Source organism: Novosphingobium sp. SG720 (assembly GCF_012275365.1).
Classification (GTDB): domain Bacteria; phylum Pseudomonadota; class Alphaproteobacteria; order Sphingomonadales; family Sphingomonadaceae; genus Novosphingobium; species Novosphingobium rhizosphaerae.
This window is the reverse complement of sequence record NZ_JAAZQN010000004.1, coordinates 113,555-220,986: the sequence shown is the minus strand read 5'-3', so window position 1 is coordinate 220,986 and position 107,432 is coordinate 113,555. Positions and strand designations below refer to the sequence as shown.

General features: G+C 65.7%; 120 protein-coding genes, 4 tRNA genes, 1 other RNA gene and 2 pseudogenes (1 of these 127 cut by a window edge). 40 read left to right on the top strand and 87 right to left on the bottom strand.

Going from position 1 to position 107,432, the window contains the following annotated elements; genetic code table 11:
• The 3 genes in view from FHW94_RS15725 to FHW94_RS15715 are tightly spaced (each overlapping or abutting the next) and all read left to right on the top strand, a layout consistent with a single transcriptional unit that may run on beyond the window.
• A protein-coding gene (locus tag FHW94_RS15725) for a hypothetical protein (protein WP_168556780.1) crosses the window boundary here: on the top strand, positions 1-230 show its end. It extends 235 nt beyond the left edge of the window; 230 of the gene's 465 nt are visible here — the last part of the coding sequence; its start codon lies beyond the left edge, outside the window; its stop codon occupies positions 228-230.
• Positions 230-613, top strand: coding sequence for a hypothetical protein (locus FHW94_RS15720; RefSeq protein WP_168556779.1), 384 nt, complete (start codon positions 230-232; stop codon positions 611-613). The genes FHW94_RS15725 and FHW94_RS15720 overlap by 1 nt, the downstream gene beginning before the upstream one ends.
• Positions 601-897 carry a hypothetical protein gene (locus FHW94_RS15715; protein WP_168556778.1) on the top strand — a complete coding sequence of 99 codons (297 nt, stop codon included), beginning with the start codon at positions 601-603 and terminating at the stop codon, positions 895-897. The genes FHW94_RS15720 and FHW94_RS15715 overlap by 13 nt, the downstream gene beginning before the upstream one ends.
• 2 nt (positions 898-899) lie before the next feature.
• Here the strand turns inward: FHW94_RS15715 and FHW94_RS15710 are convergent, their stop codons facing one another.
• From FHW94_RS15710 to FHW94_RS15665, 10 genes are all read right to left on the bottom strand, one after another.
• Complete coding sequence (locus FHW94_RS15710; protein ID WP_168556777.1) at positions 900-1,583, bottom strand: heavy metal-binding domain-containing protein; 684 nt, start codon at positions 1,581-1,583, stop codon at positions 900-902.
• A 224-nt stretch (positions 1,584-1,807) separates the two neighbouring features.
• Positions 1,808-2,866: a tyrosine-type recombinase/integrase gene (locus tag FHW94_RS15705; protein WP_349237531.1), complete on the bottom strand. Its 1,059-nt coding sequence runs from the start codon at positions 2,864-2,866 to the stop codon at positions 1,808-1,810.
• A gap of 66 nt (positions 2,867-2,932) precedes the next feature.
• Positions 2,933-3,121, bottom strand: a complete 189-nt coding sequence (locus tag FHW94_RS15700) for a hypothetical protein (RefSeq protein WP_168556776.1) — start codon at positions 3,119-3,121, stop codon at positions 2,933-2,935.
• A gap of 11 nt (positions 3,122-3,132) precedes the next feature.
• Positions 3,133-3,315, bottom strand: a complete 183-nt coding sequence (locus tag FHW94_RS15695) for a hypothetical protein (RefSeq protein ID WP_168556775.1) — start codon at positions 3,313-3,315, stop codon at positions 3,133-3,135.
• On the bottom strand, positions 3,315-3,644 hold the full coding sequence (locus FHW94_RS15690) for a hypothetical protein (RefSeq protein ID WP_168556774.1): 330 nt from the start codon (positions 3,642-3,644) through the stop codon (positions 3,315-3,317). The genes FHW94_RS15695 and FHW94_RS15690 overlap by 1 nt, the downstream gene beginning before the upstream one ends.
• A gap of 2 nt (positions 3,645-3,646) precedes the next feature.
• Complete coding sequence (locus FHW94_RS15685) at positions 3,647-4,105, bottom strand: hypothetical protein (RefSeq protein WP_168556773.1); 459 nt, start codon at positions 4,103-4,105, stop codon at positions 3,647-3,649.
• Positions 4,102-4,392, bottom strand: a complete 291-nt coding sequence (locus FHW94_RS15680; RefSeq protein WP_168556772.1) for a hypothetical protein — start codon at positions 4,390-4,392, stop codon at positions 4,102-4,104. Before FHW94_RS15680 ends, FHW94_RS15685 begins: the two co-directional genes overlap by 4 nt.
• Positions 4,389-4,943: a hypothetical protein gene (locus FHW94_RS15675; protein ID WP_168556771.1), complete on the bottom strand. Its 555-nt coding sequence runs from the start codon at positions 4,941-4,943 to the stop codon at positions 4,389-4,391. The genes FHW94_RS15680 and FHW94_RS15675 overlap by 4 nt, the downstream gene beginning before the upstream one ends.
• Complete coding sequence (locus FHW94_RS23340; protein WP_246866175.1) at positions 4,940-5,185, bottom strand: hypothetical protein; 246 nt, start codon at positions 5,183-5,185, stop codon at positions 4,940-4,942. The genes FHW94_RS15675 and FHW94_RS23340 overlap by 4 nt, the downstream gene beginning before the upstream one ends.
• 416 nt (positions 5,186-5,601) lie before the next feature.
• Positions 5,602-6,438, bottom strand: coding sequence for a histidine phosphatase family protein (locus tag FHW94_RS15665; protein WP_349237530.1), 837 nt, complete (start codon positions 6,436-6,438; stop codon positions 5,602-5,604).
• 241 nt (positions 6,439-6,679) lie between these two features.
• Here FHW94_RS15665 and FHW94_RS15660 point away from each other — a divergent pair, with 241 nt between their 5' ends.
• The gene (locus FHW94_RS15660) at positions 6,680-8,812 is read left to right on the top strand and encodes a hypothetical protein (protein ID WP_168556770.1); all 2,133 of its coding nucleotides are present in this window, start codon (positions 6,680-6,682) and stop codon (positions 8,810-8,812) included.
• A gap of 124 nt (positions 8,813-8,936) precedes the next feature.
• Here FHW94_RS15660 and FHW94_RS23730 read toward each other — a convergent pair whose 3' ends face one another.
• Both FHW94_RS23730 and FHW94_RS15650 read right to left on the bottom strand, forming a co-directional pair.
• Entirely contained in the window at positions 8,937-9,929 is a 993-nt protein-coding gene (locus tag FHW94_RS23730; RefSeq protein ID WP_168556769.1) for an HWE histidine kinase domain-containing protein, read from the bottom strand.
• 109 nt (positions 9,930-10,038) lie between these two features.
• Complete coding sequence (locus FHW94_RS15650; RefSeq protein WP_246866173.1) at positions 10,039-11,586, bottom strand: hemerythrin domain-containing protein; 1,548 nt, start codon at positions 11,584-11,586, stop codon at positions 10,039-10,041.
• Positions 11,587-11,880: 294 nt separating this feature from the next.
• Here FHW94_RS15650 and FHW94_RS15645 point away from each other — a divergent pair, with 294 nt between their 5' ends.
• On the top strand, positions 11,881-12,549 hold the full coding sequence (locus FHW94_RS15645; protein ID WP_168556768.1) for a Crp/Fnr family transcriptional regulator: 669 nt from the start codon (positions 11,881-11,883) through the stop codon (positions 12,547-12,549).
• Between the two features lie 223 nt (positions 12,550-12,772).
• Here the strand turns inward: FHW94_RS15645 and FHW94_RS15640 are convergent.
• Positions 12,773-13,180 (bottom strand): annotated as a pseudogene (locus FHW94_RS15640) (S1/P1 nuclease); the annotation flags it as partial.
• A gap of 12 nt (positions 13,181-13,192) precedes the next feature.
• A complete protein-coding gene (locus FHW94_RS15635) occupies positions 13,193-13,354 on the bottom strand; it encodes a hypothetical protein (protein WP_168556767.1) in 162 nt (53 codons plus the stop codon).
• A gap of 31 nt (positions 13,355-13,385) precedes the next feature.
• On the opposite strand from FHW94_RS15635, the gene FHW94_RS15630 reads away from it, so the two are divergent.
• From FHW94_RS15630 to FHW94_RS23320, 3 genes and pseudogenes are all read left to right on the top strand, one after another.
• Positions 13,386-13,529, top strand: a complete 144-nt coding sequence (locus tag FHW94_RS15630; protein WP_168556766.1) for a hypothetical protein — start codon at positions 13,386-13,388, stop codon at positions 13,527-13,529.
• Between the two features lie 542 nt (positions 13,530-14,071).
• Positions 14,072-14,233 (top strand): annotated as a pseudogene (locus tag FHW94_RS23325) (transposase family protein); the annotation flags it as partial.
• 696 nt (positions 14,234-14,929) lie between these two features.
• Positions 14,930-15,043 carry an Arm DNA-binding domain-containing protein gene (locus FHW94_RS23320; protein ID WP_246866172.1) on the top strand — a complete coding sequence of 38 codons (114 nt, stop codon included), beginning with the start codon at positions 14,930-14,932 and terminating at the stop codon, positions 15,041-15,043.
• Positions 15,044-15,164: 121 nt separating this feature from the next.
• On the opposite strand, the gene FHW94_RS15620 is transcribed toward FHW94_RS23320, so the two are convergent.
• The gene (locus FHW94_RS15620; protein ID WP_168556764.1) at positions 15,165-15,641 is read right to left on the bottom strand and encodes a nuclear transport factor 2 family protein; all 477 of its coding nucleotides are present in this window, start codon (positions 15,639-15,641) and stop codon (positions 15,165-15,167) included.
• A gap of 13 nt (positions 15,642-15,654) precedes the next feature.
• Positions 15,655-16,515, bottom strand: a complete 861-nt coding sequence (locus FHW94_RS15615; protein WP_349237529.1) for a serine hydrolase domain-containing protein — start codon at positions 16,513-16,515, stop codon at positions 15,655-15,657.
• Between the two features lie 755 nt (positions 16,516-17,270).
• On the opposite strand from FHW94_RS15615, the gene FHW94_RS15605 reads away from it, so the two are divergent.
• The 5 genes from FHW94_RS15605 (at position 17,271) to FHW94_RS15585 (ending at position 23,299) form a co-directional block, all read left to right on the top strand.
• On the top strand, positions 17,271-18,542 hold the full coding sequence (locus tag FHW94_RS15605; protein ID WP_168556763.1) for a response regulator: 1,272 nt from the start codon (positions 17,271-17,273) through the stop codon (positions 18,540-18,542).
• On the top strand, positions 18,532-19,683 hold the full coding sequence (locus tag FHW94_RS15600) for a HAMP domain-containing sensor histidine kinase (RefSeq protein WP_168556762.1): 1,152 nt from the start codon (positions 18,532-18,534) through the stop codon (positions 19,681-19,683). The genes FHW94_RS15605 and FHW94_RS15600 overlap by 11 nt, the downstream gene beginning before the upstream one ends.
• Before the next feature lie 171 nt (positions 19,684-19,854).
• Complete coding sequence (locus tag FHW94_RS15595; protein WP_168556761.1) at positions 19,855-21,366, top strand: tryptophan halogenase family protein; 1,512 nt, start codon at positions 19,855-19,857, stop codon at positions 21,364-21,366.
• The gene (locus tag FHW94_RS15590) at positions 21,363-22,748 is read left to right on the top strand and encodes a putative 2OG-Fe(II) oxygenase (protein ID WP_168556760.1); all 1,386 of its coding nucleotides are present in this window, start codon (positions 21,363-21,365) and stop codon (positions 22,746-22,748) included. Before FHW94_RS15595 ends, FHW94_RS15590 begins: the two co-directional genes overlap by 4 nt.
• 86 nt (positions 22,749-22,834) lie before the next feature.
• Complete coding sequence (locus tag FHW94_RS15585; protein ID WP_168556759.1) at positions 22,835-23,299, top strand: GNAT family N-acetyltransferase; 465 nt, start codon at positions 22,835-22,837, stop codon at positions 23,297-23,299.
• 35 nt (positions 23,300-23,334) lie between these two features.
• On the opposite strand, the gene FHW94_RS15580 is transcribed toward FHW94_RS15585, so the two are convergent.
• The 5 genes from FHW94_RS15580 to aspS all read right to left on the bottom strand — a co-directional run bounded on the left by FHW94_RS15580 (position 23,335) and on the right by aspS (position 28,576).
• A complete protein-coding gene (locus tag FHW94_RS15580; RefSeq protein WP_168556758.1) occupies positions 23,335-23,859 on the bottom strand; it encodes a 2'-5' RNA ligase family protein in 525 nt (174 codons plus the stop codon).
• A 120-nt stretch (positions 23,860-23,979) separates the two neighbouring features.
• A complete protein-coding gene (gene mltG / locus FHW94_RS15575; RefSeq protein WP_168556757.1) occupies positions 23,980-24,963 on the bottom strand; it encodes an endolytic transglycosylase MltG in 984 nt (327 codons plus the stop codon).
• 59 nt (positions 24,964-25,022) lie between these two features.
• A complete protein-coding gene (gene fabF / locus FHW94_RS15570; protein WP_168556756.1) occupies positions 25,023-26,279 on the bottom strand; it encodes a beta-ketoacyl-ACP synthase II in 1,257 nt (418 codons plus the stop codon).
• 138 nt (positions 26,280-26,417) lie between these two features.
• Positions 26,418-26,654: an acyl carrier protein gene (locus tag FHW94_RS15565; RefSeq protein WP_028657713.1), complete on the bottom strand. Its 237-nt coding sequence runs from the start codon at positions 26,652-26,654 to the stop codon at positions 26,418-26,420.
• Between the two features lie 140 nt (positions 26,655-26,794).
• A complete protein-coding gene (aspS, locus tag FHW94_RS15560) occupies positions 26,795-28,576 on the bottom strand; it encodes an aspartate--tRNA ligase (RefSeq protein ID WP_168556755.1) in 1,782 nt (593 codons plus the stop codon).
• Between the two features lie 184 nt (positions 28,577-28,760).
• Between aspS and rnd the strand changes: the two genes are divergently transcribed.
• From rnd to FHW94_RS15545, 3 genes are read left to right on the top strand one after another with little or no spacing between them, the layout of a single operon-like run.
• Entirely contained in the window at positions 28,761-29,993 is a 1,233-nt protein-coding gene (rnd, locus tag FHW94_RS15555; protein ID WP_168556754.1) for a ribonuclease D, read from the top strand.
• Positions 29,990-30,886, top strand: coding sequence for a hydrogen peroxide-inducible genes activator (locus FHW94_RS15550; protein ID WP_168556753.1), 897 nt, complete (start codon positions 29,990-29,992; stop codon positions 30,884-30,886). The genes rnd and FHW94_RS15550 overlap by 4 nt, the downstream gene beginning before the upstream one ends.
• Positions 30,883-31,488, top strand: a complete 606-nt coding sequence (locus FHW94_RS15545; RefSeq protein ID WP_168556752.1) for a YitT family protein — start codon at positions 30,883-30,885, stop codon at positions 31,486-31,488. Before FHW94_RS15550 ends, FHW94_RS15545 begins: the two co-directional genes overlap by 4 nt.
• A 139-nt stretch (positions 31,489-31,627) precedes the next feature.
• Here the strand turns inward: FHW94_RS15545 and pgsA are convergent, their stop codons facing one another.
• A complete protein-coding gene (gene pgsA / locus FHW94_RS15540) occupies positions 31,628-32,221 on the bottom strand; it encodes a CDP-diacylglycerol--glycerol-3-phosphate 3-phosphatidyltransferase (protein ID WP_168556751.1) in 594 nt (197 codons plus the stop codon).
• Positions 32,222-32,448: 227 nt separating this feature from the next.
• Here pgsA and FHW94_RS15535 point away from each other — a divergent pair, with 227 nt between their 5' ends.
• Positions 32,449-33,867 carry an MFS transporter gene (locus FHW94_RS15535; protein ID WP_168556750.1) on the top strand — a complete coding sequence of 473 codons (1,419 nt, stop codon included), beginning with the start codon at positions 32,449-32,451 and terminating at the stop codon, positions 33,865-33,867.
• A gap of 7 nt (positions 33,868-33,874) precedes the next feature.
• Here the strand turns inward: FHW94_RS15535 and FHW94_RS15530 are convergent, their stop codons facing one another.
• From FHW94_RS15530 to FHW94_RS15520, 3 genes are all read right to left on the bottom strand, one after another.
• The gene (locus FHW94_RS15530) at positions 33,875-34,135 is read right to left on the bottom strand and encodes a hypothetical protein (protein ID WP_168556749.1); all 261 of its coding nucleotides are present in this window, start codon (positions 34,133-34,135) and stop codon (positions 33,875-33,877) included.
• Positions 34,136-34,293: 158 nt separating this feature from the next.
• Positions 34,294-34,476 carry a CsbD family protein gene (locus FHW94_RS15525; protein ID WP_168556748.1) on the bottom strand — a complete coding sequence of 61 codons (183 nt, stop codon included), beginning with the start codon at positions 34,474-34,476 and terminating at the stop codon, positions 34,294-34,296.
• Positions 34,477-34,607: 131 nt separating this feature from the next.
• The gene (locus tag FHW94_RS15520; RefSeq protein WP_168556747.1) at positions 34,608-35,042 is read right to left on the bottom strand and encodes an EVE domain-containing protein; all 435 of its coding nucleotides are present in this window, start codon (positions 35,040-35,042) and stop codon (positions 34,608-34,610) included.
• 63 nt (positions 35,043-35,105) lie between these two features.
• Here FHW94_RS15520 and FHW94_RS15515 point away from each other — a divergent pair, with 63 nt between their 5' ends.
• Positions 35,106-36,041 (top strand): isopenicillin N synthase family oxygenase, encoded by a 936-nt coding sequence (locus FHW94_RS15515; RefSeq protein ID WP_168556746.1) that lies wholly within the window; start codon positions 35,106-35,108, stop codon positions 36,039-36,041.
• A gap of 238 nt (positions 36,042-36,279) precedes the next feature.
• A complete protein-coding gene (locus tag FHW94_RS15510; protein WP_168556745.1) occupies positions 36,280-36,846 on the top strand; it encodes a carboxymuconolactone decarboxylase family protein in 567 nt (188 codons plus the stop codon).
• Positions 36,847-36,897: 51 nt separating this feature from the next.
• Here the strand turns inward: FHW94_RS15510 and FHW94_RS15505 are convergent.
• The 3 genes from FHW94_RS15505 to FHW94_RS15495 form a co-directional block, all read right to left on the bottom strand.
• Positions 36,898-36,973 (bottom strand) — tRNA-Ala (locus FHW94_RS15505).
• Positions 36,974-37,037: 64 nt separating this feature from the next.
• Positions 37,038-37,113 (bottom strand) — tRNA-Ala (locus tag FHW94_RS15500).
• Between the two features lie 186 nt (positions 37,114-37,299).
• Complete coding sequence (locus FHW94_RS15495; RefSeq protein ID WP_168556744.1) at positions 37,300-37,617, bottom strand: FYDLN acid domain-containing protein; 318 nt, start codon at positions 37,615-37,617, stop codon at positions 37,300-37,302.
• Between the two features lie 251 nt (positions 37,618-37,868).
• Here FHW94_RS15495 and aroA point away from each other — a divergent pair, with 251 nt between their 5' ends.
• The 9 genes from aroA (at position 37,869) to FHW94_RS15450 (ending at position 44,925) form a co-directional block, all read left to right on the top strand.
• Positions 37,869-39,191: a 3-phosphoshikimate 1-carboxyvinyltransferase gene (gene aroA, locus FHW94_RS15490; RefSeq protein WP_210425714.1), complete on the top strand. Its 1,323-nt coding sequence runs from the start codon at positions 37,869-37,871 to the stop codon at positions 39,189-39,191.
• On the top strand, positions 39,188-39,628 hold the full coding sequence (locus FHW94_RS23725; RefSeq protein ID WP_349237528.1) for a hypothetical protein: 441 nt from the start codon (positions 39,188-39,190) through the stop codon (positions 39,626-39,628). The genes aroA and FHW94_RS23725 overlap by 4 nt, the downstream gene beginning before the upstream one ends.
• Positions 39,522-40,103: a (d)CMP kinase gene (locus FHW94_RS15480; RefSeq protein ID WP_349237541.1), complete on the top strand. Its 582-nt coding sequence runs from the start codon at positions 39,522-39,524 to the stop codon at positions 40,101-40,103. The genes FHW94_RS23725 and FHW94_RS15480 overlap by 107 nt, the downstream gene beginning before the upstream one ends.
• A 98-nt stretch (positions 40,104-40,201) precedes the next feature.
• Positions 40,202-40,639: a PilZ domain-containing protein gene (locus FHW94_RS23065; RefSeq protein ID WP_179505381.1), complete on the top strand. Its 438-nt coding sequence runs from the start codon at positions 40,202-40,204 to the stop codon at positions 40,637-40,639.
• A 140-nt stretch (positions 40,640-40,779) separates the two neighbouring features.
• Positions 40,780-41,940 (top strand): acyltransferase family protein, encoded by a 1,161-nt coding sequence (locus tag FHW94_RS15470; protein WP_168556741.1) that lies wholly within the window; start codon positions 40,780-40,782, stop codon positions 41,938-41,940.
• 143 nt (positions 41,941-42,083) lie between these two features.
• Complete coding sequence (rpsF, locus tag FHW94_RS15465) at positions 42,084-42,446, top strand: 30S ribosomal protein S6 (protein ID WP_168556740.1); 363 nt, start codon at positions 42,084-42,086, stop codon at positions 42,444-42,446.
• A gap of 3 nt (positions 42,447-42,449) precedes the next feature.
• On the top strand, positions 42,450-42,674 hold the full coding sequence (gene rpsR, locus FHW94_RS15460; protein WP_011445073.1) for a 30S ribosomal protein S18: 225 nt from the start codon (positions 42,450-42,452) through the stop codon (positions 42,672-42,674).
• 12 nt (positions 42,675-42,686) lie between these two features.
• Entirely contained in the window at positions 42,687-43,280 is a 594-nt protein-coding gene (gene rplI / locus FHW94_RS15455; RefSeq protein ID WP_168556739.1) for a 50S ribosomal protein L9, read from the top strand.
• A gap of 181 nt (positions 43,281-43,461) precedes the next feature.
• Entirely contained in the window at positions 43,462-44,925 is a 1,464-nt protein-coding gene (locus FHW94_RS15450) for an AMP nucleosidase (protein ID WP_168556738.1), read from the top strand.
• A 43-nt stretch (positions 44,926-44,968) separates the two neighbouring features.
• On the opposite strand, the gene FHW94_RS15445 is transcribed toward FHW94_RS15450, so the two are convergent.
• The 4 genes from FHW94_RS15445 to FHW94_RS15430 form a co-directional block, all read right to left on the bottom strand.
• Positions 44,969-45,490 carry a YbjN domain-containing protein gene (locus FHW94_RS15445; RefSeq protein WP_168556737.1) on the bottom strand — a complete coding sequence of 174 codons (522 nt, stop codon included), beginning with the start codon at positions 45,488-45,490 and terminating at the stop codon, positions 44,969-44,971.
• A gap of 189 nt (positions 45,491-45,679) precedes the next feature.
• Positions 45,680-47,494 (bottom strand): M2 family metallopeptidase, encoded by a 1,815-nt coding sequence (locus FHW94_RS15440; RefSeq protein ID WP_168556736.1) that lies wholly within the window; start codon positions 47,492-47,494, stop codon positions 45,680-45,682.
• Between the two features lie 79 nt (positions 47,495-47,573).
• Positions 47,574-48,332 (bottom strand): alpha/beta hydrolase, encoded by a 759-nt coding sequence (locus FHW94_RS15435; protein ID WP_168556735.1) that lies wholly within the window; start codon positions 48,330-48,332, stop codon positions 47,574-47,576.
• Complete coding sequence (locus tag FHW94_RS15430; RefSeq protein ID WP_168556734.1) at positions 48,332-49,117, bottom strand: sulfite exporter TauE/SafE family protein; 786 nt, start codon at positions 49,115-49,117, stop codon at positions 48,332-48,334. The genes FHW94_RS15435 and FHW94_RS15430 overlap by 1 nt, the downstream gene beginning before the upstream one ends.
• Before the next feature lie 311 nt (positions 49,118-49,428).
• Here FHW94_RS15430 and FHW94_RS15425 point away from each other — a divergent pair, with 311 nt between their 5' ends.
• On the top strand, positions 49,429-50,091 hold the full coding sequence (locus FHW94_RS15425) for a hypothetical protein (protein ID WP_168556733.1): 663 nt from the start codon (positions 49,429-49,431) through the stop codon (positions 50,089-50,091).
• An 86-nt stretch (positions 50,092-50,177) separates the two neighbouring features.
• On the opposite strand, the gene FHW94_RS15420 is transcribed toward FHW94_RS15425, so the two are convergent.
• The 9 genes from FHW94_RS15420 to ffh form a co-directional block, all read right to left on the bottom strand.
• Positions 50,178-51,203: an aspartate-semialdehyde dehydrogenase gene (locus FHW94_RS15420; RefSeq protein ID WP_168556732.1), complete on the bottom strand. Its 1,026-nt coding sequence runs from the start codon at positions 51,201-51,203 to the stop codon at positions 50,178-50,180.
• A 98-nt stretch (positions 51,204-51,301) separates the two neighbouring features.
• Positions 51,302-53,578, bottom strand: a complete 2,277-nt coding sequence (locus tag FHW94_RS15415) for a S9 family peptidase (RefSeq protein WP_168556731.1) — start codon at positions 53,576-53,578, stop codon at positions 51,302-51,304.
• A gap of 93 nt (positions 53,579-53,671) precedes the next feature.
• Positions 53,672-54,052 carry a 50S ribosomal protein L19 gene (gene rplS / locus FHW94_RS15410; protein ID WP_168556730.1) on the bottom strand — a complete coding sequence of 127 codons (381 nt, stop codon included), beginning with the start codon at positions 54,050-54,052 and terminating at the stop codon, positions 53,672-53,674.
• Positions 54,030-54,935: a tRNA (guanosine(37)-N1)-methyltransferase TrmD gene (trmD, locus tag FHW94_RS15405; RefSeq protein WP_168556729.1), complete on the bottom strand. Its 906-nt coding sequence runs from the start codon at positions 54,933-54,935 to the stop codon at positions 54,030-54,032. The genes rplS and trmD overlap by 23 nt, the downstream gene beginning before the upstream one ends.
• 100 nt (positions 54,936-55,035) lie before the next feature.
• Complete coding sequence (locus FHW94_RS15400; protein WP_168556728.1) at positions 55,036-55,410, bottom strand: type II toxin-antitoxin system VapC family toxin; 375 nt, start codon at positions 55,408-55,410, stop codon at positions 55,036-55,038.
• A complete protein-coding gene (locus FHW94_RS15395) occupies positions 55,407-55,685 on the bottom strand; it encodes a hypothetical protein (protein ID WP_168556727.1) in 279 nt (92 codons plus the stop codon). The genes FHW94_RS15400 and FHW94_RS15395 overlap by 4 nt, the downstream gene beginning before the upstream one ends.
• A 32-nt stretch (positions 55,686-55,717) precedes the next feature.
• Positions 55,718-56,206 (bottom strand): ribosome maturation factor RimM, encoded by a 489-nt coding sequence (rimM, locus tag FHW94_RS15390; RefSeq protein WP_168556726.1) that lies wholly within the window; start codon positions 56,204-56,206, stop codon positions 55,718-55,720.
• Positions 56,207-56,221: 15 nt separating this feature from the next.
• A complete protein-coding gene (rpsP, locus tag FHW94_RS15385) occupies positions 56,222-56,614 on the bottom strand; it encodes a 30S ribosomal protein S16 (protein ID WP_168556725.1) in 393 nt (130 codons plus the stop codon).
• A 38-nt stretch (positions 56,615-56,652) separates the two neighbouring features.
• Positions 56,653-58,140, bottom strand: a complete 1,488-nt coding sequence (ffh, locus tag FHW94_RS15380; RefSeq protein ID WP_168556724.1) for a signal recognition particle protein — start codon at positions 58,138-58,140, stop codon at positions 56,653-56,655.
• 321 nt (positions 58,141-58,461) lie between these two features.
• Here ffh and FHW94_RS15375 point away from each other — a divergent pair, with 321 nt between their 5' ends.
• The 6 genes from FHW94_RS15375 (at position 58,462) to FHW94_RS15350 (ending at position 64,206) form a co-directional block, all read left to right on the top strand.
• A complete protein-coding gene (locus FHW94_RS15375) occupies positions 58,462-60,129 on the top strand; it encodes an EAL domain-containing protein (RefSeq protein WP_168556723.1) in 1,668 nt (555 codons plus the stop codon).
• Between the two features lie 40 nt (positions 60,130-60,169).
• On the top strand, positions 60,170-60,991 hold the full coding sequence (dapF, locus tag FHW94_RS15370) for a diaminopimelate epimerase (protein WP_168556722.1): 822 nt from the start codon (positions 60,170-60,172) through the stop codon (positions 60,989-60,991).
• Positions 60,992-60,999: 8 nt separating this feature from the next.
• Positions 61,000-62,193 carry a MiaB/RimO family radical SAM methylthiotransferase gene (locus FHW94_RS15365; protein ID WP_348981798.1) on the top strand — a complete coding sequence of 398 codons (1,194 nt, stop codon included), beginning with the start codon at positions 61,000-61,002 and terminating at the stop codon, positions 62,191-62,193.
• Complete coding sequence (gene ftsY / locus FHW94_RS15360) at positions 62,190-63,116, top strand: signal recognition particle-docking protein FtsY (protein ID WP_168556720.1); 927 nt, start codon at positions 62,190-62,192, stop codon at positions 63,114-63,116. The genes FHW94_RS15365 and ftsY overlap by 4 nt, the downstream gene beginning before the upstream one ends.
• Entirely contained in the window at positions 63,113-63,778 is a 666-nt protein-coding gene (locus FHW94_RS15355; RefSeq protein WP_168556719.1) for an inner membrane-spanning protein YciB, read from the top strand. Before ftsY ends, FHW94_RS15355 begins: the two co-directional genes overlap by 4 nt.
• Before the next feature lie 80 nt (positions 63,779-63,858).
• Positions 63,859-64,206, top strand: coding sequence for a hypothetical protein (locus tag FHW94_RS15350; protein WP_168556718.1), 348 nt, complete (start codon positions 63,859-63,861; stop codon positions 64,204-64,206).
• Between the two features lie 22 nt (positions 64,207-64,228).
• On the opposite strand, the gene FHW94_RS15345 is transcribed toward FHW94_RS15350, so the two are convergent.
• The 28 genes from FHW94_RS15345 to rpsB all read right to left on the bottom strand — a co-directional run bounded on the left by FHW94_RS15345 (position 64,229) and on the right by rpsB (position 87,806).
• Entirely contained in the window at positions 64,229-64,597 is a 369-nt protein-coding gene (locus FHW94_RS15345) for a response regulator (protein ID WP_168556717.1), read from the bottom strand.
• Positions 64,594-65,619, bottom strand: coding sequence for an HWE histidine kinase domain-containing protein (locus tag FHW94_RS15340; RefSeq protein WP_168556716.1), 1,026 nt, complete (start codon positions 65,617-65,619; stop codon positions 64,594-64,596). The genes FHW94_RS15345 and FHW94_RS15340 overlap by 4 nt, the downstream gene beginning before the upstream one ends.
• 98 nt (positions 65,620-65,717) lie before the next feature.
• Positions 65,718-67,553, bottom strand: a complete 1,836-nt coding sequence (locus FHW94_RS15335) for a potassium transporter Kup (protein WP_246866198.1) — start codon at positions 67,551-67,553, stop codon at positions 65,718-65,720.
• Positions 67,554-67,821: 268 nt separating this feature from the next.
• A complete protein-coding gene (locus FHW94_RS15330) occupies positions 67,822-68,517 on the bottom strand; it encodes a tetratricopeptide repeat protein (RefSeq protein WP_168556714.1) in 696 nt (231 codons plus the stop codon).
• The gene (locus FHW94_RS15325) at positions 68,514-68,951 is read right to left on the bottom strand and encodes a cytochrome c-type biogenesis protein (protein WP_168556713.1); all 438 of its coding nucleotides are present in this window, start codon (positions 68,949-68,951) and stop codon (positions 68,514-68,516) included. The genes FHW94_RS15330 and FHW94_RS15325 overlap by 4 nt, the downstream gene beginning before the upstream one ends.
• The gene (locus FHW94_RS15320) at positions 68,948-69,508 is read right to left on the bottom strand and encodes a redoxin domain-containing protein (RefSeq protein ID WP_168556712.1); all 561 of its coding nucleotides are present in this window, start codon (positions 69,506-69,508) and stop codon (positions 68,948-68,950) included. Before FHW94_RS15320 ends, FHW94_RS15325 begins: the two co-directional genes overlap by 4 nt.
• Entirely contained in the window at positions 69,505-71,448 is a 1,944-nt protein-coding gene (locus FHW94_RS15315) for a heme lyase CcmF/NrfE family subunit (RefSeq protein ID WP_168556711.1), read from the bottom strand. Before FHW94_RS15315 ends, FHW94_RS15320 begins: the two co-directional genes overlap by 4 nt.
• The gene (ccmE, locus tag FHW94_RS15310) at positions 71,445-71,897 is read right to left on the bottom strand and encodes a cytochrome c maturation protein CcmE (RefSeq protein WP_168556710.1); all 453 of its coding nucleotides are present in this window, start codon (positions 71,895-71,897) and stop codon (positions 71,445-71,447) included. Before ccmE ends, FHW94_RS15315 begins: the two co-directional genes overlap by 4 nt.
• Positions 71,894-72,079 (bottom strand): hypothetical protein, encoded by a 186-nt coding sequence (locus FHW94_RS15305; RefSeq protein ID WP_168556709.1) that lies wholly within the window; start codon positions 72,077-72,079, stop codon positions 71,894-71,896. Before FHW94_RS15305 ends, ccmE begins: the two co-directional genes overlap by 4 nt.
• Before the next feature lie 22 nt (positions 72,080-72,101).
• Positions 72,102-72,830: a heme ABC transporter permease CcmC gene (ccmC, locus tag FHW94_RS15300; RefSeq protein ID WP_168556997.1), complete on the bottom strand. Its 729-nt coding sequence runs from the start codon at positions 72,828-72,830 to the stop codon at positions 72,102-72,104.
• 165 nt (positions 72,831-72,995) lie between these two features.
• Positions 72,996-73,072: transfer RNA gene (locus tag FHW94_RS15295), tRNA-His, on the bottom strand.
• A 130-nt stretch (positions 73,073-73,202) separates the two neighbouring features.
• Positions 73,203-74,075, bottom strand: a complete 873-nt coding sequence (locus tag FHW94_RS15290) for a type II secretion system protein GspK (RefSeq protein ID WP_168556708.1) — start codon at positions 74,073-74,075, stop codon at positions 73,203-73,205.
• Positions 74,072-74,656, bottom strand: a complete 585-nt coding sequence (locus FHW94_RS15285) for a type II secretion system protein GspJ (RefSeq protein ID WP_168556996.1) — start codon at positions 74,654-74,656, stop codon at positions 74,072-74,074. The genes FHW94_RS15290 and FHW94_RS15285 overlap by 4 nt, the downstream gene beginning before the upstream one ends.
• Positions 74,653-75,003: a type II secretion system minor pseudopilin GspI gene (gene gspI / locus FHW94_RS15280; RefSeq protein WP_168556707.1), complete on the bottom strand. Its 351-nt coding sequence runs from the start codon at positions 75,001-75,003 to the stop codon at positions 74,653-74,655. Before gspI ends, FHW94_RS15285 begins: the two co-directional genes overlap by 4 nt.
• A 14-nt stretch (positions 75,004-75,017) precedes the next feature.
• Positions 75,018-75,524 carry a GspH/FimT family pseudopilin gene (locus FHW94_RS15275; protein ID WP_168556706.1) on the bottom strand — a complete coding sequence of 169 codons (507 nt, stop codon included), beginning with the start codon at positions 75,522-75,524 and terminating at the stop codon, positions 75,018-75,020.
• Between the two features lie 77 nt (positions 75,525-75,601).
• Positions 75,602-76,063: a MarR family transcriptional regulator gene (locus FHW94_RS15270; RefSeq protein WP_168556705.1), complete on the bottom strand. Its 462-nt coding sequence runs from the start codon at positions 76,061-76,063 to the stop codon at positions 75,602-75,604.
• Positions 76,064-76,236: 173 nt separating this feature from the next.
• A complete protein-coding gene (gene rpmE / locus FHW94_RS15265) occupies positions 76,237-76,464 on the bottom strand; it encodes a 50S ribosomal protein L31 (protein ID WP_022677314.1) in 228 nt (75 codons plus the stop codon).
• Between the two features lie 125 nt (positions 76,465-76,589).
• Positions 76,590-77,063 carry a 3-hydroxyacyl-ACP dehydratase FabZ gene (gene fabZ, locus FHW94_RS15260; protein ID WP_168556704.1) on the bottom strand — a complete coding sequence of 158 codons (474 nt, stop codon included), beginning with the start codon at positions 77,061-77,063 and terminating at the stop codon, positions 76,590-76,592.
• 20 nt (positions 77,064-77,083) lie between these two features.
• Positions 77,084-77,779: an OmpH family outer membrane protein gene (locus tag FHW94_RS15255; protein ID WP_168556703.1), complete on the bottom strand. Its 696-nt coding sequence runs from the start codon at positions 77,777-77,779 to the stop codon at positions 77,084-77,086.
• Positions 77,779-80,448 (bottom strand): outer membrane protein assembly factor BamA, encoded by a 2,670-nt coding sequence (gene bamA, locus FHW94_RS15250; protein WP_168556702.1) that lies wholly within the window; start codon positions 80,446-80,448, stop codon positions 77,779-77,781. Before bamA ends, FHW94_RS15255 begins: the two co-directional genes overlap by 1 nt.
• 231 nt (positions 80,449-80,679) lie before the next feature.
• Positions 80,680-81,828, bottom strand: coding sequence for an RIP metalloprotease RseP (gene rseP / locus FHW94_RS15245; protein ID WP_210425695.1), 1,149 nt, complete (start codon positions 81,826-81,828; stop codon positions 80,680-80,682).
• A complete protein-coding gene (locus tag FHW94_RS15240) occupies positions 81,825-82,988 on the bottom strand; it encodes a 1-deoxy-D-xylulose-5-phosphate reductoisomerase (protein ID WP_168556701.1) in 1,164 nt (387 codons plus the stop codon). Before FHW94_RS15240 ends, rseP begins: the two co-directional genes overlap by 4 nt.
• Entirely contained in the window at positions 82,985-83,746 is a 762-nt protein-coding gene (locus FHW94_RS15235; protein ID WP_246866171.1) for a phosphatidate cytidylyltransferase, read from the bottom strand. Before FHW94_RS15235 ends, FHW94_RS15240 begins: the two co-directional genes overlap by 4 nt.
• Positions 83,733-84,377 carry a polyprenyl diphosphate synthase gene (gene uppS / locus FHW94_RS15230; protein WP_179506565.1) on the bottom strand — a complete coding sequence of 215 codons (645 nt, stop codon included), beginning with the start codon at positions 84,375-84,377 and terminating at the stop codon, positions 83,733-83,735. The genes FHW94_RS15235 and uppS overlap by 14 nt, the downstream gene beginning before the upstream one ends.
• Before the next feature lie 80 nt (positions 84,378-84,457).
• A complete protein-coding gene (frr, locus tag FHW94_RS15225; RefSeq protein WP_168556699.1) occupies positions 84,458-85,015 on the bottom strand; it encodes a ribosome recycling factor in 558 nt (185 codons plus the stop codon).
• A gap of 3 nt (positions 85,016-85,018) precedes the next feature.
• Positions 85,019-85,744, bottom strand: coding sequence for a UMP kinase (gene pyrH, locus FHW94_RS15220; protein WP_168556698.1), 726 nt, complete (start codon positions 85,742-85,744; stop codon positions 85,019-85,021).
• A 237-nt stretch (positions 85,745-85,981) separates the two neighbouring features.
• Complete coding sequence (gene tsf / locus FHW94_RS15215) at positions 85,982-86,926, bottom strand: translation elongation factor Ts (RefSeq protein WP_168556697.1); 945 nt, start codon at positions 86,924-86,926, stop codon at positions 85,982-85,984.
• A gap of 124 nt (positions 86,927-87,050) precedes the next feature.
• A complete protein-coding gene (gene rpsB, locus FHW94_RS15210) occupies positions 87,051-87,806 on the bottom strand; it encodes a 30S ribosomal protein S2 (RefSeq protein ID WP_168556696.1) in 756 nt (251 codons plus the stop codon).
• Between the two features lie 511 nt (positions 87,807-88,317).
• Between rpsB and FHW94_RS15205 the strand changes: the two genes are divergently transcribed.
• On the top strand, positions 88,318-88,644 hold the full coding sequence (locus FHW94_RS15205; protein ID WP_168556695.1) for a hypothetical protein: 327 nt from the start codon (positions 88,318-88,320) through the stop codon (positions 88,642-88,644).
• On the opposite strand, the gene FHW94_RS15200 is transcribed toward FHW94_RS15205, so the two are convergent.
• Positions 88,616-89,407: a phosphatidylcholine/phosphatidylserine synthase gene (locus FHW94_RS15200; protein WP_168556993.1), complete on the bottom strand. Its 792-nt coding sequence runs from the start codon at positions 89,405-89,407 to the stop codon at positions 88,616-88,618. The genes FHW94_RS15205 and FHW94_RS15200 overlap by 29 nt on opposite strands.
• 5 nt (positions 89,408-89,412) lie before the next feature.
• The gene (locus FHW94_RS15195; RefSeq protein ID WP_168556694.1) at positions 89,413-90,162 is read right to left on the bottom strand and encodes a phosphatidylserine decarboxylase; all 750 of its coding nucleotides are present in this window, start codon (positions 90,160-90,162) and stop codon (positions 89,413-89,415) included.
• Between the two features lie 218 nt (positions 90,163-90,380).
• Between FHW94_RS15195 and FHW94_RS15190 the strand changes: the two genes are divergently transcribed.
• Entirely contained in the window at positions 90,381-90,677 is a 297-nt protein-coding gene (locus FHW94_RS15190; RefSeq protein WP_168556693.1) for a hypothetical protein, read from the top strand.
• On the opposite strand, the gene FHW94_RS15185 is transcribed toward FHW94_RS15190, so the two are convergent.
• On the bottom strand, positions 90,659-91,318 hold the full coding sequence (locus FHW94_RS15185) for a S24 family peptidase (protein ID WP_168556692.1): 660 nt from the start codon (positions 91,316-91,318) through the stop codon (positions 90,659-90,661). The two genes, FHW94_RS15190 and FHW94_RS15185, sit on opposite strands and share 19 nt — an antisense overlap.
• 107 nt (positions 91,319-91,425) lie before the next feature.
• On the opposite strand from FHW94_RS15185, the gene FHW94_RS15180 reads away from it, so the two are divergent.
• Positions 91,426-91,674 (top strand): ogr/Delta-like zinc finger family protein, encoded by a 249-nt coding sequence (locus FHW94_RS15180; protein WP_210425693.1) that lies wholly within the window; start codon positions 91,426-91,428, stop codon positions 91,672-91,674.
• 55 nt (positions 91,675-91,729) lie between these two features.
• Here the strand turns inward: FHW94_RS15180 and FHW94_RS15175 are convergent, their stop codons facing one another.
• Together FHW94_RS15175 and FHW94_RS15170 are read right to left on the bottom strand one after the other, a co-directional pair.
• Positions 91,730-92,026, bottom strand: a complete 297-nt coding sequence (locus tag FHW94_RS15175) for a hypothetical protein (RefSeq protein ID WP_168556691.1) — start codon at positions 92,024-92,026, stop codon at positions 91,730-91,732.
• A gap of 284 nt (positions 92,027-92,310) precedes the next feature.
• A tRNA-Tyr gene (locus FHW94_RS15170) sits at positions 92,311-92,396 on the bottom strand.
• Positions 92,397-92,585: 189 nt separating this feature from the next.
• On the opposite strand from FHW94_RS15170, the gene rlmB reads away from it, so the two are divergent.
• The gene (gene rlmB / locus FHW94_RS15165; RefSeq protein ID WP_168556690.1) at positions 92,586-93,434 is read left to right on the top strand and encodes a 23S rRNA (guanosine(2251)-2'-O)-methyltransferase RlmB; all 849 of its coding nucleotides are present in this window, start codon (positions 92,586-92,588) and stop codon (positions 93,432-93,434) included.
• An 89-nt stretch (positions 93,435-93,523) separates the two neighbouring features.
• Here the strand turns inward: rlmB and FHW94_RS15160 are convergent, their stop codons facing one another.
• The 5 genes from FHW94_RS15160 to FHW94_RS15140 form a co-directional block, all read right to left on the bottom strand.
• Complete coding sequence (locus FHW94_RS15160; protein WP_168556689.1) at positions 93,524-93,796, bottom strand: HU family DNA-binding protein; 273 nt, start codon at positions 93,794-93,796, stop codon at positions 93,524-93,526.
• Positions 93,797-94,013: 217 nt separating this feature from the next.
• Complete coding sequence (gene lon, locus FHW94_RS15155; RefSeq protein WP_168556688.1) at positions 94,014-96,425, bottom strand: endopeptidase La; 2,412 nt, start codon at positions 96,423-96,425, stop codon at positions 94,014-94,016.
• 168 nt (positions 96,426-96,593) lie between these two features.
• Complete coding sequence (locus FHW94_RS15150) at positions 96,594-97,670, bottom strand: VacJ family lipoprotein (RefSeq protein ID WP_246866170.1); 1,077 nt, start codon at positions 97,668-97,670, stop codon at positions 96,594-96,596.
• 136 nt (positions 97,671-97,806) lie between these two features.
• Entirely contained in the window at positions 97,807-98,142 is a 336-nt protein-coding gene (locus FHW94_RS15145; protein ID WP_168556686.1) for a YbaB/EbfC family nucleoid-associated protein, read from the bottom strand.
• Positions 98,139-99,971: a DNA polymerase III subunit gamma/tau gene (locus FHW94_RS15140; RefSeq protein WP_168556991.1), complete on the bottom strand. Its 1,833-nt coding sequence runs from the start codon at positions 99,969-99,971 to the stop codon at positions 98,139-98,141. The genes FHW94_RS15145 and FHW94_RS15140 overlap by 4 nt, the downstream gene beginning before the upstream one ends.
• Before the next feature lie 118 nt (positions 99,972-100,089).
• Here FHW94_RS15140 and FHW94_RS15135 point away from each other — a divergent pair, with 118 nt between their 5' ends.
• Positions 100,090-100,599 (top strand): DUF4188 domain-containing protein, encoded by a 510-nt coding sequence (locus FHW94_RS15135; RefSeq protein ID WP_168556685.1) that lies wholly within the window; start codon positions 100,090-100,092, stop codon positions 100,597-100,599.
• A gap of 10 nt (positions 100,600-100,609) precedes the next feature.
• Here the strand turns inward: FHW94_RS15135 and ffs are convergent.
• The 8 genes from ffs to FHW94_RS15095 form a co-directional block, all read right to left on the bottom strand.
• Positions 100,610-100,704: signal recognition particle sRNA small type (gene ffs / locus FHW94_RS15130), an RNA gene on the bottom strand.
• Between the two features lie 50 nt (positions 100,705-100,754).
• Positions 100,755-101,033: an ETC complex I subunit gene (locus FHW94_RS15125; protein WP_168556684.1), complete on the bottom strand. Its 279-nt coding sequence runs from the start codon at positions 101,031-101,033 to the stop codon at positions 100,755-100,757.
• 61 nt (positions 101,034-101,094) lie between these two features.
• Positions 101,095-101,559 (bottom strand): low molecular weight protein-tyrosine-phosphatase, encoded by a 465-nt coding sequence (locus FHW94_RS15120; protein ID WP_168556683.1) that lies wholly within the window; start codon positions 101,557-101,559, stop codon positions 101,095-101,097.
• A gap of 149 nt (positions 101,560-101,708) precedes the next feature.
• Positions 101,709-102,830, bottom strand: coding sequence for a glycerophosphodiester phosphodiesterase family protein (locus FHW94_RS15115; protein ID WP_168556682.1), 1,122 nt, complete (start codon positions 102,828-102,830; stop codon positions 101,709-101,711).
• Between the two features lie 2 nt (positions 102,831-102,832).
• Entirely contained in the window at positions 102,833-105,241 is a 2,409-nt protein-coding gene (locus FHW94_RS15110) for a TonB-dependent receptor plug domain-containing protein (protein WP_246866169.1), read from the bottom strand.
• 180 nt (positions 105,242-105,421) lie between these two features.
• Positions 105,422-106,342: a carbon-nitrogen hydrolase family protein gene (locus FHW94_RS15105; RefSeq protein WP_168556680.1), complete on the bottom strand. Its 921-nt coding sequence runs from the start codon at positions 106,340-106,342 to the stop codon at positions 105,422-105,424.
• Between the two features lie 10 nt (positions 106,343-106,352).
• On the bottom strand, positions 106,353-106,943 hold the full coding sequence (locus FHW94_RS15100) for a GNAT family N-acetyltransferase (protein ID WP_168556679.1): 591 nt from the start codon (positions 106,941-106,943) through the stop codon (positions 106,353-106,355).
• Entirely contained in the window at positions 106,940-107,353 is a 414-nt protein-coding gene (locus FHW94_RS15095; RefSeq protein WP_168556678.1) for a ketosteroid isomerase-related protein, read from the bottom strand. The genes FHW94_RS15100 and FHW94_RS15095 overlap by 4 nt, the downstream gene beginning before the upstream one ends.
• Between the last annotated feature and the right edge of the window lie 79 nt (positions 107,354-107,432).

Here is a 107,432-nt window from a genome sequence, read left to right as displayed (position 1 = left end):
GGAGCTACGACACACTTCACGGGGCGCTTCAAATCCGGAACGCAGCTGTGCAGCGGCTCAAGGCCGATGGGGAGGCGCGCAAGGCAGCAGGCAAAACTGCGCTGGTCGATGCCGCGCCGCGCAATGCTACGCGCGAGGCGCTGGCGCGCGCGATCGACAACGCGCCGCCGGCCGTTGCACGCACATGCCGGACGCCCGATGCCGTGATGGCAGCGAAAGGGGAACTGTGATGCGTGAGCGGACCCAAGCCGACGACATCTGCCAGGGCGCCTATAACCGCGCCCTACTCGATCTCATCCTGCCGCCGATGCGCATGGCGGCAAAGGATGCAGGCTATGCGATTACCGTCCATGGCTCACTCAATCGCGACATCGATGTCGTGGCAATCCCGTGGCGCGAGCATCACGTCAAAGATGCTGATTTCCTTGTCCAGATGTTGGCAGGCGCGATTGCCGGAGTTGCCGGACGCTGCAACCCTCAAAAGGATTGGGAGGAAAAGCCGCACGGTCGACGTGCGAAAATTCTGCTGGTCTGGTGCGGGGAAACGACGGGGCATCTCGACCTGAGCGTGATGCCGGTCATCAGAAAGGAGGAACCCCCATGCGCCGCGTGATCCTCATGCCGCTGAGTGTGGCTGCTGTAGCCTTGGCCGGATGCGCAGCCAAACCCGCGCCGCCAGTTATCGAAGCGCGAACGGAAACGGTCTATGTGCCGGTGGCTGTAACTTGTGCGGACCCCAAGGACGTTCCGACTGATCCGCCGCACATTGGTAAGCTGCTGAACGGCGACGCGGCGCACGACATCGGACCTATTGCCGCGTCGAACCTGCGGCTGCGCGCGGCGTTCGACCAGGCTGTGGCGCTGCTGCAGGGCTGCACAGATTCAGCCAAAAAATAGCGTCATTCCGTCCCGTATTGGTCGCCGGGCTGGATGTTGCCCTGCATCCATCGGTTGATTTGCCGGCCGCGCTGCCAGGCCCAGGATATCCATGTGGCCATTTCATAAGCGCGGCCGCCAAGAATGGCTTTCAGATCTGGCACCGAAACCGCGGTACCTTGCATATTGATAGTCGCCGCGTTGTTGGTGGTAATGCCATAGTCCAGGTCAACGCCGATGACACAGTTGCCGCCCAAAGCAAGTGCCTTGTGAACAAGGATGCCGCGGGCGATGGCTTCGCCCTTGTTGACCTTGAACGCCATGCCGGAATTTTGGCTGACCGCACCAAACAGGTCGGAAAAGCCTTGGCTCCACTCGTTGAACATGCCGGTGCCTACCGTCACGTTGGCGGTGACCAGGCCCAACGCCAGATAGTCGTTGTTCCCTGGCAGGACGCCAACGGTCATAACCGGGAAAAATGAAACGCGCTCCTCGATTTGCTGCTTGAGCTTGTCGCGTTCGGCCACCAGCTGATCGAGCGCCGCTTGTCGAAGCGGATCGCCACAGGAATTGCAAAATTCCAAGGACTCCTCGCCGCGAACGAAGTTGATCAATCTCACATCGCCGTCTGCCAACAGCTTGTTCGCTGCCGAGAATATCCCGGCTTGGGTGAGTTTAGCCCCGCAATGCGCGCATGTGTCTGCCATGTTGCTCCCCGATTCGCCGGGCAAACTGTGACAGGTGGCGCAGATCGCCGCTATCCCCGTAAACCCATCATACCTTCACTCTAGCCAAGGTATGTTTAAAGCCGGAACGCTCCTCCGCTACCAACTTTTCAAGCACTTAGGCTGGAAAATCGAGCGGGCGCCAGAGGCTTTTTACACCGCGCTGTAAAAAATCTGGCGGGCTTCGTGATTTGTTATGGCCACGATCAGGCGCTTAGGCGCTCCACCAGGCTGATGATCACGCGTTCTTCATCGACATAGCGGGCGCGGATTTCGGCGATGCGTTGGGCGGTCCATCCGATGATGCGGGCGATTTCTTCATCGGTCAGGCGCTTCTGCGCCAGGAACGTGACGTAGCTGCCGCGCAGATCGTGGATGACGCGATCGAAGCCTTCGGGCTTGGCCTTTTGCCAAACCGATTCCACGCCGCTTTCCGTCCAGCCCTGGCCGCGGCTGTTGCGCAGGATCGGGCCTATCTTGTGCTGCACGCCCTGGTCATCCGGCTTGATGCCGGCGGCCAGCTGGTCGAGCAGCTGGCGCAGTTCGGGCAAGATCGGGATGATGGCGCGGCCCTGGCGCTTGCGCGTGCGCTCCACCACGATGGCCTTTTGGCCCACCTGTTCCCACGACAGGCGCACCAGGTCGCCCAGGCGAAGGCCGGTGAGCCGCGCCAGGCGCAGCACAGCCATGACGTGGGGTTTGATGGCGGGATTGCCATCCTTGTTCCTGGCGGCCTCGACAGCGGCCCAGTGCCGCGCCTCCCAGATCTGATCGGACTTGTTCACCTGGTGCAACTGCGGGATGCGCGCGGCCACGTTGATGGACAGGTGGGCGCGTTCCTGGGCCCAGCCCAGCAGGGTGCCCATCATCACGCTGGCCTTGTCGGCCGTGCGCGGCTGATCGGCCCATGTGTCGCGCCACTCGATCACGTCGGCGCGCATGCGCTGATCGTCAAATGCCGCCAGCTTGAACGGGCCGAATTCGGCGCTGATGCGGTCCAGCCACAAGCGATAGTCCTTTTGCGTGCTGGGCTTGAGCCGCTTGAATTCCGGGCTTTCGCGGTAAGCGTCGACCAGATCGTTGGTATCGACCATGCGGCCCTTGCGCGGCTTGGCGGCGTCGGCTGCCTTGCGCAGTAGATCTTTGCCGATTTCGGGCCGGGCGCCGATGCATTCGTGGATCTTGGGCCCGCCGCGCCAGGCGTAGACGTACCACTTGACCAGGCCGCCGGCGGCGCGAGCCTTAACGACGTGAAGGCCGGTCACTACGTGCGTCTTTCTGCGCTTTGTAAGCGTCATACGGTGGCGTCGGCCCACTCGATCTTGGTGTTGTCAGCCATTGGCGCCACCATCAGCAAGCCGGCGCACCTGGATTTGCCAGCGTGTGGCGGTGGCGCCAGCACGGGCCAAGTCGAATTGCACGGTTTTGGCCATGCTATCTTCGGTTGGCAGGCAGGCGGAAATTTCGCGGATCAGGGGCACAACGAGGGTGCCGACCTGTTCTTCAAGCGAGTCAGCCACGATCGGACCTTTCAGAGGTTGAAAGCGCGCCAGAGCGCATAGAAGAAGGCGGCCAGGGCCAGCATGGTGACCACGCCCAGCAGGGTTTCGGGCCAGGTGCAGCCCAGGCGCGCGAGGCCGGCGGCGGTGAGTGCGCAGACGATCATGGCGATGGCCAGGCGCAGCATCACGGGATCGAACGGGCTGGTGGGCATCACAGCATCCTTGGCAGGGCCGCCATCAGGGCGCGGGCGATGATCATGCCGGCGCCGATCGCGGTGATGGTGGTGGTGGCGAGGCCCAGGACGGCGATGCACGCCGCAACCGCCTGGACGGCATCGTCCAGGGCGGCGACGTGGCGCAGTTCTTCGCGGGCGCTTTCGGGGGTGGCGATCCGGTACCGGGTGTGGTGCGACCCGTTGCACGCCTGGATGGGCCAGGCGGCAGGGCTTGGTGTGTTGGCCGGTACCGGATCGCCGGGCCGCGCTCTTACCGTGGGAGTAGAGGCCCGCGCGGCCGACAGGATGAGAGGGGTGGCGGCCACGGTCAGGCTGCCTTCGCGGTTGCGTCTATCGCCGGGCGATAGGCGGGGATGTGGTGGCCATTCACGTCGCGTTCCAGCGCCAGGCACAGGCGCTGCAGATCGCGGGCGGCGGCGGCGTTGGCCAGCGAGCTATCCTGGACGAACTTGTCAAAGGCCTGGTCACGCGCGCCAGCCAGCACGCCCGCCCAGATACTGCGCGGGCAAATGTCATCGGCTGCCAGCCAACGCGCGTGGCCGGGATTGAGGAAGTGTTCGTGCCCGGTGCGGCGCTGGGCCACGGCATCTTCCAGCCCCGGCAGATCGGCGCCCACGGTGCAGGCGATGGCGAGCCAGGGGCGCAGCAAAGCCTTGGCCTGGTCGCGCGTCATCTTGCCGCTGGCGACCACGGCCGTGGCCTTTTCAGCGCGACGGCGATAGAGCAGCGCGGCCAGTTGGGGCAGCGTTTCGCGGGGGGCGGTCATGCGTGCCCCACTGGCGCGGCTTTGGCCGCCTCGTAAGAAAGCTGGAACTGTTCTGCCATGGAAGCAAAGCCGGCGATCGTCGGAGCGCGTTGCTCGAGCAGTGCGATGGCTTCGGCGATGGCGGTGATCGCGCCGCCCAACGTCAACCACAAAGCCTGCCCGGCGTGGATTTCCTTCGGCAGCGCTTCAACGTGGGCAGCGATCGCCAAACCGATCTTCAACCGCGCAGCGTCGCACAACTGATCCATGAGTTCGTCGCTCAATGGGTTTGGTGCAGTGGCGCTCATTCTCCGAGTGCCTCCACCACGTAGCTCCACAATTGCTTGGGGCTAAGTTGGAAGCGGTCGAACGACTGATCGAAGACGTGGCCGTGTTCGATCAGCGAATTGGCGTGAATGTCGCCATCAGCGGTCTTGCGAAGCAACGTGACCACAACGCCGGAGTTGGGCGTATCGTGGTAAGCGAGCATCGGCATTTCATAGCTGCAGCCAGCCATGAAGTGCTGCGTTTCGCGTTCGATCAGATTGACGCGTCCAGCGACGAAGGAGAGTCGACCGCCCTTTTCTGAACGTGGGCCATCGTGCGAAATCACGTCATGCGACCCTTCGGGATGCATGACGATATCGAACCGCCGATTGATCTGGACGCCTTTGAGCACGGTGGACGTGAACGAAAAGCGGTGGTTGTGGATGGCGCTGCGCTGGAAGCACGATCGGCGCGGCAAGTCAGGGTGCCAGACGTGCAGGCGCTGGCCACCCATCAATTTCACCTGGATGAAGCCAAGCCCGTGAAGGGAAATGGTTTCGGCGGTGGGGGTGTAATCCTTGGGCAGGTTCATTCGCCGCCTCCCGCGTTGGTGGCCGCGCGATCGAGGCGTTCGATTTCGGCCACGATCAGGGCGGCGGCCTTGATCAGGTCGCGGCGGGGATTGGTCAGCTTGAAATGTTCATCATCCCACGGCCAGACCATCTGCTGGCCGTAATGGTGGGGTCCGAACTCCCGCGCATTTTCTCGATCCAACTCGGGAAGTGCCGCGTAGACTGCAAAGGTGCTGGCCGCGCGCGCCAGTTCGCCGTGCACGTAGCGGTCATCGTCGGCGGGCCAAGGCGCTCTCGGTGGCACTCCAGGCATAGCAGTGCCGAAGCATCGAGAACGATTCCCTGCTGCGCTGTGACAAGGGCGAGCGTCTGCCGGGCTGATGGACAGGGCCAGCACGGCGGCTTCGGGCACCAGGCAAGCCGACTGTGACGGCCGCTGGCGCGATCGTGCCGATGCGGACTTTGCCGGCGCCTGCCCGCAATGCGGCTTCGGCGGTCAATGCCGCCCCGCCAGGCACCTGGGCGGACCCACCCAGGACACAGACGCGTCCCCGGCTGTTCTTGTCTGCCTCTTGGGCAATTTTCGGCAGCGGCCTTTGCGCCAGCAAGTCCAGGTCGATACGCTGCGGCGTGGCATCTCGTGCATCAGCCACGCGCACCCACCATGGGATCGGGCGCTCAGGTGGCGGGCGTACCTTCGCGCAGCATGGGAGCCAGTGCATTGTATTTCTGCAAGACGAGACGGCAGGTCGTGGGATCGAAGCCGTACTCGGTCACGCTGCAGTTGGCGATGTCTCCCACAGCATCGATTGCCAGGATCTGGGCTTCGTCCTTCTGCTCCAGGATATAGCGCAGGCACAGGATCACCACCTGGTGGGCCACGATCATGACGCGCTGCCCAGCATAATGCAGCGACACCGTATCGAGCAGCGCCCGCAGGCGGAAAGCGACATCGACCCAACTCTCGCCACCGGGCGGACGATGGTAGAATTTCCCAAGGACTTCCCGGAAGCGCGCCTGTTCGGGATGGCAGGCCCTGATGCCTTCCGCCGTCAGCCCGTCTAGGATGCCAAATTCCTTCTCGCGCAGGCGCTCGCGATGCAGATGCTGGTTTCGGGGCTGCAACCGCCGGCGTCGCGGAAAAAGCGGCGCGGTGTCGACTGCGCGCTTGTAGGGGCTTGCCAGTATGGTGTCCGGATATTCTTCCTCCGCGCCGCTGCCAAACCAACGTACCAGGGTTCGGGCCTGCTCCTCGCCCAGCGGGGAGAGCGGCACATCGACATCGCGCTGTGCCAGGTCGATGCGGTGATGGCCTGCCTGAAGGGCGAGGGTTCGCGCCAGGTTGCCGGCGGTTTCGCCATGCGAACCAGCCACAGGGCCTGCGGCCATCGCGCAGCCGAGGCATTTGGGCCTGGCGTGGTATCGTGGGGTGTGGTCATATTGTCCTGGCCGGTGCCTTGGGGCGCAGGAGACAGAAAGCGCGTGATCATGCTGGCCAACGACCCGCTGTGCCACGCGTTTCCCATAAGCCTAACCTTGGTTGGCGATTTGAAGCAGATAATTGAATAACAAGCATAAATCCTCCCAAACGACGGCTGTGACGCGGAAACCGTCCAAACGTGGCTGCGTTATTCGTCCAACGTGGCATTGTGCCGGCACGGGGATTGCGATGGCAGGCGACACGCTTGACGATACATTGACAGCCGAGATTGCATCTGCCCGCGACTTTGCTTGCGCTCGCACGGGGTTGCAGCTCGTGCAAGCGCGGCAGGGCGGATTGACGATCGCGATCCGCTTCGGCGGTGGCGCCGTGTGGGTCGTTGTTCGGCGCGACGACGATGGCGGCATCGCGCTGCGCTTTCCTGTCTTCGGGCACGACGCGACCGCTCGGGTGCTGCCGCGCGAGGACCACGAGATTGCCGCCATCGAATGGCGATCTGGGGTGGGGCGCGCCACCCTGCGCCTGAGTGGCGACCCCATTGGCCTAGAGCAGTTGCGCGCGCGCTATGATTTCACGTCGTCGGTCGATCTGCGCATTGGGCGGTTGCCGCGGGACTTGATCGTTTTCGACCAGGACTGGCAACCCGCGCGCGATGGATTCTCGCTCGAAGCCCAGCAGCGCAAGATGAACACCGGGCTGCTCTATCTCAAGCTGGGCCGCCCGGCGCTGGGCGCGGTACTCTATGTTCAGAACCTGTCTTCGCTAAATCCCTATTTCAATGCAACGGGTTCAAAGCCCGAAAACGCGGTGCGGTGCGATTGGCCGGAATTGGGCTATGCGCCGCCGCTCGATCCAGAGACCGGCCAGGCCATGCTGGCGCGGGGGAAACCTCTGGCCCTCTATGACACGATACTGGCGATCCGTGCCTACCCGCAGTGCGAGGAGGGCGACAGCGCCTGGCAGTTCCTCGACATGATCGGGGCGATCTATCCCTGGCTTTCACCACCCCAGGCCGAATTCCGCGATTGGCCGGCACGCGCGCGGGCGACAGTGCAGGATCTGCTCCATGCGCCCGAGGCGCGGATCGAGCACTTTGGGCACACGTATTTTCACCCCTATACCGCCAGCGAATATCCCGACGTGATGGTGCAGCTGGCCATCGCCGCGGCGGTTGACGACTGGGCGCGCTGGCAGGGCTTGCGCCATCCCTTGGTGCGGGAAATCCTTGCCGGCCTGGAGGCGTTCCACGACCGTTCGCTGGGAACCTTGCGCCGCTACCTGCCCAATGTGGGCAAGGACAAGAACCCCAATGCCGTCGATAGCTGGTATCTCTACCACCCCATGCTCAACCTGGCGAATCTGGCGCTGGCCGGGCACGAGGACGCGCGCACGCTGTTTCTCGACACCATCGAATACGGCATCCGCGCGGCCCGGCATTTCTCCTATCGCTGGCCGATCCTTTACGATCTGCGCGACTTCTCGGTGATCCAGGCCGTGGCCGAGGCGGACCGGCGCGGGCAGACCGACGTGGGTGGGATCTACGCCTGGGTCATGCTGCAGGCGTTCGAACTGACGCTCGAGCGCCGCTATGTGGACGAAGCGATGCGCGCCATCGACGCGGCGCGCGGCATGCGCTTCGAACTCAATTACCAGGCCAATCTCACCGCCTGGGGCGCGGTGGCCTGCATTCGCCTGTGGCGGATCACCGAGCGCAAGGACTATCTCAAGCAGAGCTATGTCTACCTGGCCAGCTTTTTCCACAACAGCCAGATCTGGCAGAGCGACATCGGCCTGGCGCGGCACTGGCGCAATTTCCTGGGCGTGACCTGCCTGCAGGATGCGCCCTACATGGCGGCTTACGAATGCTTTGACAGCTTTGCCGCGTTCGAGCGCTATCTCGATTACGGTGGCCCCGACCTGATCCCGTCGGTACGCCTATTGCTCAACGAGTACTGCCGGCATGCATTGGACAGGGCTTGGTTCTATTACCCCGATGCCCTGCCGGAAGAAGGCGTGGCGCACAAGGACATCCGCAACGGCTTTATCAACCGCGCGCTGAATTTTCCGCTGGAGGATCTTTACCCGGATGGCCAGCCCGCCGGCCAGGTCGGGCAGGAAATCTATGGCTGTGGCGCCGCCATGATCTATGCCACGCGGGCCTTTCGCCGGATCGAGGGCGCGCCGTTCTTGGTGTGGTCCGACGTCTTCGTGCGCGCGCTGCACCAGATCGATGCCTCTACGCTGTCGCTGCGCATCGACGGGCCGGCGGGATCGGAAGCGCGCGTCGTACTGGTGCCGGTAGCCGGAGCCTTGCCGGCCGCGCTCGGGGCGCGGCTGGCGAGCGCCGATGGGCGCATCGTCGCATTCCATGCCCAGGACGGCCGGCTGGAAGCACGGGTTCCGGCCGATACTTCGCTCTTGTTGACCTGGCGCCAGGGGGTGGACTGACCAAGCTATTGGCTGAAAACGGCAGAAGGGAGACGGCGCGCCGTGTTGCACTGCGCCTTTCCCTTGCGTGCAAAAGCCCTGGCCTATTGGACAAGGCACAGGAGAGTGAAATCCGGTGGCATGGTCAGGGTCGCCTCGGTGCGCTTGTGCGCAGTGCGATGCGGCAGGAAAGGCCACTGGGCGCAAAATCGCGATCCAGCGTCCAGTGCTGTTGGACCGCGAACATGCGGCTGCCTAGGCCCCTGCGGCGGGGGGGTACCACCGGCGGACCATCGCTTTCGTGCCATAGCAGCACGCCATCGGCATCCCAGCAGATGGATACGCTGCCGCGCGGATCGGACAGGGCCCCGTGCTTGAGCGCGTTCGTGCAAAGCTCGTGCAACACCAGCAGCAAATGATAGGCGGGCGCGCGTTCGAGCAGGATGGGCGGGCCCTCAATCCGAAACGCCTCGTCCTTGTGAAACGGGGCTATCGCGGTGTGGATCAACTGGTCGAGTCCCATGCGGCCATCGGCCACCTGGCGCCCTTCCACCACGACACGGGCGCGAGAGGCGCCGGCCTCGCGCGGCGGGGAATCGAGCAGGCGATTGGCATTCGCCAGAGCCTGCACGCGGCCCAGCAGATCCTGCCGGAAGCGTTCGGGATCGTCACCGGCATGCGATACGCCGATCAGCGCCTGGACGACGCCCAGGGCATTTTGCACGCGATGATACATTTCGCGCGCCACGATGTCCTGCTCGCGGGCCAGTGCATCGAGCTGCCGCACGGTGCGGCGCAGCGTATCTCCCACCGCGATCAGAGCAAGGTTGGCCACCACGATCAGCAATGCCAGCGTGAGGCGATGGAGATCGAACAGGGAAAGCGATGCTGCCAGGAACATCCATTCCACCACCACAGTGGCCGCGATGCACACCGCCAGCGCGGCGCGCCAGCCCATGAACACGGCGGTAAGCAGCACGAAGGGAAAGAACGGGGCGAACGGCACCGCGCTGCCCAGGGGGCCCAGCAGCCAGCGCAGGGCCGCAGGCAAGGCAATGGCAAGGGCAATGCCCGCAAGCCGCTGCCAAGGTGAAAGATCCAACAGGATGGCACGGCGAACCGCTTCGATTCGCGTCACCTGACTGCCTTGCCGATGGCCGCGACAGTCCCGGCAACAGGACTGACCGCGATCGAAACGCGCAAGACCGGCCCCACCTGGGGGCCGGTCCGCGTGATGGGAAAAAGCATCAGTGGCGGCTTTCCCATCCCTTTCGCGAGGCTTCGGAATGGCCGCGGGAATCGCCGAACCAGCCACCGTACCCACGATCGTCATCGCGGTCACCACGGCTGCGCCCGCGATCGTCGTCATCGTCATGGCTCATGCGGCGCGAGCGGCTGCGGTCATCGTCGTCATCACGGCTGCGGCTGCTGCGGCGATCGTCGTCGTCGTAGCGTCCGCCGCGCGAAGAACTGCCGCGTTCGTCCCAGCCCCGGCGCGACGCTTCGGAATGGCCGCGCGGATCGCCATACCAGCCGCTGCCTTCGTGGTCGGAATTTTCCCACCCCTTGCGCGAGGCTTCGGAATGGCCACGGGAATCGCCGTACCAGCCGCTGCCTTTGTGGTCTGAGTTTTCCCAGCCCCGGCGTGAGGCTTCGGAATGGCCACGGGAATCGCCATACCAGCCGCTGCCTTCATGATCGGACCGGTCCCAGCCCTTGCGCGATGCCTGCGAATGGCCTGCGGAATCGCCGAACCAGCCGCCCCGGCCCCGATCGCCATTGTCGTCGCGGTCGTCGCGCCCACGGCTGCTGGCACCGCGGCTGCGGTAATCGCGGTCGTCGCCCTCGCGGCCACGGCTCGAACGGCCGCGATCATCGCTCATGAAGCGGCCTTCCTCGTCGCGTGGGCGATCCTGGCTGCCGCGTCCACCGCGACTGTCATCTTCTTCGCTGCGGCGCCCGCCCTGTCCGGCAAACCGGCCACGGTCGCCGCGGCCACCGCGACCATAGTCGCCGTTTTCGCGTCCTTGATAACTTGCCATGGTTCTCTCCTGACTATTGTGGGCTTTTGCCCGTGGAAAGGCGTCGAACGAGACCGGCGCCTGGGGCGGAAGCCGATCTTCGGCTTCCAGTTCGCCACGCAGTTCCTTGAGCTGCGCGGCAAGCTCGGGGGTGTCGACGCCGGCTTCGCGTGCCTTGGCAAAGATGCCGTCGTCGCCTTCCTCTTCCTTCACGTGGTGCCGGATCTGTTCGGCCAGCACGGTGAACTTGGCATCGCGGAACGGATCGTCGCGCGATGCCTGCGCCAGATCGGCGATCAGCACCTTGGCGCTATCGTGCTCCACTTGCGCTTCGTCGAGATCGTCTTCATCGCGCGCCGCCTCGCGGCAGGCCGGGTAGAAGACTTCCTCTTCCAGCATGGTATGAAGCGTCAGGGCCTGGCACGCCTCGATCACGATAGCGGCCTTTCGCGCGTCGCTGGCGCTTTCGAATTCCTTGAAGAGTTGTTCCACCTGGCGATGGTCGTTCTTGAGCATCGCGATGGCTTCGCCGTCACTCTTGCCAGTGCCGCCGTTTCGCTGGGTCTTGCGGCTTTGCCTCTCGGCGCTGCCTTTTGCTGCGGCATCCTGGCCGCGCCGTGCCTGCGCCGGCTTGGCGGCCTGGGTCTTTTCGCCATCGGCCTTCGCGCCCTCGGCCTTGCCGGCGTCTGCCTGGGCGGTCGTGGCCTGGCCCGAGGCACCTTGAGTACTCTGCGCGGGCTGGGAAGAGGGGGAAGGGGTGCTGTTGCTGGCCATCGGGCCGATCTCCTTCGCGTTGAAACTGGACTGTGCCGGAGGGCAAGCCCAACAGGCGGCTGGCACCCGTTGCGAAGGTAGGAGCGTGCGTCCGGCCCGGAATGTCCGCGCGGCTATCCCATGTATGCAACTTGCAATCTGTCTCTTCGGGCAATCTGCGGCCCGTCCGTCGCGCGCCACGGCTGGTCGAATGAAACGGCGAAAGCCAATCTATGTGAATTATCCACAATGAATGTAATTTAGAAATTCCACAGATCCGACAAAGGCATCGTTCCGCGACTCAGGGGAAAGGATATGACGCAGGATATGCAGCGCACGCCCAGTCAGGTGTGCACTTTCCGCCGCCACGAATTTCTCGCCCGCGCAGACGAACGCAAGGATTGCGTGCTGCGCATCGAGGAAGGCTGGGCGGCGCAATACCGCCTGCTGCCCGATGGGCGGCGCCAGATCATCACGCTGTTTCTGCCCGGTGACTATTGCGAGCCGCAATGGCTGCTGCAAGGTCGTGCGACTTTGCCGATCGTGGCGCTCACCCGCGTGCGAGCGCGGTTGCTGCCGCACAGAAGCATCCAGGCGCGCGCGCCGCACGAAGAAGACAGCATGACCCGAGTGCTCGATGCTGTGCTGGCGTTGCTGCGCAACCGTGAAAAGTGGATATTCATCCTGGGACGCATGACTGCGACAGAGCGCTTGTGCAATCTGATCTGCGAACTGCAAAGCAGAATGGCAGCGCGCAACTGCGTGGCGGTCCAAGACCGCTACTCCGTGCCGCTGACCCAGTATGACCTTGCCGACATCGTCGGCATCTCGCCGGTGCACGTGAATCGGGTGCTGCAAAACCTACGCAACGATGGCTTGCTCGAACTAAGGAACCGTTGGATGCAGGTGCTCGATATGGTTCAGTTAAAGCGGTTGGGTGAAATCATGCCCGGTCAAGGTGAGCATGTGCCCCGCGCGGCATGAGTGCCAGGACCAAACAGCTACTCCCCCAAAATCGGCAGCAGCACAGTGGTGATAAGGATCATCCTTTCGCGCCCGCATGGGCAATGAGCGCCAACATCCCATGCGCGAGGCGCCAACCAGCCTTTGCCAATTGCTCAGCCGCAACGCGCGATTGGGCGTCATAGCCGGCCGGAAGCGTGATCGGCGCGCGCGTGTCGTCGCAACTGGGCGGAAACTGCACGGCTTACACAACCTGCTCGGCGAGGCCGAACGATTCGCTCGCCCAATGTTCGGGCGTGCCTGTTGACCAGGCGGGCATCTCCTGCCGCGTGATCCGCTTGCTCAGTTGCTTGGCCAGGGCTACGCAGTTGCCATCCCTATCGTGGTTGTCCGACGCATGCAGGGGCTGGTGCAAATCGCACACAATATGCAGCACGAACTTGAGCGCCAGCAGGCGCGCTTGCGGACGGGTGGCGGGCGCGGCCCGTCCGCAGGAGAACTTCTCGAGCTTTGCCACGATGCATGCTGTGGCCGGGCCGGCAATGGCCGGCGCGTCGCTGGGCGGTCTTTCGGGGCACACCTTGGTAACTTGACCGTAGTCGAGCTCGATTTCGGCGAAGTGGCCGTTCTCGGTATCCTTGTGCTCGCGGCGCCAAGCATCCGCCTAAGTGGCGCGCGCGGCCATATACAGGGCGGTCAACGTGTCCTCGTCGATGGCAAGGATCGCATCGACGCAGCGTCGCGCCTCTGGCTTGAGATACTGGCGCGCGATCAGCACGACGACCTGGTGTGATGTTGGGCGGAATGACCAGTGCGGCTGATCCATGCCATCCTGCCGCATCGAGAATGACCACGGCATGGGCACCTGGCGCGACGTGAAAGGCGATTTGCTCGAGATGCATCGTCATCGTGTCGCTATTGCAGGCTGGCATGACGATTTCGGCAGCCTTGCCCCCGGCGGGCAGATCGCACTGAAGATCCAGGCTGAGGATCGGCGCTGATCCCTCGGTAAAGGTCGAGTGTCGTGCTTCGCCCGGTGCCGGATCAACTTGGTCTGCTGGCCGATCCGCACCTCGTCTTGCCACCACAACTCTACGAGCGCTCCTTCAGGAAGGTGGTGAGTGATGCTTGCTAGACGGGTGGCAAAGCTTTATTAAAATTAGCGAAATCGCCAGTCTTTTGGCGATTGTGGCGCGGGCGCCGACAGCTTGCAGTAGCCCAGAGCGCGCATCTCCTGGCTCAGCGATCGCGGGGAATTCGACAAGCCGAACTCGTCCCGCACCGATTGTGGACCTGCGTGCAAAAGGCCCCCGTTAGTGGGGTGATCGGCGTCTAAAATTGGGTCTGACTCAAATTCCGTGCAAATTTGACATTTCCGCGCTGTGTCCGGCCCACTCCACCGGGGTTCAGCAAGGAGTGAACGTCGATGGCCTCGAAAGCATGGGACAGTAGCCTGCGGCTACCAGGCCTGATCTTGGAAAGCCGAACTGTGATCGACGGGATTGTCGAGATGTCGGGCCGATTGGCGGCGGAGGGGGCGAACTGCCCGGACTGCGCGACGCCCTCGAAGTCGCTCCACAGCCGATACGACCGCAGGCTGCCGGATTTGCCAGTCAGCGGCAGCACCGTCAGGCTGCGGCTGTCGGTTCGACGGTTTCGTTGTCTGCACACGCCTTGCTCACGGCGCACATTCAGCGAGCCGCTGGCTCCGCCTGTTGGCCGCCGATATGGCCGCAGGGTGGAGCGTTGCGACGCGCTGGTGTGCGCGGTGGCGGCGGCTTTGGGAAACCAGATCTAGGCGGCGTGCCGCCATAATTAGATGACATCTACATTGCGACGGTCCCGGGCAACGAATCGCCACCTATCCGAGTCCGTGGCAGTCCAATCGCAGCCGATGATTCCCGGGTTCAAATTGGGGGATTACATGAAATGGCGTTTTCACTAAAGAGCTGATTACGCTAGTTTAATTTCTTCCTGTTGGATTCCCGCTACCGCAGGCAAAAACGGGCATGAAATACACTACTCAGGACTCGAACTTGTGCCCGAATTATCAAAAATTCTTTTGGGGGCCCTGCGAGGGGGCATCCCAATTTTGGGTGCCGAAAATTAATTTTAAAATTATGGTGTTACACCTCTCTTGTGAGTCCTGTAAGCGCACCAGGGGTTTCTTTCCAAAACGTCTCAACGCGTTGATTTGGCTAGATTTTCGGTCGATTTTATCTTCCGGATGTTCTAGCTTTACACCGGGATTCTCGCCACTTTTCATACCAAGTGGGGGCATTCCTGGGAGAAATGGGAGCCTAGCAAAAGGCTTTGCCCGAAATTTTCAGCTTCAAACTTCCCCTACCGCAAGCCCGACGAAAAAGGCCTCCATCTTGAGGCCCGGCCCTCAGGCACGAAGATGTGGTACTTCAAACATCGCCTTCACGGCGTCGAGAAGCGCCTGTCGCTGGGCCAATGGCCGGACGTTGGGCTGAAAGCGGCCGCGCCCGGCCTGACAAGGCGGGCGATCTGATTCGTGATGGCAGGGATGTGGGATGCCCTCGACCATTCGAACGCCCCACCCTTTGGAGGTGTCGTTTCGCCGCCTCTCATGGCGCGTTCGGGCAAAGGCAATCTTGCCCGCCGGCAGGTCGCTACTGACCTGCCGCGTCTTGCTGCTCTGCCGGTGTCGCGGCACGGTGGCCGTAGCTGAGCACGCTGGTGATCCGCCAGGCGCCGTCCTGCTTTGCCCAGACCATCACGAACTTGGCGATACCCTCGCACCGTCCTGTCGCCAGTTCGCAGAAGCGGTGTTCGCCTTCCTCGATCGCGCCAAAGTCCTTGATCGGATAGACGCGGAACGTTGTCGGGATCAGTTCGCGCTTCACCTTCCCGCAGATGTACTTGCGGACGCCATCGACCATCGCGTCACGCTCGAACGTAGCGCCGCCGGTGTCATGATAGAAGGCAACCTTGGGGTCGAAATAGCCGGAGAAGGTCGGCAGGTCGCAGCGGTTGTAAGCATCGAACACCTTGGCATCGAGCGCGCCAATCTCCGTCGTCAGCGGATCGTTCATCGGCGGGGCTGGCGTGGCGGGCAACGCGGCGGCGAGGACGATGGCGGTCATCATGCGCTTGGTCCTTTCAGTTCATCTGGCCGCGCAAGAAGGCGATCAGTTGGGGATCACTGTTGGTGCCTTCGAGGATGGGCAGGATGACCCGCCATCCGTTGTCGCTGTTGGTCAGGATGACGATCCCGTCGCCGCTGGCGCGATTGATGGCGGCGAAGGTGAAAGCCCCGGCGTCCTTGCCGGTGTGCAGCATCGTCGTCCCGCCGGGAAAGCCGAGGAGCTGCCAGCCCAGGCCAAACCCGGTCCAGGGCGGACAACTGGTCGCTTTGGCTCCGGCACATGTCCCGGGGGTCAGATCGGCCTGCGACCGGCGGCGTTCTGCGGCAACGGAGGGGGCCAACCCACGGTCGTTCCGCACTGCGATGAGGAAGCGAGCATAATCGCGCGCCGTCGCGTGCGCCAGGTCTGCGGCATTGTAGTGCGTGACCGGCCCGAAGGGCAGCGGCTTGCCCGCCTCGTCATAGGGAACGGCGAGTGGCATCGTCGCGCCCTGCGCGGACACATAGCCCGAAGCCCGCATGCCGGCCGGGGCGAAGAGCCAGCGTCCCGCAAGCGCCACGAACGATTTCCCGGTGCGATGCTCGGCATAACGCGCGGCGTATTGATACCCCTCGCCCGAATAGCCCGTTGTCGTGCCGGGATCATGCTCGAAGGCCAGCCCCTGCGCGTCGCGCCAGTTGGGCAATCCGGTGCGATGGCTCAACGCCATGCGAACGGTGAGCTTCAGACGCCGGGGGTCGTGCGACAGGTCCGGATCGCTCCAATAGCGATCCATCGGCGCATCGAGCGCCAGCTGGCCAGCCGATACCAGCCGCAGCACGACCTCGGCCGTCAGCGGCTTCGTCAGCGATGCGAGATTGTAAGGCGTGGACACCCTGGCCGCACGGTTGGGGCCAGCCACGCCCCAGGCGCTTGCGCTGATAATCGGCCTCTTCCTGATAGCTTTTGACGCCTTCGTCGGAAACGAAGCCCTGATCGTGCAATTGCTGGCGGATCGACAGATCGCGGCGCGCCTTGAGCAGGTCGTAGTTGGCCGATGCGGTTTGCGCCGCCCGATCCAGACGACTGCGTTCGAGGGACAATTCGTCACCGGTCAAGGTGCCGAGCTGGCTGGCGATCTCCGCCTCGCGGGTGAGAACGTCCAGCTTGAGCGTGGGATTGACCAGCGTGGCCAGCGGCTGGCCCGCATTCACCCAGGCGCCGTCCTGCACCAACAGCTTTTCCACCTGCCCGCCCGACAGGGTATCGACCAGCGTGGTGACCTTCGGAGCGACCGACGCACGGATCGGCAGATAGTCTTCGAACGGCGCCCGCGCGACAGGGCCCGTCTCGATCGTGGCTGCCGCAATGTCGGTCGATCCGGCCGCGGGCAGCAATCGCCAGGCGAGCCCTGCCGCCAGCACGATGGCCACGCCGCCGGCCACCCAGCGCCAGCGGCGGCCAAGGCGGGGCCGCGTGATGCGGCGATCCATGCCCGCGCCATGGTTGCGCGGTGATTCGAGAGATGCTCCGTTGCTCATGCGGACAGTATCGCAAAGTCTGGAGATTTGGACTAATTCACTGCTTATAAACAATAAATCAGGTTTGTCTGGACAAGCGCGTTTGCGATATCGCACACACTGTCCGGAAATGGACACTTCCCTACGCCCGTCAACCGCTCCCCGCGTTCTGCTGATCGACGACGATCGCGATGTGCACCAGGCCGTATCCGTCCTCTTTGGCAGGGCCGGTATCGATCTGGTCAGCGCCATGCAGCCGGAAGAGGCCTATTCGGCGCTGGAACTGGCGCCGGCCGATGCCATCCTGCTGGATCTCAATTTCACGCGCGGCCGCACCCATGGCGAGGAGGGCTTTGCCGCGCTGGCCCGGCTCCTAGGGGATGATCCGGATGCAGCGGTAGTAGTGATCACCGGGCACAGCGGCATTCGCATCGCCGTGGCCGCGATGCAGGCCGGGGCGATCGATTTCGTCATGAAACCCTGGCGCAACGAGGAACTGCTCGAACGCGTGCGCGCCGCGATCGCGCATCGCCATCGACGTCGGGAAATCGCGGCACTGCGGCAGCATGATGGCGCACTGGCCGATCCGCCGCGCCTGCTGGGCGCCAGCGAGGCGATGGAACGGGTGCGCGATCTGATCCGGCGGGTCGGGCCGACGACCGCCAATGTGCTGATCCTTGGCCCGGCCGGTTCGGGCCGTAGCCTGGCCAGCCGGGCGATCCATCATGCATCGGCGCGCGCAGCGGGCGAACTGGTGACTCTCGACGCGCGCGCCGCGGCCGACGTGCACGACGATGTCGCCGGCGCCGATATCGTGCGCGCGGCAGGTGGCACGCTGCTGCTGCGCCATGTCGATCGGCTGAACGAGGTGGCGCAGGGGCGCCTGCTTGCCCGCCTGCCCGGCGATGTCCGCATCATCGCCACGGCGCAGACGGCCGAGCCGTTGTTGCCGGCACTGCGGGCCAGGGTCGGTACGGTAGACATCGCACTGCCCCCGCTGGCGCGGCGTGGCGGCGATGCGCTGCTGCTCGCCCGCCACTTTGCCCGCGCGGCCGAACGCCGCCATGGCCGGCCGGTGCTGGGCTTTACACCCGAAGCAGAGGCGGCAATCGCCGTGGCCCACTGGAGCGATGACGTGCGCGGGCTGGCCCAGGCGGTGGAGCGCGCAGTGGTGCTGGGCGATGGCGGCCTGATCGGCGAGGCGGATCTGGGCCTTGGTCAACCCCTTGCCGAAAAGCCGGCCGACGCGCCGGTTGCTTCCAGCCTCAGCCTGGAAGAGAGCGAGCGCACGCTGGTTGCTGCCGCGCTCAAGCGGCACGGGTTCAATGTCAGCCGTGCCGCCGATGAATTGGGCTTGAGCCGCGCCGCGCTCTATCGCCGGATGGCCAAGCATGGGCTTTAGCAGCGTCAAAACCGCGCTTCCGGCGCAAGTGCTGCTGTTCGGCTGCGGCGCTGCCACCGTGGCGGCCTGGAATGGCGGCTTTTACGCCTGCTTCGTGCTGGTGCTGCTGCTGGGCTTCTGGCTGGCAACGCTATCCCTGCTGCGGGCCATCCCGCCGCGCCCGCTGCCCGAACGGCAGGTGGCGCGTGCCGATGGCGATGCAGATCGCGCAGTCTTGCGCGCGGTGCTGGACCAAGCGCCCACGCCCCTGTTGAGCGTGGAGCGCAGCGGCCGCGTCCGCGCGCTCAACCGGGCGGCGCGCACGGTGTTCGGCATCCCAGATGTGCTGGTCGATGTCCCCGATGCCTTGCGCCACAGCGCGCCGCGCCTGCGCTATGCCGGGCGGGCTTATCGCGTCGACCGGATCGAGGCGCATGACGCGGGCGCTGCGCGCACCATCCTGGCACTGATCGACATCGAAAGCGAAGAGCGCATTGCCGAGGCACGGGCCACGCGCGAACTGCTCGAAGTGTTGAGCCACGAGGTGATGAACGCGCTGACCCCGATTGCCTCGCTCGCCGAAAGTGCGCTGGCGACATTGGATGATGCGCCGCCGCCGGTTGGGCTCCTGCGCGACATGATCGGTACCTTGTCCCGCCGTGCCGACGGGCTGCTGCATTTTACCCAGGCCTATCGCCAGTTGGCCCGGCTTCCCGAACCGTCGCTGGCGCCCACCGCGCTCGACCTGCTGTTCGACGATCTGCGCCGCATGTTTGCCGCGCGCTGGGCGGGCCGCGTCACCTTGCTGGCGGATGCCCCGCCAGACGGGATGGTGGTGGTGGACCGCGACCAGATCGGCCAGGCACTGTGGGCCTTGCTCCAAAACGGCGCGGAGGCAGCGCTGGACGGGGCAAGCGCGCCGCAAGTCTACCTTTCCGCGCGGCTGGACGATCGCGTGTCGCTGCGCGTGGCAGACAATGGGGCGGGCGTGGCGGATGAGGCGCGCTCGCGGATATTCCATCCGTTCTACACGACCAAGACGGAAGGCAGCGGCGTCGGCCTCAGCCTCGCACGACAGATCGCCCGTGCCCATGGCGGCGATTTGTGCCTGATGCCCGGCAAGGGCGCGGTGTTCGAACTGTCGCTTCCTAGCCACCTCTAGCACGCGTTCGCCAACGGCATTGCCGGCCGATCAAGGGCGAGCACGATGACCTTCATCGGTCGGGTAGCCACGGCGGTAGAACTGCGTGCGGCGCCTCCCTGCACGAAAGCGAGCTTTGCGCGACCTGCAATTGATTGTAGGATCAGCACGCCCAGGGAGGGGACAAAGACAATGGATGATCGCAAGATCCGCAAGGTGTTGATTGTCGGCGGTGGTTCTGCCGGTTGGATGACCGCCGCGATGCTTTCGCACGCGCTCACGCGCGATTGCGCGATCACGCTGGTGGAAAGCGAGGAAATCGGCACGATCGGGGTGGGCGAGGCGACCATTCCGCCGATCCGCATGTTCAACCAGACCCTGGGCATCGACGAGCGCGAATTCCTGGCGCGCACCAAGGGCAGTTTCAAGCTGGGGATCGAATTCGTTGGCTGGGGCGCGGAAAACTCGCGTTATTTCCATCCTTTTGGCCCCTATGGCCGCAATTTCGACATGGTGCCGATGCACCAATACTGGCTGCGCGCGCAGGCCGAGGGCGAGACCGCGCCGCTCGACGAGCATGCCATGGCCTGGCACCTGGCGCGCGCGAGCCGCTTTGCCCACCCCTCCCCCGATCCGCGCAACGTGATGAGCACGTTCGATTATGCCTATCACTTCGACGCCGGGCTCTATGCCCGCTTCCTGCGCGAGCGGGCAGAGGCGGCCGGCGTCACGCGGGTGGAAGGCAAGATTGCCGATGTGGCGCTCGATGGGCAGACCGGCTTTGTCGAGGCCGTGACGCTGGAAGACGGGCGACGGGTGGAGGCGGAACTGTTCATCGATTGCTCGGGCTTTCGCGGGCTGTTGATCGAAGGCGCGCTCAAGACCGGCTACGATGACTGGTCGCACTGGCTGCCCTGCGACCGTGCCGTGGCGATGCCCTGCGCGCATCCCGCTACAGACCCCAATCCCGCGCCCTACACGCGATCGACCGCGCGCGCGGCAGGGTGGCAGTGGCGCATTCCGCTGCAACACCGCATCGGCAACGGCTATGTCTTTTGCAGCGCGTTCCTGGACGAGGACCGCGCGGCGCAGTACCTGGCGGCGAACCTGGACGGCAAGGCGCTGGGCGATCCGCGCGCGGTGCGGTTCCAGGCCGGGCGGCGCAAGCAGCACTGGAACCGCAACGTGATTGCCGTGGGGCTGTCCTCCGGCTTTCTCGAACCCTTGGAATCGACCTCGATCCATCTGATCCAGGCCAATATTTCCAAGATCCTGGCGCTGTTTCCCGACAAGGACTTCGATCCGGCCACGCGCGATGAATTCAATCGCATCGCCCATGGCGAGATGGAGCGCATCCGCGATTTCATCATCCTGCATTACAAGCTGACGCAGCGGCAGGATGCGGAGCTGTGGCGCCATGTCGCGGCGATGGACATTCCCGATACCCTGGCCTTGAAAATCGAGCATTTCCGCCGCCATGGCCGGCTGATCGCGCGTGAGCTGGACCTGTTTGCCCCGCCATCGTGGCTGGCGGTGCACATCGGCCAGAACAACCTGCCCAAGGGCCACGATCCGCTGCTCGACTATCGCACGGCCGATGGCCGCGCCTGGCTGGCCAAGCTGCGCGGGGCGATGGCGAGCGAGGCGGCGCGTGTGCCGCTGCATGGCGCGGTCCTAGCGCAATTGACGCCGCAGGCAGCATGAGCGCGGGCGCGCAGGCCTGGCTAGACCGGGCCCGCGCCCTGCGCGCACGGCAGGACATGGTGGGCGCCGAAGCGGCCCTGGCCCAGGCGCACATGCTGGCGAAAGGCGACATGCAGATCGCCTTTCTGCATGCGCAGGCGCGCTACGAACTGGGGCACCGCGCCGCGCACCTCTTTGCCCACGTATGCCGGCAATGGCCCGATCATCTCGATGCGCAACGCAACCACGCCCTGGCCCTGGCGAGCGAGGGCCAGGTGCCTGCCGCCCTGGCCGCGCTGGAAGCCGCGCTGGCCCGCCGCCCCACCTGGGCCGAGGGGCACCGCGTGCTGGGCTCGCTGCGCTGGGTGAGCGGGGACACCCAGGGCTTTGACGCCAGCTTTGCCCGCGCCGCCCGCGCGCATCCTGCCCATGCGCCGCTGTGGCTGGGTTGGTTTGCCGCCGTGGCCCAAGTGCGCGACTGGCCGCGCGCCACTGAGATCCTGAATGAAGCAGAGCGGCGTCTGGGCGCCCAGCCCGCCCTGGCCCAGGCGCGGGTGTTCCTGGCCGGCGAAAGCGGCGACGCGGCGCTGATGGCCCGCATTCTGGCCCAAGGCAACCTGGCGGCGAGCCCGCTGGTAACCATCGCGCGCATCCGCCAGGCCCTGCGCGAGGGCGCGCCCGATGCCGCGCTGGCGCTCGCACTCCCGCTGACGCAGCAGGCGCCCGGCTCCCCCGTTGCGGGACAAGCCTGGCCCTATGTTTCCACCTGCTGGCGCCAGCTGGGCGATCCACGCGCGGACTGGCTGGACGGCGACCCGGCGTTCGTGCGCAGCGTGGACGTGGGGCTTTCCACCGTGGAGTTGGGCGAACTCGCTGATCTGCTGCGCGGGTTGCACCAGGCGCAATTGCCCTATCCCGAACAATCGGTGCGCGGCGGCACGCAGACAGACCGCAGCGTGCTGCTGCGCCATGAACCGCTGCTGGTGCGCACGCGCGAGGCGCTGATGGCGGCGACGCGCGATTACGTGGCCGCCCTGCCCCCACCCGATCCCGCGCACCCGCTGCTGTCCCGCCCGCGCGAGGCCTTGCGCATCAGCGGCAGTTGGTCGGTGCGCCTGCACGGAAAGGGTTTCAACGTCACCCATGCACATCCGCTGGGCTGGATCAGCAGCGCATTTTACTTGGCGCTGCCCGATCCTGCGGCCAACGCCGCACCCGATGCCGGCCACTTTCACTATGGAGCGCCGCCAGAAGAACTTGGGCTGGGCCTGGCGCCTTACGGCACGATTGCGCCGGCGGTGGGGCAACTCGTCCTGTTCCCCTCCACGCTGTGGCACGGCACCGTCCCGTTCGACGCGGGCGAGCGGCTCAACATTGCCTTCGATGTGGTGCCGGGCATGTAATTGACGCGCCGCGCGGGAGCAGATTTCATCCCGGGCAGACCGCCTGGCCCTATTGCAACCACAATTGTGTTCGAGAAAATCGTTCCATGACAACCATCAGGCACGCCCAGTTCCCGGCCGACACTGCTGTGGTGCTGGATATCTGGCGAGAGTATGTCGCCAGTCCCACTGTCAGCCTCGACTATCAGGGAAACGAGGCGGAGTTTGCGAACCTGCCCGGCAAGTATGCGGCGCCGGAAGGATGTGTGCTGCTGGCGGATCGCAACGACGCGATAGACGGGTGTATCGCATATCGGGGGGTCGGTGCCGAAATTTGCGAGATGAAACGACTGTATGTCCGTCCCCGCGCACGCGGTCAGGATCTCGGCCGAAAGCTGGTGGACCGATTGATCGACGAAGCCCGCACCGCCGGCTATCTTGAAATGAGGCTGGACGTGTTGGCGGAGTTCGCGTCCGCGCGCCAGTTATACGAAACCTTCGGCTTCGTTCCGGCGGAACCCGTATCGTACAACCCGATCCCCGGCACGGCCTTTCTTGGCCTGCGCTTATAACCTATCGATCCCAATCCCAGGCTAATCCCGTCCCGCTACCGCCCGCGAAAGGTCCATTGGGCTTGGGTTTGCCAGGTGCCGCCACCCTCGGGGAGACGTTGCAGGCTGTGCAGGTCAAGGCCGGCGAAGGCGAAGGGCTCGCCCTGGAACCGCCCCGCCAGCGCCGCCTGGAGTGCACGCACCTTACGGCGGGGGACCTTGTTCTGGATGGTCACGTGGAAACGCGGCGTGCCTTGGTCGGCCAGACCCAGCAGCCCATGCAGCGCCGTGGCAAGATCGGCGTGCACGGCTTCAAGCGCCGGACTGTGGACCGCCACAGCCGTGCCGGTGCCCAGGTCCACCACCCCGGCGAGTTGGGCCGCCGGCGGCCGTGTCATGGCGCAAAGCCGCGCGACCAGGCGGTGCACTTCCCCCAGGGACGAGGGCGGCAGGGCGTGGAACAGGGTGACATGGGCAGGCACGTGGTTGCGCTCGGGCGGGTAGTGCGCGCGGCGTAGGCCCTGCATCTGGCCGAAAAGCGCGGCGGGGAGCCGGGCGGTGAGGACCAGAGGCCCGCTCACCCGATGCACCCTGCCGCGCGGGAGAAATCGGAACAGCCGGAACGAGGCGCAAGCGCTTCACGCGGCAAATCCGTAAAACTCCTTATGGCGTGATACCGGGTTGCCGACGGCAAGACCAGCTTACAGATCGCCACGCGCGCGGCGGATGGCAAACCACTTGGCGACGTTGGCATTGTGCTGCTCCAGCGTATCGGCAAACACGTGGCCGCCGGTGCCATCGGCGACCATGAACAGCGCCTCGGTCTTGGCCGGGTGCAGCACCGCCTCGATCGAGGCGCGGCCCGGATTGGTGATCGGCCCCTTGGGCAGGCCGGTCATCGCATAGGTGTTGTAGTCGTTGACCGCCTGGATTTCCGACTGGCGGATGCGGCGGCCCAGCGGCTTGCCGCGCGTGATCGGATAGATGATCGTGGGATCGGCCTGAAGCAGCATGCCCTTGCGCAGGCGGTTGGAATAGAGGCCCGCCACCATCCGGCGCTCGGTGGGCTTGCCGGTTTCCTTTTCCACGATGGAGGCCAGGATCAGCGCCTCTTGCGGGGTCTTGGCCACGGTATCCGGGCTCCGCTGCGCCCACAATTCGGCCAGGGTCTTGGTCATCGCCGCCTGCATCCGCGCCAGTACCGCCTTGCGCGGCTCGCCCCGCCGGATTTCATAGCTGTCGGGCAGGACGGTGCCTTCCTCGGGCACGTCCACCGCACCGGTCAGCAGCGGCTGCGCCATCAGGCGTTCCTGCACCATGATCGCCGGCATGCCTTCGGGCACGGTCACCAGGCGGCGGAGCGTGCCCTGCTCGCCCTGCAGGATCTTCAGGATCGTCGATCCGCTGGCATGGGCGGGCAGGCTGAATTCGCCGGCCTTGATCGGTGCCTTGTCGCCCAGCAGGCGCGCCCGCGCGCGGAACGTGGTGGCCGAGGCCACCGCGCCTTCGGCTTCCAGCTTGTCGGCAATCGAGCCCACGCTGGCGCCATCGGGCACGACGAACGCGGCGTCCTTGGCCAGCGGGCCGGGTCCATACCAGCCCCACAGGAAATGCGTGCCCCAGGCCGCCGCCAGGAGCAGCACGCCCAGGATGACCAGCCGGACCTTACCGATACGGGCAATCATGGGCGCGCGCTTCCTTGGTTTGCGGCTTTGAGGTCTGCGACGGCGTTTGGCCTTGCGGCTCAAACTGCCTTCATGATCAGGCTGGCGTTGGTGCCGCCAAACCCGAACGAGTTGTTGAGCACGGCGCGCACGGTGCGCTTCTTGGCCACGTGCGGCACCAGGTCGACGCCGTCGGTTCCCTCGTCGGGATTGTCGAGGTTGAGCGTGGGGGGCACGATCTGGTCGCGGATGGCCAGGATGCAGAAGATCGCTTCCACCGCGCCCGCGCCGCCCAGCAGGTGGCCGATGGCCGACTTGGTGCTGCTCATCGACGCGCCCGACAGGTCATCGCCCAGCACGCGCTTGACCGCGGCGAGTTCGATCGTGTCGGCCATGGTCGACGTGCCGTGGGCGTTGACATAGTCGATGTCGCCCGCTTCCATCCCGGCCTTGCGCAGCGCCATGCGCATGGCGAGTTCGGCGCCCTTGCCTTCGGGGTGCGGGGCGGTGACGTGATAGGCGTCGCCCGACAGGCCGTAGCCGACCACTTCGGCATAGATCTTGGCGCCGCGCGCCTTGGCGTGCTCGTACTCTTCCAGCACGACAACGCCAGCGCCCTCGCCCATCACGAAGCCGTCGCGATCCTTGTCATAAGGGCGGCTGGCCTGTTCGGGGCGGTCGTTGTAGCTGCAATTGAGCGCGCGCGCCTGGGCAAAGCCGGCCACGCCCAGCGGGTTGATCGTGCTTTCTGCGCCGCCCGCCAGCATCACGTCGGCATCGCCATCCTTGATCATCCGCGCGGCATCGCCAATCGAGTGGGCGCCGGTGGAGCAGGCGGTGACGACCGCGTGGTTGGGGCCCATCAGGCCATACTTGATCGAGACCTGGCCCGAGATCAGGTTGATCAGGCGGCCATGGACGAAGTGGGGGGAAACGCGGCCCGGGCCCTTTTCGTGCAGGACGATCGATTCGCTTTCGATCCCCGGCAGCCCGCCGATGCCCGAACCGATCGAGCAGCCGGTGCGCGTCTTGAGATCGTCATCCATGTCCACCAGGCCGGCGTCTTCCAGCGCCTGGCCCGCGGCATCGATGCCATAGACGATGAACGGATCGACCTGGCGCTGAATCTTGTGGTCGACTCGCTTGCTCGCGTCGAATCCATAAGGATGGTCGGCCGGCTTCACTTCGCAGGCGATCTGGCACTTCTGGTTGCTGGCGTCGAACCGGGTAATCGGCCCGGCGCCAGACTTGCCGGCAAGCAGATTCGCCCAAACGGTTTCCACGTCCGCGCCCAGCGGGGTGACAAGGCCGAGGCCGGTTACGACGACACGACGCATTCTATTCTCCGCAAAATCACAAACGAACAGGCCCAGCCCCGCAGACATGGGGGCTGAGCCTGCCGAATTCCTCCCCTTTTGCCAATACCTTGTGCCGTTTCAGGCAAAGGCGGTGGCGCTCATGGGGAAGCGGGGCGATCAGCCCTTGTTTTCGTCGATGTACTTGATCGCGTCCGAAACGGTCGAGATCTTCTCGGCCGCGTCGTCGGGGATTTCCACACCGAATTCTTCTTCAAAGGCCATGACCAGCTCGACGATGTCGAGCGAGTCAGCGCCGAGATCGTCGATGAAGCTGGCGTCTTCGGTGACCTTGTCGGCCTCGACGCCGAGGTGCTCGACAACGATCTTCTTAACGCGGTCGGCGGTATCGCTCATTATATGCCCCTTCGCAGGAAACAGGTTGGTGGTCGCGGGTCAGGCATCGCCCTAATAGGCTGTTGAACCGCTGGCAAGAGGCGCCCGCATCGTGCCCTCTCAAGCGTGGGACACGAGCGCCGGTCGGAAGGCGCTGCCGATCAGACCTTGGGCTGTTCGACAACACGAATATTGAGTTCCCGCAACTGCTTGGGTTCGGCCGGCGAAGGCGCACCCATCAGCAGGTCTTCGGCCCGCTGGTTCATCGGGAACAGCGTGATCTCGCGCAGGTTCTGCGCGCCGCACAGCAGCATGACGATGCGATCCACCCCGGCCGCCATCCCGCCGTGGGGCGGCGCGCCATACTGGAACGCGCGGTAGAGACCGCCAAAGCGCTCTTCCACGTCGGCCTTGGTCAGGCCGACGATCTCGAACGCCTTGACCATGGTTTCGGGCGACTGGTTGCGGATCGAACCCGAAGCGATTTCATAGCCGTTGCACACCAGGTCGTACTGGAAGGCCTTGATCGTCAACGGATCCTGGTTCGTCAGCGCGTCCATCCCGCCCTGCGGCATGGAGAACGGGTTGTGGCTGAATTCCACCTTCTTGTTGTCTTCATCCCATTCATAGAACGGGAAATCGACGATCCAGCACAGCTTGTAGGTGCCTTCTTCCACCAGGCCGAGCTGGGCGGCCACGCGGTTGCGCGCCAGGCCCGCCAGCTTGGCGGCCTGGTCGGCCTTGCCCGCGGCAAAGAACAGCCCGTCGTTTTCGCCAAGGCCCAGCTCGGCATAGAGCGCGGCCATGCCTTCGGCCCCATGATTCTTGGCGATCGGCCCGCCGAACTCGCCGCCCTTGCGGGTGACATAGCCCAGGCCAGCATGGCCTTCGGCGCGCGCCCAGTCGTTCATCTCGTCGAAGAACTTGCGGCTCTTGTCCGCCGTGCCCGGCGCGGGAATCGCACGGACCACGCCGCCGCCGCCCACGATCTTCTCGAACAGGCCAAAGCCCGAAGCGGTGAAGTGGTGCGAAACGTCGGTGATGATCAGCGGGTTGCGCAGGTCCGGCTTGTCCGAACCATACTTGAGGATCGCCTCATCATAAGGAATGCGCGGGAACTGGCCCACGGGCGTCACCGGCTTGCCGTCGGCAAAGGCTTCGAACACGCCGCCGATCACCGGCTCCATCGTTTCCCAGACTTCTTCCTGGGTCACGAAGCTCATTTCCAGGTCGAGCTGGTAGAACTCGCCCGGCAGGCGGTCGGCGCGCGGGTCTTCATCGCGGAAGCACGGCGCGATCTGGAAATAGCGGTCGAAACCCGCCACCATCAGCAGCTGCTTGTACTGCTGCGGCGCCTGGGGCAGCGCATAGAACTTGCCGGCGTGGATGCGGCTCGGCACCAGGAAGTCGCGCGCGCCTTCCGGGCTGGAGGCAGTGAGGATCGGGGTGGAATATTCGGTGAAACCGGCCCCTTCCATGCGGCGGCGCATGTCGGAAATGATCTTCGTGCGCGTGACGATGTTGGCGTGCAGCGTCTCGCGGCGCAGATCGAGGAAGCGATAGCGCAGGCGGATGTCTTCGGGATATTCCTGCTCCCCGGCCACCGGCATGGGCAGTTCTTCCGCCGCCGAAAGCACGGTGGCGGCCTTGGCGAAGACTTCGATGGCGCCGGTTGCCAGGTTGGCATTCACGGTCGCTTCGTTGCGCGCCTTGACCACGCCTTCGATGGTGACGACGCTTTCCACGCGCACGCCTTCGAGCAGCGGCAGCGCGGCGCTGTCGCTATCGGCCACGATCTGGGTGATCCCGTAGTGATCGCGCAAGTCCACGAACAGCACGCCACCATGGTCGCGCTTGCGATGCACCCAGCCCGAGAGGCGAACGTTTTCGCCGACATGCTCGCGCGAGAGGGCGCCGCAGGTGTGGGAACGGTAAGGATGCATCGAAACTCTTTCCAATCGGTCTGCAATAAGGCAGGTGAGACAGGCTTAATGTCTGGCGCGGCCAAGAGGCGATGGCCGCGCTTTTGTCAAGCCGCCGCTCCCGGACGGGGGCACCACCGGCCCCAGGCCGCCCCAAGGTGTTGCGGCACCTGAACGGCGGAATCGGGCCATACAGAAAAGAACGATGAAGATACATCCGCTGATTACCACGACCGCCGCGCTTGCCGAACTGTGCGAGCGGCTGGCCAAGTCAGACTTCGTCACGGTCGACACCGAGTTCATGCGCGAGAACACCTATTGGCCGGAATTGTGCCTGGTGCAGATCGCCAACGAGGAGGAAGCGGCCGCGATCGACCCGCTGGCGCCGGGGATCGACCTTTCCCCGCTGCTCGACCTGTTGGTGGACAACGAAGACGTGCTCAAGGTCTTCCATGCCGGCGGCCAGGACGTTGAAATCATTTATAATCTTTCGGGCCGCACGCCGCACCCGATCTTCGATACGCAGATTGCGATGATGGCCCTCTCGCAAAGCGAGCAGATCGGCTACTCCAACCTCGTCGAAGCCTGGCTGGGCCTGTCGATCGACAAGGGCGCGCGCTTCACCGACTGGTCGCGCCGCCCGCTGACCGAGCGGCAGATCGAATATGCCATCGGCGACGTCACGCACCTGTCGAAAATCTTCCCCAGGATGCTCAAGCGCCTGATCAAGACAGGGCGCGGCGAGTGGCTGGACATCGAGATGGAAAAGCTGGCCGACCCCGAAAACTATCGCAACGACCCGGGCAAGGTGTGGGAAAAGATCCGCCCGCCCAGCCGCAACCCCGCCGTGCTCGGCCGCCTGCGCGCGATCGCCGCCTGGCGCGAGGCCGAGGCGATGGACAAGAACATCCCGCGCGGCCGCATCATGCGCGACGAAACCCTGGCCGACATCGCCAGCCACCCGCCGCGCGAACAGCATGACCTGGCCAAAGTGCGCGGCCTGTCCACCGGATGGAAGGATAACGACATCGGACGCCGCCTCATGCAGACCCTGGCCGATGCCAAGCCCCTGACCGAAGCGGAAATGCCGCCGCGCGCACCGCGCGGTGCGCCGCTGGGCAAGGAAGGCGCGCTGGTGGCCGATCTGCTCAAGCTGCTGCTCAAGATCCGCAGCCGCGAGATCGACGTGGCCTCGCGCCTGCTCGCCCGCAGCGACGATCTGGAAGCGCTCGCTGCCGGGCAGCGCAAGGGCTTGGCCCTGCTGGAAAGCTGGCGCTACGAACAGTTCGGCCGCGATGCGCTGGAACTGGTCGAAGGGCGACTGGCCTTTGCCGTGGTCAACGGCAAGCTCAAGATGGCGCATATCGACCAGATCGGCAACAATGGCGGGGCCGCTCCGGCGGCGGGCACGGCACCCGAGGAGCCGACCGGGGAATGAGCACTTACCTGCCCACCCTCAAGCAATTGCAATACCTGGTGGCGCTGCACGAACACGGCCACTTCGGCAAGGCAGCCGATTCGTGCTTCGTCTCGCAGTCCACGCTTTCGGCGGGCCTGCGCGAACTCGAATCGCTCTTGGGCGTCACTCTGGTGGAGCGCACGCGCCGCGTCGTGCGCTTCACCCCGCTGGGCAACCAGGTGGTGGCCAAGGCGCATCGCCTGCTGCGCGAAGCCGAAGAACTGTCCGAACTCGTCCAGTCGCACGGCGTGCCGCTGGCCGGCGAACTGCGGATGAGCGTGATCCCCACGATCGCGCCGTTCCTGCTGCCGCGCCTGTTGCCCCGCCTGCGCCGCGATCGCCCGCAATTGAAGCTGTTCCTGCGCGAGGAGCCCAGCGCCGCCGCGATCGAATCGCTGCACCATGGCCGCGCCGATTGCGTGCTGCTGGCCCTGCCCTTTGCCACCGGCGAAGTGGACGTGGCCCCGCTGTTCAAGGACCGGCTCTATGTCGCCTTCCCGCAGGATGATCCGCGCGATCCGCCCGAATCGATTCCCCCGTCGCTGATCGACGAGAATCGCCTGCTGCTGCTGGAAGACGGGCACTGCCTGAAAGAGCATGCCCTGGCGGCCTGCAACCGGCCCGAACTGCGCGCCAGCGCCACGATGATCGGCACCAGCCTGCACACCCTGGTGCAGATGGTGGACAATGGCCTTGGGCTGACCATGCTGCCGGAAATGGCGGTGGAAGCCGGCATCCTGCACGACACCCACATCGTCGCGCGGCCGCTGCAATCCGATCACGCCTATCGCGAGATCGCGCTGGTCTGGCGCAAGAACTCTCCCCGTGCCGAGGAATTCAAGCTCCTGGCCGAGGAACTGCGCGCGCCATGAAAGTCCAGCGCCACAACGCGCTGGAAGATCTCTACGGCGTTGCCACGGGCTGCCTGTTGCTGGCCCTGGGGCTGCACCTGCTGCACCAGGCGCGGCTGATCACCGGGGGCATGGCGGGGCTGGCGCTGCTGCTGTCATACCTCGCGCCGCTTTCACCCGGTACGCTGTTTGCCGTGCTCAACCTGCCGATCTTCCTGCTCTTCTGGCGCAGCCAGGGCACGCCCTACACGCTGCGCAGCCTGGTCGCGACGCTGGCCATCACCGGCATGGTGACGCTGGTGGCCAAGGGCCTGGTGCTCACTTCGGCCAGCCCCGCCGCCGCCGCGGTGATCGGCGGCACGGTGATGGGCATGGGCCTCCTCGCCGTAACGCGCCACGGCACCGCCGTGGGCGGATCGAGCGTGATCGCCCGCTGGCTCAGCCGCAAGAAGGGCTGGAACTTCGGCCGCCTGCTGATGATCACCGACGCCACGATCATTGCGATTTCGGCGCTCGTGCTTGGCCCCGAACGCGCGATCTGGTCGCTGGTGAGTGCCACCTGCGCCAACCTGATGGTGATGACCTGGCACCGCCCGGACCGCTATCTGGCGGAGAGTTTGTGAGAGACCATCGGGCGCGATGAAGTAGCGGGACCCCGGATCAAGTCCGGGGTGACGGTATCATCTCTTCGTCACCCCGGACTTGATCCGGGGTCCCGCTGTTCCGCTGCGATAAACCTAACGCCGGCTGCCGAAGCCCCACTCAATCCATGTGCTTCAAACCAACCCGCAGGTAATCCCAGCCGGTGATCACGGTCAGCCCCGCTGCGCCCCACAGCGTCGCCAGGCCCACCGTGTGCGGCACGTTGATGACGATGCCCGACAGGGTCAGCGTCCACCACGGCGTGGCGCAGCCCAGGATCAGCGAGCCGAGCGAGACCATCTGGAACGTGGTCTTCCACTTGGCCAGCTTGGACACCGGCACCGAAACCTGGATGCCGCCCAGGAACTCGCGCAGGCCGGAAACCGCGATCTCACGCAGCAGGATGACGAGGCCGGCGATCACGTGCATGTCGCCAACATAAGGGCCGGTCAGCACGCCCTGTGCGGTCAGCACCAGGATCACGGCGGCGACCATGATCTTGTCGGCAATCGGATCGAGAAACACGCCCAGCTTCGACACGGCCCCTTGCGCGCGGGCCAGGTAGCCGTCGAAATAGTCGGTCACGCCCATCAGGCAATACATGGCAAAGCCCAGGGCATAGCCGGTGGGCCAGTGTGGCCACCACAGCAGGGCCACCAGCAGCGGCACGGCGACAATGCGCGAAAGCGTGAGAATGTTGGGCAACGTCAGCATGGTCGTTACGCAATACGGCGCTGGCCGCAAACATGGAAACGGTTTGTGCACCATACGGCTGGCATGGCTGATCTTGCGCTCGGCCATCTTGCCGATCGTTCGGGCGCCACCCATTTACGACAGGCTGCGGGCAAATCCCGCGTGGTGCCTCGCTTGCCCCTTGCCCCCCCCGCGTGGGGCGCTAAGGCAGGCGGAACAGAAACCAGGGATGCCCGGCAACATTTAGAATGACCACCACAACGCATCTCCTTCGCGCCCGTCGCTTCTTGCCCCTGTTCGTCACCCAGTTGCTGGGCGCGTTCAACGACAACCTGTTCAAGAACGCCATGGTGCTGTTCGTGGTGTTCAGCGTGTACAATTCGGAAAAAGCCGAAGCGCACTTTTCCGGCATGGCGACGGCGCTGTTCATCATTCCCTTCGTGGCGCTGTCCGCGCTGTCGGGCCAGTTGGCCGACATGCGCGACAAGGCCCGCATCATCCGCATCGTCAAGACCTGCGAGATCGGGATCATGGGCGTGGGCGCGGCCGGCCTGCTGCTGGCGTGGAAGGGTTTCCACGTCGAAGGCATCGCCATTCCGCTGATGCTCCTGGCGCTGTTTGCGATGGGCGTGCATTCCACGTTCTTTGGCCCGATCAAGTACGCCATCCTGCCCCAGCACCTGCACGCCGATGAGGTGCTGGCCGGCACCGGTCTGGTCGAAGCGGGCACCTACATGGCGATTCTGGCCGGCACTATCGTGGCTGGCTACATCTCTGCCCCGGCAGCGGCGATCACGGTGATCGTGACGGCGCTGATCGGCTTTTTCGCCGGGCGCAGCGTGCCCGATGCCCCGCCTGAAAAGCTGGACGAACCGCTGGCCCTGCCCTTGCTGCGCCCGTTCCTGGCGCGCCCGCGCAGCCTGGCGCGCGCCGTGGGCCTGGTGCCGGTGGTGGTGGCAGACCAGGTCGTCTCGCTCTATCGCCTGGTCCATTCCACCACGCGCCACCCGCGCGTGTTCCTGGCGATTGCCGCGATCAGCTTTTTCTGGGCGGTGGGCGCGATCCTGTTCGTGCAGTTCCCGCCACTGGCCAAGAACGTGCTGGGCTGCAGCAAGGAAGTGGCCAGCCTGTTCCTGGTGATCTTTTCCGTGGGCATCGCGATCGGCTCGATCTCGATCAACCGGCTGCTCAAGGGCACGGTTTCGGCGCGCTATGCCCCGGCCTGCGTGGTGGGCACCGGGCTGTTCGTGGCCGGCTTCCACTTCGTCTGCGCCGCCTGGCCGGTGCCCGAACAGCGCGGCTTGCTCAACCTGACCGGGTTCATCACCGCGCCGCTGGCCGTGCCACTGGTGGGCACGCTGCTGGGCATCGCCATCACCGGGGGCATGTTCATCGTGCCGCTCTATGCCTTCCTCACCACGGTGGTGGAAAAGTGCGAGGCAGCGCGCACCATTGCGGCGAACAACATCGTCAATTCGGCGGCCATGCTGGTGGGCTCGCTGCTGGCGATGGGGTTGACGGCCGCCGGCGTGCGCATCGTCGACCAGTTGCTGCTGACCGGGGTGCTCTGCCTGATTTCGGCCTGGCTCGGGTGGTTGCTCTATCGCGCCGAGCGTGTGCACCTGGGCGAGCGCGAGGCGCACACATTCGACGAAATGGTCGGCTAAAACTGGTTCAGCTGATGAAGGCCATGATCGCCATGAAACAGGCGCAATAGGCCATCAGGAATTCCTTCACGTCCTGCAACGTGATGCGCTTCCAGTCCACAGGCTGGGAACGCAATGCGGCGCGCTCCATGGCTGCCAGCACTTCGGGCTCGTGCACCGGCATCGGCAAGAGCACGCGGCGCGGCAGCGTGGCACGGAACGGATGGCCCGGCGCCTTGCCAAAGACGCTGCCCGATCGGGGCGCGGGATGAGGGGCGGAATCGAACATGCCCGCCCTGTTTAGACAATATTAACCATGATGCCACTGCCCGCGCTGCACGTGCGCTGCTGCAGGCGTATCGCCATGGGACAGGGCCCACAAACGAAGCGGGCCGCCCCGGGAAAAGGACGGCCCGCCGTGTCATGTCAGGGACTGTAGCGCAGCGATCAGATGTCGTCGCCCAGAGCGCCCTTCACCTTGCCCGCAGCCTGCTGGGTCTTGCCCTTGGCCTGCTGGGCCAGGCCTTCGGCCTGAAGCTTGGCGTTGTCGGTCGCCTTGCCGGCGGCTTCCTTGACGTTGCCAACCGCTTCGTTGGCCAGGCCCTTGGCGCGATCCTTGAGTTCACCCATGGTGCATCTCCTTGATTTTAAAGGTTCGGATGCGGCCGGGAGAGGGGGGAGCCGGCCGCATCCTTCGAAGCCAACTACGCCCCAGACGCCCGGTTGGTTCCATGCGATGCGACAGGCCGTTGTCGTGCGCGTTAAACCGTTCCGCCGGCCATCGCCAGGATATGGTCCCATTCATCACGCCGTACCGCGCAGACCGACAGGCGCGACAGGCGCACCAGTTCCATCTCGGCCAGTTCGGGCGTGGCCTTGATCGTCTTGAGGGTGACCGGATTGGCCAGCTTGGCTACCGGCTTGACCTTGACCGCCGCCCATTTGCCGTCGGGATCGGTCGGGTCGGTCAGGCCGGGCACGCTGATGGTTGCAATGCCAACTATTTCCTTGCCGATGTTGGAATGATAGAAGAATGCCAGATCGCCCTCCTTCATCGTCCGCAGGTTCCGCGCTGCCAGGTGGTTGCGCACGCCGTCCCAGGTGCCCTCCTTTTCGTTGACCAGATCGTCCCAGCCGTACACGTCGGGTTCGGACTTCATCAGCCAAAGCTGGGTATCGGCACTGATCTCGATCATGGAAACCTTGCGGGAAATGGGTTGGAAGGCGCGCCCATACCGCATTTTCCCCTGGGGAGCCAAATGAACCTCGATACCCTGCCCGTCTTGTCCCTTGCGGCCGATCCGGCCACGCTTTCGCGCGATCTTGGCGCCAGTTTCCAGCAGTTCGGCTTTGCCATGGTCAAGGATCACGGGCTCGATCCCGATCTGGTGGCGCGCGCCTGGGCGCAGACGCAGGCATTCTTTGCCCTGCCCGATTCGCAAAAGCGCGAATATGCCATTCCCGGCATCGGCGGCGCGCGCGGCTATACGCCGTTTCGCACCGAAATCGCCAAGGGTGCGAAAGTCAGCGATCTCAAGGAATTCTGGCATGTCGGCCGCGATCTGCCGGCCGGCCATCCGCTGGCGGCGGCCATGCCGCCCAATGTCTGGCCAAGCGAGCCCGAGGGTTTCCGCGACACCTTCACCACCCTGTTCGCCGCCTTCGACGACGTGGGCGCCCGCATCCTGGCGCGCATAGCGGTGTGGCTGGGGCTGGACGAGCATTGGTTCGATCCCGCGATTGCCGATGGCAATTCGGTGCTGCGCCTGCTGCACTATCCGCCGGTGCCCGGCGCGCCCGATGGCGCCATCCGCGCCGGCGCCCATGAAGACATCAATCTCATCACCCTGCTGCTGGGGGCCGAGGAAGCGGGGCTGGAGCTGCTCGCCCGCGATGGCCGCTGGATCGAGGTTTCGCCCCCGCCGGGCGCCCTGGTGGTCAACATCGGCGACATGCTCCAGCGCCTGACCAACCACGTGCTGCCCTCCACCACGCACCGGGTGCGCAATCCCGATGGCGCGCGGGCCGGGTTCAGCCGCTATTCGATGCCGTTCTTCCTGCACTTGCGCAGCGATTTCGCGTTCCACACCCTGCCCCAGTGCATCACCGCGGAGAACCCCGATCGCTATCCCGTGTCGATCACGGCGGACGAGTACCTGCAGCAGCGCCTGCGCGAAATCGGCCTGAGAATGTAAAGATCTGGTTCAAAATTCGCCGCAAGGCGAATTTTGGGTTCGGCACCGGCCCGCTCCCCACCCGACCTCGCAACGACAGTACCCTGTGGGAGGTCGGGTGGGGGAGCGGGCCGGTGCCGAACCATCCGAAACCACGTCAAGGACGTGGTTTCGGATCGGACACAGATCAACGGAACCGGCAGGCGCATGGTGCATTGCAGGCGCGGGACCTGTTGCACCGCACAAAAAAGGAGCGCCCATGCGCCTGCCCCTCATTCCCCCAGCCCAACTGACCGACGAGCAGAAGCCGCTCTACGAAGCGATGCGCCAAGGCATCGCCAGCAATTTCAACGCCTTCAAGGTGATCGATGATTCCGGCGCGCTGATGGGTCCGTGGAATCCCTGGCTGCATTCCCCGCGCATCGGCAAGGCGATCTGGGACTTGACCCTGGCCCTGACGGCAGAGGCGACCGTGCCCGATCGCGTGCGCCAGGTGGTGATCCTGGCGGTGGGCGCCCGATTCGATGCCGCCTATGAGATCTATGCCCATGTCGCCGTGGCCGAGAAGGACGGCATGAGCGCACAGCGCCTCGCCACGCTGACCGCCGATCTCAAGCCGGCGGACCTGGCACCCGATGAAAGCGTGGCGTTCGACCTGGCCTATGCCCTGGCGCGCGGCGGCGTGCTGCCCGAGCCGGTCTATGCCCTGGCGCGCGAAACCTTTGGGCAGGACGGGCTCAACGAGCTGATCTTCCTGGTCGGGCTCTATGCCATGGTCTCGGTCACGCTCAACGGCTTCAACGTGCCAGTGCCCGAGCGCGAATAAGGCCAAAACGCAAAAAGCCCCGCACATGGCGGGGCTTTTTTGATCCGGAACTGGTGGAGCCGAGGGGGATCGAACCCCTGACCTCTACAATGCCATTGTAGCGCTCTCCCAGCTGAGCTACGGCCCCACGTGTTCCAGCATTGACGTCCACAAGAGACGAAGTTCCTGTTAATCCAAGAACTTTCGCAGACTGGTGGAGCCGAGGGGGATCGAACCCCTGACCTCTACAATGCCATTGTAGCGCTCTCCCAGCTGAGCTACGGCCCCAAATCGTCTGCCAGGACACCCTGGGAGGCACCCTGTCCGGCCAAGCCACCAAGTGGTGATCATCGCCGGGAGCCGCGCCTCTAAGGGAGAGGCTGACGGCTGGCAAGAGGCTTTTTTTGCCGCCTGCCGATTTTCGCGGGCCTCCCGGAAATGTCTTGTGGACATCCCCGGGCAACCCCGAAAGGCTTAGTTTTCCTCGTCCTCGCCGTCGTGCGCGCCCACGCCCAGGTCGTCGTCGCCACCCAGGTCCACGTCGTTGTCGGGCGAATCGCCATCGTCGTCGATGTCCAGATCCTCGTCGGCCAGATCGACGTCGGCATCCGCCTCGACCTTTTCCTTCTGGATCTCTTCATAGGGGATCGGCTGCTTCGACTTGAGCACCGGCTCGGGATGCCAGGAATACTTGCATTCCACGCACGTCACCGGATCGGCATTGCCGAGGTCGTAAAAGCGGGTGCCGCACTTCGGACAGCTATGCTTGGCGCCCCATTCAGGCTTGACCATGGATAATCCTCGAAAAGCTCGCCCGCCGCCATTGGGGCACGGACCGAAAGCAAAAAAGCGTCTTGCCAAAGACCATCTGTATGCGCGTTGCCCGGAAATCAAGCGTGCGCATGACAGACTGCGGCGGGCGCCTTGCCATAGTGGCCGCGCGCTGTCAAAAGCCGCGCGTTTTTGCAGCCTCTTTTGCATTCTTGCCCCTTTGGCATTCTTGGAAAGATCGATCCGTGAGCACCCATTCCGATCCCGCCCTCATGCGCCCCCGCCGCTTTGCCGCCCAGGGGCCGCTCAAGGGCCGGATTCGCGTGCCGGGTGACAAGTCGATCAGCCACCGCTCGATCATGCTGGGCGCGCTGGCCGTGGGCGAAACCCGCGTGACCGGGCTGCTGGAGGGCGAAGACGTGCTCTCCACCGCTGCCGCCATGCGCGCGATGGGCGCCACCATCGAACGCCAGGCCAATGGCGATTGGCTGGTCGCGGGCGTGGGCGTGGGCGGCCTGCTGCAACCCAACGGCGCGCTCGACATGGGCAATTCGGGCACGTCCACCCGCCTCTTGATGGGGCTGGTCGCCAGCCATCCGATCACCGCCTGCTTCGTGGGCGATGCCAGCCTGTCCAAGCGGCCGATGGGCCGGGTGATCGATCCGCTCAGCCAAGTGGGCGCGCGCTTCACCGCCTATCCCGGCGGGCGCCTGCCGCTGATCGTGGAAGGCGCAGCCACGCCCGTGCCCCTCACCTATCGCCTGCCCGTGGCCTCGGCCCAGGTGAAAAGCGCGGTGCTGCTTGCCGGGCTCAACACGCCCGGCATCACCACCGTGATCGAACCGGTGCCCACGCGCGACCATTCCGAACGCATGCTGCGCGGTTTTGGCGCCGACCTGTCGGTGGAACTCGATAGCGACGGCGCCCGCGTGATCCGCCTGGTCGGCGAAGCCGAACTCAAGCCGCAGACCATCACGGTGCCCGGCGATCCATCATCTGCCGCATTCTTTGCCGTGGCGGCCCTGATCGTGCCGGGGTCTGACCTGGTGATCGAGAACGTCGGCCTCAATCCCACCCGCGCCGCGCTGTTCGACGTGCTGCGCCAGATGGGCGGCAGCATCGAGGAATTGGACCGCCGCGACGTGGGCGGGGAACCGGTGGCAGACTTGCGCGTGCGCGCCTCCACGCTCACGGGAATCGAGGTCGATCCCGCCGTGGTGCCCAGCATGGTGGACGAATTCCCCGTGCTGTTCGTGGCCGCCGCCCATGCCCAAGGCCGCACGATCACGCGCGGGCTGGAAGAGCTGCGCGTCAAGGAATCGGATCGCATCACGGTGATGCGCGTCGCGCTGGAACAAGCCGGCGCCCGCGTGCAGGAAACCGAGGACGGCCTGATCATCGACGGCACCGGCGGCGAAGGGCTGCGCGGTGCCAACAACCATCCCGTGGCCACCCATCTCGATCACCGCATTGCCATGTCGATGGCGGTCGCTGGCCTGGCCAGCGCGGCCGGGGTGGAAGTGGACGATACGCGTCCCATCGCGACCAGCTTCCCGGTGTTCGAGCAGTTGATCGCCACGGCCACGGGGCAATGACGCTTTCGCCGGTGTTTGCCAATATCTGCGGCTTTATCGGCATGGCCTGCATCATCCTGGCCTACGCCTATACCACGCGCGAGAGCGCCAATGGCCGCCAGCCCAACCCGTTCGTGCAGCATGGCACCAACCTGGCCGGCGCCGCGTTGCTGACGGTTTCGCTGATGGTCAATCTCAACCCTGCCTCGCTGGTGCTGGAGGGGTTCTGGTCGGCCATCGCGATCTGGGGCCTGGCCAAGGCCCTGCGCGAAAAAAAAGAATGCGTGAAGGAAGGACGAACCCGCGATGATCATTGCCATCGATGGCCCCACGGCATCGGGCAAGGGCACGATCGCCCGCGCGCTGGCCGATCATTTCGGCCTACCCCATCTCGATACCGGCCTGCTCTATCGCGCAGTCGGCCGCCAGGTAGCGCTCAATGGCGGCAATCCGGATGATCCGGCCGATGCGCTGGCCGCCACGGACTTTCCAGAAAGCCTGCTCGCCGATCCCGAACTGCGTTCGGAAGCAAGCGGGGGCCTGGCCAGCCGCGTCTCGATCCATCCGGAGGTGCGCGCCGCGTTGCTGGCGCGCCAGCAGGCTTTTGCCAACCAGCCGGGCGGCGCCGTGCTCGACGGGCGCGACATCGCCACCGTTATCGCCCCGCATGCCCAGGCCAAGCTGTTCGTGACCGCCAGCGTGGCGGCGCGGGCACTGCGGCGCTGGGCCGAAATGCAGGCACAGGGCCGCACCGTGGCGCGCGAAGAAATCGAGGCAGACCTCGCCGCTCGCGACGCGCGCGACGCGGGCCGCGCCACCGCGCCCCTGCGCCAGGCACCCGGCGCGGCCCTGCTCGATACGTCGGCCATGGGGCGCGAGGCTGCCGTGGCGGCCGCCATTGCCCTGGTGGAAAAGCAGCTGGCGGCAATTTAAGGCGATAAGGGCGATTGCGTATTGCGCCGCGCCGCCTGAAAGCCATCGCACAACCACCGTTCTTCCGTGGCAAAAGGCATTGGCCAGCGGAGAACATCATGTTTCGCAAGCAGGAATTGGACGAATCCGGCCCGCGCGAGGGCGGCCCCGGCATGACCGCCGCCGCCACTGGCGCCGAAGCGCGCCGTTTTCCCCGCATCGGGGTGGAACTGCCGGTGCGGGTAAAGCACGGGCTGGTGCGCGCCACGGTCATGCTCAAGGATCTCACGCCCTATGGCGCGCGGATCGAAGGGCTGGAAAAGCAGCGCATCGGCGAGCCGATCATGCTCATGCTGCCCGGCCTCAAGCCCAAGCTGGCGTTCGTTGCCTGGTCCGAACCGATGACCTCGGGCCTGGAATTCGACCACCCCTTGCACGAAACCGTGTTTGCCGCGCTGGTCAGCGATTTTGCGGTGGGGCATCACCGCCGCATGGCCATGGGCCGCCCGCGCGCTGCCGCGACGGCCGCCGATACCGGCGCCGCCGAGGCGGCCTGAGCGCAGGCGGCCGGTCCACCGCGAGGCACAGGCAATTGGGCGCAGGCAAACGCTTGACCATGGACGCGCGCGGCCCATGCGGTTACGGGCGGGCCATGGCCCCTGCCCCGCTTTCCTGCCCTGCCGGTTAATCCCGCGTGATGCCGCAACGCCTCCACCATCTCGATGCCGCACGGGCCGTGCTGCTCCTGCTGGGGATTCCGTTTCACGTCGGCACCACGGCCACGATGATCCTGTCGCCCGGCCTGCCCATGTGGATGGCCAATCCGGTGCTCGGCGTCGGGCTGTCGTTCATCCATTCGTTCCGCATGTCGGCGTTCTTCATCCTGGCCGGCTATTTTTCCGGCATGGCCAGCACCCGGCGCGGGCGCCTGTCGTGGCTGGCCGACCGGATGGTGCGCGTGGCCCTGCCGCTGGTGGCCAGCCTCGCCAGCCTGGCGGTGATCCAGTACCATCTCAAAGTCATGCTTTCACCGGCCTGGGCACCGGGCCTCTATGGCTGGCCCCTGGCGGTGGAGCACTTGTGGTTCCTCGTCGTGCTGCTGGGCTTTGTCCTCACGTATGCCTTGCGCCCGGCGCGCGCATTCGTGCCCGATCGCCTGTGGCGCCCGCTGCTCGGCCTTGATCGCGGGACATGGCCGGTGCCCCTGGTGGCGCTGGCCGCCTGGGGCGCGGGGCTGGCCTGGCTGGGGCAAGTGCTGGGCCTGCAGGACAACGAAGCGGTGATCGGCCAGGAACTGCTGCTGCGCTATTTCCAATACCTGCCCGCTTTCGTCATCGGCGCGCTGGGCTGGCGGCTCAAGCTGGCAGACCGCCTGTTCGCGTTCGAGGGGCGCTGGCCCTGGCTGGCCGTGCCGCCGCTGATGATCGGGCACTTCCTGCTCGATCCGCTGGTGCGCCCGCATCTGGGCTGGGAAGCCGATCCCACGCCGCTTTTGCGCGTGCTCGATGGCGCGCTGGCCTGCGCGCTGACTTATGCCATGGCCTTGGTGGTCTTCCGCGTGCTGGCCCACCTGTTCGACCGGCCCAGCCGCGCGGTCTCGTTCCTGGTCGATGGCGCCATGGCGATCTACCTGTTCCACATGACCGTGACGATGCTGGTGATCCTGGCCGTGGCGCGCCTGGGCGCGGCAGACTGGCCGTTCCCCACGATGCAATGGGCCGCGCTGTCTGCCCTGGTGCTCGGCCTCTCGGTCCTGGTCTTCCTGGTGGTGCGTCGCATTCCGGTGCTGGCGCTGGTGTTCGGCGGGCAGCGCGTGGCGCCGCGCCAGCGCGCCGATGCCCCGCCCTTGCGCGGCTGACAGGCTTGCATTCGCCCGCCAAACGGCTAAGGGCCACGTTCCTTTGACGCGAATCGCGCATGGGAACCCGAAGAAAGCCGGAGGGGCCCCGCAATCCCGCGGACAAGCCAGCGATCGGTTAGACTAGATAAAGGACGCGAAGCATGCCGCTTTACGAGCATGTCTTTCTGGCGCGCCAGGATCTGAGCCAGTCTCAGGTCGATGCGCTTGCTGCCACCGCCACCGAAATCGTGGAATCGAACCAGGGCAAGGTCACCAAGACCGAAACCTGGGGCCTGCGCTCGCTGGCCTACAAGATCCAGAAGAATCGCAAGGCGCACTTCGTGATGCTCAACATCGAAGCCCCCGCGGGCGTCGTGGCCGAGCTGGAACGCCAGACCGCGATCAACGAAGACGTCATCCGTTACATGACCGTGCGCGTGGACGAACACGAAGCCGGCCCGTCGGTCATGATGCGCAAGAACGACCGCGAACGCAGCCGTCGTCGCGAACGCGAAGGGGAATAAGCCATGGCTCGTCCGTTTTTCCGTCGCCGCAAGAGCTGCCCGTTCTCGGGCAAGAACGCCCCGAAGATCGACTACAAGGACGTGCGCCTGCTTCAGGGCTTCATGTCCGAACGTGGCAAGATCGTCCCGTCGCGCATCACCGCCGTTTCGGCCAAGAAGCAGCGTGAGCTGAGCCAGGCGATCAAGCGCGCCCGGCACATCGGCCTCCTGCCCTACATCGTGAAGTAAGGAGCGCCAGCCATGCAGATCATCCTGCTCGAGCGCATCGAGAAGCTCGGCTTCATCGGTGACGAAGTCTCCGTCAAGGACGGTTACGCCCGTAACTTCCTGCTGCCCAACAAGAAGGCCCTGCGCGCCAACGACGCGAACCGCAAGGTTTTCGAAGCCAACCGCGCCCGCATCGAAGCTGAAAACGCGGCCCGCCGCGAAGAAGCCAAGGGCGAAGCCGGCTCGGTGGAAGGCAAGGAAGTGGTGCTCATCCGCGCCTCGTCCAACTCCGGCCAGCTCTATGGTTCGGTTTCGGTGCGCGACATCGTCGACGCCCTGGTCGCCACCGGCGCCAAGGTTTCCAAGTCGATGATCGTGCTCGAACGCCCGATCAAGACCATCGGCGTCTTCGACGTGCGCGTTTCGCTGCACCCCGAAGTGTCGGTCAACGTCAAGGTGAACGTGGCCCGTTCGACCGATGAGGCCGAACTGCAGTCGAAGGGTGTCGACGTGATCGACGCCATGTTCGAAGGCGACACCGGCGGTTTCACCGAAGACTACGATCCCAATGCCGAACCGGGCGAAATCCCGGCCGACCTGCTCGAAGAAGGCGAGGCGCAAGCCTGATTTCTTCGCGGCCGATCCGGCATCGCAAAAAGGGCGTCCCTCGCGGGGCGCCCTTTTTTGTTGCCGTTCCCGTTGGAAAGCCGCTGCCCTTGCGCTGTCATCGTGCGGCGTTTTTTTGGCCGCATCGTTTTTCGCGAAAAACCGGTTCCCACTTTTTCGCACGATGCTTTAAACCAAGATCATGAACGCAAGCGACACTTTCACCGCCACCTCCCCCGCTGCCATCATTGCCGAACTCGCCGCCCGCCACGACGCGGCCTGCGCGCGGCTGCGGGCCGATATTGCCCGCTATATCGCCGATGGCACGCTGCCCGATCCGGCCGCGCGCCAGGCCGGGGCCTATTGCTATCCCGAACTGCGCCTGCATTTTGCCGGGGTCAGCCACGGCACCGCCGCCGGCCGCGCGTTTGGCCGCCTGACCCGGCCGGGCAGCTATGCCACCACCATCACCCGCCCCGCGCTCTTTGCCGCCTACCTGGAAGAGCAGCTCGGCCTGTTGATGGTCGATTACGAAGTCACGCTGGAAGTGGCCGCCTCGACCCAGGAAATCCCGTTTCCCTACGTGGTCGATGGCACGCTGGGCTTTGGCACGGTTTCGCCCAACGAACTGGCCAAGCACTTCCCCACCACCGACCTGGCGCACATCGGTGACGAGATTGCCGACGCGCTCGACGCCAGCCTGGATGGCGGGGCCGGGCCCGCGCCGCTTGCGCTGTTCGACGGGCTGCGCACCGATTTCAGCCTGGCGCGCCTGGCGCATTACACCGGCACCAACCCGGCCGATTTTCAGCGCTACATCCTGTTCACCAACTACCACCGCTATGTCGATGAATTCGTCGACTGGGCGGGCCGCCAGCTGGGCCAGGACGATTTCGTGGCGCTGACCGGCGCGGGTGGCCTGGCGCTGGATGCCCACACCGCCCACGCGCGCGAGCGGCTGTCCGACACCGCCTGGCGCCGCCACCAGATGCCGGCCTATCACCTGATCCGGCCTGATCGCTCGGGCATCACGCTGGTCAACATCGGCGTCGGTCCGTCCAACGCCAAGACGATCTGCGACCACCTGGCCGTGCTGCGCCCCGAAGCCTGGCTGATGATCGGCCACTGCGGCGGCCTGCGCCCCACCCAGAAGATCGGCGACTATGTGCTGGCCCATGCCTACCTGCGCGACGATCACGTGCTGGACGATGTGCTGCCGCCCGAAATTCCCGTGCCGGCCATTGCCGAAGTGCAGGTGGCGCTGGCCCAGGCGGCCGAAGTGGTGAGCGGCAGCGGCGGGGCGGACCTCAAGACCCGCATGCGCACCGGCACGATCGTCACCACCGACGATCGCAACTGGGAACTGCGCTATGCCCATTCCGCCCGCCGCCTCAGCCTGAGCCGCGCGGTGGGGATCGACATGGAAAGCGCCACGATCGCCGCGCAAGGCTATCGCTTCCGCGTGCCCTACGGCACGCTGCTGTGCGTGTCCGACAAGCCGCTGCATGGCGAGATCAAGCTGCCCGGCCAGGCCAACCGGTTCTACGAGGAAGCGATCGCCGCCCACCTGGAAATCGGCACGACCGCCTGCGCCCTGCTGCGCGCCGAGGGTGACCGCCTGCACAGCCGCAAGCTGCGCGCCTTCAACGAGCCGCCGTTCCGGTAAGATGTTGGCGAGGGGCCCGGATGGAATTTGGGCCCCTCCAGCCTCAGCGCGCGGCGCTGGCCAGTTGCGGATGGCCGCTGCTGGGGAACACTTCGCTGCCGATCGAATCGAGCGCCATGCGATAGGATTTGACCACCATGGCAAAGACCGAGGTATCGATGCCACTGCCGGTGATCACGTCCCACGACACGGTGACCGACTTGTCTGCCGCCACCGAAACCGCGCCGAATCGGTTGGCATTGACGAAAGCCACGGCCTTTTCCGCGTCGAACGGGCGTTCGGGATGGAAGCTGCTGGAAAATTGCAGCGACTGGCAACCGCCATGGGTCACCTCGTTGCAATCATAGAACACCACTTGCGATCGCCAGCCGCCGATATCGGCCGTGACCAGCGGATCGCCCGAGGAATCCTCGCCCAGGCTGGCCTGATAGCCTTGCGCCTTGAGCGCGGTGACGACGCTGGCCGGCGTCATCGCCGAAACCGTTTCCGCCTGGGCGCAGGGCGCCGTGGCCAGCAAGATGCCGCCAACAACAGCGCAGGCAATGGCGGGAAGTTTGAATTCCATCCCCAGCATCCTCAACAATCGTGTTCTTGTTTGTTGAAGAAAGCGTCTCACACTCGCCCCAGCCTGGCAAGCGCTGAAATTCACCCAGTGAAATCGGTAGCTTAGAGTGCGCTGCACAAGAAAAGAGGCCGGATTCCTCAAGAATCCGGCCTCGTCTCAGGCCTTGGTGGCCATGTTGCGGCGCAAGAATTACCAGCCGCAATCGGCGCCCGCATTCTGCTTTTTCAGCCAGGCCGAAAGCGGCGCGAAATAGCGCAGCATCGCCCCGCCGCTCATCTCGCGCGTGCCGGTGAACACTTGCAGCGCATCGGGCCAGGGCTTGGACGCACCCATCTTGAGCATGGCGTCAAGCTTGGCGCCCACCTTGGGATTGCCATAGAAGCTGCAGCGGTGCAGCGGGCCTTTCCAGCCCGCTTCCTTGCAGGCCGCTTCATAGAACTGGAACTGCAGGATCCGCGCCAGGAAATAGCGGGTATAGGGCACACCCGCGGGCACATGGTACTTGGCCCCTGGGTCAAAGGCATCGGCGCCGCGCGGCCCCGGCGGCACCACGCCCTGGTATTGCAGTCGCATGTCGTTCCAGGCCTTTTCGTAGTTGTCGGGCGTGATCTGGCCGGAAAACACCCCCCAGCGCCAGCGGTCGATCAGCAGGCCGAACGGCAGGAACGCCACCTTGTCCATCGCCTGGCGCAGCAGGAGGCCGATGTCCTTGTCCGGCCCCGGCACCTTGGCCGGATCGAGCAGGCCAAGCTTTACCAGGTAATCGGGCGTGATCGACAGCGCCATGGTATCGCCGATCGCCTCGTGGAAGCCGTCGTTGGCGCCTTCCATGTACCAGCGCGAAGGCTGGGCATTATAGGCGCGCTGGTAGAAGTTGTGGCCCAGTTCGTGGTGGATCGTCACGAAGTCCGACGCGTCCACCTTGATGCACATCTTGATGCGCAGGTCGTCGACATTGTCGAGGTCCCAGGCCGAGGCATGGCACACCACGTCGCGGTCACGCGGCTTGGTGAATTGCGAACGCTGCCAGAACGTGGCGGGCAGCGGCTGGAAGCCCAGCGAGGTGTAGAACCCCTCCCCGGTCTTGACCATCTTGAGCGGGTCATAGCCCTTGTCCTTGAGCAGGCCGGTCAAGTCATAGCCGATGTCGCCCGCGCCCTGCGGCGCTACCACGTCATAGATGCCACCCCATTCCTGGGCCCACATATTGCCCAGCAGATCCGCACGGATCGGGCCCTTCTTCGGCTGCACGCCGTCGCCATACTTGGCGTTGAGCTTGCCACGCACATAGCAGTGCAGTTGCTGGTAAAGCGGGCGCACTTCGCCCCAGACCTTTTCGGTCAGCGCGGCAAACTGGTCCGGGCTCATGTCATAGTTCGCGCGCCACAGCGCGCCGGTGTCGGCATAGCCCAGCTCGCGCGCGCCGGCATTGGCGATGTCGACCATCTTGGCATAGTCCGCCTTCATCGGCGTGCCGACGCTGTCGTGCCAGGACAGCCACATTTCCTTCAGCTCTTCGGGATTGCGATTGGTGGCCATCGCTTCCTCGATGTCGCTGCCGTTGATCGGCTGGCCGCGCAGCGTGCCATGACCCTTGCCATAGATGCCCTGGATGCGCGCCTGCAGCGCCGAGAACTGCTCCGCCGCGCCCGGGGTGGACGGCGCCGGGCTGGTGATCTGGGTGCGGATCATCGTCAGCTTGCGCAGCGTTTCGGGCGAAAGGCCGGGCACTTTGGCAAATTCGGCCGCCTGCTTGGCCTGGGCCACCTGCAGCTTGCTCATCGTCGCGCCGCCATCGGCGGTGATCTGGGCGGTATCGTCGATTATATAGGTTTCATAGACCCACTCGGCGCGGCCCGAAGTGACGGTCTGATCGGCATAGGCCTTGTCCGCCTGGGCCAGCCAGGCATCGACGTCTGCGGGCGTTGCGGCTGGTGCAGCCAGGGCCGCCGGCGCGGCGAGCGCGGCCGCAACCAGCGCCACGGTGGAAACGAGGGTTTTCATGAATGGGGCACTCCCTGCAGGGGCGGGCGGGCTTGCCGCCCGGCCATGCGCCATGGGGTGCCGCCCAAATGCCCTCAGGTCAAGCCGAAGTGGTGAGGAATGAAACCAGTTCCGCGCCCAACTCGGGCCGGGTGACGCAGCCCATGTGCGTGCCGGGGATCGTCGCGCGGCGGGCATTGGGCAGCGCCTGCGCCAGCTTGTCGGCACTGCCGTTGTCGTTGTCCTGATCGCCGCACAGCACCAGCGTGGGCATGGCGATCGCCACCAGTGCGGCCGGATCGGTGTCTTCCATCGCGCCGATCAACTGGCGCACTGCCACGCGATCCACCCCGCTGGTTTTCAGGAACTGCTGCGACAGATATTCCGGATCGCCGTGGCGGAACGTGCCGAAGCCATCGATCACCTTGCGGAAAAAGGCCAGGCGCTGGTTCCATCCGGCCAGCCCTTCCAGCCCCATTCCCGCCAGGACAAGCTTGCGCGGAGCAAGACCGGCGATCACGCTGCGCGCCGCGGTGCGCGCGCCCAGCGAAAAGCCGACGAGATCGAAGTCTTCCAGGCCCAAGCCATCGACCAGCGCCGCCACATCGCGCGCCAGCACATCGGGCGGATAGGCTTCTGCTTCATGCGGCGCGGCACTTTGCCCATGCGCGCGCAGATCGGGCATCAGGCAGCGAAACCCCGCTGCGGCCAGTTGCGCCGCCGTGCCGAACTTGATCCAGTTGACCTGGGCCGAGGAAAACAGGCCGTGCAGCAGGATGACCGGGCGGCCTTTGCCCAATTCGTGCAGCGCCAGGCTCGTGCCGCCAAACCCTTGGTAAAACGTCGTCTTCGTATCCATCAGCTCAGCAACTTGATTCCCGATACCAGCAGAACGGCGGCCAGCGCCGGGCGCAGGATACGATCGGGCGCGCGGGTGGACAACAGGCTGCCGATTATAACGCCGGGGATGGAGCCAAGCAGCAGTGCACCCAGCAGCAGCAGGTTCACGTCACCGATGATCCAGTGGCCAAAGCCGGCCACCAGCGTCAGCGGCACGGCATGGGCGATGTCACTGCCCACGATGCGCGCGATGCGCAGGCCGGGATAGAGCAGCAGCAGCGCAGTCACCCCGATCGCCCCTGCCCCTACCGAAGACAATGTGACTGCCACGCCCAGCAGCACGCCCAGCAGCACAGTGGCCCACGGCGCCCGTGCCGCGGCGGCACCTTCGCTTTCGTTGCGTTGCGCAAAGGCGGCAATCTGCTTTTGAAACAGCGTGGCGAGCGAGGTGAGGATCAGCATCACGCCCAGCACGAGGAGCATGATCTTGCTGGCCGAAGCGGGCGGCCTGCCCCAGCTGGAAATGACCAACAGCGTGACGACCGCTGCGGGCACGCTGCCCATGGCCAGGCGCCCGACGATGCGCCAGTCCACGCTGTCACGCTTGCCGTGCACGGCCGAACCGACGACTTTGGTCAGCGAGGCGAACAGCAAGTCGGTGCCCACGGCCGTACCTGGATTGATCCCGAAGATCAGCACCAGCATCGGCGTCATCAGCGATCCACCGCCAACACCTGTCAGGCCCACGAGAATGCCCACCAACAGGCCGGCAACCGCGTGCAGGGCATCGAAGTGTTCCAGCATTGTCCCTCCGACAAGGTACTAGGACCAACGTGGCCCTTGATCGGCGGCCATACTGGCGTGAGGGGCATCTCGGCAATGCCTGGCGCCCCAATCTCTACTTTGAGACTTGGCATTCTTTCTTTCGCGCGGGCGATACGCAACCCCGCCCCGCTCGCTTCGCCGCAGTCTGGGCACACCATCGCGCCAAGGTGCACGGCTTTGGCGACAAAGCGAAAGCCCTGCGGAACGCAAGCCGCGCACCTGCGGTTCCCCCGCCAACACGGCCGCATGCGGCCATCCGCTATCCACCATCCGATTGTGGAGTTCGTTCGATGAGCAAGACCAAGATCACCCTGCCGCTGCTGGCGGCCACTGCCATGATTGCCGGCTTTTCGGCCCCCGCCCACGCCGCCGGCAAGGCCGAGCGCGCCCGCCAGGCGATCGCCGCGGCCCAGGCCAAGATCGACACGGCCGAGCAGCTCGGCACGGCCGAGTTCCGCCCGGGCGAAACCGCCCAGGCCAAGGCCGCGCTGGCCCATGCCCAGGAAAACCTTTCGGCCGGGCACAAGCCCGAAGCCATCGATGACGCGATCCACGCCTCCGCGCTCGCCGACACCGCGATCGGCATGATGCAGAAGCACAAGGCCGAAATGGCCGATCGCCAGTCGGCCGCCGCCGTCGCCGATGCCCAGGCCCAGGCCCAGGCCGCGCAGAACCAGGCCGATGCCGCCAACGCGCGTGCCGACGTTGCCACCGCCGCCGCGCAGTCTTCGGCGGCTGACGCGGCTGCCGCCCGCCAGGCCGCAGCCGTGGCGATGACCACGCCGCAGCCCGCGCCGGCCACCGTGGAAACCACCGTCACCACGCAGGGCGCTGCCCGCGCGCCGGTGAAGAAGGTCACGGTCAAGAAGGTCGCGCGCCGCACCACCCACACCCCGGTGCGCACGGCTTCGGCCGCCGGCACGGTGACCACGACCACGCGCATCACGCAATAACACGCGCGGCACGCCCACAAAGAGGCCCCGGTATTCCCGTGCGGAATACCGGGGCCTTTTTCATGCGGCCGTTATAGCCGGCTCGCTCAGCCCTTCTTCAGGTGGCGGCGGCCCAGCAGTTCGGCAATCTGCACGGCATTGAGCGCGGCGCCCTTGCGCAGGTTGTCCGACACGCACCACAGCGACAGGCCGCTGTCCACGGTCGGATCTTCACGCACGCGCGAGACATAGGTGGCGTAATCGCCCACGCATTCCACCGGGGTGACGTAACCGCCATTTTCGCGCTTATCCACCAGCATCACGCCCGGCGCCTCGCGCAGGATGTCCTGGGCTTCGATGGCCGTGATTTCTTCCTCGAATTCCAGGTTGATGGCTTCGGAATGGCCAATGAATACGGGCACGCGCACGCAGGTCGCGGTCACCTTCACCTTGGGATCGAGGATCTTCTTGGTTTCGGCCACCATCTTCCACTCTTCCTTGGTCGAACCGTCGTCCAGGAAGCTGTCGATGTGCGGGATCACGTTGAACGCGATCTGCTTGGTGAACTTCTTGGGTTCCACCTGGTCACCCACGAAGATCGCGCGGCTCTGTTCGAACAGCTCGTCCATGCCTTCCTTGCCCGCGCCCGAAACGGACTGGTAGGTGGCCACGACCACACGCTTGATCTTGGCCTTGTCGTGCAGCGGCTTGAGCGCCACGACCATCTGCGCGGTGGAGCAGTTGGGATTGGCGATGATGTTGCGCGCCGTATAGCCGTCGATCGCATCGGGATTCACTTCGGGCACCACCAGCGGCACGTCCGGGTCCATGCGATAGAGCGACGAATTGTCGATTACCACGCAGCCCTGCGAAGCGGCCTTGGGCGCATAGATCTTGGTCGGCCCGGAACCGGCGGCGAACAGCGCGATGTCCCAGCCGGTGAAGTCGAAATGCTCGACGTTCTGAACTTTGAGCTTCTTGCCGGTTTCACCAAAATCGATCTCGATGCCGTGCGAGCGCGACGAAGCCAGCGCGGCGATCTCGTCGATCGGGAATTCGCGCTCGGCCAGGATGTTGAGCATCTCGCGACCGACATTGCCCGTCGCACCCACCACTACAACCCGATAACCCATGGTAACTTACACTCCCTTGCGGGCGCCTTGCGCGCGCCCGTTCCTTAGCGGCTGGTTCCAACCAGCCAAGCGAAAGGGGCTTGTGCCCCCCAAACGTCTTATTTGCCGGTGCCCGCCCCGTTGCGATCGAGGAAGCGGAACATCGTTTCATAGAGATGCTGGCTCACCTTGGGCCCGCTGATGCGGTGGGTGTAGCCGGGATAGAGCATCATCTCGAATGGCACCGCCTCACCCTGCATCTTGGCGATCAGGGCCGTGCTGTTCTCGAACACCACGTTGTCGTCGGCCATCCCGTGCACCAGCAGCAGCGGGTCACGGATCTGGCTCGTCCGCTCCAGCGCGCCGGCGGCCTTGTAGACCTCCGGCACCTGCTTGGGATTGCCCAGGTAGCGTTCGGTATACGCGGTGTCGTACAGTTCCCACTTGGTCACCGGCGCCACCGCGATGCCCGCCGCCCAAACGCCCGGATGGGCTTCGAGCATCTTGACCGTCATGTAGCCACCATACGACCAGCCGAACGTGCTGACCCGCTTGGGATCGACATAGGGCTGCGTTTTCAGCCACTGCGCCCCGGCCAGCTGGTCTTCCACTTCCACCGTACCCATGGCGTGCCAGATCGCGCTGGCGAAATCGACGCCACGGTTTTCCGAACCGCGGTTGTCCAGCGCGAAGTAGATATAGCCCTTGGCCACGATCGCCTCGGCCAGAGCACCTTGCCAACCCTTGTGCACCACGTTGGCGGTGGGGCCGCCATAGTGATAGGCGAACACCGGATAGCGCTTTCCCGGCACCAGGGGCGGGGTGATCATCATGTAGTGCAGTGGGGTGCCATCGGCGGCCGCGATCGTGCCGAACGTGGCCGGGCGATGCGCAGCCAGGTAGGGCGCATAGGGGTGGCCCGCGTCCACCTTGTTTTCCTCGATCCAGGCCAGGCGCTTGCCCGTAGCATCGGCCAGATAGGATTGCGGCGGCTGCGCATCGGCGCTGCGCGTCACGATCAGGGTCTGGCCCTTGCTGTCCATGCTCGCCTTGTTGTCGAACGCCGCATCGGTCAGCCGCTCGATCTTGTCGGGCGCCTTGAGCGAGAGGGCATAGACCTGGCCGGCCAGCACATCGTCGCGGGTAGCGGCAAACACCACGCGGCCAGCCTTCTGGTCCACGCCGACCAGGTCGGTCACGGCCCAGTCGCCCTTGGTCAGTTGCTGCCACTGGGCATCGCCGCCGTTTGGCTTGAAGCGGTAGAGATGGCCAAAGCCATCGCGTTCCGACCACCAGATCAGGCTGCCGTCATCGAGGAAACGATAGTTGCTCGACAGGTTGATCCAGCTCTTCTCGCGCGCCTGCTCGGTAAAGAGAACGCGCGCCTTGCCCGTCGCCGGGTCCACCGCCAGCATGTCGAGCCGGGTCTGCGCGCGGTCCAGCCGCTGGACATAGAGCGTCTTGCCATCGCGTGCCCAGTCCACCCGGCCAAGGTAGATGTCCTTGTCGCTGCCTAGGTCCACAGCCACGCGGTGGTTGCCATCGGCATCCATCAGCCACAGCGAAACATCGGCATTCGCGCCGCCGGCCGCCGGATAACGCTGGTCGAACGTGCGCGTGCCATCCGCGCCGATCGCCGCGCGCGTCACCACGCCCACCGCTGCCTCGTCGAAGCGTTCCACCGCCAGGCGCTTTTCATCGGGCGCCCACCAGAAGCCGTTCATCCGCGCCAGTTCTTCCTGGGCCACGAACTCCGCCTCGCCCCAGTGCACGGTGCCTGCCGTTTCCTCGGGGCTGATCGCGCGCGGGGCGCTCTTGCCGTCGACCGGGGCCACCCACAGGCGGCGATCGCGCACGAAGGCAATGCTCTGCCCTTCAGGCCCCAGGCGAGGGTTCAATTCCCCGCCGGTCGTGCCGGCGATCTTGCGCACCGTGCCATCGAGGCCGGCCAACAGCAGATCGCCATCCAAGGGCACCAGCACGGCCTTGCTGTCGCTCGCCCAGTCATAGCTGACGATGCCCTTCAGGTCGCCGATGCGCTGGCGCTCGCGCTGCATCTTCTCCGCTTCGCTCAGCACGCGGCCCGAAGACAGCTTGAGCGAATCGACCAGCATCGACCACTTGCCGGTCTTGCGATCGAACCCCCACAAGTCGAACCGCTCACGATCGTCGGCGCGGTTCTTGAGCAGCGTGAGATAGCGCCCATCGGGCGAAAGCTGCACGCCGCGCGGGGTCGGCCCGTTGAGCGACGGGCTGGCAAAGACGCGCTCCAGCGTGAGCGGGGCGGCCTGGCGGGCCACGCTACCGGTCACGGGCGCATCCCCGGCCAGCGCGGACGGAGCGAAAGCGGGCGCGCAGGCAAGCGCGCCGGAAAGCAGCAGAAGACGAAAACGCATAGCAAGAGGCTGTTCCCGATAAGCAAAAAGGCGCCCTGGCGGGTATGCCAGGACGCCTTTCTACGGTCATTTCCGTGTCGCGGCGGTGGCTTCTCAGCCTTCCTGGCCGGCGCGCACGTCGCGCCGTTCAGCAATACGGGCGCTTTTGCCGGTGCGGCCGCGAAGGTAGTACAGCTTCGCACGACGCACCACGCCCCGACGGACGACGGTAATCGAATCGATGTTGGGCGAGTAGAGCGGGAACACGCGTTCCACGCCTTCGCCGAACGAGATCTTGCGGACGGTGAAGTTCGAGCCCAGGCCACGGTTCGAACGCGCGATCACCACGCCTTCATAGGCCTGAACACGGGTGCGGTCGCCTTCGACAACGCGCACGCCCACGCGGACGGTGTCGCCGGCGCGGAATTCGGGAATGGACTTCTTCGCCTTGAATTCGGCGATGGCTTCAGCTTCAAGCTGCTGAATCAGGTTCATTTTTCAAACGTCCTGCACTTTTTTGCCGCGCGCCAGAGGCAGACTGGGCCCGAGCGTCGACATGACGCTCCCAAAGGTCCGGCCTGCGTAACCGTGTGTCATCCTCGGATTGGCGTTGCCGCCATTCCGCGATCTTCGCATGATCCCCCGATCGCAGCACTTGCGGGATCGTGCGCCCTTCCCATTCCTGGGGGCGGGTATAGTGGGGATATTCGAGCAGCCCGTTTTCGAACGACTCTTCATGCCCACTGGAAGCCGCGCCCATTACGCCGGGAAGCAGGCGAATGCAAGCATCCAGCAGCATCAGCGCCGCGCATTCGCCTCCGGACAGGATGATGTCTCCCACCGAGACTTCCTCCACCTGGCGGCCTTCGAAAATCCGCTCGTCAAACCCCTCGAACCGCCCGCACACGACAATGACGCCCGGCCCCGCCGCCAGCTCGCGCACCCGCGCCTGCGTCAACGGCTTACCACGCGGTGTCATGGCGATGACGGGGATGGCCTCCCCGGCACGGGGAGGGGGACCAGCCGCAGGCTGGTGGAGGGGGTTCGCGTCCTCAAGCGCCGCGTCAGGCGCAGAGACCCCTCCACCACCGACTTCGTCGGCGGTCCCCCTCCCCGCCTCGGGGAGGATCTTTTGCGCCATCAGCCCCCGCGCATGATCGATGGCCTTAGCCAGCACATCCACGCGCAATACCATGCCCGCTCCGCCCCCGGCCGGCGTATCATCCACCGTACGGTGCTTGTCGGCAGCAAAGTCCCTGATCTGCACGGGATCGAGCGTCCACTTGCCCTCCCCCAGCGCGCGCCCGGCCAGGCTCACCCCCAGCGGCCCGGGAAACATCTCGGGATAAAGCGTGAGAACGGCAGCGTGGAAGGTCATGTAAAAAGTCCTGCTCGATCCTCCCCGGCACGGGGAGGGGGACCAGCCGCAGGCTGGTGGAGGCGCCTTGGCGTGGCCAAGCGGCCTTGGCAACCGTGCCTTATCGCACCCAGTTCTCGACCTTTAGCCCCGGCACGTCGGCATAGTCGGCCACGCTGTCAGTGACCAGCACCAGATCGAGCGCCAGTGCATGGGCCGCAATCAGGCGATCGAAACTCCCACGCCGGAACGGAACGCGGGCATAGGCTTCAGCAGCGGCCGCATCGAAGGCCAAGACTGGCACTTCTTCCGAGAAGATGGCCAATACCTCGCGCAACGGCGGCTTGCCCGCTTCAATGCCCAGCAGGATTTCCGCGTGGACAATGGCCGATGTGGCAAGATCGCCCTCCTCGCATTCGGCAAGGCGAGCACGCAACATCTCGCTGCGCGCCTCAAGCGCGACGATGATGGCATTGGTATCGAGCAGATACTTCATGCCTGTTCGTCGGACATGTCATCCCACACACGCCGGCTCGGTTCGAACACCCGATCCTCCGGCTTGCGCAATTCCAGGCCCAGGCCGGCGCCAATGCCCCAGACCTTGTCGATATTGAACTTGCGCTTAGGCCGATCCATGGCGTGAAAAACCAAGGCGTCGCCCCGCCATTCCACGGTCCAGTCGATGCCAGGATCGACGCCAAGCCCCTTGGGCAGGCGCAGCGCAACCGAATTGCCGGACATGAAGCTCTTGGCTTTGAATTGCTCGGTCACGAGCACGCTCCTGTATATACAGAGCGTATATACTATTCCGCGTAAAGCGCGTCAATCAACAGGCGCTCCTGGCTCCATTCCGGAACCGCTTCCTCGCGCATCGGCACCATGAAGCGCTTGCCATCGGGCCGCTCGATATCGAGCACGTCGCCCGCGCCGTAATTGTCCACGCCCACGCACGTGCCGAGCACGGTGCCGTCGGTGGAATGGGCGGGCAGGCCGATCAGGTCGGCGTGGTAATACTCACCCTCGGCGAGTGGCGGCAGGGCCGAGCGCGGCACGGTCAGCGCCGTGCTGCGCAAGCCTTCCGCCGCGTTGCGCGTGGTCACTTCGGCAAAGCGGGCGATCGCCCCGCCCTTGCCGTCGTCGCGCAGCTTTTCCAGGGTCAGGGTGCCGCCGTTGAACGCCTTGTAGGCCTTCAACGCCGCCACGCCTTCTCCAAACAGCTTGAGGCGCACTTCGCCGGCCACGCCATGGGCGCCGGCGATGGCCGCCAGCGTGACCGGTCGATCGTGCGTCATGCCGCTCTAATCGCCTCAGGCTTCGGCGGATTCGGCAGGCGCGTTGGCAGCAGCCGCGGCTTCAGCAGCAGCAGCGGCCTTTTCAGCCTTGTCTTCGGCGCGTTCCTTGGCCTTCTTGCCGGGTTCGCCAGCCTTGGGGTTGTTGGTGGGGGCGCGTTCCTTGATGCCGGCCTTGTCGAGCAGGCGGGCAACGCGGTCGGTCGGCTGGGCGCCAACGCCAAGCCAGTAACGCACGCGGTCTTCGACCAGGCGCACGCGATCGGCAGCATCCTTGGCGAGCAGCGGGTTGTAGGTGCCCACCTGCTCCAGATACTTGCCATCGCGCGGGGCGCGGCTGTTCGACGCAACGATCTTGTAATAGGGGCGCTTCTTGGAACCGCCACGCGACAGACGCAGAGAAACAGACATTCGACTACCTTTCGACTAAACTGAAAATAACGGAAAAATCATTTCTTCTTGAGCAGGTCGGCCATGTTGGAGGGCAAGCCCCCGCCGCCCAGGCCGGGCAGGCCACCAAGGCCGCCGCCAAGACCACCTAGACCGCCCATGCCGCCGCCGCCCTGCTGGTCCAGCCCCGGCATGGCGGCGCCCAGGCCGCCCTTGCCGAACAGCGCGCCCAGCCCCTTGAGGCCGCCCATCTTCTTGATCTGCTTCATGGCCTTGGCCATTTCCATGTGCATCTTCAGAAGCTTGTTGACGTCCTGCACCGTGGTGCCCGAACCCTTGGCCACGCGGATCTTGCGCTTGGCATTGAGCAATTCGGGCTTGGCGCGTTCCTTGACCGTCATCGAGCCGATGATCGCGTCCATGTGCAGCAGAACCTTGTCGTCCATGCCGGACTGGGCCATCGCCGCCTTGGCCTTCTTCATGCCCGGCATCAGCCCCGCGAGCGCACCCAGGCCACCCATGCGCTGCATCTGCTGCAACTGGCTGCGCAGGTCGTTCATGTCGAACTGGCCCTTGGCCATGCGCGCGGCAAGACGTTCGGCTTCGTCCTGCTTGATCGTCGCGGCCGCCTTTTCGACGATCGAGACGATATCGCCCATGCCCAGGATGCGACCGGCCACGCGTTCGGGCTGGAACTGCTCGATCGCGTCGAGCTTTTCACCCGTCGCGGCAAACTTGATCGGCTTGCCGGTGACGGCGCGCATCGACAGCGCCGCACCACCGCGTGCATCGCCGTCCATGCGGGTGAGCACCACGCCGGTCAGGTCCACTTCGCCGGCAAAGGCCTGGGCGACGTTGACCGCGTCCTGGCCGGTCAGCGAATCGACCACCAGCAGCGTTTCGCGCGGGGTGGAGACGGCGGCCACGGCCTTCATCTCGTCCATCAGCGCGGCATCGACGTGGAGGCGCCCGGCGGTGTCAAGCAGCAGCACGTCCACGGCCTGGAGCTTGGCCGCGTTCATCGCGCGGGTGGCGATTTCCACCGGCGACTGGCCCGGCACGATCGGCAGCGTGGCCACGCCGGCCTGCTCGCCCAGCACCTTCAACTGTTCCTGCGCGGCAGGGCGATTGACGTCGAGCGACGCCATCAGCACCTTCTTGCCGCGCTTTTCCTTGATCAGCTTGCCGATCTTGGCGGTGCTGGTGGTCTTGCCCGAACCCTGCAGGCCGACCATCATGATCACCACCGGCGGGGTGGCCGCCAGATCGAGATCGGCCGCCTCGCTGCCCAGCATCTCGACCAGGGCATCGTTGACGATCTTGACGACCTGCTGGCCAGGCGTGACCGACTTGAGCACCGACTGGCCCACGGCCTCTTCGGTGACACGGTCGACGAAGCGGCGCACCACCGGTAGGGCCACGTCGGCCTCCAACAGGGCAATGCGCACTTCGCGCATCGCGCCACGCACATCGTCTTCGGAAAGCGCGCCGCGTCCGCGCAGGCGGTCGAATACGCCGCCAAGCCGGTCGGAAAGACTGTCGAACACGCGCTGCTCCATTGCCAAGCCGCACGCCACCAGCCGATAACGCGAAAAACGCCGGTGGGCGAAACCTCGCCGACCAGCGTGCGCCATCCATCAGGGGGCGTACAAAACGAATCCGCATCAGCGCCGGCGATTCCCGGCCCTTGCAGAGCGCCGCCCTTACCCGCGCGCCCGTCCGATTGCAACCCCGGCCCGGCTCAAACGCCCGCAAATGCGCCACTGCCGAGACCTTAACCAATATTTCAACCTGCCGCACGTAGATTCCCGGGATCGGTCAATGGGGGGCTTCATCGGCAGCCCCGGGGGAATACGGCAGGTAACGGCATGGCAAGCGCGGCACTCGACAGCGGCACGACCGCAACCCCGCAGCCCGGAATTGCCCGCGCCGAGCGTGACATCGTTGCCCTGGGCATCATCACCGCCGCCATCATCCTGTTCGTCGGATCGGGTTCGGCCGTGTTGACCAGCACCGTGCGCCACGTGCTGTTCGGCGGCGCCAGCGTCGATTCGATCCTGGCCAATGCCTTGCTGCTCAACATCGCGCTGATCATCTTCGGCTGGCGCCGCTATGTCGAACTGACCGGCGAAGTGCGCGAACGCCGCCGCGCCGAAGAAACCGCCCGCACCCTGGCCTTCACCGATCCGCTCACCGGCTGCCTCAACCGCCGCAGCCTGGACAGCGCGATCGAGACCCTGGTGCACGAGGCCCGCGTCCAGGGCGATGCCGTCGCGCTGTTCATGCTCGATCTCGACAAGTTCAAGCGCGCCAACGATCTGCATGGCCACCAGACGGGCGACGCGGTGCTGGTGGCAACGGCCAGCCGGCTGCGCGCGATCCTGCCCTCGGGCGCTATCATCGCCCGTATCGGCGGCGACGAATTCACCTGCGCCATGCGGTTCGATCCGGCGCGCGCAGGCGTGGTGGAGCAGATTGCCGAGCAACTCAACGCCGCCCTGGCCGAGCCGGTGGTGCTAGCCGAGTGCGAGGTGGAGATTTCCGGTTCGATCGGCCTTGCCCGCAGCGACGGGGCCACCATTCCTGCCGGCACCGACGATGCGATCGCGGCCGCGCGCCTGCAACACCACGCCGACCTGGCGATGTACCAGGCCAAAAGCAGCGGGCGGAACCGGTTCTGCTGGTTCGACCCGGCGATGGAAAAGGAACTGCGCTTTCGCGCCGAACTGGAAAGCGGCATTCGCGAGGGCATCGCGCGGGGCGAATTCGTGCCCTATTACGAAAAGCAGATCGATATCGACACCGGCCGCCTGACCGGCTTCGAAATGCTCGCCCGCTGGCAATCGCCGCGCCACGGGCTGATTGCGCCCGATGTGTTCATCCCCGTGGCCGAGGAAATCGGCGTGATTGCCGAACTGTCCGAATCGCTCATTCGCCAGGCCTTGGCCGACGCGCGCGATTGGGATGCCTCGCTCACGCTTTCGGTCAATGTCTCGCCCCTGCAACTGCGCGATCCATGGTTCGCGCAGCGCCTGCTCAAGCTGCTGGTAGAAGCGAATTTCCCGCCGCATCGGCTGGACGTGGAAATCACCGAGACCTGCCTGCACGAGAACCTGCCGCTGGTCCGCTCGCTGGTGGCCAGCCTCAAGAACCAGGGCATTCGCCTGAGCCTCGACGATTTCGGCACCGGCTACAGTTCGATCGCGCAATTGCGCTCGCTGCCGTTCGACCGCATCAAGATCGACCGCAGCTTCGTCTCCACGCTCGATCGCTGCAAGGACAGCGCAACCATCGTGGCCGCGATCACGTCGCTGGGCCAGGGGCTCGACCTTCCGCTCACGGCCGAAGGGATCGAAAGCGAAGGCGTGCTCGAAGAACTGCGCAAGCTTGGCTCGTTCAAGGGCCAGGGCTTCCTCTATGGCCAGCCGCAGGACGCGCAGACCGTGCGCACGGCCCTGGCGGCCGAGGATCTGCTGGTTACCGGCCATGATACGGCAGACATCGCCCCCGCGCAGGATCGCGCCGCCAACGGCTGAACCATTGCGCCAAGGCCCGTTGGCGCCTAGATCGCGCCCCATGCGCATTCCCTTCCTCAAGATGCACGGCCTGGGCAACGATTTCGTGGTGATCGACGCGCGCGAGACGCCGCTGCCGCTTTCGCCCGGCCGCGCCCGCGCATTGGCCGACCGCCATACCGGCATCGGCTGCGACCAGTTGATCGTGCTGGAGCCGTCGGCCCGTGCCGACGTGGCGATGCGCATCTTCAATCCCGACGGCAGCGAAGTGGGCGCCTGCGGCAATGCCAGCCGCGCGGTGGGCCTGCTGCTGGCCGCCGAGCGCGCTGGCCGCACGCGCATCGAAACCGCCGGCGGCTTGATCGAAGCGCAGGCCACCGATGCCGGGATTGCCGTGGACATGGGCGCCCCCCGCTTTGACTGGGACGCGATTCCCCTGGCCTATGCTATGGACACGCTGGCCATGCCGCTGGGTTGGGAAACCCTCGAAAACCCGGTTGCGGTCAATGTCGGCAACCCCCATGCGGTGTTTTTCGTGCCCGATGCAAGCGCGGTGGACCTGGCGCGCCTGGGCCCGATCATCGAGCATGACCCGGTCTTTCCCGAACGCGTCAACGTCAACGTGGCGAGCCTGATCGGCCCCGACCACCTCGCGCTGCGCGTATGGGAACGCGGCGCCGGGCTGACCCGCGCCTGCGGCACCGGCGCCTGCGCCACGGCGGTGGCCGCCATGCGGCGCAAGCTGGTGGGCCGCAGCGTGGCGGTCACGCTGCCGGGTGGCGCCTTGCGCATCGATTGGCCCGAAGGCGGCTCCATCACCATGACCGGCCCGGCCACCACCAGCTTCGAAGGCGCTTTCGACGACGCGCTCTACCCGCTCTGAGACCTGACGTGTCCGCGCCTGCCGCCCCCGAAGTCGTCACGCTCGGCTGCCGGATGAACCTTTCGGAAAGCGAGGCGATTCGCGGCCTGCTGGCCAGCGCCGCAACGCCCACCGTCGTGGTCAATTCCTGCGCCGTCACGGCCGAAGCCGTGCGCCAGTCGCGCCGCGCGGTGCGCCGCCTGCGCCGCGACCATCCCGAGGCGCGGCTGCTGGTGACCGGCTGCGCCGCGACGATCGACCCGGCCGGTTTTGCCGCGATGGACGAAGTGGACGGCGTGGTGGAAAACACTGCCAAGCTCGATCCCGCCCGCTGGCAGGTCCCTGCCCCCGCGCTGCCCGTGGCGCCATCGGAACGCCACACCCGCGCTTTCGTGGCGGTGCAGAACGGCTGCGACCATGCCTGTACGTTCTGCATCATTCCCGCCGGGCGCGGCGCCAGCCGTTCTGCGCCTGTCGCGCAAGTGCTGGAAACCGTGGCCGGGCACCTGGCCCATGGCGTGGCCGAAGTGGTGCTGACCGGCGTGGACCTGACGAGCTGGGGCGCCGACCTGCCGATCCCCGCGCGCCTGGGCGATCTGGTCGCGGCGATCCTGCGCGCCTTCCCCGCCCTGCCCCGGCTGCGCCTGTCCTCGGTCGATGGGGTGGAGATCGATCCGCTGCTGCTCGATCTGCTGTGCCACGAGCCGCGCGTGATGCCGCATGTGCACCTCTCGCTGCAATCGGGGGCAGACATGGTGCTCAAGCGGATGAAGCGCCGCCATACCCGCGCCCAGGCGCTGGACCTGGTGGAAACGCTGCGGCGCCACCGCCCGGACATGGCCATCGGCGCAGACCTGATCGCCGGCTTTCCCACCGAAGACGAAGCGATGCATGCCGACAACCTCTCCATCGTGACACAGGCGCAGATCGTTCACGGCCACGTCTTTCCCTATTCGCCCCGCCCCGGCACGCCCGCCGCGCGCATGCCCCAGGTCTCGCCGCCGCTGGTGCGCGAACGCGCCGCGCAACTGCGCGCCGCGGTCGCCCATGCGCGCCAGGCCTGGCTGCAAGGCCTGGTCGGGCGCCCCGCACAAGTGCTTGCCGAACGCGACGGCACCGGCCATGGCCCGGATTTCGCGCCCTATCGCCTGCCTGCCGGCACGCCGCCTGGCAGCCTGGTGACGCTGACACCCGAAAGAATCGAAGAAGGAATGCTGGCATGAGTAGCGACAGCTGGTCGGAACGCCTGGTAGGCGGGCTGCGCAAGACGTCGGAACGGCTGGCCGGCAACCTCGCGGGCCTGGGTGGCGCCACCCGCCTCACCGATGCGCAGCTCGACGAGATCGAGGACGCGCTGATCATGTCGGACCTGGGCCCGCGCGCGGCGGCCCGCATCCGCAAGACTCTGGCCGCCGCCCGGTTCGATGGCGGGCTGGACGATGCCGCCCTGCGCGCCGCTGTGGCCGAGGAAATCGCCGCGATCCTGCGCCCGGTGGCCAAGCCGCTCGATATCGTTGCCTTCCCCCGCCCCCAGGTGATCCTGGTGATCGGGGTCAACGGTTCGGGCAAGACCACCACGATCGCCAAGCTGGCGCACTTGTTCCAGGAACTCGACTATTCGGTGATGCTGGCGGCCGGCGACACATTCCGCGCCGCCGCCATCGGCCAGCTGAAAGTCTGGGCAGACCGGCTGGGCGTGCCGATCGTCACCGGGCCGGAAGGGGGCGATCCCGCCTCGATCGTGTTCGATGCGGTCAAGGCTGCCACCGACCGGGGCACCGACGTGCTGATCGTCGACACCGCCGGGCGCCTGCACAACAAGCGCGAACTGATGGACGAGCTGGCCAAGGTCCGCCGCGTGCTGGGCCGCCTCAACCCTGAGGCGCCGCACGACGTGGTGCTGGTGCTCGATGCCACCAACGGGCAGAACGCGCTTCAGCAGATTGAAATCTTCAAGGATGTGGCGGGCGTTTCGGGCCTGATCATGACCAAGCTCGATGGCACCGCGCGCGGCGGCGTGCTGGTGGCGGCGGCCGAACAATATGGCCTGCCGATCCATGCCATCGGCGTGGGTGAAACCATTGATGACCTTCGCCCGTTCGATCCCGATCTGGTGGCCAAGGTGATTGCGGGGGTGTTTCAATGAACGCGGGACAGCACAAGCACCAGACAGGCAAACCCAAATCATCCTGGGTGAACCTGGCGGTCGATTACGGCCCCTTGCTGGTGTTCTTCCTCGCCTATCGCCATTTCAGCCCGGACAAGAGCGCGGATTCGGGCGTGGGCGCGGTGGTGGCAATCACCAAGAGCACGGTCGTGTTCATGGCCGCCACGGTGGCCGCGCTGATCGTGTCGAAATGGCGCCTGGGCAAGGTTTCGCCCATGCTGTGGCTTTCGACCACGCTGATCCTGGGCTTTGGCACGCTTACCGTGTTCCTGGGCGATCCGTTCTGGATCCAGATCAAGCCCACGGTGATCTACCTGCTGTTTGCCGCCGGCCTGTTCATTGGCCTGGCGCGCGGCAAGGCAGTGCTGCGCCTGCTGCTGCAAAGCGCGTTCGACGGGCTGGACGAGGCCGGCTGGCGCAAGCTGTCGCGCAACTGGGCGTGGTTCTTCCTGTTCCTGGCCGCGCTCAACGAAGTGCTGCGCCACACCCTCAGCTTCGATGGCTGGCTTTCGGCCAAGCTGTGGGGCGTGAGCGCGCTGTCGTTCCTGTTCACCTTTGCCCAGATCCCGATGCTGCTGCGCCATGGCCTGGGCAGCGAGCAGGCCGTGGACGAGGCGGAAAGCACCACCCCGCACGATTGATCGCGGCGCATGATGGGGAACGCCACGGCGGGTCCCGCGTTGGCCATGGCAAAACCACCACGAACGGGAGTGACCGTCTCATGCGCCGTATTATCCTCGCCCTTCCTGCGCTGATGCTTGCCGCAGGCGGCCTTGCCGCCTGTTCGGAAAAGACCCAGGACCAGACTGCGGCTGCTGCCAATTCGGCCGCTGACGACGCGCGCGACGCCGCCAAGGACGCCGGCCGCGCTGCCGACAAGGCTGCGGACAACGTTGCTGCCGCCGCCGACAAGGCGCTCGACAACGCCAGCAAGGCTGCAGACAAGGCCGCCGACGACGCCGGGCACAAGCTCGACAAGGCGGCTGACAAGGCCGGCACTGCCGCCGACAAGTTTGGCAATCGGGTGAAGCAGGGCGCCGACGAAGCGTCTGACTCGCTCAAGCACTGATCGCTAATATGCCAGCCCCGGTTCAGCCAGCCAGCAGGCCTTCGAGGCAGGCGGTCAGGCGAGCCGGGGCATAGGGCTTGTTGAGCACCGGCACGTCGGCAAATTCGGCCTCTACCGCGCCATAGCCGGTTGAAATGGCAAAGGGGATGCCACGCGCGCGCAGGATGCGCGCCACGGGTGCGCCCGGTTCCCCGTTCAGGTTCCAATCGAGCACGGCCACGTCCAGTGCTTCGCTCGCCGCCACGGCCAAGGCGTCAACCTGCGTGCCGATCGGCCCGACAACCTCCGCGCCCTCGTCTTCCAGCATGTCGGCCAACATGGCCGCCACGATGAATTCGTCTTCGACCACCAGCACGCGGCGGCCGGCAAGAGGCTGGGCGGGCGTGGTCATGTGTCATCCTCGCGCAAGTCTGGGAAGGCTGGGTGGGCGGCGGGGGGATCGAAATGCTGGGCGGGCAGCACAAGGCGGACGACAAGCCCGGTCACTGCATGGTCAAGGTGCGCTTCGCCGCTGAGTTGGCGGGTGATGGCGTCGCGGATCAGCCGCGAACCAAAGCCGCTGCGCGCCGGCGGCGCCACCGGTGGGCCGCCATGCTCGCGCCATTCCAGGGCAACGCTGCCATCGTCCTGCACGTCCCAGGCGATCGCCACGGTGCCCGCCGTGTTGGACAGTGCGCCATACTTGATCGCGTTGGTCGCCAATTCGTGCAGCACCATGACCAGCGAAACCGTTGGCGCGGCATAGACTCGCAAGTCTGGCCCCGACACGGCCAGCCGCCGCGCGCCGCCCACGCCCAGTTCGCCGCCGTTGCAGATCGTCAGCCCCTGGCGCACCACTTCGGCCAATGGCGCGCCGGCCCATTGCTCCCGGCTCAAGATCGTGTGGGCAGAGGCCAGCGCATGCAGCCGCGCGTTGAAATTCTCCACCGCATCGACCGGGGCATGCGCGCCCCGAAACGATTGCCACGCCATGGCCTGAACCACCATCAGCGTATTCTTCACGCGATGATTGAGTTCCTCCACCATCAGGCGCAGGCGATCTTCCAGGGTCTTGCGCTCGGTAATGTCGATCCCGGTGGATTGCGCCACCTGCCAGCGTCCCTGGTCATCGAATGCCAGGGCGTGGTTGCGCCACAGCGTCCAGCGCACGGTGCCATCGACCACTTCCAGGCGATTCTCGATCGTGCGTGCCGGATTGTCCGGGGTCAGTTGCGCGAGTTCGGCACGGATCGCCGCATGCTCGCTTTCGGGGATGAAGACCCACAAGTTGCGGCCGGTCAGCCGCTCGGGCGGGCTTTGCATCATGCGCGCATAAGCCGCGTTGGCGAACAGGATCGTGCCATCCGCGGTGAAACGGCAGACCATCTCCAGTTGCGCATCGAGGATATCGCGCAAGATTTCGATGTCACTCACGCGCGTACAGGCCCCGGCATGATGTGTGGAGGTTTCCACCGGTTATAGCTTTGCCAGAACCGGCGCAGACCGCAAAGCCCAGCATAGCCCGTTTTCGATCAAATACGTAGCTGGCTGCCCAGCTCGACCACGCGGTTGGTTGGCAGGCGGAAGAATTCCATCGCGCTGGCCGCATTGCGGAGCATCCAGGCAAACAGTTTTTCCCGCCACAGCGCCATGCCCGGCTTGTCCGAGGGGATCAGCGTCTGGCGCGAGAGGAAGAAGCTGGTCTTCATCATGTCGAACGGTTCACCGCAGGTGGTGATGGTCTTGAGCGCGGCCGGCACGTCGGTCTCTTCCAGGAACCCGAAGCGCAGGGTGAGGCGATAGAACCCGTTGCCGAAGTCCTTGACGTCCGATCGCTGCGCCAGATCGACATAGGGCTCGTCCTGGATCTGCACCGTCAGGATCACCACGCGGTTGTGCAGCACCTTGTTATGCTTGATGTTGTGCAACAGCGCCGAGGGCACCCCGTTGGACGCAGAGGCCATGAAGATCGCCGTGCCGGCCACCCGCGCGGCGCTGGAATGGGCAGACTTGGTGAAGACCTCCAGGGGAATCGATCCTTCGGCCATCCCGGCACGCATCAGTGCCCGCCCGCGGGACCAGGTGGTAAGCAGCGTGAAGATGGTGATGCCCATCACCAGCGGCACCCAGCCGCCATCGGGGATCTTGGTAAGGTTCGCGCCCAGGTAGCCCAGGTCGATCGCCATGAACAAGGCCAGCAGGCCGGTGGCCAGCACCGGCCGCCAGTGCCACAGCTTGATCAGCACCACGCCCAGCAGCACGTTGTCGATCATCATCGCCCCGGTCACGGCAATGCCATAGGCGGCCGTGAGGTTGGACGAATGGCGGAACATCAGCACCAGGAGGATCACCGCCACCATGAGAGCGGAATTGATCACCGGAATGTAGATCTGCCCGGCCGACGTGCTGGTGTGGCGGATCGTCATGCGCGGGATGAAGCCCAGCTGGATCGCCTGCTGCGTGACGGAGAACGCGCCCGAGATCACCGCTTGCGAGGCGATCACCGCCGCCAGGCTGGCAATGATCAGCAAGGGCCACTGGAACCAGTCAGGCGCCAGGAAATAGAACGGGCTGACCAGTGCGGCCTGGCCCTCGCGCATCAGCAGCGAGGCTTGGCCCAGGTAGTTGAGCACCAGCGCGGGCAGCACCAGCGCCAGCCACGAAACACGGATCGGGTTGCGCCCGAAGTGGCCCATGTCGGCATAGAGGGCCTCGGCCCCGGTCACCGCCAGCACGGCGGCGCCCATCGCCAGGAATCCGCGGAACGGATCGGCGGCGAACATCGCCACGGCGTGGTGGGGCGAAAGCGCGCCGATCACTCCGGGCAACAGAGCAATGCTCACGGCCCCCAGCACCGCGATCGTGGCGAAATAGACCAGCATGATCGGGCCAAAGAACGTGGCGACGCGCTCAGTGCCCCGGCTCTGGATCAGGAACAGCGCGATCAGGATCGCCACCACCATCGGCACGACCCAGCTTTGCATGCTGGGCTGGTAGACCGAGAGCCCCTCGATCGCACCCATCACCGACACCGCCGGGGTGATCATCGAATCGCCATAGAACAGCGCGGTGGCGAACACGCCCAGCAGCACGATGCCCCGGCCCCAGCGCTTGCCCGCGGTGTGCTGGTTGATCAGCGCCAGCAGCGCCAGGCTGCCGCCCTCGCCCTTGTTGTCGGCGCGCATGATCACCGAGACGTATTTCAGCGTCACGATGATCATCATCGACCAGAACATCAGGCTGACGATGCCGTAGATGTGCGTCTGGTCGAGCGGCAGGCGATGGTGACCGGCAAAAGTATCGCGCAAGGCGTAGAGCGGGCTGGTGCCGATGTCACCGAACACCACGCCCACGGCGCCCACGGCCATCTTGATCACGCTGGCCTGCCGGTGCCCGGGGCCATGGCCATGCCCCGCGTGGCCCGGCGCCGGCGGCGCGGCATTGGCGGGAACGGATCGGTCCGCAGCCCCTGATTCACCCACGGCATTGTTCATGGCAAGACTGCCCCCGGCCGCACTGGCCCCATGTCACCATCCGGCCCGCGATAGGGCCGAATCGGGCCGGCGCTTAGCACCGGCGCCCAACCTGAAGCAATGGTGACCAAAGCGCCGCAAGCGGCAAGCAGTTCCCGAGAATTCACTTCTTGCCGGACGCCGGAGCCGGCGCCGCAGGCGCGGGCGCAGGTTCTCCCGAAGCCGCCGGCGCGCCGCCGCTTGCGGCAATCATCTGGTCCAGCCGTTCCAGCCGCGCGGCCAGATCGGGGCGATAGGGCGCATCGGCGGGCGAGCGCGCCAAGAGATCGACCCACATCGCGCGCGCATCGACCAGGCGGCCCGATTGCGCCAGCGCCAGGCCCATGAAGAACGGCGGGCCGGGGTGATTGGGATCGATCGCGGCGGCACGGCGGAACGCATATTGCGCGGCCGGGGTAATCAGCCCCTCGCTATGCCCCACCAGCGCATTGCCCAGTGCCACTTCGACATCGGCATCATCGGGGTTTTCACGCGCGGCCTTGCCCAGCACATCGGCCGCGGCGCGGTATTGGCCCTGCCGCGTGAGCCCGTCGGCCAGGATCAACCAGCTGCGTCCCTTGGCAAAGGAATTGCCCATCTGCTGCCGTTCCTTGAGCAGCGTGGCATCAGCCACCGCAGCGTTTTCCACAGCGGGTGTGGGGGCGCCAGGCAGGCCGGGATGGCCTTGCAGCGCATAACCGGCAAGGCCGAACAGCAGCGCTGCGCCCGTCACTTCCCAGCCGGTGCGCGGCAGGCGCCCGATCAGGACCATTGCAGCAAACGCCACCCCTGCCACGGCGAGAACCAGAACCCAGGTCATGGCTTGTCCTTGCGAAGATTGGCACGGCGAAAGCGCCCGCGCAGCAGCAGCGCGGCCAGCGCCAGGAACACCGCCGGCGCGGCAAACAGCGGCCAGGTCAGCGGCTTGACCTGCGGCGTATAGCTCACATAGTCGCCGTAGCGGTCGATCAACCATTGGCGGATCGCCTCGGGCTGTTCCCCGGCGGCAATGCGCGTGCGCACTTCGTTGCGCATGTCACCGGCCATCGAGGCATCGGAATCGGCGATCGACTGGCTCTGGCACTTGAGGCAGCGCAGCGTTTCCATCAAGGCTTGCGCCTTGGCCTCCTGCGCCGGATCGGGCAGCTGGCGATAGGCATAGGGCGCAGGCGGCATGCTGTCTTGCGCCACGAGCGGGGCCAGCGGCAGGACCAAGGCAGCGCCTGCAGCAAGAATGAAACGGCTTCGTTTCATTGTCCTGCCTCCTTGAGCTTGCCCAGGATCATCGGCACGTCATCGGGCATGATCGCGCCGATATGCTGGTAGCGGATCACGCCGCGCGCATCGACCACGAAGGTTTCGGGCACGCCCGAAGACCCGATGCCGATCTGCACCTTGCTGAGGTCATCCTGGCCGATGCGGGCAAAGGGGTTGCCGTTGGCTGCCAGGAACCGGGCCAGATCGTCCTTGCGGTCGCGGATGGCCACGCCATCGATCTCGGCCCCGGCTGCGGCCAGCTGGGCCAGCTGCGGCGCTTCCACCGCGCAAGGGCCGCACCACGAGGCGAAGATGTTGAGCAGGCGCGGCTTGCCACCCACGAACTGCGCCCTGGCGAGGCCCGGCCGGTCGGCACTTGCGGGCGGCAGGTCGAACGCCGGGATCGGCTTGCCGATGAACGTGCTGGCCACTTCACGGTTGTCGGGCCGCAGCAGGCCCCAGACCACCAGGGCAAGGAAGGCGGCAAACAGCGCGAGCGGCAACCACAGCGCCAGGCCCGGCTTGCGTGGAGCGGAGGACGGCGCGCCGCTCATCGGCCCTGCCTTTCGCGGCGAAACGTGATCTTGTCGATAGCCACCAGCCGCTTCACGTCGCGGGCCACCCGCCCGACCAGGGCGAGCAAACCGCCCAGGCCCACGAGCAATCCGCCCAGCCAGATCAGCGGCGCGAAGGGCTTCCACCAGAAGCGCATCTGCCAGCGGCCATCGTCGCCCTCTTCACCCAGCACCACATAGAGCTGGCCGTTCCAGCGGGTTTTCAAGGCGGATTCCGTGCGCGTGCCGGGCGGATTGGCAAAGACCCGCGCCTGCGGCGTGAGCACGACCGCATCGCCCCCGGCATAGCGGGCCGAAACCGTGGCCTGCAACGCCGTCCAGTTTGGACCCGCCACCGGATCGATGCGATCGAGCGTCAGGGCATAAGGGCCGACCTGGCGGGTTTCACCAGGGGTGAGCGCGGCCAGCTTCTCGATCGAAAACGCGCTTTCGCTGGCCATGCCCATCGCCGCGACGGCCGGGCCCAGGTGGCTGACCACCATGCCCCAGACCGGCAGGGGGGTGCGGCGCAGGTTGCGGCCGCGCAAGGGCAGCAAGCTGGCGAGCGCCAGCCCGGCGCCCAGCCCCAGGCCCAGCGCGGGCAACGTGTTGACGCCCGACGCAAAGGCCGCGCCCGCAACCGCCACGGCGAGCAGCGCCGGAACCGCCAGCACCGGAGCCACGCGGCCGCCACGATCGTCCTTCCAGCGCAGGAGCGGCCCCACCGCCATCACCACCAGCATGGGGAAGGCAAAGATCGCCGAAACCGGGTTGAAATAGGGCGGTCCCACCGAAACCTTGACGCCGAACGCCTCGGTCAACAGCGGATAGAGCGTGCCGACCAGCACGATGCCCAGGATGCCGCAGAGCATCACGTTGTTGAACACCAGCGCCGCCTCGCGGCTGACGAAGGCAAAGCGCGCGCCTTCGGTCACCGTGCCGGCGCGCAGGGCGAAGAGCAGCAGCGCACCGCCGATGTAGATCGCCAGCAGGGCCAGGATGAAGCTGCCCCGCGCCGGATCGACCGCAAAGGCATGGACGGAGGTGAGAATGCCCGAGCGGACCAGGAACGTGCCGACCATCGACATGGAAAAGGCAATCACGCCCAGCATCACCGTCCAGGCGCGCAGCGCATTGCGCGCCGCCAGCACCGACACCGAGTGGAGCAGCGCCGTCGCCGCCAGCCAGGGCATGAGCGAAGCGTTTTCCACCGGGTCCCAGAACCACCAGCCGCCCCAACCCAGCGTGTAGTATGCCCAATAGGAACCGGCGGTGATCCCCACCGTCAGGAAGATCCACGCGCCCAGCACCCAGGGGCGCATCGCGCGGGCAAAGGCCGGCCCGACATCACGCGTGATCAGCGCGCCCACGGCAAAGCTGAACGCGATCGAAAGCCCGACATAGCCGACGTAGAGCGTGGGCGGATGGAACGCGAGGCCGATATCCTGCAGCAACGGGTTGAGCCCGGCGCCTTCGGGCGCGGGCTGCGGCAGCCGGGCAAAGGGGTTGGACGCAAGCAGCAGGAACGCATAAAAACCCAGGCTGACGAAAGCCTGCGCTGCCAGCGTGGCGATCAGGGTCTTTTCCGGCAGGCGCCGTTCGACCAGCGCCACGAACCCGCCCGCCAGGCTCATGATCGTGACCCACAGCAGCATCGAGCCTTCGTGATTGCCCCAGGTGCCGGCGATCTTGAAGATCAGCGGCTTGGCCGAATGGCTGTTTTCGGCCACCAGCTTCACCGAAAGATCGGTGGTCACGAACAGGGTGATCAGCGCGGCAAACGACAGCGCCACCAGCACGCCTTGCGCCACGGCCACCGGGCGCACCACGCCCACCATGCCAGCGCCCTGCGGCCGCAGGGCCAGCGCGCCGGCGACGAGTTGCAGGACTGCCAGCGCCGCTGCCATCCACAGAATGGCCAGTCCGAGTTCGGCGATCATTTCGTTTCCGCCACCACGGCCTTGGCCTGGGCCTGGGTCATGTCCTTCATTTCGCGCGGCACATATTTCTCGTCATGCTTGGCCAGGAGATTGTCGGCCACGAAAGTGGCGCCTTCCATGCGGCCTTCGGCCACCACGCCCGATCCTTCCACGAACAGGTCGGGCGTGATCCCGGCATAGCGCACGGGGACCGTGGCCTTGCCATCGCCCACCACGAACGTGATCGTCACGCCATCGGGCATGGTCTTGATCGATCCACGCTGCACCATGCCGCCCAAGCGCACCGCCCGGCCCTGTTCGGGCGGGTGCGCCACCAGATCGCTGGGCACGTAGAAATAGCTCGCCTGCTTGGACAGCGCCCAGGCCGCCAGCAGCCCGGCGCCGATCAGCGCCGCCAGGGCAATGACCAGCAGGACCAGCCGTTGATGCTTGGCCTTGATCGCACTCATGTTTCGCTCTTTCGCCCGGTGTTCTTTATCTCGGGACCGCCCGATCGGCCACGCACGGCATCGCGCCGCGCCTCGGCCCGGCGCATGGACCACAGGGTAAGGCCCACCAGCAGCAACGTGCCCACCACCCCGACAGTGAGGGCAGCGGCGACATAATGCCATTGATCGAGGCGTTCGTGCATGAAAATCCCTCCCGCGTGGCCGTCAGGCCATGGCCTTGCGGCGCAGGCGCGCCTCGGCCTGGATATCGGCCAGCAGCGTGCGCATGCGGGCCAGCACGACACCGCCGAAAATACAGGAAAAACCCAGCGCGCCGATGAGCAGCGGCCACAGGAACGTGCCATCGATCGATGACTTGCCCAGCGTGATCGAGGCGGGCTGGTGCAGGCTGTTCCACCAGATCACCGAACGGTTGATGATCGGGATGTTGATCGCGCCCACCATGCCGAAGATCGCGGTAACGCGGCTGGCGCCGCTGCCCGCGGCGGCATCGCGCTGCGCCGCGCCGGCCAGCGCGATATAGCCGAAATAGAGGAACAGCAGGATCAGATAGCTGGTCAGCCGCCCGTCCCACACCCACCAGGTACCCCAGGTCGGCCGCGCCCAGATCGATCCGGTGATCAGGCAAAGCGCGGTGAACACGGCCCCGGGCACCGCCGCCGCCCGCGCGGCAATGGCGGCCAGCGGATGGCGCCAGACCAGCTCGACCAGGCTGGACACCGCGATGGTGGACCAGCCGGCCATGCCCAGCCAGGCGCAAGGCACGTGGATGAACAGGATACGCACCGTCTGCCCCATCAACCGATCGGGCGGAACCACCAGCAGGCCCCAGGCCAGCGCGCCGAAAGCGAGGACCAGCCCCACCCCCAGCAAAAGCGGCATAAGCCAGCGGGCAAGCCGCAAAAAACGGGCGGGATTGGCAAAACCGTGCATATCGGCGAACTTGGGATCCTTCTCCACCAGGCCATGGCCCGGCCGCTCTGCTGTGCCATTGCGCCAGATCAAGGGCAAGCAAAACAGCGGCGGAAAGCCTTGGACCTTTGGGAGGAGAAGGCGTGGGGCGGCCACATGAGCCACCCACTGCAATGTCAGGAGAAATGGGGCGATCGAAGGGGTTCGAACCCTCGACCTCCGGTACCACAAACCGGCGCTCTAACCAACTGAGCTACGATCGCCACGGCGGCGCCCTGGGGCGTGTCCGCAAGTCCGAAAGGGGCGGCGTCAAGCGTGCTCCGTTCGGGTGGCCGCCCTTGCAACAATCCCGCCGCCTTGAAAAGGGAAAACTTGCATCGGGGGATAACTTTTTCAGCGGTCGGCGGCGTCGCCCCACGTGCGTGCAGCGATTTGCGGGGTGGCCTGGCTGGCGTCCACCAGCACCTCTTCGGACCACGCCTGCGAATCGATCGTGGCGACAAGCCGTGCCCGCAGCCAGCGATCATCCAGCAGCACTTCGCCCGGCGCCAGACCCTGTGCCGGCCCAAGCGCGCCGGCAAGGTCGCGATAGCCACCGGGCGGCGCCAGGGCGATCACCTGCTCGGCCCGCGCCACGGGCAACAGGTCCGGCGCGAACATGGCCAGCAGGCGTCCCTGCCCCGGCGCCAGGCTGCGCAGGGCCACGGGCGAACTGCCCGCTTCGGGCAAGGCGCAAAGCCACGGCGCAAGGCGGGCATGGCGCGCCGCCGTCATCCCCGCCACGGTGCGCAGTTCGCCCACGGCGAGCAGCGGGCGGCCGGCAGCCTCGATCCAACCCGCCATGCCCTCGACCAGGGACCGGGCTTCATCGGGCGCGGTCCCCAGCGAGACCGCAAGCGCGCGCAGTTCGAGCATGCCCGCCGCGCGCGGCCCCAGCGTGCCATCGGCCTGTGGCGTGACGAGGGCGTTGACGTTGAAGCAATTGCCACCCGGCCCCACGCGCCAGGCGATCTGTCCACGCGGGACCGGCCAGTGACCCTGTCCGGCGCGCAGCCCGGCTCCGAGCTGCACCAGAAGCCGTGCTTCCCCCTCTGCCAGGGCGCTTTGCGCGGCCCCTTGCGCCTCCACATTGGCGGCCAGGCGGGTCGCCAGGCCGAGCCTGTCGAGCATCAGCGCGGCCAGCACGGCCATGATCGCCACCAGCACCAGCACCGCAAGCAGCGCAGCGCCCCGTTCGGGCCCCCCTGCCTCGCGCCGCCCGCTCATGGCCGACCGACCGGCACGACAAGCTGGAGCGGCCCGGCCAGCCCGGCTGGCTGCATCTGCAGTTCGGCCGCAACCGGCCAGGCATCGCCCGCCCCCTGCCCCCCGGCGGGCCAGGGCGGATCATGCCATCGGCCCGCATCATCGCGCAGCCGCAGGCGGGGCCGCGTTGCCAGGGGCAGGATCACCACCTCGGCAGCAGGGGCCGCCCCGGCAAGCTGGGCATAGCTGCGCCGCACCAGAGCCCGCCCGGTCCACCGGTATTCCAGGCGCTCAAGCGGGGGGCGCGGCAAGTCTTCCGGATTGGCCCGCCCGCCGCGCACCAAGGCGAGCAGCAGGCCGCCATCGGGAGCGCCGGCAACAAGCCCCAGGCGTGGCTCGGCCTGGACCAGGTCTGCCCGCCACAGCGCCACCATGCGACGCAGGCGGCCGGCATCGGCATCGTGCCGGCGCAGCACGAGTTCGCTTGCCACCGTGCCGCGCAGCAGGCCCAGAGCAGCGGCGGCAATCAGCGCGAAGACGGCGAGCGCCACCAGCATTTCGACCAGGGTAAAGCCCCGCTCTGCGCCACGGTGCGCAATCATCGCGCGAACTGCACCGCGCGCGCAACGCTCGCCTCGCCCGGCGCATCGAGCGCCCGGACGGTGATGTGCGCCACCAGCAGCGCGCCATCGCGCCGCACGCTGCGTTGCCAGGCAAAGCGGCGGCCCGCGTTGATCGTGATCCCGCCTGCCACGCCCGCGGTCGGGACGACGGGATCGGTACGCCATTGCGTGGCCAGATTGCCGGCGGTCACATCGCGCAGCAGGCGCCGATCGAGCGCGGCGCTGCCCGCCAGGCTGGCCGCCTCAAGCCGCAGCAGCGCCAACGCCGCCACGGCAAACACCGCAAGCGCCACCATCACTTCAAGCAGCGAAAAACCGTTGGACACGGGCGGGCGAGCCATCATCGCGCAACCACGGTGACCGCGCCATCAGGCGCCATGGCAACGCCTGCGCGCTGCCCATCGGCCGCCAGTTCGACCGCCAGCGGCGCGCTGGGCATGCCAACCGCATCGAACAGCACCCGCCGCGTGACACCGCCGGCGCCAGGCACATCGACCGCAAGACCGGGCGGCCAGGCATGGGCGGCCAGGCGCCGATCGGCCAGCGCGGTCCAGGCATCGTCATGGCGGACGGCAAAGGCATAGCCGGTGCGATCGATCGTCAGCGCCACGGGGCGTCCACCGATGACGGCAGCATCGCGCGCCGCCGCCAGGCGAAGCGCCAGGCGCTGCGCCTCTGTTTCGGGGAGGGACGAAAAACCCGGCATGGCCAGGATCACCGCGGTGGCGGCAAGGCCGGCAATGGCCAGGGCCACGATCAGTTCGACCAGCGAAAAGCCGGCCTGCCCGCCGCGATTCTCTGGTTCAGGCGCAAGAAAGGCCGGGGAATGCGCGCTCGCCGGGTTCATCCCTGGGCGATTGCGCCCCGCCCCCGGTCAGCGCAAGCGCGGCCGGGGCCGTTTTGGAGCTAATAGGAAAGGCGTGGTCAGCCTTCGGCGTCTTCACGCTGCGCGCGAATCACCGGCAGCGCGGCATGCAAGGCGGCCAGGGTATCGGCGTCGAACAGATGGGAAAAACGCTGCTCGTGACGTTCGATCCGCGCCTTGGCATCGGCGACGACGGCCGCGCCCGTCTCCGTCACGCGCAAGGCATGGCTGCGGCCATCGGCGCGTTCGCGATCGATCAGGCCGCGATCCATCAGGCGCGAAACGATCGGCACCATGTTGGCGCGCTTGATGCCCAGCACCTGCCCCACTTCGGTTTGCGAACAGCCGGGGTTTTCCGCCACCACCAGCAGCGCGGTGACTTCCGCCGGGCGCAATTCGATATCGGCGAGTTCGCGGGCCAGATCGGCCATCATCACGGCCGAGGCGCGGCGCAACTGGTAACCGAGCAGGCGATCGAGCGAATTGGCCAGCAGACCGGACGGGGAAAGGGGTGGAAGCATGCCGTTACCTTATGACGAGACCGGGCCATAGCAAGCGGGTACGCCCCCGACAGCCACGCAAACCGCGCGATTTCATTTCCGCGCTGGGCGACGGATACGAAAAAGGGCGGCCAAGGCCGCCCTTCGTGCGCAAGGGGCGCGGCCCGCAAAGGCCCGCCCCCGATGCGGCCGAATCACTTCTTGAGCGTAAGGCCACCGAAGCGCTTGTTGAACTGGGCCACGCGGCCACCCTGGTCCAGCAGACGCTGGTTGCCACCGGTCCAGGCCGGGTGCGAGGTGGGATCGATGTCGAGTGCCAGCGTGTCGCCTTCCTTGCCCCAGGTGGAGCGGGTTTCGAACACGGTGCCGTCGGTCATCTGCACCTTGATGAAGTGGTAGTCGGGGTGGATGTTGGCCTTCATGGTACTGCTCCGATATGCCGCCGGTTCCGACCGGCAGCTGGGAAACGGGTAAGGGAAACTCGAAAGCGGCGCCCCTAATCCAAAGGGCGCCGCTTGTCGAGTCTCGTGCCGAAAACGGCAGGCAATCAGCTGTCGGCGATCATCGCGGTAAAGCTGCATTCCGTGGCGATCTTGTCACCCAGCATGGCCTTGCCGGCAAACTTGCACACGCGCGACCGTTTTTGCGTGAATTCCACGTGCAGGTCGAGCAGGCAACCCGGCTCCACCGGCGTGCGGAACTTGGCATCCTCGATCGCCATGAAATAGACCAGCTTGCCAGACCCGGCGAGGCCGAGCGTTTCGACCGCGAGCACGCCGGCCGCCTGGGCCAGCGCCTCGATCTGGAGAACGCCGGGCATGATCGGGCGGCCGGGGAAGTGCCCCTGGAAGAACTGCTCGTTCATGGTCACTGCCTTGATCGCGTGGATGCGCTCACCCACCACGAGCGAGGCGACGCGATCGACCAGCAGCAAGGGATAGCGATGCGGCAGCGCCGCCATCACCTTGGTCACGTCGAACGACAGCGGCGCGGCCGTTGCGGCCTGGACTTCCTCGGTCATCTTCCCCTGCCTGCCTTGCCTTAGCGGCCTTCGGGCGCCTTGGCGCCGGCCTGAGCCGGGGCGGCCTGCTGCTGGGCCTGCTGCTGCGCGGCGGCTTCACGCTGCGCGCGCGGCATCCAGCCGGCGGGCGGCACGAGCTGTGCGGTGGGGATCAGGGCGTTGAGTTCGGTCAGGATATCCTGGCTGATGTTGGACGCCGGATCGCCCTTCACCACGGCCTGCACGTCGAGCACGATCGTGGCGCGGCGCTTGGCCATGGCGCGCTGGGTGGCGTCGTCCAGCTTGTCCGAAATCTGTTCGATCACATACTGTTCGGCCAGGTTCAGCGGCGCCAGGATCTGCTGGATCTCGCGCTTGCCGTCTTCCTGGATCTGCTGGATCTGTTCCACTTCGGCCTGCAGCGCGTTGCGATCGGCCTTGGGGTTCTTCTGGTCGGCCTGGAACTTGTCGGCCAGCGGCTTGAGCTGGGCGTTGATCTGGTCGCTGCGCGTCTTGGCCTGGTCGATCTGCGCCTTGTAGGTGACCGGGCGCTGCTGCATCGCGGTCTGGTAGGCCGACGACGAGCCGACGATCGCCTGCGGATTGGCATAGGCGATGCCGTTGGCGACAGGAGCGGTGGACGCAGCCGGAGCGGCAGCGCGCGATTGAGCCATGGCTGCGGGGGCAGCCGAGATCATCAGGCCCGCGATCAGGGCCGAGGCAATGCGGAGTTTCATCAGAACTGGGTTCCCACGTTGAAAGTGATGGGCTGGGTGTCGTCGCCGTCGACCTTCTTCAAGACCTTGGCGAAGTCGATGCGGAACGGGCCGAATGGCGAGTTCCAGTTGACGCCGACGCCGATAGAGACGCGCGGCTGAGGTGAATTGCCGACGTAGACTTCGTCGTACTTCTGGTAAGTGCTGTTGGCCGTGCCGTCCGAAGCATTGGCCGCAGTGGTGACCTTGCCGGTCAGCGCATCGGTGTAAAGCACGACGCCCGTGCTGGTGGCGGGGCGACGCACGCCCCACACCGCACCGGCATCCATGAAGATCGACGGACGCAGGCCCATTTCGCGCGCGCCGGCGCCCAGCGGAATCTCCATTTCGGCGTGGCCGATATAATAGAAGCGGCCACCCAGTGCGTCGTCGGACCACGAGTTGCGATCGGTGGTGATCGCGCCGAACGTGCCATCGGAATTGCGCGAATAATACTTGCGCAGCACGCGCGGGCCGACGCCGCGAATATCGAAGCCGCGCATCTGGGGCTGGCCCAGGAAGAAGCGATCGGTCAGACGCACGTCGTCCACGGTCGGGTCGCTCGAACGGCTGGCGAGCGGTGCGATCGCGCCGCCTTCGCCGCGCAGGCTGAACACAAAACCCTTGCCCAGCGGCCAATAATGCGCGGCATTGGCGGTGATACGGGCGTATTTCACCGAACCGCCCAGGCCCGCGATATCGCCGCTGAGGAGCCACGAGGTGCCCTTGGTGGGGCGCATGCGGTTGTCCAGCGTATCATAGACCAGCGAGGTGCCGATGATCGAGCTGACGCGGCTGCCGATCGCATCGCACAGATAACGGCCGGCCAGCAGCGGGCTGCACGTGCCGTCGAGGTAATAGGTCGCCTCATCCAGCGTCACGTCGTCGAAGTTGAGCGTGTAGCGCCCGATCAGCGACATGTACTCGGTCAGCGGCACGCCGGCGCGGATCTGGAAGCCGGTGGTGGTCTGCTTGTACGTCGTGTTGCGGTTGGAATTGAGGTAGTTGAAGCTGTTGTAGTCGCGGCGATAGACGTCCACGCCCATCGAGATGTTGCGATCGAACAGGTACGGCTCGGTAAAGCTGACCTGGACGCTGCGCGAATAGTACGAATAGTCGACCGAGAGGCCGATCGTCTGGCCGCGACCGCGGAAGTTGTCCTGGCGGATCGAGGCCTGGAAGATGAAGCTTTCCAGGCTCGAGAAGCCCGCCGAAAGCTGCAGCTGGCCGGTGGGCTTTTCTTCCACGTTGGCTTCGAGCGCGATGCGATCGGGCGTGGTGCCCGGCTTCTGTTCGACTTCGAACTTTTCCTGGAAATAGCCCAGCGACTTGATGCGGTTGGACGAGCGCTTGATCTGGTAGGAATTGAACGCGTCGCCTTCGGCCAGGCGGAATTCGCGACGAATGACCTTGTCCTGCGTCAGCGTGTTGCCGTTGACATCAACCCGCTCGACATAGACGCGCGGCGCTTCCGCAATGCGGAAGTTGATGCCCATGGTGAGGTCATCCTTGTTGCGCGCGAAATCGGGCTGCACGTTGGCAAAGGCATAGCCCAGGCTGCCGGCCGTCTCGCTCAGGCTGTCGACCGTGTCTTCGACCAGCTTGGCGTTGTACCAATCGCCCGCCTTCATCGGCAGCTTCTTGACGAGGCTGTCGCCGTCGATCTCGCGCAGCTGGCTATCGACCTTCACGTCGCCGAACTTGTAGCGCTTCCCTTCCTCCACCACGTAAGTGATGATGAAGTCCTTCTTGTCCGGCGTCAGTTCGGCCACGGCCGAAACCACGCGGAAATCGGCATAGCCCTTGGTCAGGTAGAACTGGCGCAGCTTCTGCTGGTCGAACGCGAGGCGATCGGGATCGTAGCTGGTGCCTGAGGAGAACAGGCGGAAAGCGCGCGACTGCTTGGTCACCATCTCGGTGCGCAGCTCGGTATCCGAGAACTGCGAGTTGCCGATGATGTTGATCTGGCGAACCTTGGACTTGGGCCCTTCGCTGATCTCGAACACGATATCGACACGGTTCTGGTCGAGCATGACCATCTTGGGCTCGACCGAGGCGGCGAATCGGCCCTGGCGCTTGTACAGCTCGATGATGCGCGACACGTCGGCGCGCACCTTGGACCGCGTGAAGATCTGGCGCGCCGAAAGCTTGATCTCGGGAAGGATCTTGTCTTCCTTGAGACGCTTGTTCCCTTCCAGGATGATGCGGTTGACGACCGGGTTTTCCTTGACCTGGATGGTCACGGCGCCGGCGTTGTTGCGCACCTGCACGTCGGCAAAGAGTTCGGTGGCGAACAGGTCCTTGAGCACCTGGTCGGCCGCGGCCTGGGTATAGCGATCGCCCTCGCGCAGGCGGATGTACGAGCGAATCGTATCGGGCTCGAGGCGCTGGGCGCCATCGATGGTGATCGAGGTGACCAGTTGCACCGGTTCGGCAGGGGCTGCCGGAACCGGGGCGGGTACAGCTGCCGGCGCGGCAGCGGGTGCAGCGGCGGCAGCAGACTTGGCCTTGGGCGCGGACTGGGCCAGAGCCGGATTGACCAGCGTGGTCGAGGCGAGCAGCGCCACCGCGAGAGTCGAGGCCCTCGCCGAGGCGGGGTTCGGTGCCCGCGCTGCGGCGGGGGCGGTCAGGCTCGCGTACCGTTCATTCATCACCAAGCGCCATCCCGTCTGAATTCGTAATGTTCCGCCACACTGGCGGTTGCCGGATTTTCGGCACCGCAGCCCTGTGCCCCATGCCGCTTTGCCAATCAAGCAAGCATGGCGCAACGCACCGCATTCACCCCGCATATTGTGGAAAATAATGCGCCGAGGGCCCTTGCCGGGCCCCCTGCCCGGCTTGTGGCCGATCACGTGGCGCCAACGTGGCGCAGATCCAACGGATCAGCCGCCGAAAACCTTTGCTCCAAACAGGCCATGCGCACCGAACAGGTCGAGCGAGGCGACATCGTTGACCGTAACGATCAGCATCAGGGCCACCACCAGCGCCAGCCCGGTGCGAAACGCCCATTCCTGGCCGCGCGCACTGACCGGCCGGCGGCGCACCGCCTCTGCCAGGTAGAAGGCCAGATGCCCCCCGTCCAGCACCGGGATTGGCAACAGGTTGATGAATCCCAGATTAATCGAGATCAGCGCCACGAAGAACACGAAGGGCTGCCAGCCCGAAACAAGTTGCTCGCCCGAGTACTTGGCGATCTTGATCGGCCCGCCCAGTTCCTTCACTTCGCGCCGCCCGGTAACGATCTGGGCAATGCCGGTCACCATCGTATCGACAATGCCGCGCATCTGCCGCGCGCCATCGGCCACGGCCTCGAGCGGGCCCACGCGAACCACTTGCACGCTGGCCGGGCCGATCCCGATGAAGCCGATCTTCTGCACGTTGCCAAAGCGATCCGCATCGGTGCGGGTGGCAGCCACGATGGGCAGCGCCTGGCGCTTGCCGCCGCGGTCAACCACCATATCGAGCGCTTCGCCCGGGTGCTGCGCGACGGTCATCTTCACATCGACGAAGGTATCGACCGCGCCACCGCGCATCGCCACGATCCGGTCACCCACCCGAATGCCGGCCTTTTCCGCCACGGAGCCGGGCTGCACCACGCCCACCACCGGCGCGGCGACCAGCTTGCCATAGGCCATGGTAAAGCCGGAAAGGATGGCCAGCGCGACGAGCAGGTTGGTGACCGGGCCTGCCAGCACGATCAAGGCGCGCTGCCACAGCGGCTTGGCCTGGAACGTGCGGTTGCGCTCGCTGGCCGGCAGCGCCAGCCATTCGGCCGTCGGCTTGCTCGTCGGGCTCATGTCGCCGGCGAACTGGACGTAGCCGCCCAGCGGCAGCAGCGAGAGCTTCCAGCGCGTGCCGCGCTTGTCGGTCCAGCCGACGAGTTCGCGGCCAAAGCCGATGGAAAAGACGTCAGCCTTTACCCCGCACCAGCGCCCGACCAGATAGTGTCCCAACTCGTGCAGGAAAACGAGCGGCCCCAGCACGAGCACGAAGGCCAGGAAACTGGTCAATAGGCCGGGAGTGTGCATCAACGAACGGGCTCCATGCACTCATGTGCGCGCAAGCGGGCTTCCTGGTCAACCGCGATCACATCCGCCAGCGATGCCGGTGGCGAGGGCAGTCCACGGTCCAGGACCGCTTCGACACATGCCACGATCCTGGTGAACCCGATCTTACCAGCCAGGAATGCAGCCACCGCAATTTCGTTGGCGGCATTCAGCACTGCCGGCGCGCCGCCCCCGGCGATCACCGCTTCGCGCGCCAGGCGCGTGGCGGGAAAGCGCTGCTCGTCGGGCTTGCGAAACGTCAGTTCCCCGATCTCGGCCAGATCCAGCGGCGTGCAGGGCGTATCCATGCGTGCGGGCCAAGCGAGGCACGAAGCGATCGGCACGCGCATGTCCGACGGACCGAGTTGCGCCAGGGTGGAACCATCGCGGTACTCGACCATCGAATGAACGATCGATTGCGGATGCACCAGGATACGCAACCGCTCCACGCCCACGGGGAAGAGATGGAACGCCTCGATGAATTCGAGGCCCTTGTTCATCATCGTGGCCGAATCGACGCTGATCTTGGCGCCCATCGACCAGTTGGGATGCTTGACCGCCTGCGCGGGCGTGGCATCGACCAGGCGATCGGCCGCCCAATCGCGGAACGGGCCACCGCTGGCGGTGAGCGTGATCATCCGCACATGCTGCGCAGCATTGCCCGCCAGGCACTGGAAGATCGCGTTGTGCTCCGAATCGACCGGCAGCAGCGTGGCGCCGCTGCGCGCGACGGCGGCGGTCATCACCTCGCCTGCCGAAACCAACGCTTCCTTGTTGGCGAGGGCCACGATCCGGCCGCATTCGATCGCAGCCATGGTGGGGGCAAGGCCGGCACAGCCCACGATCGCCGCCACGGTGATATCAGCCCCGCGCGCCGCAGCCTCTACCAGCGCGGCGGGCCCGGCGGCGGCTTCCACGCCCGAGCCGGCAAGCGCGGCACGCAAGTCTTCGAGACGGGCGGGATCGGCCACGACCGCGAGCCTGGCCGAGAATTCGCGGGCCAGGGCCGCCAGTTCGGCCACTTGGGCGTGGGCGGTCAGTGCCTCCACCCGAAAAGCCGACGGATTGCGCCGCACCAGATCGAGCGTGGAAGCGCCGATCGAGCCGGTGGCCCCCAGGACGGTGATCGTGCGTTGCGCGGTCATGCCGGTGCACCCAGCGCCCAGGCCGTGCCGACGATGATCGCCACCGGCAGCAGGCCATCGACGCGATCGAAAAAGCCGCCGTGGCCCGGAATGAGGCGCGAGGAATCCTTGACCCCTGCCCGCCGCTTGAGCCACGATTCGTAGAAATCGCCCGCTTGCGCGGCCACCGCAAGCGCCGCGCCGGCGAGCGCCGCCACGCCCAGGTTGGCGATATGCAATGCTTCTGCCAGGCTTGGCCCGGTGGGACCGATGCCGCTGATCAGCCAGGCACCGCCCAGCGTGAACAGGCCGGTCCACAGCCCCGCCGCCGCCATGCCGCCAGCCAGCCCCGCCCAGGTCTTGGACGGACTGATGCGCGGGGCGATCTTGGGGCCGCCCAGCGCCCGGCCGGTGAAATAGGCGCCAGTGTCGGTGCAGATGACGAGGCCCATGACGGCGACGAGCAGCGGCGTGGGCATCACGATCAGCGCCAGCGCCCCCCACCCGACGTAGACAGCGCCGGTGATCACGGCAGCGCCCATGCGCGCGGGATCGGGCGCGATGCGCGAAACCAGACGCACGTATTCGCCAAACACGACAAGGCCGACCAGCGCGATAAACGCATCGAGCGCCACGCCGCCCCGCCACACGGCAAGCCCGGCCACTGCCAGCATGACCACCGCCGATGCCACGCGCACCGGCAGGTCCGACCGTTTGGCAGGCACGGCCGCGGCAGAGGGCGCCGTATCGGACGCGCCGTGCGGATCAGCGCCCGCCAAAGCGCCGCTCCCGCTCGGCAAACTGGTCCAGCGCCTCGCGCAGGTGCTCAGGGGTAAAATCGGGCCACAGCACCGGGGTGAAGACCATTTCGGCATAGGCCGCCTGCCACAGCAGGAAATTCGACAGGCGCACTTCGCCCGACGTGCGGATCAGCAGATCGAGCGGCGGCAGGTCTGCCGTATCGAGCTCGGCCGCGATGGTTTCGGGCGTGATCTCGCCCTTGGCGGCGGCGCGGGCGGCAGCACGGGCGATTTCCTGCTGCGAGCCATAGTTCAGCGCGATCGCCAGCGTCAGGCGGGTGTTGCCGGCGGTGCGCGCCAGCGCCGCATCGATCAGTTCGACCAGGTCGGGCGCGAGCGCACGATAATCACCGATGATCTTGAGGCGCACGCCGTTGCGATCGATCTCGTCGATGTCGCTGCGGATGAACGTGCGCAGCAAGCCCATGAGATCCGAGATTTCCTCGGCCGGGCGCTTCCAGTTTTCCGAACTGAACGCATAGAGCGTCAACGCTTCCAGGCCCAGGTCTCCCGCTGCGCGCACGGCTGCACGCACCGCTTCCACGCCGCGCTTGTGGCCAAACACACGGGGCATGAATCGCTTCTTGGCCCAGCGCCCGTTGCCATCCATGATGATGGCAACGTGACGGGCCACGGGGGCAGCATCGCCCCCGGCGTCGCGAACCTGCGGCACGGGAACCGGCGCGGCGCTCACTTGCCCAGGATTTCCTTTTCCTTTTGCGCGGCCGCTTCGTCCAGCGCCTTGATCGTCTCGTCGGTCAGCTTCTGGACTTCGGTTTCCAGACGCTTGCGCTCGTCTTCCGAAATTTCCTTCTTGGCTTCGTCGGCCTTCAGGGCTTCCATGCCATCGCGGCGAACGTTGCGCACGGCAATGCGCGCGCCTTCGGCATACTTGCTGGCCAGCTTGGCCAGTTCCTTGCGGCGTTCCTCGGTCAGATCGGGAATCGGCAGGCGCAGGTTGTTGCCGTCGTTGATCGGGTTGAGGCCCAGGCCCGCCGAACGGATCGCCTTTTCCACCGGGCCCACGTTGGAGCGATCCCACACCTGCACCGAAAGCAGGCGCGGTTCGGGCGCGGAAACGGTGGCCAGCTGGTTGAGCGGCATGTGGCTGCCATAGACTTCGACCGTGACGGGATCGAGCAACGCGACATTGGCACGGCCGGTGCGCAGGCCGGCCAGATCGCCCTTGAGCGCTTCGACCGCACCTTTCATGCGGCGCTCCAGATCGCCCTTGTCATATTTTGCCATGGATCAGGCTTCCTTCCGAACGGTGGTCTGCGTGCCCTCGCCAGCCAGCACGCGGGCGAGATTGCCCTGCTCGCGGATCGAGAACACGACGATGGGAATGTTGTTGTCGCGGCACAGTGCCACGGCCGAGGCGTCCATCACCTGAAGATTGTGCGCCAACACCGTGTCATAGTCGATGGTGTCAAAGCGCTTGGCCGCCGGGTCTTTCTTGGGATCGGCGTTATAGACACCGTCCACGCTGGTGCCCTTGAACAGGGCATCGCACTGCATTTCGGCGGCGCGCAGGGCAGCGCCGGAATCGGTGGTGAAATAGGGGGCGCCCACGCCCGCGGCAAAGATCACCACGCGGCCCTTGGCCAGGTGCCGCTCGGCGCGGCGACGGATCACCGGCTCGCACACCTGGTCCATCTGCACCGCCGATTGCACGCGGGTATCAACCCCCAGCTTTTCCAGGGCAGACTGCATGGCCAGCGCGTTCATCACCGTGGCGAGCATGCCCATGTAATCGGCCTGGGCGCGGTCCATGCCCTTGGCAGCGCCGGCCATGCCGCGAAAGATGTTGCCGCCGCCGATGACCAGGCAGATTTCCAGGCCTGTTTCCTTGGCAGCCTTCACTTCGGCCGCCAGCGCCGCAACGAAATCGGTGTCGATGCCGAACTGCTGGTTGCCCATCAGCACTTCGCCCGAAAGCTTGAGCAGGATGCGCTTGAACTTTGCAGGGCTGGTCATGGGGCGTTCGGGTCTCGCAACTACGGGGCAGGAATGGATGGCGGGCGTGCTGACGTGAGCCGGCGGCCCCCACCACCCTTGGTTCGCGCCCTTATACGCAGCGCATCGGCCGTGCCAAGGGCGCGGGTGCGGTTTAGCGGCTGATGAACGCAAACGTCCCCGCTGCAACAGGGGCCGGCGGCTTGTTCATGAACAAGGCCAGGCCCCGGTTGCGCGGGGACGCATGCCAAGCAATGCTTACTTGAGGCCGGCTGCAGCCGCCACTTCGGCGGCGAAGTCGGTTTCTTCCTTCTCGATGCCTTCGCCCAGCTGGAAGCGGACGTAGTCGACCAGGGCGATCTTGGCGCCGGCAGCCTTGCCAGCAGCGTCGACGACCTGCGAGATCGGGGTCTTGCCGTCCATCACGAACAGCTGCGAAAGCAGAGCGTTTTCCTTGGCATACTTGGCCACGGCGCCGTCAGCGCGCTTGGCCAGGATTTCTGCCGGGATTTCCTTGCCGCTCTTGGCAGCTTCTTCGGTCGCCTTTTCCAGGGCGATCTTGCGCTCGCGCTCGAGCACGGTCGGATCGAGGTCTTCGGCCGAAAGCGCCTGCGGGAAGGCAGCAGCGATGTGCATCGCGATCTGCTTGCCGAGCGGCTCGAGCACATCGGCGCCAGCTTCGGATTCGAGCGCGACGAGCACGCCGATCTTGCCCAGGTTGGTGGCGGCGGCGTTGTGCATGTAGGGCACGACGATGCCGTTGGTCACGGCCACGTGCTTGATGCGGCGCAGCTGCTGGTTTTCACCGATGGTAGCAACGTTGTTGGTCAGCTTGTCGGCCACGGTGCCGCCGTCGGGATAGGCAGCAGCCTTGAGCGCTTCCACGTCAGCCGCGCCGGTTTCCAGCGCCACTTCGGTCGACTTGCGGACGAAGTCCTGGAACTGGTCGTTCTTGGCGACGAAGTCGGTTTCCGAGTTGACTTCGACGGCCACGCCCTTGGTGCCCGAAACGGCCACGCCAACCAGGCCCTCGGCCGCGGTGCGGCTGGACTTCTTGGCAGCGGCAGCCAGGCCCTTGGCGCGCAGCGCGTCGACAGCGGCTTCGAAATCGCCGCCGGCTTCGTCCAGGGCCTTCTTGCAGTCCATCATGCCGGCGCCGGTGCGCTCGCGCAGGTTCTTCACGTCAGCGGCGGTGTAAGCCATCGCGTTGGTCCTTTGTCTGAAACGGTGCGGCCGCGGCTGCACGCGCCGCGGCCCTACTTCATGAAACGGGACAATTCGGTGACGGCGCCGTTTGCGGCGCCGCCGCCGTCATGCCGGATGCCGATCAGCCTTCGATGGCTTCTTCGGCAACCGGTTCGTCCAGCGCGCCCAGGTCCACGCCCGCGGCATAGGCGGCGTCACGGCCACCCTTGGTCGCTGCAGCGGCCACGGCTTCGCAGTAGAGGCGGATGGCGCGGCTGGCGTCGTCGTTGGCCGGGATCGGGAACGCGATGCCTTCGGGCGACACGTTCGAGTCGAGGATGGCAACGACCGGGATACCCAGGACGTTGGCTTCCTTGATCGCCAGTTCTTCCTTGTTGGCGTCGATCACGAACATCACGTCGGGGATGCCGCCCATGTCGCGGATGCCGCCGAGCGACAGTTCGAACTTGTCGCGTTCGCGGGTGAGCTGGAGGACTTCCTTCTTGGTGAGACCGGTGGTGTCACCCGAAAGCTGTTCTTCCAGCGCCTTGAAGCGCTTGATCGAGCCCGAGATGGTCTTCCAGTTGGTGAGCATGCCGCCCAGCCAGCGATGGTTGACATAGTGCTGGCCCGAAGCGCGCGCGGCCTGGGCGATCGGTTCCTGCGCCTGGCGCTTGGTGCCCACGAACAGCACCTTGCCGCCGGCCTGGACCGTGGCAGAGATGAATTCGAGCGCGCGCGACATCAGCGGAACGGTCTGCGACAGGTCGAGGATGTGGATGCCGTTGCGGGCGCCGAAGATGTACGGCTTCATCCGCGGGTTCCAGCGGTGGGTCTGGTGGCCGAAGTGGGCGCCAGCCTCGATCAGTTGCTGCATGGTGACGACGGGAGCCGCCATAGTCATTTCCTTCCGGTTTCACCTCTGGAGCGCTGGAACCGCGCGGAGAACCCGCAGCTGGCACCGGTATGTGCGCGCCCCATGTGGACTGGCCCGGCTGTCATGAAGGCGGCGGAATGCCGCGAATCATCGCTGGGCTGCGCGGCCCATAGCGCGCACCACCAGACTTTGCCACCGGAAATACCCTTAGCAGTGATTCGCGTGGATAACGGCCGCCCGGCGCACCGCAACCACGGCTGATCGCGGCCCGATCGACGGGAATTCACGGCGGTTCCGACGCAGATTCCTCGATTTTCGATCTAAGCACAAATACTTAGGACGAGCACAAAGGTGCTTGAAATTCCAGTTGACGCGCTGGAACAAAAGTGGAACATTCAGGACGTCAACGGGGCCAAGAGGAACCGTTCACGAACGATCGAGTTATCCACAACACAAGCGCTTGCTGTCAAGTCTCGGTCACAGGTTGCCCGGATTGGCCGCCCGCCCTCTTGTCTTCGGAAAGGCTTTTGCCATGCTCGCCACTCTCGCTTCGCTCGTCATTGCCGGCGCCGGCGTTGCAGCCCTGGTTGCCGTTGCGGCCACCTGGCGCGGGCAGCTTGGTGCCATCCGCCAGCTTCTTGCCGATGCGCGCGCACTCGAACAGGCCGACGCGCTCGACCTCGATCGCGCCTTTCTGGCGCGCCTCGTCGAATGCCCGATGGCCGATCCGGCCGCCCTTGATCCGGCTGCGGCCGATCCGGCCCCTGCCCTGCGTCCCGTGATTCGCAATGTCCGCCGCGTGGCGCCGCGTGCGGCGCCCCAACCGGTGGTTACTGGACCGCGCCGCGCTGCCGCTTGAGGCGGGCGTAGCGCACCACGCCCAAGGGGATGAGCGCCAGGTAAAGCGCGCAAATCCCCACCAGGGTCAACCAGGGTTCGGTCAACAGCGCGGCAAAGACCAGACCGGTCAGCGCGATCAATTCCAGGCGAATGGTCTTGCGCGGACGGAATGAAGACCAGCCCGGCGTTGCCATGTTGGAAATCATCATGAACGCGATCAGCGCCGCCCAGGCCGCCACGAACACGGGATGGCGCAACTCGTCCCGGCCGCTGGCAATCCACAGATAGAGTGGCAGGAACGAAAGCCCCGCCCCGGCTGGTGCCGGAACACCGGTGAGAAAACCGGCGGACTTATGTGGCTGCTCTTCCATGTCGATGCGCGCGTTGAAGCGCGCCAGGCGCAGCGCGCAGCACACCGCGAGCGCAAGGGCCGCAAACCAGCCAAAGCGCGGCATCTGCTGCAACGACCACAGATAGAGGATGAGCGCCGGCGCGACACCGAACGAGATCGCGTCGGACAGGCTGTCCAACTCGGCGCCAAAGCGCGATTGCGCCTTCATCAGCCGCGCCACGCGGCCATCGATGCCATCGAGCATCCCGGCCAGGATCACCGCCAGGACAGCGCCGCGAAAATCGCCGCCGATCGCAAAGCGGATGCCGGTCAACCCGCAACACAGCGCGGCCGACGTAATCGCGTTGGGCACCAACCCACGCAGGGTCAGCCCGCGTGGCAGGCGATGGCGCCCGAAATCCTCACCGGAAAACGCTTCCTCATCCCCCAAGGGTGTCACTGGCTGATGCCCTCGATCAGCGGAGCGTCGCCGATTTCGGCCAGGACGGTTTCACCGGCGACCACGCGCTGGCCGATCAGCACCTTGGGCTCGGTGCCGACGGGCAGATAGACATCAACACGGCTGCCAAAGCGAATCAGGCCCACGCGCTGGCCCACGGCCACGATGTCTCCGCCCTTGACGAAAGGCACGATGCGGCGCGCCACCAGGCCAGCGATCTGGGTAAAGCCGATCTTCACGCCGTCGCTGCGTTCGACCAGAAAATGCTGGCGCTCATTCTCTTCGCTCGCCTTGTCGAGATCGGCGTTGAGGAATTTGCCGGGAATATAGACCACGCGGCGAATCGTGCCGCCGATCGGCGAACGGTTCACGTGCACATCGAACACCGACATGAAGATCGACACGCGGGTGACCGGCGTGGGGTCCATCGCAGGCTGCCCGCTGCCATCGTCGGCGGAAAGCTCGCGCGGGGGCGCAACCTTCTGGATCAGCGTGATCAGGCCATCGGCCGGCGCCACCACAAAGCGATCGTCACGCGGCGTGACTCGCACCGGATCGCGGAAGAACGCCAGCACGCCAAGCGTGAGGAACACCAGCGGCCAGGCCACGATGCTGCCACCGAACACGGCAGCGATCAGCGCGATGGCCCCGGCAATGGCGCCAAACTTGCGCCCTTCGGGATGGATGGAGGGCCAGGACCAACCGGCATTGCCGCGTCCGCGATTGTCAAAAATGTCACCAGGCATGGCGCCGGTCTAGGCGCTGGCGCGCCGCGCGGCAAGCGTGTGGCACGCAGCCACCCACCAAGCGCGCTCACAGATCGACCGGCGCAATGGCCTTGACTGCCGCCACCTCGTTGTAAAGCATTGTTCTACAACGCCCATCCGTCGCTTAATTGCCAAAAATGGAGTGCTATGGCCGGGCCCCATGATGGGCAAGCCCCTGAACCGAAAGAGCCCACGCCATGCTGCCCTTCCCCTATCCATTCTGGCCCATCTGGCTGTTCAGCCTGACCGCCGCCGCATCGATCGTGCTCGCCCGCCTGGCCAACCGGATTGTCCCCGGCCCGGGCCATCGCCCGATCTGGCGCCATGTCTGGCGCGAATGCCTCGCCCTGCCTGCCTTTGCCACGCTGGCTACGATCGCAGCCATGCAGCAGGGCGCCGCGCCGCTGGCCTCACCACTGATCGCCATGATGCTGGCGCTCGCCGGATTTCGCCGGGTGGCCCGCGCTACCGTTCGCTACATCTTGCGGAAATAAGCGACAACGCGGCCCAGCACGTGCACTTCGCCATCATAAGCAGTGATCGGCGTGATCGCAGGATTGTCTGCCATCAGTAGCCAGCCGCCGTCCTGGCTGGGCCGCAACCGCTTGACGCAGCCCAACCCACAGTAGCTCACGGCCCAAACCTGATCTGCCAGGCGGGGCGTGTTCTGGGTCGTGTCGATGAGCAGCAGATCATTGTCCAGGATCGTGGGGATCATGCTGTCCCCCGATCCGCGCGCGATGATCAGGCTTTCGGCCGGCGCGCGCGTGTAGAGATCGAGCCATTCGCGCGGAAACATGCGCTGCACATCGGCAATCGGCTGGTCGAGATAGGCCGCGCCCAAGCCGATCGCCAGATCCACTTCCCGCACCGGCACCAGGCCCATTTCATGTGCCACCACCGCCACCGAAGGCAGGCGTGGCCCGTCGGCGGCAACCTCGTCGGTTTCACCCGTGAGATATTCCACGCTGGTTTCCAGCGCGCGGGCGATGGCGTGGAGATGGCGGGACCCCTGTGCACCTTTGCGGATCAGATGATTCACGCTGGGCTGCGAAATCCCGACACGACGCGCCAATTCTGCCTGCGAGAGGCCCAGTGCGCTGATTCGCGCGGCAATGCGATCGCCCAATGTCATGGCGATGGATCTATAGCTTTAACTATAAAATATCAATACGTTTGTCTATTGATCCAGATATAGACAATGCTATTATAGCTTAGTCGATAAAAACGGAGATTCCCCCTATGCCCCCCACCTGCTCCAGCGAGGCCCGCACGGGACGCCTGCGCTGCCCGCATTGCCACACGCCCGGCCAACGGCGGTCCAGCCGTCCGGTCACCGACACCCATCGCGAAATCTATTACCAGTGCAGCAACGTGGCGTGTGGCCACACCTGGAAAGCCAGCGAGACATACGATTATGGCCTGGTGCCCAGCGCCACGCCCGATCCGCGCGTGACTTTGCCGCAAAGGCCGGCACGCTCAGGCGCATAAGCCACCGCCTGGCTGGCCGGCCTGCAAATTTCGAAGAACGAGCCCAAGGCCAGGATCAGCCCCTGATCGGCAGGGCTTCCACGTTGCCGGCCGGCGCCGGGATGCGGAAAGGAAAGCCAGGCTCTCGCGCGAAGGATTCCACTTCGTTTCCGGCAATGATCGCCCCGCTTTCGGTCACGACCCGGAAGATGCTCCGATCTTCCGTTTCCCAGCGCAGGAGCATCAGCATGATCTTGGCCAGAGCCTCGGGGCGGACGCTGCCGATGCGTTGGAAGCCCTTGGCACGTGGGCCAACGGCATCCTCGGGCGGTGTCCACTCGAGCCAGGCCAGTTCGGTCCAGTTTCTGTCCATCGTCACCTCAAGACTGGCGGTGAGGCCCGCCCGGCTTCGATCGGCCGGGCATCACCGGATGTTTGTCATGATTTTCCGACACTTCCTTAGGGCAATTTACTAAAGTTAACAATCATCCAATTGAGGTAAAGTGCTGGCTTCACCGGATGCGGGCGCGGCGGATGACGAGGCGTTGGCGACGCTGGTGCGGCTTGCCATGGCATGGACGCGACACGCCAAGCCCCCGAGCGCTCGAGGTGCATCGGGCAGCCGTAAACATCGTCATGATGATCAGAGAGCACTGGTGGTGGACAGGGCTAGATTCGAACTAGCGTACGCTTGCGCGGGCAGATTTACAGTCTGCTGCCTTTAACCACTCGGCCACCTGTCCACACCAGATTTGCCGGTGCGAGGAGCGCCTTTTTCAAGGGTTTCCCGCGTTTGAATGGGCCGTTTCGCTGCAAGCGATCCGGTCCGTCCGGCCGAGTGAGAGGCCCTTTGGCGAACCATCGCTTGCCTGTCAATGGGGGGGCTGGCTAAGGGCGATGCAGTTTTCGATTTTTATGCACAGGTGTTCGCAATGCCCCGCCACGATGATGACCAAGACAACCGCCGCGATGCCGGCAAGAAAGGCCGCTCCCTGCGCGGCCGGGCCGGGCGCAACCAGGGCGGCCGGGGATCGGGCCGGGGCAGCACCGGAACGGTGCGGCTGTGGGGCCGCCATGCGGTGGAAGCGGCGCTGACCAATCCCAACCGCACCGCCAAGAAGCTGTGGGGCACGCGCGAGGCGATCCAGGAGATGCTGGACGACCATGACGCGGAACTGCCGCGCGACCTGCCGGTGGAATACGCCCAGGCCGTCGACCTGGCGCGCCTGGTGGCACGTGACGCGCCGCACCAGGGCCTGGTGCTGGAATGCCTGCCGCTGGACGACGTGGCGCTGGACGACGTGCTGGAAGAAGCCGAGGGACGCACGCTGGTGCTGCTCGACCAGGTGACCGACCCGCACAACGTCGGCGCTATCCTGCGCTCGTGCGCTGCGTTCGATGTGGCGGCGCTGATCACCCAGGATCGCCACGCTCCGCCCGAGTCGGGGACGCTGGCCAAGTCCGCATCGGGCGCGCTGGAAGTGGTGCCCTGGGTGCGGGTGGTGAACCTGGCCCGTGCGCTCGAACTGATTGCCGACGCCGGCTATTGGCGAATCGGGCTTGATGGCGAAGGCGACGCGGCGTTTCCCCATGCCCTGCCGAGCGGCCCGGTCGCCCTGGTGCTGGGCGCGGAAGGCGAAGGCATGCGCCACAATGTGATGCAGCATTGCGATGCCCTGGCCCGCCTGCCGATCAGCGGCGCGATCGAAAGCCTCAACGTGTCGAACGCGGCGGCCATCGCGCTCTATGCCGCCGCCACGCGCGAGGTGGATGAAGACTGACCCCGCATCCAATTATATTTTCCCACAAAAAAAGGGCCGCGTCGGCATGCGACGCGGCCCTTTTTTCTGCGGCATGCCGCGCGATGCGATCAGTTGACCGCGTCCTTGAGGCCCTTGCCCGCCTTGAACTTGGGCTGCGCCGACGCCTTGATCGACATCGGTTCGCCCGTGCGGGGGTTGCGGCCGGTGGACGCCTTGCGCTTGGCCACCGAGAACGTGCCAAAACCGACCAGTCGCACTTCTTCACCCTTGGACAGGGCGCCGGTGATCGATTCGAACACTGCCTCCACGGCCTTGATCGTATCGCTCTTCGACAGGCCGCTCACATCGGCGACGGCGCTGATCAGATCGTTCTTGTTCATGTGCGGAACCCCCTACCTCTTTATGGGACAGTAAGCGTTGGAAAATCGTGATTTCGGGTGCGCGGAAAAGAGCCGAGAAAAAAACCGCTGTCAAAGGCAAATACGCGGCAAACGCTAGATTTATCCCCGAAAACGGCGGACTTGGCGGGCAGACAAAAGCCACGCGCAACGATGTTGCGCGTGGCTCCCGTCAAACTACGGTAAGCAACGGCTGCGATCAGTGCGCGGTGGGCGCCGCCGGAGCGCTGCCGGGCAGTGGTGCAGCCGCTGGCTGGGTCGCCAGATCGTCGGCTTCGGTCCACTCGATCGCTTCCACCGGGCCGACAAGGGCGCGTGAGAGCACTTCATCGACATGGCTGACCGGCACGATATCGAGGCCCTCACGGATGTTGGCCGGGATTTCGGCCAGATCCTTGCGGTTCTCTTCGGGGATCAGCACCGTCTTGATGCCGCCACGCAACGCCGCCAGCAGCTTTTCCTTGAGCCCGCCGATGGCCAGCACGCGGCCGCGCAACGTCACTTCGCCGGTCATTGCCACGTCGGCCCGCACCGGGATGCCGGTGAGCGTCGAGACCATGGCCGTGACCATGCCGATGCCCGCACTTGGCCCATCCTTGGGCACGGCGCCTTCGGGCAAGTGGATGTGCAGGTCCTTGCGCTGGAAGATCGAAGGCTTGATGCCATAGGCCGGGCTGCGCGCCTTGACGAAGCTGAACGCCATCTGGACGCTTTCGCTCATCACTTCGCCCAGCTTGCCGGTCGTGCGCACCGCACCCTTGCCGGGCACCGTCACGCTTTCGATCGTCAGCAGTTCGCCACCCACTTCGGTCCAGGCGAGGCCGGTGACGGCGCCGACCTGGTTTTCCTCGTCCGATACGCCATGGCGGAACTTGCGCACGCCGGCGAACTCGTCGAGGTTTTCGGGCGTGATGGTGACGCTCTTTTCCTGGCCTTCCAGGATCTTGCGCAGCGACTTGCGGGCCAGACGGGCAATTTCCCGTTCCAGCGTACGCACCCCGGCTTCCCGCGTGTAATAGCGGATCAGATCGCGCAGCGCGTCCTGCTCGAGCGTGAATTCGCCCTTGCGCAATCCGTGCGCCTCCACCTGCTTGCTCACCAGGTGGCGTTCGGCAATCTGGACCTTCTCATCCTCGGTATAACCTTCGAGGCGGATGATCTCCATGCGGTCGAGCAGCGGCTGCGGCAGGTTGAGACTGTTGGCCGTGCACACGAACATCACGTCGGACAAATCGATGTCCAGCTCCAGGTAGTGGTCCTGGAACTTGGCGTTCTGTTCGGGATCGAGCACTTCGAGCAGCGCCGAGGCCGGATCGCCGCGGAAATCCTGGCCAAGCTTGTCGATTTCATCGAGCAGGAACAGCGGGTTGGACGCACCAGCCTTGCGCAGGTTGGTGACGATCTTGCCCGGCAGCGAGCCGATGTAGGTGCGCCGGTGACCACGGATCTCGGCCTCGTCGCGCACGCCGCCCAGCGACTGGCGGATGAACTGGCGGCCGGTGGCCTTGGCAATCGACTTGCCCAGCGAGGTCTTGCCCACGCCCGGCGGGCCGACGAGGCACAGGATCGGCCCCTTGAGCTTGTTGGTGCGCGCCTGCACGGCCAGGTATTCGACGATGCGATCCTTGACCTTGTCAAGCGCGTAGTGATCGGCATCCAGGATCGCCTGGGCGCCCGGGATGTCCTTCTTGAGCTTGGAGCGCTTGCCCCAGGGCAGGCCCAGCAGCACATCGAGGTAGTTGCGGATGACCGTTGCTTCCGCGCTCATCGGCTGCATGGTCTTGAGCTTCTTGAGCTCGGCATTGGCCTTGGCGCGGGCTTCCTTCGACAGCTTGAGATTGTCGATCTTGTCCTGCAGTTCCTGGACTTCGTTGGCTTCCTCGCCATCGCCGCCGCCCAGTTCGGACTGGATCGCCTTCAACTGTTCGTTGAGGTAATATTCGCGCTGGGTCTTTTCCATCTGGCGCTTCACGCGGCCACGGATCTTGCGCTCCACCTGGAGCACGCCCAGTTCGCCTTCCATGAAGGAAAGCACCATTTCCAGCCGCTTGAGCGCGTCGGTTTCCGAAAGCACGGCCTGCTTGTCGGCCACCTTGGCCGCCAGGTTGGCCGCCACGGCATCGGCGAGCTTGCCGGCATCCTCGATATCGCCCAGCTGCTGCCCGGCATCCTGCGGCAGCTTTTTGGAAAGCTTGGCATATTCGGCGAACTGATCGACGACCGAGCGCATCATGGCCGACACTTCGGTGCCGGAAACGACTTCGGGATCGATCTGCACCACCTCGGCCATCAGCATATCGCCGTGGCTGGTGCTCTGCGGGTTGAGCGATTCGAGCTGGGCACGATGGTGCCCTTCGACAAGCACGCGCACCGTGCCATCGGGCAGCTTGAGCAGCTGAAGCACGCTGGCGATCACACCGGTTTCATAGAGATCGTCGCGATCGGGATCGTCGCAGCCGGGATCGAGCTGGGCCAGCAGGAAAATGTCTTTCGAGCCCGCCATGGCGGCTTCGAGCGCGGCGACCGACTTTTCGCGGCCGACAAACAGAGGCACGACCATACCGGGAAACACCACGATGTCGCGCAACGGAAGCAGGGGATACAAAGTCATAAGTGCAAATGTCCGTCCCACCTGCCGCACAAGAACCCAAACCGGCAGGGCTTGTCACAGATATGGGGTGCAAGGCGCCGCCCCGCAATGCCCAAGCGGCAAGACGGTTGGGGATTGCCCGATTTCAGCCCTTTTGGCCGTTTTATGCGATTTGCTGCGTCGGCGCGATCACGGCGTGGCGGGCGCCGGGGTGGGTTGCGCAATGGGGGGCAGGACGACCGGTGGCAGCACCTGGCCATCAGGGGCCCGGGCCGTGCCGGGGGCAGCCGCCGGCGCCGGCGGTGCGACGACATTGGGCGCGCTGGTGCCGGGCGCGGGTACCGGCGCCTTGGGCTTGCGGCCCTTCAACTCGTCGATCTGCGCCTGGCGGGCGGCAAGATAGGCCTGCTTGGTCGCCAGATAGGGATCGCCGGCCGCACGGATCGCCTTGATGCGGCGGTCATCGTCGAGACGATCGTTGAGCGAGCGCACGACGAAGCTGCCGGTGACGTAATAGGGGCTGCGCAGCGGCCCACCGACGATCGCCGGCAGGAACGCGCGATCGATGCCCAGCCCGATCACGTCGCGCAGAGTGGTGGGGCCGACCAGCGGCACGAACAGGAACGGCCCGGGACCGACGCCATAATAAGCCAGGGTATTGGCAAAGCCGTTGCGCCGGTAGGGCAGCTTGAACGGCTTGGCCACGGCAACATCGAGCAGCCCGGCCACGCCGACCGTGGAATTGATCGCAAAGCGGCCGAGCGTTTCGGCCGCCTTCCCCGGCTTGAGCTGCAAAAGGAAATTGAGCGCCACGACCGGCTCGGTCAGGTTGGTGAAAAAGTGACGCAGGCCGGCGCGAATGGGATAGGGCACGGCCGAACCATAGGCCTTGGCCGCAGGTTCGATCAGCGCGCGGTCGACCGCCTGGGTGGCGGCAAACGTCACTTTGTTGAGCGCGATGACCGGATCGCCCGGCGGCGGCCCGCGCCGCGCGTTGACGACGATCGCGCTGTCGTCAGCCGGTTGATCGTTGGCAGCCACGGGCGGCGTTGCCCCGGTCGAACCCGAAGGGGCGAGCGGGGGCAAGACGATCGGCGGCAGGATCTGCCCATCGGGGGCACGCGAAGGCACCGCCCCATCGGCTGGGGCAGCGGCGGGCGCCGCAACAACGGCCGCAGGTGCGCCGTTCGTGGCCGGCGGTGGCACGGCGCCTTCATCAATCGGCGTGGTCCCGGCCAACGCAGCGGCAAGCAATACGATCATCATGTCCCCGTAGGCGATCTCGCCATGACTGGGCGCTGAACAGAAGCGTTACATACGCGGCTGTTGCTCGGCGCACCTGGTCATGACGGAACAACGGCCTTCCAAAAAGGTTGCGCGACCCGAAAGGTTGCGCGGCCGATCAGAAAGGCAGCTTGAAGCCCGGCGGAATGCCGGCAGCCATCTGCACCTTCTGCATTTCCTCGCCCGCGGCGGCGTCGGCCTTGGCCCGCGCATCATTGAACGCGGCCGCCACGAGATCTTCGAGGATGCCCTTGTCGGCCGGCACGAGCAGGCTGTCATCGATCGCGACGCCGATCACGCGGCCCTTGGCCGAAGCCTTGATTTTTACCAGGCCGCCGCCGGCGGCACCTTCCACCTCGATGCCATCGAGGCGGCCCTGGGCGTCCTCCATCTGGCGCTGGATGGTTTCGGCGGCCTTTTGCGCCGCCTGGATCATTTCTTCCATGGACTTCATGCTTGTCTGCTCCGCGCAGGCGACCACGGCCGGCGTTCGGACGTGGCAGGGTTGGATTCGTCGAGAATTTCAGCGCCGGGAAAGGCTTCGAGCGCGGCACGCACGAGGGGGTCGGCACGCATCGCGGCGTCGGCCTGTGCTTCGAGCGCAGCCTTGGCTTCCACCAGGCTGGGTTGCGCGCCTTGTGCGGCCGGACCATCGAGGCGTTCCACCAGCCAGGCCTGGCCGGTGATGTTCTGCAAGGCTTTCTTGATGTCGGCCGTGGGATCGCCCGGCAGGCCAGGGGCGAGTTGATAGCGCAGCGTGCCCATGCGCAGTTCGATCAGGCGCACCGACAGGCGCATGGTTGCGCCCGTGAGCGGTGACACCTCTTCCACCTGCTCCACCAGGGCCTGCCAATCCATGCCCACATGGCCGGGCGCGCTGGCACCGGCATGGGCCGATGGCGCGCCATCGGCCGGGGCGGCAGCGGCTGCAGCGGCAAGCGCCGGGGCTTGCGCCAGCATCTCTTCCAGCTTGCGCACCAGCCCGCCCGGATCGGGCATGTCGGCCGCGTGCAACACGCGCAGCAGCGCCATCTGCGCCGCGACCAGCGGATCGGGCGCGGTCTTGACCTCGTCATGGCCCTTGAGCAGCAACTGCCACAGGCGGTGCAACTGCCCGGCGGAAAGATCGCCGGCCCAGCCCTGGAGCGCGGCAGCTTCCTCGGCCGAGCGGGCTTCACCTTCCGGCCCGCTGATCTGGGTGACGGTGACCTTGTGCACCAGATCGAGCTGCGCGCGCAGCATGGCCACCGGCTCGATCCCCAGGGCATACTGGTGCGCCACTTCGCCCAGCAGCGCTGCGCCATCGCCTTTGAGCATGGCGGCAAACAAGCGACGTTGCAGGGTCTTGTCGGCCAGGCCCAGCATGTCCTGCACTTGCGCGGCGGTCACGTGGATGGCCCCGCCCTCGCCCGTACCGGCCAGATCGGCATGGCTGATGGCCTGGTCGAGGATCGACAAGCCGTCGCGCGCCGACCCTTCGGCAGCGGCGGCAACCATCGCCAGCGCATCGGCTTCGGCATCGACGCCTTCGGCCTTGCAGACATGGGCGAAATGATCGGCCAGCAGCGTCGTGGGAATCCGGCGCAAGTCGAACCGCTGGCAGCGCGAAAGCACCGTGACCGGCAGCTTGTCCACTTCGGTGGTTGCAAACAGGAACTTCACATGCGCCGGCGGTTCTTCCAGCGTTTTCAGCAGCGCGTTGAACGCGTTGCGCGAAAGCATGTGCACTTCGTCGATGATGTAGATCTTGTAGCGCGCGGACACGGCGGCATAGCGCACCGCCTCGATGATCTCGCGCACGTCGTCCACGCCGGTGTGGCTGGCCGCGTCCATCTCGATCACGTCGATATGGCGGCCTTCGGCGATCGCCCGGCACGGTTCGCACTGCCCGCAAGGATCGATCGTGGGGCCGCCCTGGCCATCAGGACCGATGCAGTTGAGCGCCTTGGCGATCAGGCGCGCGGTGCTGGTCTTGCCCACCCCGCGCACGCCGGTCATCAAAAAGGCATGGGCCAGCCGATCGCGACGGATCGCGTTGGCCAGGGTCTGCACCATGGCTTCCTGGCCGATCAGCGCGGAAAAGGTCTGCGGACGATATTTGCGCGCAAGCACGCGATAGGGCTGCGCGGGCGCAGCGGGCGCTGGCTGCGGCGCGGCCGCAGGCGCCGGCCGAGGCGCGGGATCGCCGAACATCGCACCCTGCCCGGCCGCTTCGAGTTCGGCGGCGCTGGGCGCAGCCTCTTGCGCGGGGGCTTCGGGGGTTTCGGGCTCGTGCCCAAACATGTCGGTTGAATCGGCCATTGTTTCCCTAGGTAGGCGCAAAGGCTGCAAATGTCGAAGGGGGGTGCCACGGTTTCCCGCAAGGTTGCGCACGCAGCGCGGTTTGATACCCTGGGCCGCGATGACCACGATCGTGCCCGGCCGCTTTACCGCCCAGACCAGCGCCCCCCTGGTGGTGTTCCTGATCGGCATGCGCATCAACCGCTTTCGCGCAGTCAGCGCCTGGTTGCCGGTGGCCCGGGCGATGGGGCCGATGCTGGCCGAACTTTCGGCCGCGCCCGACAGTGGCTTCCTGGGTTTCGAGCCGATGCTGCGCGGCTTGCGCACGGTGATGCTGGTGCAATACTGGCGCGATTTCGACAGCCTGGAAGCCTATGCCCGCGCACCCGACAAGACGCATTGGCCCGCCTGGCGCGCGTTCAACAAGGCAGCACGCAAGCAGGGCGGCGGTGTGGGTATCTTTCACGAAACCTATGCCGTTCCGGCCGGTGGCTGCGAAAGCGTCTATGTGGATATGCCCGCGTTTGGCCTTGGCAAGGCACTTGGGGGCAAGGCGATGGGGCTGGTTCCGGCCACGGAAGGGCGCCAATCGGCGCGGGGGCGGATGAAAGCATCCGGGCAAGACGATTGAAATTCTTGCCGAAGAAGGAGCCGGGCGACCCGCCGCAATCCGTTGTGGCTGCTTCCTTCCGGACCTGACCAGGTTGGCGAACGCAAACGTCCGCCCGACTCCCGGCCCGCCCTATGGCGCCGGCGCGCGCCGATTGCAAGCGCCGGCATGATCCATCAACGGAAATTGTCGGCGTAGCTCTGCAGCTTCAGCCGGCGGGGCGGCGTGGGGGTGACATGCACGGCAATGCCATACTTGTCGGCATAAGCGCGGGCGTCGGCCTCGGTTTCGAATGTGAGGATGACTTGCTGCTTGGTGTCGCCCGAGCCGGCCCAACCCATGAGGGGATCGGGGCGCTTGGCCTCTTCGGGGGCGAATTCCAGGAGCCAGTCAGCAGTACGGGCCTTGCCGGACTGCATGGCATTTTTCGGGCGCTGATAGATGCGTGCGGGCATGGCCGGTGCTTTCGTGCGTTTCGCTGTGCAAATCAAGAGGGAATGGCCCCGGTGGCGCGGTTCAGCGCTGCATGCGGGCCACCAGGCGGCGTGCCGCCTCGCTGACGTCTTCCCACGCTTCGGCGAAATCCTGCTCGTCACCGTAATAAGGATCGATCACCGCCTGCCCTTCCCGGCCGGGCACTAGGTCCATCAGCAGGCTCACGCGGGCCAGCGTGCGGCGCGGGGCCATGCGCTTCAAGTCCTGCAGGTTCTGCGAATCGAGCGCGAAAATCTGGCCGAACTTGGTGAAATCGTCTTCGGTCACCTGGCGGGCACGATAGCGTGAAATGTCGATGCCGTGCTTGAGCGCCATGGCCTGCGCGCGCGGATCGGGCGGATTGCCGGCATGCCAGCTGCCCGTGCCGGCCGAATCGATCGTCACGGCCAGGCCCGCCTTGACCGCCTCGGCCCGGAATGCCGCCTCGGCCATGGGCGACCGGCAGATATTGCCCAGGCAAACAAACAGCACGGCTGGCTGGCTCACCGCATTCCCTTCCAAATGATCCCTGTTCGCGCGCATCCCCACGCGCCACCGCATGGGTGGCGCGCCGCGATGCCCGTCGCACCGCAATAAAATACGCTGCAATGCAAAAAGTCCAGCGCCAAGCCGCAGGTTTCTTGCCGGCCGAGCGATCAGGCTCCATCCACGGCGCGGCGGCCGAGCGCCGGATCATCGGTGAAGAAGCCGTCGATGCCGGCGGCAAGATACTTGCGGATTTCCGCGACGCTGCCGCTTTCGCAGCGCAGCGCAGTGCCGCACTGGCGCAGATCGGCGGGAAGGAAAACCGGCTCTGGCCGGAAGGTGTAGCAACCCACCTTGAGACCGGCACGATGGGCATCGGCAATGATCGGGCCCGGCGCCTGCAACGCGCCATCGCTGCCCACGTCGATCAGCGTGCGGTTCCAGGGCGCGATCCAGTCTGCATAGCCTGCCACTTGCGCCAGGCCAGGCGCAGACAGGATCTCGCCATAGGTGAGAGTGCCACCGGCAGCGAGCACGTCTGCCGGGCGCTTGCCGGGCTCTTCGGTCAACTGCATCAGCGCGATGTTGCGATGCCGCGCCAGCAGCGGACGCAAGCGCTTGAGGTTGGCCACCTCGAACGACTGCACGATGACCGGGGCGTGCTGCAGCCAGGCATGCGCACGGATCGCGGCCAGCAGCTTGGCTTCCATGTCATGGCCCAGGCTGTGGAAATACGTGGAGTGCTTGATTTCGGGAATGATCCCGAGCGGACGCGCACGGCTCTTGGCAGCCGTGGCGGCAAAGGCGACGATCTCGTCAAACGTCAGGATCTGGAACTGGCCGTCGAACGCCATGCTTTCCGGGCGCAGCTTGCCCAGGCGTTCCTTGGCGCGCAGCGTCTTGAGTTCGGCCAGGGTGAAGTCGGGGGTGAACCAGCCTTCCTGGCGCTCCCCGTCGATCACCGCCACGGTCTTGCGCGCGGCAAATTCAGGGCGGCTGGCAACGTCGGTGGTTTCGGCAATGTTGGGTTCGTGGCGCGAAACCAGCACGCCGTCCTTGGTCGGCACCAGATCGGGCTCGATGAAATCGGCGCCATCGGCCACGGCGCGCTGATAGGATGCAATGGTGTGTTCGGGCCGGTGCGCACAGGCGCCGCGATGGCCCAGCACAAGAGGATGGGCCGGCCGCCCCGCGCCCTTCCTGCCCTGGCGTGCCAGGGCAGGAAGCGCCGCCGTGCCGGCAAGGCCGGCCCCGGCGGCAAGAACAACGCGACGCGAAACCGGACCGGTCATGATCAAAGCCCCAAAGAGAGTGTGGCGAACCACTGGCGCGGCGCCAGCGGATAGATGGCATAGGTGTTGGTATTCGAGCTGACCGACACCGTCGAGGTGCCCTTTTCATCGAACAGGTTGGTGACGTTCACCGAAACCTCGGCCTTGCGCAGGCCCAGGCGTTCGGCCGGCAGCTTGTAGGCAAGGCGCAGCGCGGCGGTGAACGTGGGGTCGACCCAGGCATCGTTGGTATAAGTGGCATAGCGACGGCCAACATAGTCGCCCACCAACTGCCCTTCGAACGCGCCCAGGGTCAGCGTGGCAACGGTCTTGTCGAGCACAGAGGGGCTGCCCGGAATGCGCTTGCCGCCCGTGGGCACCACGCCATTGACCGTGGCCGTGCCGCCGATGCGGGTGCCGGTGGCGGCGCTGCCGTTGACCACGGTGAGCGTGGAATAGTCGCTATCGTAGATCGAGCGGTTGTAGCTGAAGGCGTTGTAGAGCGAAAAGACCTGGCCAAAGCGCAGCGTCAGGGCCACGTCGACGCCATCGGTCTTGACCCCGCCGACGTTGAAGATCGCCGGGGTGCCGCCTGCGATGGAACTGCCGCCCAGGCCGCCCACCGCCGGGGTGATCCCCAGCAGGCGATCGTGGAAATCGACGTGATAGACGTTGAGCTGGGCATTGATGCCGATGCCGCGGCCCAGTTCGTGGTTGCTGCGCAGGCCCAGTTCATAAGTCCACGAGGTTTCCGGCTTGCCATCGCGCTTGAACGCATCGAACGCGGCCTGGCTGCCGGTGCTCCAGGGCGAAACCCCGCCGCCGCCATAGGTCATGAACTGGCGCAGGTTCTTCTGCACGTTGACATAGACCTGCTCGCTGCCGGTGAAATCCCACTTGGCGCCGAACGTGGGCAGGAACCAGCGCTTGGTGTCGATTTCCCCGCTGGGCAGCGCCGACGAGGAGCCGGGCAGCGAGCCGATGATCGGCTGCACCACCATGTCGCCGCGCGCGAACTGGAGGCTGGATTTCACCCCGGCCTGGACCAGCAGATTGGGCAGCACGTGCCAATCGTCCTGCGCGTGGAGTTGCACCACGGTGTTGCGAATCTCGCTGCCATATTGCGTGAACAGCGGGTTGCTGGGACGGATATAGGGGCTGTAGCGCTCCGGGTGGTTCACATCGAGCGCGTACCAGCGGCGATAGGCCGAGGAGCTGTTGTATTCCATCCAGCCGCCCACTTCGATGTGGTGGTTGCCGGCATCCGCCGTGACATTGCTGATCACCCCGCCGCGATCGATGCGGTATTCGGTGGTGCGGATGGCATAGCCCGAATTGCCGGTGGCGAGCTTGAGGTTCTGCCCCGGAAAATAGAGCGCGAACAGCGTGGGCAGCGATGCCACGGTGATCGGCCCGGCGACCACGCCCACGCCATCGTTGTGGTGGTAATAGACCTGGGTAGACCAGTCGATCTTGCTCGACAGGTGCGCCTGGTACTTCAGGTAGCCGAGGTAATCGGTGCGCTGCGCATCGGAATAATAGTTGCGGTAGTTGTTGGCTTCCTTGGCCGGCACGTTGCCATTGGCATCAAGGTAGGCCACCGCCGCGGCGAAATCGGGATAGGTGAACGGGCGGGTATAGGGCTGGTAGGCCTGCGCCGGGGTGGTCGCCACCTTGTAGACGGTGGTGGCGTCTTCGTTGGGTTCGATCTTGTCGGAATAGGCGAAATAGGCGGTCAGCTTGCCCATGCTGTCATCGTGCACGAACTTGGCATTGGCCTGCCAGCCGCCCTGGCGGCCGTTGAAATCCCAGGCGCGGGCACGCTGGCGCAGGCCCGAGACGTAGAGGCTGTTGCCATTGCCGAACGTGCCCGAATCGAGGCGCAGGAACGTACGCGAGGTGCCATAGCTGCCGATCGTCTGGTTGAGCGTGGCGCCGCGCTGGGCCGTGGGATCCTGGGTGAACGTCTCGATCCCGCCGCCAAGGTTGCTGGTGGAAGCCAGGCCCAGATCGGCCGCGCCGGTGGAGACGATCGCCCGGCCAACGTTTTCCGAAATCACCGCGCGCTGGGGCGAAAGGCCGTTGTAGTTGCCATAGGACTGATCGCCCAGCGGCACGCCATCAAGCGTGTAGCCCAGCTGGTTGCCGGCAAAGCCGTGGATGAACAGCGAGGCGTTCTGCTCGTTGTTGCCCCAGGGATCGGCGGTGACATACATCACGCCGGGCAGGGTCTGGATCGCTTTCAGCGGATTGATGCCCGGCAGCAGCTTCTGCATTTCGACCGAGGTTACCGCCGTAGCCGAGCGCGTGGCCTTGACCGCCGTGACGACGATATCATCGCCGGACGGCGCCGGCTCTGCCGCGGGGGCCTGCTGCGCGGCAGCGGACGTGGCAGCCAGGGCAAGAGCCAGGACACCGGCCGAAACGGCCATGCATGCGCGATGCGAAAACGGAACTGGCACGGTATGCAACCCCCTCATTATGTGCAGCGCACAAGATACTGGGGCGGCAGTTAGAAGCGCTTGGAGACAATTGTATGACAAATAGCAGAGGTCTGCAGCGCACCGTCACAAACGTCGGTCGCTTGGCATAAAATCAACGTTTCCGTTGCGTTACACGCTTCCGCCAAGCGGCACGATCGCCACCGCGGGCAATGGCGCTGCACCGGGCTGCTCGGTCCAATGCGCCACGGTGAGGACGCCACCTTCGCAGCGCAGCGCATCCACGTGGGCGGTGTCGATCGTGGCATAGACCCATTGGCCCACGCCTTCTTCGCCCAGTGCCAGCACGCCATCGGCCGGCATGCCGCCGCCCGCGGGCGCTGCATCGGGCGGGCCATAGATGCCCGCCGCACCCCGGTTGACGTCCACGGCGGGAGACCATGCCGCGTCGCCCACGGTGGGCGATTGCACCACGAAGCATTGCCCTTCCAGCGCGCGGGCCTGGCTGCCCAGCCGCACGCGCCAATAGCCGTGCAGCGTATCGGTGCAACTGGGCACCAGCAGCACTTGCGCGCCCGCTTCCACCGCAGCGCGGGCCAGCAGCGGAAATTCGCTGTCATAGCAGATCGTGATCGCCAGGCGGCCCAGGGCGGTATCGAACACGCGCAGGGCGTCGCCACCGGTGATGAACCACTCCTCGCGCTCGAACCGGGTCATGATCAGCTTGTCTTGCGTGGCCATGGCGCCATCGGGGGCGAACAGGCGCGCGGCATTGCGTGACCGGCCATCGCCATCGCGGCGCGGTGCGCTGGCAGCCAGGATATGCACGCCATGGGCCTGCGCCAACCGCGCGTGCAGCGCATCGACGCGGGGCAAGAGCGCCGAAACCGTGTCGATCGAACCGGCCAGGTCACCCATGGTCGCCGGATCAAGGCTGGCGAGTTCCATCGCGCCATATTCGGGAAAGACCAGCAGCGCCGCGCCGGCGGCCACGGCCTCTTCCACCCAGGCGGTCAGCTTGGCTTCATAAGCCGCCCAATCGGCCAGGCGATCGATCGGATATTGTGCGGCGGCAACGGTGAAACGCGGCATGGGGCGCCTTTTATGACAGATGCTTGAGCCAGTATTGCATGGGCTTTGGGGTTTCCTGCGCCGCGCCATGCTCTTTCCACGCCAGCTGCGTGACGAGGCCGGGGATCAGCGCATAGCCGCGAGCCTGCCAGAAGGCATCGAGCGGACGATAGCCCGCCGGGCGCGCGGGATGATCGGCGCTGCGAATCACGGCGGCAAAGCAGGCCGTCTGCGCCCCGGCGGCGCGGGCAGCGTCTTCGCGGTGATCGAAAAAGGCATGGCCGATGCCGGCGCCGCGATATTCGGGCAGCAGCACGCTTTCCCCGAAATAGAACAGGCTTGCCGTGTCAATGCCGCGCGCTTCGAACGGGGCGCGAAATTCCGCCTTCTGGTGCAGCATCGGCGCGGCCGTTGCCGCCCCGACGATGCGAGCGCCATCGAACGCAGCCACCAGCACGGCACCGGGCGCGGCGGCATATTCGGCCAGATAGCGCGCCTCATATTCCCGATCCCCATCATAGAGATAGGGCCAGGCCGCAAAGACCGCGATGCGCAAGCGCGCCAAATCATCGAGCGCGGCCGTCACTTCCGCGCCGCTCAGCGGGCGGATGGCAACGCTCATTCGCCCACCACTTGTGCCGTCCAGTCGGCCAGGTTGTAATACATCGTCAGGCGGGTGATCTTGCCGCCGTCTACCGCCAGGAAGGCACCGGCCGGCAGGACATAGGTTTGCCCCTGGGCTTCGGGCAGGCCTTCGTCGGTGGCAAGATAGCTGCCATGGACGACGAATTCGGCCGCCGCGCGGGTGCCGTCCTCGTTGGCCATCAGCACGATGTCTTCGAGGCGCTCTTTATAGCAGCGCTCCATGTGGCCAAGGAACGTGGCAAAGGTGTCCTTGCCCACCTGGCGGCTGCCCTGGTTGATATCGTGGGCAACATCTTCGGCCAGGCACGCCAGCATGCCGTCCCAATCCCCGGCGTTGAAAGCGGCGTAATAGGTTTCCAGCAGGGCAAGCGTGGCGGCGCGCGACATCAGGCGGGTCTCCGTAAGTCCGTGGGGCGAAGCGTTGTCGCGCCCTGCGCTAGCCGATCGGACCGGGCGCCGCCACATA

What these genes read in the sequence shown, in the direction of transcription:
- FHW94_RS15720 (WP_168556779.1), top strand. Translation starts at nt 230, where the DNA reads ATGCGTGAGCGGACCCAAGCCGACGACATCTGCCAGGGCGCCTATAAC.
- FHW94_RS15715 (WP_168556778.1), top strand. Translation starts at nt 601, where the DNA reads ATGCGCCGCGTGATCCTCATGCCGCTGAGTGTGGCTGCTGTAGCCTTG.
- FHW94_RS15710 (WP_168556777.1), bottom strand. Translation starts at nt 1,583, where the DNA reads ATGGCAGACACATGCGCGCATTGCGGGGCTAAACTCACCCAAGCCGGG.
- FHW94_RS15695 (WP_168556775.1), bottom strand. Translation starts at nt 3,315, where the DNA reads ATGCCCACCAGCCCGTTCGATCCCGTGATGCTGCGCCTGGCCATCGCC.
- FHW94_RS15685 (WP_168556773.1), bottom strand. Translation starts at nt 4,105, where the DNA reads ATGACCGCCCCCCGCGAAACGCTGCCCCAACTGGCCGCGCTGCTCTAT.
- FHW94_RS15680 (WP_168556772.1), bottom strand. Translation starts at nt 4,392, where the DNA reads ATGAGCGCCACTGCACCAAACCCATTGAGCGACGAACTCATGGATCAG.
- FHW94_RS15675 (WP_168556771.1), bottom strand. Translation starts at nt 4,943, where the DNA reads ATGAACCTGCCCAAGGATTACACCCCCACCGCCGAAACCATTTCCCTT.
- FHW94_RS15650 (WP_246866173.1), bottom strand. Translation starts at nt 11,586, where the DNA reads ATGGCCAGCAACAGCACCCCTTCCCCCTCTTCCCAGCCCGCGCAGAGT.
- FHW94_RS15645 (WP_168556768.1), top strand. Translation starts at nt 11,881, where the DNA reads ATGACGCAGGATATGCAGCGCACGCCCAGTCAGGTGTGCACTTTCCGC.
- FHW94_RS15635 (WP_168556767.1), bottom strand. Translation starts at nt 13,354, where the DNA reads ATGGATCAGCCGCACTGGTCATTCCGCCCAACATCACACCAGGTCGTC.
- FHW94_RS15630 (WP_168556766.1), top strand. Translation starts at nt 13,386, where the DNA reads ATGGGCACCTGGCGCGACGTGAAAGGCGATTTGCTCGAGATGCATCGT.
- FHW94_RS23320 (WP_246866172.1), top strand. Translation starts at nt 14,930, where the DNA reads ATGTGGTACTTCAAACATCGCCTTCACGGCGTCGAGAAGCGCCTGTCG.
- FHW94_RS15620 (WP_168556764.1), bottom strand. Translation starts at nt 15,641, where the DNA reads ATGATGACCGCCATCGTCCTCGCCGCCGCGTTGCCCGCCACGCCAGCC.
- FHW94_RS15605 (WP_168556763.1), top strand. Translation starts at nt 17,271, where the DNA reads ATGGACACTTCCCTACGCCCGTCAACCGCTCCCCGCGTTCTGCTGATC.
- FHW94_RS15600 (WP_168556762.1), top strand. Translation starts at nt 18,532, where the DNA reads ATGGGCTTTAGCAGCGTCAAAACCGCGCTTCCGGCGCAAGTGCTGCTG.
- FHW94_RS15595 (WP_168556761.1), top strand. Translation starts at nt 19,855, where the DNA reads ATGGATGATCGCAAGATCCGCAAGGTGTTGATTGTCGGCGGTGGTTCT.
- FHW94_RS15590 (WP_168556760.1), top strand. Translation starts at nt 21,363, where the DNA reads ATGAGCGCGGGCGCGCAGGCCTGGCTAGACCGGGCCCGCGCCCTGCGC.
- FHW94_RS15585 (WP_168556759.1), top strand. Translation starts at nt 22,835, where the DNA reads ATGACAACCATCAGGCACGCCCAGTTCCCGGCCGACACTGCTGTGGTG.
- mltG (WP_168556757.1), bottom strand. Translation starts at nt 24,963, where the DNA reads ATGATTGCCCGTATCGGTAAGGTCCGGCTGGTCATCCTGGGCGTGCTG.
- fabF (WP_168556756.1), bottom strand. Translation starts at nt 26,279, where the DNA reads ATGCGTCGTGTCGTCGTAACCGGCCTCGGCCTTGTCACCCCGCTGGGC.
- FHW94_RS15565 (WP_028657713.1), bottom strand. Translation starts at nt 26,654, where the DNA reads ATGAGCGATACCGCCGACCGCGTTAAGAAGATCGTTGTCGAGCACCTC.
- aspS (WP_168556755.1), bottom strand. Translation starts at nt 28,576, where the DNA reads ATGCATCCTTACCGTTCCCACACCTGCGGCGCCCTCTCGCGCGAGCAT.
- rnd (WP_168556754.1), top strand. Translation starts at nt 28,761, where the DNA reads ATGAAGATACATCCGCTGATTACCACGACCGCCGCGCTTGCCGAACTG.
- FHW94_RS15550 (WP_168556753.1), top strand. Translation starts at nt 29,990, where the DNA reads ATGAGCACTTACCTGCCCACCCTCAAGCAATTGCAATACCTGGTGGCG.
- FHW94_RS15545 (WP_168556752.1), top strand. Translation starts at nt 30,883, where the DNA reads ATGAAAGTCCAGCGCCACAACGCGCTGGAAGATCTCTACGGCGTTGCC.
- pgsA (WP_168556751.1), bottom strand. Translation starts at nt 32,221, where the DNA reads ATGCTGACGTTGCCCAACATTCTCACGCTTTCGCGCATTGTCGCCGTG.
- FHW94_RS15535 (WP_168556750.1), top strand. Translation starts at nt 32,449, where the DNA reads ATGACCACCACAACGCATCTCCTTCGCGCCCGTCGCTTCTTGCCCCTG.
- FHW94_RS15530 (WP_168556749.1), bottom strand. Translation starts at nt 34,135, where the DNA reads ATGTTCGATTCCGCCCCTCATCCCGCGCCCCGATCGGGCAGCGTCTTT.
- FHW94_RS15525 (WP_168556748.1), bottom strand. Translation starts at nt 34,476, where the DNA reads ATGGGTGAACTCAAGGATCGCGCCAAGGGCCTGGCCAACGAAGCGGTT.
- FHW94_RS15520 (WP_168556747.1), bottom strand. Translation starts at nt 35,042, where the DNA reads ATGATCGAGATCAGTGCCGATACCCAGCTTTGGCTGATGAAGTCCGAA.
- FHW94_RS15515 (WP_168556746.1), top strand. Translation starts at nt 35,106, where the DNA reads ATGAACCTCGATACCCTGCCCGTCTTGTCCCTTGCGGCCGATCCGGCC.
- FHW94_RS15510 (WP_168556745.1), top strand. Translation starts at nt 36,280, where the DNA reads ATGCGCCTGCCCCTCATTCCCCCAGCCCAACTGACCGACGAGCAGAAG.
- FHW94_RS15495 (WP_168556744.1), bottom strand. Translation starts at nt 37,617, where the DNA reads ATGGTCAAGCCTGAATGGGGCGCCAAGCATAGCTGTCCGAAGTGCGGC.
- aroA (WP_210425714.1), top strand. Translation starts at nt 37,869, where the DNA reads ATGCGCCCCCGCCGCTTTGCCGCCCAGGGGCCGCTCAAGGGCCGGATT.
- FHW94_RS23725 (WP_349237528.1), top strand. Translation starts at nt 39,188, where the DNA reads ATGACGCTTTCGCCGGTGTTTGCCAATATCTGCGGCTTTATCGGCATG.
- FHW94_RS23065 (WP_179505381.1), top strand. Translation starts at nt 40,202, where the DNA reads ATGTTTCGCAAGCAGGAATTGGACGAATCCGGCCCGCGCGAGGGCGGC.
- FHW94_RS15470 (WP_168556741.1), top strand. Translation starts at nt 40,780, where the DNA reads ATGCCGCAACGCCTCCACCATCTCGATGCCGCACGGGCCGTGCTGCTC.
- rpsF (WP_168556740.1), top strand. Translation starts at nt 42,084, where the DNA reads ATGCCGCTTTACGAGCATGTCTTTCTGGCGCGCCAGGATCTGAGCCAG.
- rpsR (WP_011445073.1), top strand. Translation starts at nt 42,450, where the DNA reads ATGGCTCGTCCGTTTTTCCGTCGCCGCAAGAGCTGCCCGTTCTCGGGC.
- rplI (WP_168556739.1), top strand. Translation starts at nt 42,687, where the DNA reads ATGCAGATCATCCTGCTCGAGCGCATCGAGAAGCTCGGCTTCATCGGT.
- FHW94_RS15450 (WP_168556738.1), top strand. Translation starts at nt 43,462, where the DNA reads ATGAACGCAAGCGACACTTTCACCGCCACCTCCCCCGCTGCCATCATT.
- FHW94_RS15445 (WP_168556737.1), bottom strand. Translation starts at nt 45,490, where the DNA reads ATGGAATTCAAACTTCCCGCCATTGCCTGCGCTGTTGTTGGCGGCATC.
- FHW94_RS15440 (WP_168556736.1), bottom strand. Translation starts at nt 47,494, where the DNA reads ATGAAAACCCTCGTTTCCACCGTGGCGCTGGTTGCGGCCGCGCTCGCC.
- FHW94_RS15435 (WP_168556735.1), bottom strand. Translation starts at nt 48,332, where the DNA reads ATGGATACGAAGACGACGTTTTACCAAGGGTTTGGCGGCACGAGCCTG.
- FHW94_RS15430 (WP_168556734.1), bottom strand. Translation starts at nt 49,117, where the DNA reads ATGCTGGAACACTTCGATGCCCTGCACGCGGTTGCCGGCCTGTTGGTG.
- FHW94_RS15425 (WP_168556733.1), top strand. Translation starts at nt 49,429, where the DNA reads ATGAGCAAGACCAAGATCACCCTGCCGCTGCTGGCGGCCACTGCCATG.
- FHW94_RS15420 (WP_168556732.1), bottom strand. Translation starts at nt 51,203, where the DNA reads ATGGGTTATCGGGTTGTAGTGGTGGGTGCGACGGGCAATGTCGGTCGC.
- FHW94_RS15415 (WP_168556731.1), bottom strand. Translation starts at nt 53,578, where the DNA reads ATGCGTTTTCGTCTTCTGCTGCTTTCCGGCGCGCTTGCCTGCGCGCCC.
- rplS (WP_168556730.1), bottom strand. Translation starts at nt 54,052, where the DNA reads ATGAACCTGATTCAGCAGCTTGAAGCTGAAGCCATCGCCGAATTCAAG.
- trmD (WP_168556729.1), bottom strand. Translation starts at nt 54,935, where the DNA reads ATGACCTTCCACGCTGCCGTTCTCACGCTTTATCCCGAGATGTTTCCC.
- FHW94_RS15400 (WP_168556728.1), bottom strand. Translation starts at nt 55,410, where the DNA reads ATGAAGTATCTGCTCGATACCAATGCCATCATCGTCGCGCTTGAGGCG.
- rimM (WP_168556726.1), bottom strand. Translation starts at nt 56,206, where the DNA reads ATGACGCACGATCGACCGGTCACGCTGGCGGCCATCGCCGGCGCCCAT.
- rpsP (WP_168556725.1), bottom strand. Translation starts at nt 56,614, where the DNA reads ATGTCTGTTTCTCTGCGTCTGTCGCGTGGCGGTTCCAAGAAGCGCCCC.
- FHW94_RS15375 (WP_168556723.1), top strand. Translation starts at nt 58,462, where the DNA reads ATGGCAAGCGCGGCACTCGACAGCGGCACGACCGCAACCCCGCAGCCC.
- dapF (WP_168556722.1), top strand. Translation starts at nt 60,170, where the DNA reads ATGCGCATTCCCTTCCTCAAGATGCACGGCCTGGGCAACGATTTCGTG.
- ftsY (WP_168556720.1), top strand. Translation starts at nt 62,190, where the DNA reads ATGAGTAGCGACAGCTGGTCGGAACGCCTGGTAGGCGGGCTGCGCAAG.
- FHW94_RS15355 (WP_168556719.1), top strand. Translation starts at nt 63,113, where the DNA reads ATGAACGCGGGACAGCACAAGCACCAGACAGGCAAACCCAAATCATCC.
- FHW94_RS15350 (WP_168556718.1), top strand. Translation starts at nt 63,859, where the DNA reads ATGCGCCGTATTATCCTCGCCCTTCCTGCGCTGATGCTTGCCGCAGGC.
- FHW94_RS15345 (WP_168556717.1), bottom strand. Translation starts at nt 64,597, where the DNA reads ATGACCACGCCCGCCCAGCCTCTTGCCGGCCGCCGCGTGCTGGTGGTC.
- FHW94_RS15335 (WP_246866198.1), bottom strand. Translation starts at nt 67,553, where the DNA reads ATGGCCGTGGGCGCCGTGGGCGTGGTGTTCGGTGACATCGGCACCAGC.
- FHW94_RS15330 (WP_168556714.1), bottom strand. Translation starts at nt 68,517, where the DNA reads ATGACCTGGGTTCTGGTTCTCGCCGTGGCAGGGGTGGCGTTTGCTGCA.
- FHW94_RS15325 (WP_168556713.1), bottom strand. Translation starts at nt 68,951, where the DNA reads ATGAAACGAAGCCGTTTCATTCTTGCTGCAGGCGCTGCCTTGGTCCTG.
- FHW94_RS15320 (WP_168556712.1), bottom strand. Translation starts at nt 69,508, where the DNA reads ATGAGCGGCGCGCCGTCCTCCGCTCCACGCAAGCCGGGCCTGGCGCTG.
- FHW94_RS15315 (WP_168556711.1), bottom strand. Translation starts at nt 71,448, where the DNA reads ATGATCGCCGAACTCGGACTGGCCATTCTGTGGATGGCAGCGGCGCTG.
- ccmE (WP_168556710.1), bottom strand. Translation starts at nt 71,897, where the DNA reads ATGAGTGCGATCAAGGCCAAGCATCAACGGCTGGTCCTGCTGGTCATT.
- FHW94_RS15305 (WP_168556709.1), bottom strand. Translation starts at nt 72,079, where the DNA reads ATGCACGAACGCCTCGATCAATGGCATTATGTCGCCGCTGCCCTCACT.
- ccmC (WP_168556997.1), bottom strand. Translation starts at nt 72,830, where the DNA reads ATGCACGGTTTTGCCAATCCCGCCCGTTTTTTGCGGCTTGCCCGCTGG.
- FHW94_RS15290 (WP_168556708.1), bottom strand. Translation starts at nt 74,075, where the DNA reads ATGAGCGGGCGGCGCGAGGCAGGGGGGCCCGAACGGGGCGCTGCGCTG.
- FHW94_RS15285 (WP_168556996.1), bottom strand. Translation starts at nt 74,656, where the DNA reads ATGATTGCGCACCGTGGCGCAGAGCGGGGCTTTACCCTGGTCGAAATG.
- FHW94_RS15275 (WP_168556706.1), bottom strand. Translation starts at nt 75,524, where the DNA reads ATGAACCCGGCGAGCGCGCATTCCCCGGCCTTTCTTGCGCCTGAACCA.
- FHW94_RS15270 (WP_168556705.1), bottom strand. Translation starts at nt 76,063, where the DNA reads ATGCTTCCACCCCTTTCCCCGTCCGGTCTGCTGGCCAATTCGCTCGAT.
- rpmE (WP_022677314.1), bottom strand. Translation starts at nt 76,464, where the DNA reads ATGAAGGCCAACATCCACCCCGACTACCACTTCATCAAGGTGCAGATG.
- fabZ (WP_168556704.1), bottom strand. Translation starts at nt 77,063, where the DNA reads ATGACCGAGGAAGTCCAGGCCGCAACGGCCGCGCCGCTGTCGTTCGAC.
- FHW94_RS15255 (WP_168556703.1), bottom strand. Translation starts at nt 77,779, where the DNA reads ATGAAACTCCGCATTGCCTCGGCCCTGATCGCGGGCCTGATGATCTCG.
- bamA (WP_168556702.1), bottom strand. Translation starts at nt 80,448, where the DNA reads ATGAATGAACGGTACGCGAGCCTGACCGCCCCCGCCGCAGCGCGGGCA.
- FHW94_RS15240 (WP_168556701.1), bottom strand. Translation starts at nt 82,988, where the DNA reads ATGACCGCGCAACGCACGATCACCGTCCTGGGGGCCACCGGCTCGATC.
- uppS (WP_179506565.1), bottom strand. Translation starts at nt 84,377, where the DNA reads ATGGATGGCAACGGGCGCTGGGCCAAGAAGCGATTCATGCCCCGTGTG.
- frr (WP_168556699.1), bottom strand. Translation starts at nt 85,015, where the DNA reads ATGGCAAAATATGACAAGGGCGATCTGGAGCGCCGCATGAAAGGTGCG.
- pyrH (WP_168556698.1), bottom strand. Translation starts at nt 85,744, where the DNA reads ATGACCAGCCCTGCAAAGTTCAAGCGCATCCTGCTCAAGCTTTCGGGC.
- tsf (WP_168556697.1), bottom strand. Translation starts at nt 86,926, where the DNA reads ATGGCTTACACCGCCGCTGACGTGAAGAACCTGCGCGAGCGCACCGGC.
- rpsB (WP_168556696.1), bottom strand. Translation starts at nt 87,806, where the DNA reads ATGGCGGCTCCCGTCGTCACCATGCAGCAACTGATCGAGGCTGGCGCC.
- FHW94_RS15205 (WP_168556695.1), top strand. Translation starts at nt 88,318, where the DNA reads ATGCTCGCCACTCTCGCTTCGCTCGTCATTGCCGGCGCCGGCGTTGCA.
- FHW94_RS15195 (WP_168556694.1), bottom strand. Translation starts at nt 90,162, where the DNA reads ATGCCTGGTGACATTTTTGACAATCGCGGACGCGGCAATGCCGGTTGG.
- FHW94_RS15190 (WP_168556693.1), top strand. Translation starts at nt 90,381, where the DNA reads ATGCTGCCCTTCCCCTATCCATTCTGGCCCATCTGGCTGTTCAGCCTG.
- FHW94_RS15185 (WP_168556692.1), bottom strand. Translation starts at nt 91,318, where the DNA reads ATGACATTGGGCGATCGCATTGCCGCGCGAATCAGCGCACTGGGCCTC.
- FHW94_RS15180 (WP_210425693.1), top strand. Translation starts at nt 91,426, where the DNA reads ATGCCCCCCACCTGCTCCAGCGAGGCCCGCACGGGACGCCTGCGCTGC.
- FHW94_RS15175 (WP_168556691.1), bottom strand. Translation starts at nt 92,026, where the DNA reads ATGGACAGAAACTGGACCGAACTGGCCTGGCTCGAGTGGACACCGCCC.
- rlmB (WP_168556690.1), top strand. Translation starts at nt 92,586, where the DNA reads ATGCCCCGCCACGATGATGACCAAGACAACCGCCGCGATGCCGGCAAG.
- FHW94_RS15160 (WP_168556689.1), bottom strand. Translation starts at nt 93,796, where the DNA reads ATGAACAAGAACGATCTGATCAGCGCCGTCGCCGATGTGAGCGGCCTG.
- lon (WP_168556688.1), bottom strand. Translation starts at nt 96,425, where the DNA reads ATGACTTTGTATCCCCTGCTTCCGTTGCGCGACATCGTGGTGTTTCCC.
- FHW94_RS15150 (WP_246866170.1), bottom strand. Translation starts at nt 97,670, where the DNA reads ATGATGATCGTATTGCTTGCCGCTGCGTTGGCCGGGACCACGCCGATT.
- FHW94_RS15145 (WP_168556686.1), bottom strand. Translation starts at nt 98,142, where the DNA reads ATGAAGTCCATGGAAGAAATGATCCAGGCGGCGCAAAAGGCCGCCGAA.
- FHW94_RS15140 (WP_168556991.1), bottom strand. Translation starts at nt 99,971, where the DNA reads ATGTTTGGGCACGAGCCCGAAACCCCCGAAGCCCCCGCGCAAGAGGCT.
- FHW94_RS15135 (WP_168556685.1), top strand. Translation starts at nt 100,090, where the DNA reads ATGACCACGATCGTGCCCGGCCGCTTTACCGCCCAGACCAGCGCCCCC.
- FHW94_RS15125 (WP_168556684.1), bottom strand. Translation starts at nt 101,033, where the DNA reads ATGCCCGCACGCATCTATCAGCGCCCGAAAAATGCCATGCAGTCCGGC.
- FHW94_RS15115 (WP_168556682.1), bottom strand. Translation starts at nt 102,830, where the DNA reads ATGACCGGTCCGGTTTCGCGTCGCGTTGTTCTTGCCGCCGGGGCCGGC.
- FHW94_RS15110 (WP_246866169.1), bottom strand. Translation starts at nt 105,241, where the DNA reads ATGGCCGTTTCGGCCGGTGTCCTGGCTCTTGCCCTGGCTGCCACGTCC.
- FHW94_RS15105 (WP_168556680.1), bottom strand. Translation starts at nt 106,342, where the DNA reads ATGCCGCGTTTCACCGTTGCCGCCGCACAATATCCGATCGATCGCCTG.
- FHW94_RS15100 (WP_168556679.1), bottom strand. Translation starts at nt 106,943, where the DNA reads ATGAGCGTTGCCATCCGCCCGCTGAGCGGCGCGGAAGTGACGGCCGCG.
- FHW94_RS15095 (WP_168556678.1), bottom strand. Translation starts at nt 107,353, where the DNA reads ATGTCGCGCGCCGCCACGCTTGCCCTGCTGGAAACCTATTACGCCGCT.